This is a genomic window from Streptomyces venetus (assembly GCF_039540295.1).
Lineage (GTDB): Bacteria > Actinomycetota > Actinomycetes > Streptomycetales > Streptomycetaceae > Streptomyces > Streptomyces venetus.
The window spans coordinates 464,500-576,708 of sequence record NZ_BAABET010000004.1 but is presented as its reverse complement, the minus strand read 5'-3'; the positions used below and the strand labels follow the sequence as shown (position 1 = coordinate 576,708).

The following is a 112,209-nucleotide window of genomic DNA, read 5'->3' as shown; positions in this document are numbered from 1 at the left end:
GCGCGACCGGGCACAGCCGCCGTACGTCACTCCGGCTGATCGGCCAGGCCCGGGACGCCGGCTTGCTCGCCCCGCGCCGGGCCCGGCGCTGAGCCGGCTTGCTCACCCCACGCCGGGCCCGGCGCTGAGCCGGCTGCCCTGAGCGATGGGCGCGACCGCTACGCCTGGACCTCCGGTTCGCGCCCCTGTGCGGCGCCGGTCGCGAAGAACCGGGACAGATCCGCGTCGCCCACCCCACCGGGCACCGTCGCCTCCGGCGGGACGCCCATCTCCCAGTCGAGCCGGTAGCGCTTGAACAGCTCGGCCCGCAGTACGGGCACCGGCATCGGCACCCCCGGCACCAGGGTCGCGTACACCGCGCCCATCAGCAGGGCGCGCAGCATCGGGTAGTCGCTGTCGACGTCCTGTGAACCGCGCCGGGCGACGGTGTCCCGCAGCAGTTCGGCCAGGCGGCGCTGTTCCGGGCAGGGCATGAAGCCCTCGGCCTGCAGCAGCCCGGCCATGTGCTGGCGCATCAGCACCGGCCGGTCCCTGGCCAGGCCCAGGATCGCGTCGATGGCCCGGGCCATCCGCTCCCGGCCGTCCTCGGTACGCGGCTCGCGCTCCAGGGCCTCCTCCAGCGTGCGGTGCATCAGCCGGTGCACGGCCGACTGCACCAGCTGGCGCTTGCCCGGGAAGTAGTACGAGACCAGGCCGCGCGCCGAGCCCGCCCGGTCCGCGATGTCGCCGAGGGTCGTGGCCTCGAACCCGTGCTCACCGACCAGCTCGACCGCCGCCTGCAGAAGCCGCTCCTTCGAACGTCTCCGCAACTCTTCGTTGACCGAGGCGCTGCGCGGGGACATGCTGTAACTCCTGCGTTGACTGGCTGCCAGCCAACTATACTCGGAGACGTCCGGCCAGGACCGTGCGGTCCGGGCCGGCGATGCCGTCTGCCTCGGGCGACGCGGGGGATCGTCCGAGGCGGGCGAGCAGACGACCAGGTGGTGGCCTAGGGCTACCTGTTGACCCTCAGCCCACCAGTTCCAGAACCGGACGCAGCCCGTCCGGCCGGTCGGTCACCGGCAGGTGGTCCACGAAGTGCACCCCGCATCCCAGAGCGGTGGCGCCGCCGTCGGCCCTGCGGTCGTCGCCGACCATGATCGTGCGGCGCGGATCGGCGCCGAGCGCCTCGCAGGCGGTGGCGAAGAGCCGCGGATCGGGCTTCTGGATGCCGTGCTCGTACGACAGGACGTACGCGCCGACGTAGGGATCCAGTCCGTGCTCGCGGAAGACCGGGCGCAGGTCCCAGCCGATGTTGCTCACCACCCCGACGGGGATGCCCCGCTCCCGCAGGGTGCGCAGCACCTCCACGGCGTCCGGGTAGGGGGACCACGCCGCGGGGCTCATGTGGCGGTCGTAGAGCGCTTCGTGCAACGCCGGGTCGGGCAGCGTCACTTGGCGGGAGAGGCCGGTGTAGGCCGCCCGGTGGAGTGCGGCGCTCTGGTCGCGGATCACCCAGGCTTCGGCGAGTTCCTCCGGCACGCGCGCCGGATCACCACCGCCCGGCAGCGCCCCGATCGCCTCCAGCGCCCGCGCCGCCGCGGTGAACTCCGCCTCGGCGAGCCGGAGTCCGGCGTCCGTGAGGGTGCCGCGCAGCCAGGAGTCGGTGGACTCGACACGGAAGAGGGTTCCCGAGAAGTCGAACAGCACAGCCGTCATGGGGCGATCCTATGAGGCCCCCGCGCCCGGCGAGGTCCGCGCCGGCGAGCGCTCGTGCGTCCACACCGCCAGGGCCACCACCAGCGCGCCCAGCAGCCAGCCACCCACCACGTCCGACGGCCAGTGGACCCCCAGCCAGACACGGGTCAGCCCGACGCCGACCACGGAGACGACGGCCATGGCCAGGGCCGTGCGCCACACCGCCCGGCCGACGCCGTGACGGTGCAGCAGCCACAGGAGCAGGCCGCACACGACGGTGGCGGTCATGGCGTGCCCCGACGGGTAGGCCGAGTAGTGGGCCGAGTCCACGGGGTCGGGCCACACCGGGCGGGGACGGTCCACCATCGCCTTGATGCCCTGCTGGAGCAGCGTGCCCAGCGTGACGGTCAGCGCCAGCCACACCGCCGTCCAGCGGGCCGCGAGCCGCACCACCAGCCACACCACGACGACCGCCGTCAGCAGACGCATCGTCCACGGGTCCCACACCCAGTCGGTCAGGATGCGGCACGTCCGGGTGAGGGCGGGCTCCTCGACCGCCCAGTCGTGGGTGGTGGCGGCGATGTCTCCGTCCGCGCTCATCAGCGGGCTCCATCTGACCGCCACGAGACTCAGCAGCAGAAGCGAGCACAGGGCGAGGACACCGGCCGAACCGGCGGCGGTGCGGTGCTGCGGGCGGGGCGGGGAGTCGACGGACTGGGTGTGCATGATGTGATCCTCGCCGAACCGGGGGCTCCGGATCCAGTACGGTGACGACCTTCCGGCCCGGAAGAGCGGGCTTCGGCCACTCCGCGCCTCCGGGTTCGGCCACCCCCCGCTCCGGGTCCGGACGTCGACCACCGGGTACCCGCGATCCGGGCCCGGTCACCCCAGCGCGCGCAGTCCCGGCACGAACGCCACCAGCACCGGCACCACGGGCACCAGCGCGGCCGCCGCCGTCAGCCGCAGGCGCCGTGCGGGGGGCAGCCGGTCCGGGGGAGTGAGCAACCGGTGCACCCGGGCCGGGACATGGGCCTGCGGTGTCGGACAGGGGCCGAACGCGCCGCGGTGCTCGTTGAGTTCGACCAGGGCCAGGGCGGTGGTCAGGCGGCCGAAGCGGCGGGACGCCGTGTCGTCGGCGGCGAGTTCGACCAGGCGGTGCATCTCGTCGCGGAACGCGGCGAACACCGGCACCTGCGGAAAGCCGCCCGCCAGGGCGGAGGAGCAGTTCAGCAGCCAGTCGTGCCGGGCCCGTGCGTGCCCCTGCTCGTGGGCCAGCACCGCGTCCAGCTTCCGGCCCTTCAGGCGGCGCAACGCGGCCGTGGTGACGACCAGTTGGGGCGGAGTGCCGGGCAGCCACCAGGCGTCGGGACGCTCGCTCTCCAGCACGACGAGCCGGCCGGACACGGCCACCTCGCCCGGCAGCAGCGGGGCCCGGACCAGTAGGTCCGCCCGTCGGCGGCGGCGCCGGGCGCGGGCCCGTCCGACCTCGCGGAACAGCATCGCCACGCTCCACAGCCCACCGCAGGCCAGCGCGACCGCGGTGGTCGCCGCCCAGGGGCCCGCCGTACCCAGGGCGTAGGCCTCGACGACCCGGCCGGGCGCCGTCGCGAAGACGTGCCCGCCGACGGCGTGCCAGGCCGCCGCCGCGCTGAGTGTCATCGACAGCGCACAGCACACGATCACGGCCGCCACGACGCACTGCCACACCCACAGCGCCACCACCGGCTCACGGTCGGGCCAGTCCGCCCGGGCGAGCAGCCGGGGAGCGACCACAGCGGTCAGGGCGCCGAGCAGCAACAGTGCCGCGGGGAGCATCATGACGGGCAGCTTATGAGCGCGGCACCCCCCACGGGTACGACTTGCGTCGCCGAAGTGACGCAGTCAACGGAATCCGTATGCCGTGCCGAACGCCCCCTGCTCACAAGGTCAGCAGCATCGCCACCATCGCGATCCCCATGGACAGCCGGCAGGCCAGGGCCAGCTCCGGCCGGTCGCCCCAGCCGTCGGACCCGCTGCGGGCCCCGCTCCCGGCCACGGCGGCCACCGGCACCAGCCGGACCCCCGTCAGCAGCACGTAACCGGCGAAGTAGAGCAGCAGCGCCCCCGTCAGGAGCGGGATCCCCGATCCGCCCTGGCCGTGCAGGTGCGCGGGGGAGCCGGCCATGACGACGGACATGTAGACCATGGCCGCGGCCCCCACCAGATGGTGCAGGTGGTGCGCACCGGCCCGCGCGGCCCACAGCGCGCGCACCGCGGCCGCCCCGAACACGGCCGCGTAGAGGGGCCAGGCCCACGAAGGCGGGGTGAAGACGGCCGCCGGCACGGCCATCGCGGCCATCCCGAAACCCATCAGCGCCTCGCCACCCGCGGCGCTGCGCTGCTCCTCGGCGCCGCTGCGCATCCGCAGCAGGCAGTAGGCGCCGGCCGCCGCGCACAGCGCCACCAGCAGCCAGCCGGACGAAGCCGGTCCGTGCACGGGCACCTCCCCGCTCGACAGTCGGTCATTCGATGCCCCGGCCGCGTGGCGCGCACGCGAGCGCAAGGGTGTACATGGGGAGCGTTCGACGGAGCACCGCAGGTGAGAGGCTGTGTTTTACAGATAAAACACCTGCTAACCTTGTTTCCCATGAGCAGTGCGACCCCTGTCCCCACCTCCGCGCCCGCCCGGCGTCTTCCGCTGGCGGGCGTGCTGCGCGTCGGCCGTCCGTCGGAGATCTGGTTCAAGCCCGCGCTGAGCGTGGTCGCGGCGATCGCTCCGCCCAACCTCACCCTGCTGGCGCTCGGCCGGCTCGACCTCGCGATGTACACGATGGCCGGGTCCCTGTGCGCGCTGTACGCCCACAACCGCCCGTACGCCGCCCGGGCCGGGACCCTGGCGCGGGTCGTGTTCGGCATGCTCGGCGGGCTCGCCGTGGCCCTGGTCGCCGCGTCGCTGACGGCCAGTGCCGCCGTGCTCGTCACGGTCGGGGCGCTGCTGGCCGCCGCGCAGAAGGTGCTGTGCGACGCCACCCGGGTCGGCCCGCCGGGCAACGTCGTCCTGACGTTCGTCAGCTCGGCCTCCCTGTTCGCGCCGCAGACCCTCGGCCAGGTCCCCGGCCATCTGGCCCTGGCCGCCGCGACGGGGGCCTGGGCCTGGCTGGTCTGCATGGCGCCCGCGCTCGTCCGCCCGCACGGCCCGGAGCGCCGCGCCACGGCCCACGCCCTGAAGGCAGCCGCCGCGTACGCCGACACGGACGGTACGGGCGAGGGGCACGCCCGGACCCGGGCCGCGGGCTACGCCGCCGTGCACGCGGCCTGGCAGTCGCTGCTCGCCACCGACGCCCGCTCCCGGACCCGGCGCGGCCTGGAACGGCTCGTGGTCCGGGCCGAGGTCGCCCTCGCCGCACCGACGGAGGCCGACGCCGGCCGGCTGCGCGCCTGGGCACGCTCCCTGCGCGGAACCGGGCCCGTCCCGCAGGCAGGTCTGCCCCGGGCGGCCGCCGACGAACTCCTCGGTGTGGACGCGGCCAGGCCCCTGTGGACGCGGCTGGGCCCGCTCACCCCCCTCGCCCTGCGTACCGCGCTCGGTTGCGCGCTCGCCGGCTACGCCTCCCTCGCGCTCGGCATCGGACGCCCCTACTGGGCGCTGGTCACCGCCGCCTCGCTCTACCAGGCCAACATCGCCCTGACCTGGAGCCGTGCCGTGCAGCGCGTCGTGGGCAACGTGGTCGGGGTGCTCGTCTTCGCGGCCGTCGTGCCGCTCGCGCACCTGGGCCAGACGGCCCTCGTGCTGTGCTGCCTCGCGTTCAGCTTCGGCGCGGAGTTGCTGATCAGCCGCAACTACTGGCTCGGCAGCGTCTGCGTGACCCCGATGGCCCTGCTCATCACCGAGTTCGCCGGACAGCAGAAGCCGGGCGAGCTGGTGACGGAGCGGGTCGTGGACACCGTGGTCGGCGCCGTCGTCGGCTTCGTCGCCGCCGTCGCCGTCACCAACCGGCGCGCGGGCGACCGCGTCGAACACGCCCTGACCACCGCCGACCGGGCCCGTGAGCGGGCCGCTCGTCTGCTGGCCGAGCCGGACGCCGATCCCGCCGCCCTGGACGCCGCCCGCCGCGGTCTCGCCGTCGCCCTGATCGACCTGCGAGCCACCGCCGACGCCGCGGCCGGCGAATGGTGGCAGCGCGCCCTGCCTCAGGAGCGGGTCGTGCTCACCGAACAGTCCGGACACCGTACGCTCGCCGCGACGGTACGACGCCAGGGGCTGCTCCCGGACCGGGGCGCGGGCACCGAGAACGAGACGGAGGACGTACGGCCATGACGGCGACGGAGGGACCATCGCCCGCGGGGGGAGCACCGGGGACCGGCCCGGATCCGGTGACCGGGACCGGACCGGGGCCCGGCTCGCGGCCCTCGGCCGGAGGCGGCCCGGTGACGGACGGCCGGGCGGCCGCGCCACACGGAGCGCGAGGCGACCTCACCGGCAGAGGGGCGGCCGGCGGGGCGCCTTCGGCTGGAGCGGATCCGGCGGGTGGTGCTGTGGGCGGCGAGGACCGGGGCGGTGGGGCTTTCGTGGCGGGTGGTGACCGGGCCGGAGGGCCCCTCGTGGGCGGAGAGGATCTGGACGGCGTCCGGGGGGTCGGTGGGGCGCCTTCGGCCGGAGGGGACCCGGCTGGCGCTGCCTCCCGGGCCCGCGGTGATCGGGACGGCGGGGCCCTCGCGTCTGAGGGCGGGGACGCGGACGGGGACGCGGACGGCGGGACCTCGGCGACTGGTGGCCATGCGGCCGGTGGTGCTTCTGCGGCCGGTGAAGATGGGGATGGCGGGACCTTCGCGACTGGTGGCCATACAGCCGGTGGTGCCTCTGCGGCCGGTGAGGATCGGGACGGCGGGAACCATGCGGCCGGTGAGGATCGGGACGGTGGGAACCATGCGGCCGGTGAGGATCGGGACGGCGGGAACCACGCGGCTGGTGAGGATCGGGACGGCGGTTCCTTCTCGGTCGGTGGCGGTCCGGCCGGTGCGGCACTCTCCGGCGGAGACGGACCTGCCGGCGTCCGGCGGGGCGACACCGTCGCTTCCGTCGTCGGACAGTGGCGGGCCGTTCACCCCGGGCTCGACACCGGGCCGATGGAGATCATCGGGCGGATCAACCGATGTGCGGCCCTGCTTCAGCAGGCCGAGGACGCCCCACTGCGCAGGGCCGGTCTCAGCCGCCCCGAGTTCGATCTGCTCGGGGCGCTGCGCCGCACCGGACACGAACTGACACCGGGGGAGCTGGCACGGGAGACCTTCTCCTCGGGGGCCGCCGTCACCAAGCGGGTGAAGCAGCTGACCGAACGCGGTCTGGTCGAACGCCGTGGCGACAGCCGCGACCGCCGGGTCGCCCACCTCCGCCTCACGGACGCCGGACGCGACCTCGTCGACGCCGTCCTGCCCGCCCAGCTCGCCTACGAGGCCGCAGCCCTGTCCGGCATGGACGCCCCCGACCAGGGCGAACTCGCCGCGCTGCTGGGGGCGTTGCTCGGCCAGCTGGAGGGGCGCCTGGGCGGGCTGCGGGCCTGAGCCGGGCCACGCCACGCCTCCGTCCGCGCGGACAGGAGGCGATCAGCCCTCCTCGCCCGCCCGGTACACGCCGAACACGGCCCCCTGCGGATCCCGCAGCACCGCGATACGCGGCCCGTCGGGCACGGACGTGGGCACCATCAGGACATCGCCGAACTCCTGGACGACGGCGGTCGTGGCGTCCACGTCCGCCACGGCGAAGTACGGCAGCCAGTGGGCCGGCACCTCGGGCGGGAACTTGTCGTCCATGGTCACCATGCCGCCGAAGTCCGCGCCCTCGACGCCCCACCGGGTGTAGCGCTCCGACGGGCCGACGGTCCAGCCGAACACCCGCGTGTAGAAGGTCACGGCCTGTTCCGGATCCCGGGTGTACAGCTCCACCCAGCCCAGCGAACCGGGCGCGTTGAACAGCCCCGCGCCCGGGAACGTCCCCGCCTGCCACAGCTGGAAGACCGCGCCGGTCGGATCCGCGGCCACCGCGAAACGGCCCACGTCGAACACGTCCACGGGGCCGAACAGCACCGTCCCGCCCGCCTCGGTCACCGCGCGAACGGTGGCGTCCGCGTCCGTCACCGCGAACGACACGTTCCACGCGACGGGCTGCGACGGCTGGTACAGCGGGGCGAGCGCGGCGACGGCCGCGTCCCCGAGGTGCGCGACGGTGTAGCCGCCCGCCTCCTGACGCGGATCCGTCTCGGCGCGCCAGCCGAACAGCCTCGTGTAGAACCGCTGGGCCGCTGCCATGTCCGTGGTCCCCAGCTCGGTCCAGCAGGGCCCGCCGGTCACCGGTGCGTCGAGCTTCATGGCGTTCCTTCCGCAGGGACATCCCCGGGCATGAGCTATCCCAGCACGCTAAGCCGCTGCCCGTCCCCCCGGCCAACCGGGAAAACCCACTGGTGTGCCGCTAGGCCCCGTCGTACCCTCGGCCCGTACCGCACCGAGTGGCGGCCACCGGCTCCTTCACCCTGCCCGGAGGTTTCCCATGCCCGCGCTCGAGGTGCGGCCCTTCCGCCGAAGCGACCGCGACCAGCTCACCGACCTGGTGAACCTGCACGTGGCGGCAGTCGTCCCCGGCGTCTCCGTCTCCGTGAACACCGTCCTCAGCGACCTGGAGCGGCAGCCCGGCGAGTTCATCACCGACCCGTGGGTGGCCGAGCGGACCACACTCGTCGCGGAGCAGCGCGACCACGTCGTCGCCACGGCGCACCTGCTGCGCTACCGAGCCGACGCCGAGGTCGGCGAGGCCTACCGGGACGCCGCCGGGATCGACTGGTTCGTGTGCCGTCCGGCGGCGTCCTTCTGGCCGGACACCGACCGGGCCGCGGACCTGCTGATGCGGGCGTGCCTGGCACAGTTCGCCCGCTGGAACACCCGCGTCCGGTACGCCGACGGCGCGTTGCCCGCCCCCCTCGTGTACGGCCTGCCGCGCAACTGGCCGCACATCCGGGCCGTCTACGAACGCGCGGGCTTCCGGCACGTCGGGGACACCGAGGTCATCCTTATCGCCCAGGTGGCGGATCTGCCGGAGCCGGAGCCCAGGCCGGGCGTGACGGTGGAGCGCACACTCGGCGAGTGCGGCACCCGCTTCACGGCCCGCGCCGACGGGCAGACCCTCGGCTTCGTCGAGCTCGACACGGCCCTGGCCCGTCCGGAACGCCACGCACGCGCCGCCGGACTGGCCGACGTCGGCAATCTGCACGTCGACCCCGGCCAGTACGGCACGGGCCTCGAACACTGGCTGCTCGCCCAGGCCGCCGACTGGCTCCGGCTGTGCGGTGTCGACCGGCTCGCCGCCTACGCGTCAGCGGCCGACAGCACCGAGCTCGGCCTGCTGACGGGCGCGGGTTTTCGCGAACTGACCCGCACCGACCGGGGCTGGGAGCACCGACCCGGATGACCTCAGATGCCCGGCCGGTAGCGCATCGGGTGGTCCGCCGGGACCTCCACCAGCACGATCGGCGTCCCGTCCGGATCCGCGATCCACATCTCGACCAGCCCCCACGGCTCCTCCACCGGGGGCCGTACGATCTCCACCCCCTTCGCCTTCAGCTCGTCGCGCGCCGCCGTCACGTCGTCGACCTGGAGCCACAGCCGCGTCGCCGGCGCGGGGGGCGTCTCGGACCGACCCGAGACCTCCAGGAAGCCGCCGCCGAGGAAGTAGACCGTGCCGCGTTCCGGTCCCGTGCCGAACTCGCGGTAGACGGCGAGGCCGAGCTGTTCGCCGTAGAAGGCCCGGGACCGCTCGGGGTCGGTGGGGCGGAGCAGGATCCGGCTGCTGAGTACATGCACCATGCTGCGGAGCCTAGTGGTGGCGCTACTCTCGTCCCTGCCCGAGCCGCGCCAGGAAACGGAGACGTACGCCCATGGACACCGCCGCCACCGGACTGACCTTCCGCGACGCCGCCGACGCCGACGTGGACGAGCTGGTCATGCTGATCGAGTCGGCGTACCGCGGCGACGCCAGCCGGGTGGGGTGGACCACCGAGGCGGACATCCTCCAGGGGCAGCGGACCGACCCGGAGGGCGTGCTGGCCGTCATCAAGTCGCCCGAGAGCAGGCTGGTGACCGTGGAGCGGGACGGGCGGATCGTCGCCTGCTGCCAGCTCGAGCACCGGGGCGATCACGCCTACTTCGGGATGTTCGCGGTCAGCCCGCTGCTCCAGGGTGCGGGTCTCGGCAAGGTGATCCTCGCGGAGGCGGAGCGGCAGGCCCGCGAGACGTGGGGCGTGACGGAGATGCATATGACCGTGATCTCCGTACGCGACGACCTCATCGCCTGGTACGAGCGACGCGGCTACCGCCGTACGGGACGGATGACCCCGTTCCCGTACGGCGACGACCGCTTCGGCATCCCGCAGCGCGACGACCTGAGGTTCGAGCTGCTGGTCAAGGAGCTCGGCTAGCCGTCAGGCCGTGAAGCGGCCCGTGCGCTTGATGTCCGGGTGGTCGGTGGTGGCGCCGTCCAGACCGAACGCCCGGACGAGACGCAGATGGTCCTGCGTGTTCACCACCCAGCCGATGATCCTCAGGTCGGCCTTGCGGGCGCGCTCCACGATCTCCAGGGTGAGCCGGCGGATGTTCAGGCAGACGGTCTCGGCGCCGACCGCGACCGCGCGGTCCACGATGTCGGTGCCGTAGCGACTGGCGATCAGCGCCGTGCGCACCCCCGGTACCAGCGGCTTGATCTCGGCGATCGCCTCGTCGTGGAACGAGGACACCTCCACCCGGTCCGCCAGCCCTCGCGCGTTCATCACCTCGGCCAGGGCGCGCGCCGCCTGCGCGTCCTTGATCTCCGCCTGGAGCGGTGTGTGAACGGCGTCCAGGACCTCCTCGAAGACCGGCACCCGCTCGCCCCGGCCCGCGTCCAGGGCCCGCAGCTCCGCGAGGGTCTTCTCGGCGATCGGCCCGGTGCCGTCGGTCGTGCGGTCCACCTCCGTGTCGTGCATGACGACGAGCGCGCCGTCCTTGCTCAGGTGCAGATCGAGTTCGATGGCGTCGAGGCCGGCCTCCTGGGCGGCGACGAAGGACCGGAGGGTGTTCTCGGGCTCCACGCCCATGACTCCGCGGTGACCGATGGTGAGGAAGTTCAAGACGCGACTCTCTTCCGTCGACAGGCGGCATTGGAGGCCTTGAGGCCCACCTGGACCGTATCGCCTGCGCCCGCCCTGTGCAGAGGGTGACGGCATGGTCGGCGCACATGCGGGCAGAAGCATGGCCGGCAGTAAAAAGTGCGGTGAAGGTCCGGGTGAGGCAGGATAATTTCCTGAGGTTGCCCTTGCTGGGAGGAACCTCGTGTGTATACCGTCTGGGCACGCGAGGTTCTCCCGTGGAAGGTGGGACATGACGGAAATTCTTGTGCAGGTGGGTTCGGAGGGACAGCTTCCTCCCGTGGCCAGGGTGGTGGAGCACCCGGCATGGCCCGTGCTCAAGGATGCCGTGGAGCGGATCAGGCCATGGCAGTCCAAGGACGGGTCGATCGACTTCGACGCCGAGGACGCGCCCGACCCCGCGGACGCCGAGCTCGCCGTCCGCCAGGCCGCCGACGCGGTCCTGGAACTCTCCCCGCTGCTCCCGCACGACCGCGCGTATCACGAGGCCCTGGTCAAGGACCTCGGACGCTGGGCCGACAGCGGCTTCCAGGTGCCCGACTTCCTCGACTCGCTGCTGGCCTTCCAGCCCGCCGCGCACCGGGCGGACGGCCTCCAGCACCTGGTCGTCTTCCCGATGTACACGCAGAACGGCAACCCGGACCGCAATCTGGAAGCGGTCGTGCTGCGCATGGTCTGGCCCGAGTGGCTGGCCGAACTGGAGCGCACCCGCTACGACAACCCGCTGTTCTGCGGCATCAAGTTCGAGGACTTCACGGCCGGCTACGACACCAACTCGGCCGTCCTCTTCCCCGAGACCATCGCCGTCCGCGAGGCCCCCGCGCGGTTCAGCTGGGGCGGCATCTTCTGCGACCGCGAGGCCGCGCGCTTCCGCCGCGTGACCGCCGCAGCCGTCGACATCCTCGGCCTGGAGCTGCCCGAGGACGTCGCCGCGATGGTCCACGACCAGAAGCGCTGCGAGGAGGCGTTCGTGCTGTGGGACATGGTCCACGACCGCACCCACAGCCACGGCGACCTGCCCTTCGACCCGTTCATGATCAAACAGCGCCAGCCGTTCTGGATGTACGGCCTGGAGGAGCTGCGCTGCGACCTCACCGCCTTCAAGGAGGCCGTGAAGCTCTCCGCCGACGGCGTCCCGCAGGCCCGTGACGTGCAGGTCGCGGTCCTCTTCGACCGCATGTTCCGCTTCCCGGTCACCGGCGAGCGCGTGCGCAACTACGACGGTCTCGGCGGCCAGCTGCTCTTCGCCTACCTGCACAAGCACGACGTCGTCCGCTGGACCGACAACAAGCTGACCATCGACTGGGAGCGCGCGCCGCAGGTCACCAACCAGCTGTGCGCCGAGATCGAGCAGCTGTACCGCGACGGCATCGACCGCCCCAAGCTCGTCCACTGGTTCGCCGGCTACGAGCTCGTCTCCACCTACCTCGCCCCGCACCCGGGCTCCAAGTGGGCCAAGGGCCCCGACGCCCTGGACGTGACACAGCCGCCCCGGAAACTCGTCGATGACGTGCTTCCGGACGAGTTTCCGCTGAGCATGTTCTATGAGGCACTGTCCAAGAAGCTGAAGAACGTGATCGCCTCGACCAAGGGCATCACGGCGGACGGCGCCGAGCGGATCGCCGCATGAGCGGCGGAGTCTTCCGCGGAACCGGGACCACTGCACAGGAGGCGAAGAAGATGGCGGGGAACGGAGCTCTCAGCGGTGCGGTGATCGCGGTGGCCGGTGCGGGCGGGCCCGCCGGCCGGGCGGCGCTGCTGCGGCTGGCCGAGGCGGGGGCGACCGTCGCCGCCGCCGACAACGACCCCGAGCGGCTCGCGGAGGCCGTCGACGCGGCCCGGTACGCCTCGGGCGGCGCGACCGTCACCGGCGAACCGGTCGATCTGCTCGACCTCCAGTCGACCCGCGACTGGGCCGCCCACATCGAGAAGGAGTTCGGGCGCGTCGACGGCCTGGTCCATCTCGTCGGCGGCTGGCGCGGCAGCGAGACCTTCATCAAGACGAGCCTCGACGACTGGGACTTCCTGGAGCTGCTGCTGATCCGCACCGTGCAGCACACCTCGCTGGCGTTCTACGAGGGCCTCCAGCGCAGCGACCGCGGCCGGTACGTGCTGATCAGCGCCGCCGGCGCCTCGAAGCCGACCGCCGGCAACGCCTCGTACGCCGCCGCCAAGGCAGCCGCCGAGGCCTGGACGCTCGCGCTGGCGGACGCCTTCCGCAAGGCCGGGGGAGCCGAGGGCCCGACCTCGGCAGCTGCCATCCTGGTCGTGAAGGCACTGGTGCACGACGCCATGCGCGCCGATCGACCCAACGCGAAGTTCGCGGGCTTCACCGACGTCAAGGACCTGGCCGAGGCCATCACCGGGGTCTGGGAGAAGTCCGCCGCCGAAGTGAACGGAAACCGTCTGTGGCTCACCGAGAAGCCGTGAACCCGCCGAAGACCGACGCCCGTCGCCATCACGACCCCGAAGTCCGCGGCTTCGCCAGCGACAACTACGCCGGGGCCCACCCGGAGGTGCTCGCCGCCCTGGCCCTGGCCAACGTCGGGCACCAGGTCGCGTACGGGGAGGACGAGTACACCGAACACCTCCAGGGCCTCATCCGCAGCCACTTCGGCCCCACGGCCGAGGCGTTCCCGGTGTTCAACGGCACCGGCGCCAACGTCGTCGCCCTCCAGGCGGTCACCGACCGCTGGGGCGCGGTGATCTGCGCCGAGAGCGCGCACATCAACGTCGACGAGTGCGGGGCACCCGAGCGGGTCGGCGGTCTGAAACTGCTCACCGTGCCCACCCCCGACGGCAAGCTCACGCCCGAGCTGATCGACCGGCAGGCGTACGGCTGGGACGACGAGCACCGGGCCATGCCCCAGGTCGTCTCCCTCGCCCAGGCCACCGAACTCGGCACGGTCTACACACCGGACGAGATACGCGCCCTGTGCGAGCACGCGCACGCGCACGGTATGAAAGTGCACCTCGACGGCTCCCGGCTGGCCAACGCCGCCGCCACCCTGAACGTCCCGATGCGGACGCTCACCAACGCGGCGGGCGTCGACATCCTCTCCCTGGGCGGCACCAAGAACGGCGCCCTGTTCGGCGAGGCGGTCGTGGTGATCGACCAGGACGCCGTCAGCCACATGAAGCACCTGCGCAAGCTGTCCATGCAGCTCGCCTCCAAGATGCGCTTCGTGTCGGTGCAGTTCGAGGCGCTGCTCGCCCGCGACCTGTGGTTGCGCAACGCCCGGCACTCCAACGAGATGGCCCAGCGGCTCGCCGAGGGCGTGCGGGCCGTGCACGGGGTGGAGATCCTCTACCCCGTACAGGCCAACGCGGTCTTCGCCCGTCTGCCGCACGACGTGAGCGAGCGCCTCCAGAAGCGGTTCCGCTTCTACTTCTGGGACGAGGCGGCGGGCGACGTCCGCTGGATGTGCGCCTTCGACACGACCGAGGAGGACGTGGACGCCTTCGTGGCGGCCCTCAAGGAGGAGATGGCCCGCTGAGCGGTGTCCCCGCTGTTCACCGGTTGACGACGATCTCCGTCCTGTTGTTGCGCAGGTTCGGGTCGAACTCCCTGATGGACAGCTCGGGGTCGTCGTCGATGGTCTCGACGGTGGTGCGCGCCCCGCGCACCACCCGGTCGATCCGCAACGGGATCCCGAAGCTGTACGACGCCGCGTCGTGCAGGTAGATCGGCGTCTTGCAGAAGACGGTGGTGCCGGTGTCCTCCGGCTGCCTCCAGCATTCCTCTTCCGGCAGGTCGAGGACCGTCGTGCCCTCCGGCGCGCGGAACCTCACCGTGGCCACGGCCGCTCCGGCACCCAGCGACGCCACCCAGGCCGGACCGCGGTTGAGTACGCTCACGCGGGCGGTCACGGTGTCACCGGCGGCCCCGCTCACCCTGCTGCCGGTGAGCTTCAGGTCGGCGGTGTTCGTGGCGCCGAGGACGACGGTCCGGTCGTTGTCCTGCGGGTCGAGGTCAGGGTCGGTGACAGCGGCCGCGGCCGCGGCCACGGGTCGCAGGTCCAGCTCGGCGCCGGCTCCCCGAGTCCACGTCCAGTCGCCGCGGGCCTCCCGCAGCGCCTCGTCCGAGTACGGCTGCACGGAGTGGTCGAACCGCTCGTACAGCGCCTTCCGCCCGACGTCGAGCCCGGTGTCCAGCGCGTACCGCTGTCCCGGCGCCACCGGCTCGTCCAGCACGCAGAGGGCGGACGTGCCGGTGTCGCGCTCCCGGTACTCGCAGTTCGTGTGCCGCTCCGTGAAGCGCAGCCCGTACGAGGCGTACAACGTCACCAGGGTGCGTTCCGCGGTGCGGTTGCCGCTGTTGGACAGCGTCGCCGGCACGGTGGTCCGCGAGCCCGGCTCGAGCCCCCGCTGGTCCTCGGCCTGGCTGAGTCCGAGATCCGGCCCGTTGCCCACGCTCACCCGGGTCTCTCCCGGGTGGGACGTCAGCCTTCCGGCGACGGCCGAATAGCGCACGTACCCCGAGGCGCTGACGCCCGCTCCCGGCAGTGCGCGCAGCTCGAAGGCGGCGGCCGGCACGCTCTCCGTCCCGGCGGGCATCTCCGGGAAGTCGCAGACCGCCCTGACCTCCGACTCCGGCCGGCAGTTCGCGGGCCATGACACCCGGGCGAACGAGGCGACCTCACTCACGTCGACGGTCAGCCGCCCGGCCGGCACCCGGCCCTCGGCGACATCGCGGCTGACCCGCACGTCCAAGCCGCGCGCACGTCCGTCGCCGTCCCCGTCCGCGCCGGGCAGCACCGTCTCGTACGGCGCGCCGATCCACAGCTGGTGTTCCACGGCGTACGCGGGCCCGGCCCCGACCCCGGTGGCCGCCAGGGCACCACAGACGAGAGCGGCACCGAGCAGGCGGTGTGGGTTCTTCATCTTTCCCCCTTGTCACAGATCTGCGCAGGGCGAGACCCGTGGCGAGGAGGAAGGGTTGTGGACGGGGCCGGGGTTGCGGTGGTGTTCGGCCATCCTTCCCAGCAATGTATAGCTATACGACAGATAGTAAATTCATTGACGGCGATTGATCGTCTCTCTACGCTCTGCCTGTATGCAGCTGATCCAGGAAACCCCTGACCTGTCCGCCTACTTGGCCGCTGACGAGGCGATCGACCATCACCATGCGCTCGTGCGTGAAACGGCCGCCAGGCTCGCCGAAGGGGTGGCGGACTCGTATGAATATGCGCGGGCGGCGTTCGAGTTCGTGCGTGACACCATCCCGCACTCGCAGGACTCCGGCGATCTCCGCGTCACGTGGCGTGCCTCCGATGTCCTGGAGCAGCGCACGGGCATCTGCTACGCCAAGGCCCACGCGCTGGCGGCGCTGCTGCGCGCCGAGGACATTCCGACCGCGTTGTGCTACCAGAAGTTGGATGTGGTGCACGGTTTGGTCGCGGTGCGGTTCAACGGGGCCTGGCACCGGCAGGATCCCCGGGGCAACAAGCCGGGCGTGGACGCGCAGTTCTCCCTGGCCGGCGAGCGGCTCGCCTTCACACCCGATCCGGCCTCGGGCGAGTCGGACTTCTCATGTCTTCACGCCGCGCCGCACCCGGCCGTACTCGGCGTGCTCAAAGCGGCCCACGACCGGCCGCAGCTGTGGCGGACGCTCCCCACGGCACTCTGAGGTGGGGCCGCCCTCGGCGGTCAGTGCGCCTCGGCGGCCTTCACCTGCTCCGGCGTCGGCGCCGTGCCGCCGAGGTGGGCCGGCATCCACCAGGTGTCCTCCGGGCCCTTCGGGCGTACGGGGTAGGCGCGCTGTGCGGCCTCGAGGAGTTCCTGGACACGCTCGCGCAGTTGACGGGTGATGGCGCCGGCGTACTTGTCGCGGGAGGCTTCGATCGCCTCGCCGACGCGGATCGTGATGGGGATGTGGCTGCGCTTGAAGTTGCGGGGGTGGCCCTTGGTCCACAGCCGCTGCGTGCCCCACACCGCCATCGGGATCAACGGGACGCCGGCCTCCTGGGCCATGCGCGCGGCGCCCGACTTGAAGCTCTTCAGCGTGAACGACTGCGAGATGGTCGCTTCCGGGAAGACCCCGACGATCTCACCCGACCGCAGCGAGTCCAGGGCGTGCGCGTAGGCCGTCTCGCCCTGCTTGCGGTCCACGGGGATGTGCTTCATGCCCCGCATCAGCGGGCCGGAGATCCGGTGCCGGAAGACGGACTCCTTCGCCATGAAACGTACGAGACGTTTCTGCGGCAGTGCCGCCAGACCGTCGAAGACGAAGTCCAGGTAGCTGATGTGATTGCTCACCAGCACGGCGCCGCCCGAGCGCGGGATGTTCTCCGAACCCTGACAGTCGATCTTGAGGTCCCACACCTTGAACAGCGTGCGGGCGAAGCCGACGACGGGACGGTAGACGAGCTCTGCCATGGGCGGGTCGGACCCTTCCTGCTCTGCCTGGGAAGGGATTCCCAGTGAAGAAGTTACGCAGCCGTAGGTTTACGGCTTGTCGCAGATCGTGCCCCAAGAACGACCGGGTAGCCAGTCCTCGTGCCCGCGCGTGAGGAGATTCTCGTCACGTCATCCCCCGGACCCCACCTCGGGCTTTTACGGCTCCATTACTCCGCGCGTACCGCCACCCGCCGCACGAGCAGGTACAACTCGCATCCCAGGCAGTACCCGAATGCCGCGTTCAGGAAGGCGGCCGCGAGTGCCGCGCCCGTCGCCGCGAGTCCCAGCCAGTCCGGCCCCAGCGTGAGGCCGACGAGCCCGAGTCCGGCGAAAAGCAGTCCGACCGCCTGGGCGAATCGGGGCGGTTCGGGCGACTCGAAGTCGGTCGGCGGCCCGAGCCGGGGCCGTACCGCCTTGGCGAACAGCCACCCGTACGGCGACCGGTTCACCCCGCCCGCGGCGCCCAGCAGGAACGCCAGTGTCTGCCAGGCCAGCAGCCACGCGCTGCCGGTGACCAGAACGGCCGCCAGGACGACGGTCGTCACGGCGGCACCGAATCGTGGCCCTCTTGCGTCGATGTCCATGGAGCCAAGCATTCCGCATCGTGGCCCCTCGTGCGGGCGGGAATCTTTGCGGTCTCGTGAACGCTTGCACCGGATGATGACCGGACTGGTGGTGTGTGTGGTGGTGCTCGCGGCGGCGAGCGCCTACGGAGTGCTGCGACGGCGGCAGAGCGGGAGAGTGCGGGTGCGCGGGCGGGACGACGGCAAGCGGCTCGAAGCGGCGGAGCTGGGCGCGGAACTCGGCGAGCGGGCCACGCTCGTGCAGTTCTCCAGTGCGTTCTGCGCACCTTGCCGGGCGACCCGGCGCGTGCTCGGGGAGGTCGCCGGCATGGTTCCCGGCGTGGCGCACGTCGAGATCGACGCCGAGGCCCACCTGGACCTCGTGCGCCGCCTGGACATCCTCAAGACCCCGACGGTGCTGGTCCTCGACGCCGACGGCCGGGTGGTGCGGCGGGCCACCGGACAGCCCCGCAAGGCAGACGTGATCGCCGCGCTGGGGGAGGCGGTGTGAGCGAGGCGACGCGGTCGGTGAGTCATCTCCCACATCACGGAACGAACTTGACTGCGCGTACCATTTATCGTCAGCCTGACCCCATGCCTTCGGACCTTCTCACCGCGACCGACCTCCTGCGCTCGGTCTTCCGGCGGCATGCGGCGGGAGTCGCCGTGATCACCGCCCAGGGTGACGCGGGTCCGGTGGGCTTCACCGCGACGTCCCTCAGCTCCGTCTCCGCCGAGCCACCCCTGCTGTCCTTCGGGGTCGGCACCGGCTCCTCCAGCTGGCCCGCGATCGCCGCCGCCGAGCACGTCGGCATCCATGTGGTCGGGGAGCACCAGCAGGAGCTGGCCGCGACCTTCGCCCGCAGCGGAGCCGACCGCTTCGCGGCGCCCACCCAGTGGCGCGAGGGGCCCGAGGGCGTCCCCGTGCTCGACGGCGTGATCGCCTGGCTGGTGGGCCGGGTCGTCGCGCGGGTGCCCGCCGGGGACCATCGCATCGTGATCGCGGAGGTCGTGCACGGAGACCCCACGGGCAGCGGCCGGCCGCTCCTCTACCACCAGGGACGTTTCCGTCGTCTGAGTGACTGAGCCGGGCGCACCCCGAGCTGCGGGACCGTCGAGTTCCGGTTACGCTGCGTTGCGAAGGTCACAGTTCAAAGCGCTTGCTTAGCGGGAATGAACTGGGTGTACTGACGAGTAATATTTCGCTCGGAGCGTGGGTCGCCCCGACCGGGATCGGCCGCTTGAGGCGCCTATGCTGCCTGCAAGTAGGCAGCCTAGAAATGACGATGCAGTAGGAGAGCCGGCGTGAGCTTGAGGATCGTTGTCACTGTGAAGTACGTGCCCGACGCCACTGGCGACCGGCACTTCGCCGATGACCTGACCGTCGACCGGGACGACGTGGACGGTCTGCTCTCCGAGCTCGACGAGTACGCGGTCGAGCAGGCGCTGCAGATCTCCGAGAACTCGGACGACGACGTGGAGATCACCGTGCTGACGGTGGGCCCCGAGGACGCCAAGGACGCCCTGCGCAAGGCGCTGTCCATGGGCGCGGACAAGGCGATCCACGTCGAGGACGACGACATCCACGGCACCGACGCCATCGGCACCTCCCTGATCCTGGCCAAGGCGATCGAGAAGGCCGGCTACGACCTGGTCGTCTCCGGCATGGCCTCCACCGACGGCACCATGGGCGTGGTCCCGGCGCTGCTCGCCGAGCGTCTGGGCGTGCCGCAGGTGACGCTGCTGTCGGAGGTGTCGGTCGAGGACGGCACGGTCAAGGGCCGCCGCGACGGCGACGCCGCCTCGGAGAACCTGGAGGCGTCCCTGCCGGCGGTCGTGTCGGTGACCGACCAGTCGGGCGAGGCGCGTTACCCGTCCTTCAAGGGCATCATGGCGGCCAAGAAGAAGCCGGTCGAGTCCTGGGACCTGTCCGACCTGGACCTGGAGGCCGAGCAGGTCGGCCTGGAGGGCGCCTACACCACGGTCGACAACGCGGCCGAGCGTCCGGCCCGTACCGCGGGCACGATCGTCAAGGACGAGGGCGAGGGCGGCAAGCAGCTCGCTGAGTTCCTCGCGGGCCAGAAGTTCATCTGATCCCGCAGTCGCTGACCGTCCCTCATCTTTCGCAAGCAGGAGAGAAGAAGTCCCATGGCTGAAGTTCTCGTCTACGTCGACCACGTGGACGGTGCCGTCCGCAAGCCCACCCTGGAGCTGCTGACCCTGGCCCGCCGCGTCGGCGAGCCGGTCGCCGTCGCGCTGGGCAACGGCGCCGCCGACACCGCCGCCACGCTCGCCGAGCACGGCGCGGTCAAGGTCCTCACCCACGAGGCCGCCGAGTACGCCGACTACCTGGTCGTACCGAAGGTCGACGCCCTCCAGGCCGCCCACGAGGCCGTGTCCCCGGCCGCCGTGCTGGTCCCGTCCTCCGCCGAGGGCAAGGAGATCGCCGCCCGCCTGGCGCTGCGCATCGGCTCCGGCATCATCACCGACGCCGTCGACCTGGAGGCCGGCGACGAGGGCCCGGTGGCCACGCAGTCCGTGTTCGCCGCGTCCTTCACCACCAAGTCCCGTGTCTCCAAGGGCACCCCGGTCATCACGGTCAAGCCGAACAGCGCCGCCGTCGAGGCCGCCCCGGCCGCCGGCGCGGTCGAGGCCCTGTCCGTCACGTTCTCCGCGCAGGCCACCGGCACCAAGGTCACCGGCCGCACCCCGCGTGAGTCGACCGGCCGTCCGGACCTGACCGAGGCCGCGATCGTGGTCTCCGGTGGCCGTGGCGTGAACGGCGCGGAGAACTTCGCGATCATCGAGGCGCTCGCCGACTCCCTCGGTGCGGCTGTCGGTGCCTCGCGTGCCGCGGTGGACGCGGGCTGGTACCCGCACACCAACCAGGTCGGCCAGACGGGCAAGAGCGTCTCGCCGCAGCTGTACATCGCCTCCGGCATCTCCGGTGCGATCCAGCACCGTGCCGGCATGCAGACCTCGAAGACCATCGTCGCGATCAACAAGGACGCCGAGGCCCCGATCTTCGACCTCGTCGACTACGGCATCGTCGGCGACCTCTTCGACGTCGTCCCCGCCCTCACCGAGGAGATCAAGACCCGCAAGGGCTGATCGACCCGGGCTGCGGAAGGCCCCCGTGACCGCACGAACGGTCACGGGGGCCTCTCTCATCCCAGGGTCATCGAGGCCTGCACCGGCAGATGGTCGCTCGGATACGTCCCGTCCATGCTGAAGGTGTTCATCCCGGCCCAGTGCGTGGTCACCCCGGGCGTGGTGAGGATCCAGTCGATGCGCCGCCCATCGGGTCTGGGCGTCCGGTAGCCGTGGTGCGTCCCGTACGCCGGGCCCCGCGAGGCCGCCGCGTCCCAGGCGTCCACCAGTCCGATGTCCAGCATGAGGTCGTACACCCGGTTGTCGTGGGCCGCCGCGTTGAAGTCGCCGGTGACGATGACCGGCGACGACCGGTCCCACTTGGCGATCGTCTCGCCGATGAGCCCCGCCGAGCGTTCCCGGGCGTACTGGCTGACGCTGTCCAGGTGGGTGTTGAGGACGTAGAACTCCCGGCCCCCGTCGGCGAGATCGGTGAAGCGGACCCAGGTCACCATGCGCAGCCAGTCCGCGCCCCAGGTGTTCGAGGCGATCATGTACGGGGTGTCGGACAGCCAGAAGTGATCGAACTCGATCGGCTCGAGTCTGCGCGTGTCGTAGAAGACCGCCATGAACTCGTCCTTGCTGCCACCCCCGCGCCCGGTGCCGATCCAGTCGTAGTGCTCGCCGAGATCCTCCTCGATCGCGCGCACTTGCCGGTAGAGCCCCTCCTGCGTGCCGATGACGTGCGGTCGCTCGCGGCGCAGCAGCTCTCGCATCACCGGTCGGCGTACCTCCCAGCGCGGTGTCCTGTCGACGACGGTCCCGAAGCGGACGTTGAACGTCATGACGTTCAGGGCACCCGCGTGCTCACCGGCGGCAGCGGGCCGTGTGGGACCCGCGGTGGTGAGCAACGGTCCTGCGACGGCGGCGGCCACCGCCGCCTTGAGTCCGCGGCGGCGCGTCACTCCGACCTCGTTCGGCACGTGGTCTCCCTCTCCATACACGGCAGGATGAAGCTTGCCTTCTGAATACGGAAGAAGAGGGCGGGTCGGCAGTGACCGAAGGTGAAGCATGGGTAATGGCACTTCGTGACGGTGTTGACCAGCCGGAAGGACGGCCGATAGCTTCGCTCTACGGATTTTTGATTCCGTGCAGTGGAAAACAGGAGGGTCACGGAATGGGTCAGGGCCAGCAGGAGAAGGTGGCGACGAGCCTCGCGGGCGCGGTGAGTGAGGAGATCAGCGCCTCCCTCGCGCGGGTCGACACCGAACTGGAGCGCCACTACCCCGGAGACCCCGGCACCCGCCAGCCCGTCCACACCGTCTACGTCCCCGGCGACGTCTTCGCCGCCGACACCGTCCGCTCCTGGGGCGACCGCGCCCTGGCCGCCCTCGACCAACACGCCCCCGACGCCGAGTCCTTCGCCGCCGTCCTCGGCCTCTCCGACGACCTGGCCGAGCCCGTCCACGCGCGGGTGCGCGCCAAGCTGGAGCGCGAGCCGATCGAAGACCTGCGCGTCGATTTCGAGGACGGCTACGGCAACCGCCCCGACGCCGAGGAGGACGAGGCCGCCGCCCGCGCCGCCCGGCTGATCGCCGCGGCCTACGAGGACGGCACCGCCGCCCCCTGCATGGGCATCCGCATGAAGTGCATGGAGGCGCCCGTACGCGCCCGGGGCATCCGCACCCTCGACGTCTTCCTCACCGGCCTGATCGAGGCCGGCGGCCTGCCCCGCGGGCTGGTGCTCACCCTGCCGAAGGTGACGTACCCCGAGCAGGTCACCGCCATGGTGCGGCTCCTGGAGGCCTTCGAGAAGGCACACGGCCTGGAGTCCGGCCGGATCGGCTTCGAGATCCAGATCGAGACCAGCCAGTCCATCCTCGCCGCCGACGGCACCGCCACCGTCGCCCGGATGATCCAGGCCGCCGAGGGCCGTGCCACCGGTCTGCACTACGGCACCTTCGACTACAGCGCCTGCCTCGGTGTCTCCGCCGCCCATCAGGCCAGCGACCACCCCGCGGCCGACCACGCCAAGGCCGTCATGCAGGTCGCGGCGGCCGGTACGGGCGTCCGCGTCTCGGACGGCTCGACGAACGTCCTGCCGGTCGGCCCGACGGAGAAGGTGCACGCGGCCTGGCGCCTGCACTACGGCCTCACCCGCCGCGCCCTGGCCCGCGCCTACTACCAGGGCTGGGACATGCACCCCGGCCACCTCCCCACCCGCTACGCAGCCGTCTTCGCCTTCTACCGCGAGGGCTTCGAGCAGGCCGCCGCCCGCCTGTCCCGCTACGCCAACCGCACCGGCGGCGACGTCATGGACGAGCCCGCCACCGCCAAGGCCCTCAGCGGCTACCTGCTGCGCGGCCTGGACTGCGGCGCGCTGGACATCGGCGAGGTGGCCCGGCTGGCGGGCCTGACCCGCGCCGACCTGGAGAGCTTCGCGGCGCCCCGGCGAGGGGACCTGACGGCTTCCGCCTGACGGCGCTCCCGGCCTGTCCCTCGGCGCGTACCGGCACTGTCACAGCCGTCCGCGGCGGCCGCCGCCGTCACCGCCGCCCCGTAGTCTGTACGCCACGTACCGACGTGGCGGTGGATCCGGTGGGGTCACAGGAACGGGGCAGCGGTGTCGACGGGGGAGTACGGGCAGGCGGAGGGGGCCGGCCGGTTGCTGGCGGGACGCTACCGCGTCATGACCCAGCTGGGCCGCGGCGGCATGGGCGTCGTCTGGAAGGCCGTCGACGAGGTCCTCGGCCGTGAGGTCGCCGTCAAGGAACTGCGCACCTACACCGACGCGGCCGGACCCGAACTGGCCGGGCTCCGGCTGCGGATGCGGCGCGAGGCGCGCGCGGCGGCCCGGGTCCGTCACCCCGGCGTCGTCGCCGTGCACGACATCGCGGAGGTCGACGGCCGCCCCCTCATCGTCATGGAGCTGGTGGACGGGCCGTCCCTGGACGACGTGCTGCGCGAGCGCGGCACGCTGGACCCGGGCGAGGCGGCCGGCATCGGCGCGAAGGTCATGGACGCGCTGGCCGCCGCCCACCGCGCGGGCGTCCTGCACCGTGACGTGAAGCCCGGCAACATCCTGCTCGACCGCTCCGGCCGGGTCGTCCTCACCGACTTCGGCATCGCCACCATGGACGACCCCGGAGACGGCTCGGCCACCCACCTCACGCGCAGCGGCGAACTCGTCGGCTCCCTCGACTACCTGGCCCCCGAGCGCGCCCAGGGCGCCGACCCCGGCCCCGCGTCCGACATCTGGTCCCTGGGCGCGACGCTGTACGCGGCCGTCGAGGGCGCCTCGCCCTTCCGCCGTACGTCCACGTTCTCGACGCTCACCGCGATCGTCAACGATCCGCTGCCGGAGCCCCGGCGCTCCGGACCCCTCGGCCCCGTCCTCCAGCGTCTGATGGACAAGCGCCCCGAGTCCCGCCCGGAGGCCGCCCAGGCCCGCGAACTGCTCCAGCACGTGGCCGGCACGGGCGGCGGGGACACGCCCACGTCGTCGCTGCGAGCGGGTCCCGCGCTCTCGCCCGCGCGCCCGGAGACGGAGCGCGATGTCCCGTCGGTACCGCCGGGGTTCGGGCCACCGCAGCAGGGGCCGCCGGACGCCGCCGCGCCGGGGCAGGCCCCCACGGGCCCGATGGACTCGCGCTCCGAGCCCCGCCGCGGGAAGCGCCGCACCCTCCTCGCCACCGCTGCCGTCACCGTCGCCCTCGCGGCGGCCGGCACCACGATCGCCCTGCTCGGCGATTCCGGCGGCACGGAACGCGACGCGCGGACCGATGCCGCGCGCGTGGACGACGCACCCGCCGCCTCCGCGCCAGGCCGCACCGACGACGGTCCGAACGCGACCCGGCCGGAGGAACGCGGCGACGACAAGGGCAGGACCCCTTCCGAGAAGACCACCGAGTCCGAGAAGACCACCGAATCCGTGCGGCCCGCCGATTCCGGAAAGCCCGTCGGCGGGAAAGAGCCCGAGCCCACCGGTGAGCCGTCCTCCCCGGCCCCGGTCTGCCACCCCATCGGCGGCGGCAAGTACAACTGCCAGGTCTGGAAGACCGCCGACTCCCACACCGCCTCCGGCGCCAAGGTCGGCGTACTCAAGGCGGGCATCAACTACTTCTACTGCCAGGAGAAACTGGGCCGCCGCGAGACGGCCGGTCCGTGGACCAACGTCTGGTGGGCGAGGACCGACGACGACAGCGGCAACACGGACGTCTGGGTCAGCGACGTCTACATCAAGGGCGGCGACAACGACGGGCCGGTCCCCGGGCTCCCCGTGTGCTGAGCCCGCGCACGGCCGGCCACGTACCGCTCCAGCCCGGAGGCCGTCACCAGCTTCTCCTCGATGAACAGCCGTGTGCCCCGCTCGCACAACCGCCGGTCGCCGCGCGCCCGTTCACAGAACTCCTCGGGGACGACGCCGAACAGCTCCCGCAAGCGCGGCAGGCCGACGAGCAGTTCGGTGAGGATCTCCCGCTCGCCCGGGTGGGTGCGCGGCGCTCCGGTGCCGTCGTGCAGGACACCGTGCCGGTTGACGTACGCGTACGCGCCCGGCAGCCGGGTGCCGTCCGCGAGGTCGATCCGCACGTCGGGCGCGGGCAGCCAGGCCCGGTCGAAGTTGCCGCCCGGCACCGGTGCGCCCTCACTCGCGTCGATCACCGTGAGCTGCTCGTCGTCGAGCCAGATGACGAACAGCTCCCGCACCGTGTCCGGGGCGCTGACCGGCGAGGCCGACACGTACCCCATGCGGCTCACGTGCGCCGAGACACCGGCGTCGACTCCGGTCACCCGGGCCTTCACCATCGGGATCGGCGACATGATCCCGAACTCCTCCATCTTGTGCCGTAGCTGCCCCGGGCAGCCGTTCGAGCCGATGGCGAGAACCGGCGTGCGGTCCTCGTGCACCAGCAGGTCCAGCGGCAGGAAGCAGTCCCCGTCCAGGAGCCCTGAGTCGGCGGGCCACGCGCCCGGATACAGCAGCGGATGCTCGCGCGGCGCCTCGGCCAGGCCGAGCGCGCGCAGCGTGCGGTCGGTCACATCGTCCATGGTCCGCTCAGTCCGCCGGGGGAAGCTCGCCCGAGCCACGGGTGATCAGCCGGGTCGGCAGCTCGATGCGCTCCGGGGCGACCAGTGTGCCGTCCAGCTGCCGGAACAGGCGTTCCGCGGCGGTACGGCCGATGTCCGCCGCGTCCTGCGCGACGACCGTGACGCCCGGCCGGAGCAGGTCGGCGAGCTCGATGTCGTCGAAGCCGACCAGGGCGACCCGGCGCGTCTGCTCGGCGAGCACCCGGACGACCGTGACCGTCACCCGGTTGTTGCCCGCGAAGACCGCGGTGACCGGGTCCGGTCCGGACAGCATCTCCTCGGCGGCCCTGCGCACCCGCTCGGGGTCGGTGACACCGAGCGACATCCAGGCGTTCGCCACCGGTATGCCCGCGTCCTCCATCGCGGCCCGATAGCCGCGCAGCCGCTCGGCGGCGGTGTGGATACGGGGCATGTCGCCGATGAAGCCGATCCGGCGGTGCCCGTGCGCGATGAGGTGGGCGACGCCGTCCCGGGCGCCGCCGAAGTTGTCCGACAGGACCACGTCGGCGTCGATGTGCCCGGCCGGGCGGTCCACGAACACCGTGGCGACTCCCGCCTTGAGCTCCGGTTCCAGATACCGGTGGTCGTCACCGGCGGGGATCACCACCAGCCCGTCCACCCGCCGTGCGCACAGGGCCAGCACCAGTTCCTGCTCACGGTCCGGGTCCTCCGCGCTGGAGCCGTTGATCAGCAGGGCGCCGTGTGCGCGCGCCACCTCCTCGACCGACCGGCTCAGCGGCCCGTAGAACGGGTCGGCGAGATCCTCCAGGACCAGGCCGATGCTCGCCGTGCGGCCCTTGCGCAGTACCCGGGCGCTGTCGTTGCGGCGGAACCCGAGCGCGTCGATGGCCTCCTGGACCCGCCGCTCCGTCTCCGGCGTGACGCCAGGCTCCCCGTTCACGACCCGGGAGACCGTCTTGAGCCCGACCCCGGCACGTGCCGCGACGTCCTTCATGGTCGGCCTGGTGCCGTAGCGCGTTGCGGATCGGAGGTTGGTCTGGGGCACGGTGCGGTGTCCTGTCCTGTCGTCCACGGGGGTGCGTCGGTCCTCGGTTTGTATGAGGATGTGGCGTCGAGCATAGAACCTGGACAACGTTGTCAGGCTCGGGGGAGACTGTCCACCACAATCTCCGGACCGCGCCTCACCGCTGGCCGGCCGGTCCTTTTCACTGTCGACGGGGAGATCCGACGCTGATGCACACCGACCTCGTGGCTGCGCTCGACATCGGCGGCACCAAGATCGCCGGCGCTCTGGTGGACGGCCACGGCCGGATCCAGGTCCGCGCCCAGCGGCCGACGCCCGCCCGGGAGGACGGCGACACCGTGATGCGGGCCGTGCAGGAGGTCGTCGGCGAGCTGACCGTCTCGCCGCTGTGGGAGCGCGCCACGGCCGTGGGGATCGGCAGCGCCGGGCCGGTGGACAGGTCGGCGGGCACGGTGAGCCCGGTGAACGTGCCCGGCTGGCGCGACTACCCCCTCGTCGGACGCGTCCGGGCGGCGGCCGGGGGCCTGCCCGTCGAGCTGATCGGCGACGGTGTGGCGATCACGGCGGCCGAACACTGGCAGGGCGCCGCCCGGGGCCACGACAACGCGCTGTGCATGGTCGTCTCCACGGGCGTCGGCGGCGGCCTGGTACTCGGCGGCCGGCTGCACGCCGGGCCCACCGGCAACGCCGGTCACATCGGCCACATCAGCGTGGATCTCGACGGTGATCCGTGCCCGTGCGGCTCGCGCGGCTGTGTGGAGCGCATCGCGAGCGGCCCCAACATCGCCCGGCGCGCGCTGGAGAACGGCTGGCGGCCCGGCCCCGACGGCGACACCTCCGCCGCGGCGGTGGCCGCCGCCGCCCGGGCCGGTGACCCGGTCGCCGTCGCCTCCTTCGAGCGGGCCGCCCAGGCGCTGGCCGCCGGCATCGCCGCGACCGCCACCCTCGTGGAGATCGACATCGCGGTGATCGGCGGGGGAGTGGGCAAGGCGGGCGAGGTCCTCTTCGCACCGCTGCGCAAGGCCCTGAGCTCCTACGCGACCCTGTCCTTCGCCCGGCATCTGGCCGTGGCACCGGCCCAGATGGGCACCGACGCCGGCCTGGTGGGCGCGGCGGCGGCAGCGCTCACGGAGCGGACGGGCGCGGCCGCCGCCGGGGTGTGAGACCGGGCAGGAACGTTCAGCCGGGGCACTCCGGCGGTTGTTCCGCACACGCCCGTCCGGGATACCGGGATTTCTCTCGGAAAGCGACCGAACGTCCGTGCGGTGTGGCACGATCTCGCTTGTGAGCAGCAGACCCGCCCCGGCGCAGCGCCTGCGTGATCTCGCGCGACTGCGCCGGGTCAAGGACCGGATCGACCGGGAGTACGCGCAGCCTCTGGACGTGGAGGCGCTGGCCCGGGGTGTGCACATGTCGGCCGGGCACCTCAGCCGCGAGTTCAAGCTCGCCTACGGCGAGTCGCCCTACAGCTACCTCATGACGCGTCGCATCGAGCGCGCGATGTCGCTGCTGCGCCGCGGCGACCTCAGCGTCACCGAGGTGTGTTTCGAGGTCGGCTGCTCGTCGCTGGGCACCTTCAGCACGCGTTTCACCGAACTCGTCGGCATGCCGCCCAGCGCCTACCGCCAGGCGGCCCGCACCACCGCGGGGATCCCGACGTGCGTGTCGAAGCAGGTGACCAGACCGGTCAGGAATCGAGAAGCGCCCACCTCGACCCGAAACTAGCGTGAGGGCCATGGACATCAGTATTCACGCCAGCTTCCTCCCGCACGACGACCCGGACGCCGCCCTGGCGTTCTACCGCGACACCCTGGGCTTCGAAGTGCGCAACGACGTCGGGTACCAGGGCATGCGCTGGATCACGGTCGGCCCCGTCGGCCAGCCCGCCACGAACATCGTCCTGCACCCACCGGCCGCCGACCCCGGCGTCACCGATGACGAGCGCCGCGTCATCGCCGAGATGATGGCCAAGGGCACCTACGCCAGCATCGTCCTGGCCACCCCCGACGTCGACGGCACCTTCGAGCGGGTGCAGGCCGGTGACGCCGAGGTGGTCCAGGAGCCCACGGACCAGCCCTACGGCGTACGCGACTGCGCCTTCCGCGACCCGGCGGGCAACATGGTCCGCATCCAGCAGGTGAAGGCGCAGTAGCGGCCTTCAGACCGGCGTGTCACCCCGCGGGATCCCGCGTCCCGCAGGTTTCCCCGTCTCCCCCGCGCCGCCCCGAGGCCGGCGCGGGGGAGCGAGATCGTCCGCGTGCGGCAGCACCGCCTGACAGATGGAGTCACCATGAGCAAGGCCACGACGACGGACAGACGGTCGCCCGGGCCGCACGTTGCCGACAGCCATGACGTGATCGGCGTGCACGGCGCACGCGAGAACAACCTCAAGGACGTCAGCATCGAGATCCCGAAGCGCCGGCTGACGGTCTTCACCGGTGTCTCCGGCTCGGGCAAGAGCTCGCTGGTGTTCGACACGATCGCGGCGGAGTCGCAGCGGCTGATCAACGAGACCTACAGCGCCTTCCTGCAAGGTTTCATGCCGAACCTGGCCCGGCCCGACGTCGACGTCCTCGACGGTCTGACCACCGTGATCGCCGTGGACCAGCAGCGGATGGGTTCCGACCCCCGCTCCACCGTCGGCACCGCCACCGACGCCAACGCGATGCTGCGCATCCTCTTCAGTCGCCTCGGCAAGCCGCACATCGGCCCACCCGGCGCGTTCTCCTTCAACACCGCCTCGGTCAGCGCGAGCGGCGGCCTGACGGTCGACCGGGGCGCCGACAGGACCAAGACCGAGAAGGTGACCTTCAGCCGCACCGGCGGCATGTGCACGCACTGCGAGGGCCGGGGCACGGTCTCCGACATCGACCTCACCCAGCTCTACGACGACTCCAAGTCGCTCTCCGAGGACCCGTTCACCATCCCCACGTACACGGGCGGCGGCTGGGTCGTGCGGGTCATCGCCGAGTCGGGCTTCTTCGACAAGGAGAAGCCCATTCGCGAGTACACCAAGAAGGAGCGGCACGACTTCCTCTACCGCGAGCCGACCAAGGTGAAGATCAACGGTGTCAACCTCACCTACGAGGGGCTGATTCCGAAGATCCAGAAGAGCTTCCTCTCCAAGGACCGCGAGTCGATGCAGCCGCACATCCGGGCGTTCGTGGACCGGGCGGTCACCTTCACGGAGTGTCCCGAGTGCGACGGCACGCGGCTGAGCGAGGCGGCCCGCTCCTCGAAGATCGGCACGGTCAGCATCGCCGACGTCTGCGCGATGGAGATCCGCGACCTGGCCGAATGGGTCCGCGGGCTGACGGAGCCGTCCGTGGCGCCCCTGCTCGCCAAGCTCCAGCACACCCTCGACTCGTTCGTGGAGATCGGCCTCGGCTACCTCTCCCTCGACCGGGCTTCCGGCACGCTCTCCGGTGGCGAGGCGCAGCGCACCAAGATGATCCGCCACCTCGGGTCCGCGCTCACCGACGTCACCTATGTCTTCGACGAGCCCACCATCGGCCTGCACCCCCATGACATCCAGCGGATGAACAACCTGCTCCTGCGCCTGCGCGACAAGGGCAACACCGTGCTGGTCGTGGAGCACAAGCCGGAGACGATCGCCATCGCCGACCACGTCGTGGACCTCGGCCCCCGCGCCGGAACGGCGGGCGGCACCGTCTGCTTCGAGGGCACGGTCGAGGGCCTGCGAGCCGCCGACACCGTCACCGGCCGTCATCTCGACGACCGGGCCAAGATCAAGCCGACGGTCCGCAAGCCCACCGGCGCGCTGGAGATCCGGGGCGCGTCGGCGAACAACCTCCAGAACGTCGACGTCGACATCCCGCTCGGAGTGCTCACCGTGGTCACCGGGGTCGCCGGCTCCGGCAAGAGCTCGCTCCTGCACGGCTCGATCCCCGCCGCCGAGGGCGTGGTGGCGGTCGACCAGACCCCGATCCGCGGCTCCAGGCGCAGCAACCCGGCGACGTACACCGGGCTGGCCGACCCGATCCGCAAGGCCTTCGCCAAGGCCAACGGCGTGAAGCCCGCGCTGTTCAGCGCCAACTCCGAGGGCGCCTGCCCCACCTGCAACGGCGCCGGTGTCATCTACACCGACCTGGCGATCATGCAGAGCGTCGCCACCCCGTGCGAGGAGTGCGAGGGCAGGCGGTTCGGGGCATCGGTCCTGGAGTACCGCCTCGGTGGCCGCGACATCAGCGAGGTGCTCGGGATGCCGGTGACCGAGGCCGAGGAGTTCTTCGGCGGCGGTGAGGCCCACACCCCGGCCGCGCACCGGATCCTGGAGCGGCTCGCCGACGTCGGGCTCGGTTATCTCACCCTCGGCCAGCCGCTCACCACGCTGTCCGGTGGCGAGCGGCAGCGGCTGAAGCTGGCGACGCACATGGCCGACAAGGGCGGGGTGTACATCCTCGACGAGCCCACCACCGGGCTCCACCTCGCCGACGTCGAGCAGCTGCTCGGGCTGCTCGACCGGCTCGTCGACTCGGGCAAGTCGGTCATCGTCATCGAGCACCACCAGGCGGTCATGGCGCACGCCGACTGGATCATCGACCTGGGCCCGGGGGCGGGCCACGACGGTGGCCGGGTCGTCTTCGAGGGCACGCCGGCCGACCTGGTCGCGGCCCGCCCGACCCTGACCGGGGAGCACCTCGCGGCCTACGTCGGCGGCTGACGGGGGCTCCGGGGACGGCCGTGGGGCAGGTGCGCCCTGCCGGCGCTCGCCGCACGGCCGTTCAAGGTGGGCATTTACGACATAAAGCGTGAATCGGGTGAATAACGGCAACGTCTCGAGGGCACTCCGTCTGCTGAACTCCCCGACAGAACGGAGCCCCTGATGATCATCAAGAAGATGCACGAGATGGGCATCCGCAGCGAGCACGCCTACCTGGCCGCCATGACCTCCGTCGGCCTGAGCGTCGTCGCCTGGATGGGTTCGTTGAAGATGGAACACGGCACCGGCCTCGCCCGTGCCGACCGCTGGGGCATCTTCGTCGGCGAGTGGGCACCCACCTTCTTCGGCCTCGGCCTCGCCCTGTCCCACTACGAACAGCAGGACGGAACCCTCACCGCCGAGGTCCACGAGTTCCGCCAGCCGCGGAAGGCGGGCTGAACGGCCCAGCCCGACGAGCCCGCGACGCCGTCCGCGCGCACCCTGGTGCCATGGCGTCCGTGAAACCCGTCGTGGTCTACCCGCCCGCCGCTGACGGCGGCCGGCGGGTCCGTGTGGACGACCAGTTCCTCGGGATCGCGTACGGGCTGCTGGACGTCGCCGAGTTCCTGCGGCGGGCCGGGATCGAGGACGCGGACGAGGCGTACGCGGCCGTGTCGGGGCTGATCGAATGGCGCGGTGGCGGGCCCGGCACCTGGGGCGACGACTCCCGGTGACGCCGCCCCTTCGCCCAGTCGGGTCCGGCTGCGTGACCCGGGGGCGGGTCCGGCCGTTGTGCGGGGCATGAAGAAGCGCAGCATGCTCGCCATCGCCTCCCTCGCCACCGGCTTCGTCGTCGCGGCGGTCACTCCGTCCCACGCCGTCGGTGAGGGCCTCGGCCCCATCAGCGTGGACGAGACCCTCAAGACGCTCAACCAGACCGTCGCCAAGGACGGCCTGGCCGTGGCCAAGAAGGGCGGCGCCAAGAAGGTCGTCAAGAACGACGTCCGGAGGAAGGGCTGACGAGCCGCTCAGGCTCCGGTCCACGGCGTCGGCGCTTCCCCGGTGAGGGGGGCGCCGGCGCCGTTCTCGTGCGCCCTCAACTGGTCCTGGTTTCCGTGGCAGGGTGGAGCGGGCAAGCCTCAGGGGGCCAACAGAAGAGGGGGACCTGTGACCGTCGTCTGGATCAACGGCGCGTTCGGTGCGGGGAAGACCACCACCGCACGGGAACTGATCGAACTGATCCCGAACAGCACGCTCTTCGACCCGGAGGTCATCGGCGGTGCGCTCGCCCACCTGCTGCCGCCCAAACACCTCGCCGAGGTCGGCGACTTCCAGGAGCTGCCGATCTGGCGGCGGCTCGTGATCGACACGGCCGCCGCGATGCTCGGCGAGCTCGGCGGGACCCTGGTGGTCCCCATGACCCTGCTGCGTCAGGAGTACCGCGACGAGATCTTCGGCGGCCTGGCCGCGCGCAGGATTCCGGTCAGCCATATCCTGCTCGCTCCGGCCGAAACGATACTGCGGGAGCGTATAGCGGGCCGCGAGGTTCCGCGGGATCTTCCCGACGGCGAGGTGCGAATACGTCAGTGGTCCTTCGACCACATCAAGCCGTACCGGGCCGCCCTCGCCTCCTGGCTCACCGCCGACGCCCACCTGGTCGACACCAGCCACCTGACGCCGTACGAGACCGCCGCCCGGATCGCCGAGGCCGTCAACAACGGCACCGTGCCCGTCTGCGACATCGTGCAGACGCCCGAGCCCACCGCCGAGACACTCGCCGCCGGGGTGCTCCTCTTCGACGAGCGGGACCGGGTGCTGCTCGTCGATCCCACCTACAAGGCCGGCTGGGAGTTCCCGGGCGGTGTCGTCGAGCCCGGTGAGGCGCCCGCGCGCGCGGGAGTGCGGGAGGTCGCCGAGGAGACGGGCATCCGCCTCGACGCGTTGCCCAGCCTGCTCGTCGTCGACTGGGAACGCCCCGTGCCCCCAGGGTTCGGTGGCCTGCGGCTCCTCTTCGACGGCGGTCTCCTCGACTCCGCGGAAGCCGGACGGCTGTTGCTGCCCGGACCGGAACTGCGTGACTGGCGGTTCGTCAGCGAGGAGGAGGCCGCCGAACTGCTGCCCCCGGTGCGCTACGAGCGGCTGCGCTGGGCACTGCGGGCACGCGAACGCGGAGCGGCGATCTATCTGGAAGCCGGAGTGCCGGTCGGCTGAGCCGGCCTGTCCGCTCCCCTTTACCTGGTGCGGGGGATTCCGAGGGAAAAGCAATAGGAGACGGCTCCGCGGCCACTTCTAAGTGCTGCCCAAGGAATCGCCCGCACTTCTTCACGCTGCGGGTAATCACATTCCCCGCTCGCGTCAACACTTTTCCATGACCGCAAACAATCCCTTTTCTGGCCCCTGCTCGTCTTGACCGGACTCGTACGGCGTTGCGAAAGTCCGCAATGTCTCACGGCGGCACTCACGACCGCCACTCAATTTCCTTGCCCCAGGGGCAGATCCGGGATGTCCGTACGATGACCACGCAACACCAGCCGGTCGACACCGGCGGCGGCACCGCGCTGCTCACCGAGCCGTCGACGCAGGACTCCAGACCCGGCGGCACCGTTGCCGCCGGGCGTTCCCCGGCCCGGACGGCCTGGAAGCGGATCAGGCGGGACAAGGTCACCATGGCCGCCCTGGTCGCCACCCTTGTGTTCGTCCTGATCGCGCTGCTCGCACCGGTCCTCACCGCGCTGACCGGCTGGGGGCCGATCACCCCCGACAACAAGGCGATCGATCCCGACACGGGCAACTTCCCCTACGGGTCCCTGGGCGGCATCAGCGCCCGGCATCTGCTCGGCGTCGAACCGGGCACGGGCTACGACCTGTTCGCCCGGATCGTCTACGGACTGCGCACCTCCCTCTACGTGGGACTCGCCTCCGCCGTGCTGTCCACCGCCGTCGGTGTCGTGGCCGGGCTCGCGGCCGGCTACTTCGGCGGCTGGGTCGACTCCCTGCTGTCCCGGGTCATGGACGTGATGCTGGCGTTCCCGCAGTTGCTGTTCATCATCGCGCTCACCCCGGTGATCCAGAACGCGTTGCAGACCAACAGCCACGGCGGCACCGACGAGAACCTCCGCCTCCTCGTCCTGGTCCTCAACATCGCGGTCTTCGCCTGGGCCTACACCGCCCGCCTGGTGCGCGGCCAGGTGCTGTCCCTGCGCGAACGGGAGTTCGTCGACGCCGCGCGGCTGATGAGCGCCGGCCGGCGGCACATCCTCTTCCGGCAGCTGCTGCCCAACCTGTGGGCGCCGATCCTGATCTCCTTCGCCCTCGCCGTCCCGCAGAACATCACCACCGAGGCGGCCCTTTCGTACCTGGGCGTCGGCGTCATCCCGCCCACCCCCGACTGGGGAGCCCTGCTGTCGGACGCCTCCCAGTTCTTCCTCCAGGACCCGATGTACCTCTTCGTGCCCGGCGTCCTGCTCCTCCTGCTGGTCCTGGCGCTCAACCTCCTCGGGGACGGCGTCCGGGACGTCCTGGACCCCCGCGCCCGGCGCGCCTGACCGGCCACCCTCCCGAGTGTCGGCCCGGCGGTCCCATGAACGGCCGCCGGGCCAGTAGCAAGAACGGAGTTTCCTCGATGACGCGCAGCACGCGCAGATCGCGCACGGTCGCTCTCACGGCAACCGCCGTGGTGGTCGCCCTGGGGGCCACCGCATGCGGAGGGTCCGCGAGCGGCAGCAGTGGCAGCGGCGCCCCCGGCAAGGGCGGCACCCTGACCATCCTGAACAAGGCGGACTACGACCACCTCGACCCCCAGCGCGTCTACACGACCGAGGGGTCGAGCATGGACGAGGAGATCGTCCGCACCCTCACCGGCTGGGACGAGACCGGATCGACCCCGAAGCTGGTCGGCGACCTGGCCACCGACACCGGGACCCCGAGCAAGGGCGCCACCGTCTGGACCTTCCACCTGCGGCACGGTGTCAAGTACCAGGACGGCACCGAGGTCACCGCCCCGGACGTCAAGTACGGCGTGGAGCGCTTCTTCTCCTCCGACATCAACGGCGGCCCGCCCTACGCCTCCCAGTGGCTCGTCGGCGGCTCCGACTACAAGGGTCCCTATCAGGGCAAGCAACTCGGCTCCATCCAGACGCCGGACAAGTACACCGTCGTCTTCCATCTGAACCAGCCTGTGGCCGACTTCAACGAGACCACCACCATGACCGGCTGGTCCGCCGTGCCCAAGGCCCACGACACCGGCTCGACCTACGACACCAAGGTCTGGTCGGACGGCCCGTACATGATCAAGTCGTACACCAAGAACAAGGAACTCGTCCTCACCCGGAACACGCACTGGTCCCAGGCGACCGACCCGATCCGGCAGCAGAACGTCGACACCATGGACGTCAGGTTCGGCCAGGACGAGTCGGCCATCGACCAGCAGATCAAGTCCGACGCCGGCACGGCGCAGACGTCGATCCAGCAGTGGCCGATCGCGGGCTCCGACCTGGCCCAGCTCGCGAACGACCCGTCCCTGAAGAACCGTTACTACAAGATCCCCGCGCCCGGCATCAACTACCTGGCCATCAACACCACCAGGATCAAGGATCCCAAGGTCCGCCAGGCGATCGAGTACGCGATCGACAAGACCACGGTCCGGGGCGCGTTCGGCGGCGCCGCGTACGGTGACTACGCCACCACCATGCTCAGCCCCGGCATCGGCGGCTACCGGAAGTTCAACCGGTACAGCGCCAACCCGGCGGGCAACCTCGCCCGGGCCAAGGCCCTGATGAAGCAGGCCGGCGACCCGAAGCCGAGCATGTCGATCGCCGTGGAGAACACGCCCACCCAGGAGCATTTCGCCGACGCCGTGAAGACCGCGCTGGAGCGCATCGGCATCACCGTCAACATCACCCCGATCGACGCGTCGAACTACTTCAGCACCGTCAACAACGTGAAGAACCAGTACGACCTGACCTGGGGCGACTGGATCGCCGACTGGCCGAACGCCTCCACGGTGCTGCCCACCCTCTTCGACGGCCGGCTGATCAAGAAGAACCCGCAGGCCAACCAGGACCTGTCGTACCTGAACGACCCGAAGGTCGACGCGCTCATCGACAAAGCCGCCAGGATGACCGACGTCAAGCAGCGCAACGCCGCCTACGGACAGATGGACGAGCAGATCCTGAAGGACGCCGCGGTGGTGCCGCTGACCTACATGAACTTCAGCGACATGTCCGGCTCCAAGGTCGGCGGAGTCATCCCGGACACGATCCTGGCCGAGCCGAGCCTGGTCCACGTCTACGTCAAGCACTGACGGACGCACTCCTTCGAACCCCGCCGGCGGCCTGGGCCGCCGGCGGGCAGCCCACTCACGTCAGGTCCCGGCACCCCATGTTTCGTTACCTCGTCAGACGCCTGCTGGCAGCGGCCGTGATCATGCTGGTGATCACCACCATCACCTTCTTCATCTTCTTCGCCCTGCCCTCCGACCCCGCGTTGCTCGCCTGCGGCAAGACCTGCTCCCCCTCCCGGCTCGCGGAGATCAAGCACTCGCTGGGCCTGGACCAGAGCTATCTCACGCAGTTCTGGGAGTTCCTCAAGGGGCTGTTCGCCGGCCGTGACTTCGGCGACCAGAGCGTCCGCATCCACTGCGGGGCCCCCTGCCTCGGTGTCTCCTTCCAGACCGACACCCCCGTCCTGACCACGCTGCTGGAGGACTTCCCGGCGGACCTCTCCCTCGGTCTCGGCGCCGCGGTGGCGTTCCTGGTCCTGGGCGTCGGCCTCGGCACCGTCGCCGCGGTCCGCAGGGGCCGGGCCGCCGACAAGGCGGCGGTCGGACTGGCCCTGTTCGGCGTGTCGGTGCAGATCTACTTCATCGGTCTGCTGCTGCTGTACCTCTTCGTCGACAAGTTCCAGATCCTGCCGGCCTCCGGCTACACACCGATCACCGAGGACCCGGCCGGCTGGTTCCAGGGGCTGATCCTGCCGTGGACCACCCTGGTCGTCGTCTACCTCGCGATGTACACCCGGCTCACCCGCTCCTCCATGCTGGAGGTCTTCGCCGAGGACTACATGCGCACCGCCCGCGCCAAGGGCCTGCCGGCCGCCACCGTCGTCCTCAAACACGGACTGCGGGCCGCCGTCACCCCGATCATCACCATCTTCGGCATGGACGTCGGCTCCCTGATCGGCGGCTCCGCGGTCATCACCGAGTCGGTGTTCGGCATCAACGGCATCGGCAAGCTCGCCGTCGACTCCGTCCAGAACTCCGACCTGCCGGTCATCCTCGGCACCACGCTCTTCGCCGCGACCTTCGTCGTCCTCGCCAACGTCGTCGTCGACCTGGTGTACGGCCTCGTCGACCCGCGCGTACGCCTCGCCTGAGCCCTTCTTCGTCCTTAGGAACCACCCGTGTCCGTTCAGACCTCACCGCACCCCGCGGACGTCACGCCCGCGCCCCCACCCTTCCTCGACGTACGCGACCTCAGGGTGCACTTCCCGACCGAGGACGGCGTCGTCAAGTCCGTCGACGGCGTCTCCTTCACCCTGGAGAAGGGCAGGACCCTCGGCATCGTCGGCGAGTCGGGCTCCGGCAAGTCGGTGACCTCGCTGGCCCTGCTCGGACTGCACAAGGGCACCCGCGCCCGGGTATCCGGCGAGATCCGGCTGGAGGGCAGGGAACTCGTCGCCCTGCCCGAGGCCGAGATGCGCCGACTCCGCGGCCGTACCGTCTCCATGATCTTCCAGGACCCGCTGTCCGCGCTGCACCCCTTCTTCACCATCGGCTCCCAGATAGCCGAGGCCTACCGCGTGCACCACGAGGTCTCCAGGAAGGAGGCCAGGGAGCGGGCGGTGGAGATGCTGAAACGCGTCGGCATCCCGCAGCCAGAACGCCGGGTCAGGGACTATCCGCACCAGTTCTCCGGCGGCATGCGCCAGCGCGCCATGATCGCCATGTCCCTGGTCTGCGACCCCGCCCTGCTCATCGCCGACGAACCCACCACGGCCCTGGACGTCACCGTCCAGGCGCAGATCCTCGACCTGATCCGCGATCTCCAGGAGGAGTTCGGCTCCGCCGTCGTCATCATCACGCACGACCTCGGCGTCGTCTCCGACATCGCCGACGACATCCTGGTGATGTACGCCGGCCGCCGCATCGAGTACGGCACCACCCGCGAGGTGCTCACCCAACCCCAGCACCCGTACACCTGGGGCCTGTTGCAGTCGATGCCGCACCTCACCGGGGACGTCGGCGTACGGCTGAATCCGATCCCCGGCACCCCGCCGAGCCTGATCAACGTGCCGGACGGCTGCTCCTTCCACCCGCGCTGCGCCTACAAGGGCCGGGTGCCGGAAGGGCGCTGCACCGTGGACCGCCCCGAGCTGCGCCTCGTCTCCGGCACCGCAGGGCACATCGCCGCCTGCCATCTCACCGACGAGGCCAAGCAGGAGCTCCGGGTCGGGGCCGGCCGGCCGGACGACGGCGGTGCCGGAACCGTACGGGCCGCGCAGTGACGACGGCGGACGAAAGGGAGCATGCCGTGAGCACCATCCAGCCCCTCACGGGGCAGGCCGCCGACCGCACGACCGGAGAGAACCTCCTCGAAGTGCGCGGTCTGCAGAAGCACTTCCCCCTCCGGCAGGGCATCGTCTTCCGGCGGCAGATCGGGGCCGTCCGCGCCGTCGACGGCATCGACTTCTCGGTCGGTCCCGGCGAGTCGCTGGGCCTGGTCGGCGAGTCCGGCTGCGGCAAGTCGACCACGGGCCGGCTGATCACCCGGCTGCTCGAACCCACCGGCGGGTCCGTGCTGTTCGACGGCGAGGACATCACTCACCGGCCCGCCGCACGGATGCGGGAGGCCCGTCGCAACCTCCAGATGATCTTCCAGGACCCGTACTCCTCGCTGAACCCCCGGCACACCGTCGGCACCATCATCGAGACGCCGATGCGCCTCAACTCCATCGACCCGCCCCAGGGCCACAAGCGCCGCGCGCAGGAACTCCTGGAGACGGTGGGGCTCAACCCCGAGCACTACAACCGCTACCCGAACGAGTTCTCCGGCGGCCAGCGCCAGCGCATCGGCATCGCCCGCGCCCTCGCCCTGCGGCCGAAGCTGATCGTCGCCGACGAGCCCGTCTCCGCGCTGGACGTCTCCATCCAGGCGCAGGTCGTGAACCTGCTCCAGGACCTCCAGCGGGAGTTCGGCATCGCCTTCGTCTTCATCGCTCACGACCTCGCCGTCGTACGGCACTTCTCCGAACGGGTCGCCGTGATGTACCTCGGCAAGATCGTCGAGGTCGCCGCACGGGAGTCCCTCTACACCCGCCCCCGCCACCCGTACACCCACGCGCTGCTGTCCGCCGTGCCCGAGGCCGACCCCGACGCCCCACAGCGGCGCGAGCGCATCCGGCTGGCCGGTGACGTGCCCTCACCGATCGACCCGCCCTCCGGTTGCCGCTTCCGCACCCGCTGCTGGAAGGCCCAGGACAGGTGCGCCACCGAGGATCCGCCGCTGGTTCGTGTCGAGGGCAGCCCCGCCGGCCATCTGACCGCCTGCCACTTTCCCGAGGAGCCGTCCCTCACCGCCCGCGAGGAGGCCATCGTCCTGGACCCGGCGCTCGACTAGGCGGGGTCGCCCGTGATCGCGCCGCGCAGCGCCTCGGCCGCCTGCCCCAGCATCGGGGCCCCGTGGCCGAAGCAGGCCACGTCCGCGTCCAGCTCCGCCAGTCGCCGGCAGGCCGTGAGGACCTGGGCGCGATCGAGGTTGAACACGCCGGGCATCACCGTGCCGTCCACGGGCGACGCGGCGACCGTGTCACCCGTGAACAGCACGCCGTGCTCCGGGAGATGGAGCGCGATGCTGCCGGGCGTGTGTCCTGGCACGTGCACGACGTGCGCCCCGCCGCCCACGTCCAGTACGTCACCGCCGGACAACTCGGTGACCTGGGCCGGGCGTACGTGGTCCCCCTGGGGCAGGAGTCTCGCGGCCTGCTCGTACAGCGGCCGCTCCCAGTCCTCGAACACCGGGGGCGGGCCCGGCACGTCGCCGCGCACGGCAGGGGCGTCGAGCCGGTGCGCCAGCACCTCGGCACCGGTGAGCGCGGCCAACTCGCCCGCCCCGCCCGCGTGGTCCTCGTGGAAGTGGGTGAGCACGATCCGCCGTACGGCCCCGGGGGCCCGGCCGAGCGCGGCCACCGCCTCGGCGATCGGGGCACCGGAACCGGCCGGACCGGCGTCGATCAGCGTCAGTTCGTCGCCGTCGCGCCAGAGGTAGGCCTGGCCGACCGGGAAGCGCAGCAGGTGCAGACGGGGGAGGAGTTCGATGACGTCCATGGGGCGACACTAGGAAAGGCCCCCGTCCCCGGACGAGGGCCTCTGCTGAGGGCAGAGCCGGTCAGCTCGCCGCGTAGTTCCGCAGGAACAGCGCCTCGGCCACCGACAGCCGCTCCAGTTCTCCCGGGGACACGCTCTCGTTCACCGCGTGGATCTGCGCCTCCGGCTCGCTCAGCCCGATGAGCAGGATCTCCGCCTGCGGATAGAGGGCGGCCAGCGTGTTGCACAGCGGGATGGAGCCGCCCTGCCCGGCGTACTGCATGCGCTGCCCCGGGTAGGCCGCCGCCATCGCGTCCGCCATCGCCCGGTACGCCGGGCTGGAGGTGTCGGCACGGAAGGCCTGGCCCTGGCCGATCTGCTCGGTGCTCACGCGCGCGCCCCACGGCGTGTGCGCCTCCAGGTGCGCCTGGAGCAGCTTGGTCGCCTCGGCCGCGTCCACGCCCGGCGGCACCCGCAGGCTGATCAGCGCACGGGCGCCGGCCTGCACGGACGGGGTGGCGCCGACGACGGGCGGGCAGTCGATGCCGAGGACCGTCACGGCCGGCCGGGCCCAGATGCGGTCGGCGACCGTGCCGGAGCCGATCAGCTCCACGTCGTCCAGCACCTTGGCGTCCCGGCGGAACTGCTCCTCGTCGTACGGGAGCCCCTCCCAGGCCGCGTCCGCGGCCAGTCCGTCGACGGTCGTCGAACCGTCCTCGGCGCGCAGCGAGTCCAGGACGCGGATCAGAGCGGCGAGCGCGTCGGGCGCGGCACCGCCGAACTGGCCCGAGTGCAGGTTGCCGGCGAGCGTGTCGACCCGGACGCGGACGAGGGTCATACCGCGCAGGGTGGAGGTGACGGTCGGCAGACCGACCCGGAAGTTGCCCGCGTCGCCGATGACGATCGTGTCGGCCTCCAGCAGCTCCGGGTGCTCCTCGGCGTACCGCTCCAGGCCGCCCGTGCCTTGCTCCTCGGATCCCTCCGCGATCACCTTCACATGGACCGGTACCCCGCCGTTCGCCTTCAGCGCGCGCAGTGCCAGCAGATGCATGATCACGCCGCCCTTGCAGTCGGCGGCCCCGCGCCCGTACCAGCGCCCGTCCCGCTCGGTCAGCTCGAACGGCGGGGTGCTCCAGGCGGCCTCGTCCAGCGGCGGCTGCACGTCGTAGTGGGCGTAGAGCAGGACGGTCTTCGCGCCCTCCGGGCCGGGCAGGTAGCCGTACACCGACTGCGTCCCGTCGGGGGTGTCGAGCAGGGCCACGTCCTGGAAACCCTCGGCGGCGAGCGCGTCGGCGACCCAGCGGGCGGCGCCCTCGCTCTCGCTCCTCGGGAACTGGTCGAAGTCGGCCACCGACCGGAAAGCCACCAGTTCGGTGAGTTCCGCCTTCGCCCTCGGCATCAGCGAGGCGACGGTCTCGGCAACCGGATTCGACGACATGGGCACGCTCCTCGTGGGTGCGACGTTGTAGCGGTGAGTGCTGTAGATCCTCCCACAGCGGACTGTGACGAGGTCCGCCGTAGGATGCGGGAGGTAGCAGCGGCAGGCGGCTTGATCGGGAGCAGTAGACCATCGTGAGCAGCGAGAACTCTTCGGCGGACGACGTGCAGCAAGTGTGGGACGTCGTCGTGGTGGGCGCGGGACCCGCGGGCGCTTCGGCCGCGTACGCGGCGGCGGTCGCCGGCAGACGCGTGCTGTTGCTGGAGAAAGCGGAGCTGCCGCGGTACAAGACGTGCGGCGGCGGCATCATCGGTCCCTCGCGCGACTCCCTCCCGCCCGGCTTCGAGCTGCCGCTCAGGGACCGGGTGCATGCGGTGACGTTCTCCCACAACGGCCGCTTCACCCGCACCCGCCGGTCCAGGCAGATGCTGTTCGGGCTGATCAACCGGCCCGAGTTCGACCAGCAGCTCGTCGAGCACGCCCAGAAGGCGGGCGCCGAAGTGCGTACGGGGGTCACCGTCCAGCGGGTCGAGCAGCACGGCTCGACGGTGCCCGACCGGCGCACGGTCGCCGTGCTCCTCCAGGGCGGCGAGGTCCTGCTCGCGCGCGCCGTGGTCGGCGCGGACGGCAGCGCCAGCCGCATAGGCGCCCATGTCGGGGTCAAGGTCGACCAGGTGGACCTCGGCCTGGAGGTGGAGATCCCCGTGCCGGACACCGTGGCCGAGGACTGGAAGGGGCGGGTGCTCATCGACTGGGGCCCGATGCCCGGCAGTTACGGCTGGGTCTTCCCCAAGGGCGACACCCTGACGGTCGGAGTGATCTCGGCGCGGGGTGAAGGCGCCGCCACGAAGCGGTACTTGGAGGAGTTCGTCGGGCGGCTGGGCCTCGCCGGATTCGAACCCGGCATCTCCTCCGGGCACTTGACCCGCTGCCGTGCCGACGACTCGCCGCTGTCCCGTGGACGGGTGCTGGTGTGCGGCGACGCGGCGGGCCTGCTGGAGCCGTGGACCCGCGAGGGCATCTCCTTCGCGCTGCGGTCCGGGCGGCTCGCGGGGGAGTGGGCGGTCCGGATCGCCGAGGCCCACGACGCGGTGGAGACCCGCCGGCAGGCGCTCAACTACGCGTTCGCGGTCAAGGCCGGGCTCGGCGTGGAGATGAGTGTAGGCAAGCGGCTGCTGGCCGTGTTCGAGCGCCGTCCCGGGCTGTTCCACGCGGCACTGACGAGCTTCCGCCCGGCCTGGAAGGCGTTCAAGGACATCGCGCAGGGCGCCACCTCCCTGGGCGAGATCGTCCGCACGCATCCGATGGCCCAGCGTGCCCTGGCCGCGCTGGACCGTCGTCCCGCCGTGCCGGACGACGAGGTCAGCCCTTCAGGGTGATCTCGAAGACCGGATGGTCGGGGGCGATCCGGCGGAGCTGGTCGTCCGGGGAGTCCGGGCCGACCCCGGCGAAGAAGACCCCGACCTCGGCTTTCCAGCGCTTGAGGTAGGCGCGCAGGATCGGGGTCTTGTCGTCGTCGGCCACCTCGGTCGCGGTGAACGGGTCCACGCGCTTGCCGAGGTGCAGCTCGCCGCCGCCCGCCGCGCGCATGTTGTGCGTCCACTGGACGTGACCGCGGGGCGCGACGAGGTACTGCCGGCCGTCCAGGGTCAGCAGGTTGACCGGGGTGGTGCGCCACTGGCCGCTCTTGCGGCCGCGGACGGCGAGGACGCGGGAGCCCCAGACGCTGATGCCGCGGCGGGTCATCCAGGCCACGAGGCGGTTGAAGACGTTGACGGTGAACCAGCCGGGCTTCCGGACGTGTGTGGACATGGGGTCCCCCTGCTCACTCATTGTGGAGCGGTGCTCTCTTTTGTGAGCACTGCTCTCGCTCGATGGGTTCAGTCTGCCCGAGGTCGACCCGTGAAGCAAGAGCAGTGCTCTCGTTTGTGTGCACCGCTCTGCTTTCATGGCAGACTTCCCGCATGAGCACCGCACACGGCGCCCGTGCCCGGGCCAGGATCGAAGTCACCGCGGCCATCAAGGACGAGGCCCGCAGACAGCTCGCCGCGGAGGGCGCCGCCCGGCTCTCCCTGCGGGCCGTGGCCCGCGAGCTGGGCATGGCCTCGTCCGCGCTGTACCGCTACTTCCCCAGCCGTGACGACCTGCTGACCTCTCTCATCATCGACGCCTACGACTCCCTCGGCGAGCGGGCCGAGGCCGCTCATGAGTCGGCGACCGTCGATCCTTTCCGGCGGTGGATCGCGGTCTGTGAGGCGGTGCGGGGCTGGGCGCTGGACCACCCCCACGAGTACGCGCTGATCTACGGATCGCCCGTGCCCGGCTACACGGCCCCCGACACCACCGTCCCGTCAGCCGCCCGCGTCGGCCTCCTGCTCCTCGGCATCGCCCGCGACGCCCACCACGGCACCGGCTTGGCCGGCCCCGCACTGCCGTCCGAGCTGCGCCCGGAGGCCGAAAGGATGGCCGCCGACCTCGCGCCCGACCTTCCCCCGGAGGTGGTGTCAGCTCTCGTCGCGTCCTGGGCCCAGCTGTACGGCCTGGTCGGCTTCGAGCTGTTCGGCCAGTTCCACCGGGTGGTGGAGGACCGGGAGCCCTTCTTCCGCCACGCGGCGGGTCAACTGGCTCGGGGAGTGGGGCTGGTGCCCGGTCCTGCCGAGGACGCGGCGCCGGACGGCGGTGTACTTCCCGGGGAGTACGCGTGATCGCCACGCCGGGGTGACGCCGGTGCGGGAGTCCGGCGTCTAGCGTGGCCGGTATGGACGAGCAGCGCGTGCGGAGCGGGCCGCCGCAGTGGTGGCGGCACGGGCCCGCGTGGTGGGACCGGTGGGAAGGACGGGGATCTCGGTGGCCCTGGCGGTCCACCGTCGTCGTGACCGCGTTCGTGCTGGCCGGGTCGAACTTCGCCGCCCACGGGCAGCAGGGAGAGCGGGCGGAGCTGGATGTCTTCGCGCGCGTGCTGCTGCTGGTGGCCGGAGGGCTGCTGCTGTGGCGGAAGCGGTACCCCGTGGCCGTTGTGTTCGGCACGGCCGCCGCCGTCATGGTGTACCTGGGAGCCGGATACCCCTACGGGCCGGTGCTCTTCACCGTCGCCCTGGCGTGCTTCAGCGCGATCGTCGCCGGGCATCGCTGGGCCGCGTGGGCGGCGATGGGCATGCTCTGGGCCGGGCACGTCCTGGTGGCGCACTGGCTCTACCGGTGGCTGCCGCCGTCGGGGGACTCCGCCCTCTCCTGGGGCGAGGAGATCGTCGTCGCCACCTGGGTGGTGGCGATCGTGGCGGTGTCGGAGCTGTTCCGGGTCCGGCGCGAGCAGTGGATCCGCGAGCGGGCCGAGCGGGCCGAGGCCGCGCGGCGGCGGGCCGACGAGGAGCGGCTGCGGATCGCCCGGGAGCTGCACGACGTACTCGCCCACAGCATCTCTGTGATCAATGTGCAGGCGGGGGTCGGCCTCGCGCTCCTCGACACCGACCCCGAGCAGGCCCGCTCGGCGCTCACCACGATCAAGGCCAAGAGCAAGGAGGCGCTCGGCGAGGTGCGCCAGGTGCTCGGCACCCTGCGCGCGCCCGGTGACGCACCACGCGCCCCGGCCCCCGGGCTGGACCGGCTGCCCGAACTGGTGGCGCAGGCGGCGAGCGCGGGCCTGACCGTCGACGTCGAGGGCGAGCCGCCGCGCCTCGCGCCGGGCACCGACCTCGCCGCCTTCCGGATCGTCCAGGAGGCCCTGACCAACGTCGTACGGCACTCGGGCTCGCGGCACGCCCGCGTGCACCTCGCCCACGACGCGCGCGTGCTGCGGCTGCGCGTCGACGACGACGGGCCCGCGACCGGCGCCGAGGCCGGCGGCAGCGGCAACGGGCTGGCCGGTATGCGGGAGCGGGCCGCCGCGCTGGGTGGCACCATCGAGGCGGGGACCCGTCCGGACGGCGGTTTCCGGGTGCTCGCCGAACTGCCGATGACGGCGTCCGCCGGTCCGTGAGGCGGCGGCGAACCGAGGACGACACATGGAGGACCGGTGATCCGCGTACTGCTCGCCGACGACCAGTCACTGGTCCGGGCGGGGTTCCGGGCGCTGCTCGACGCGCAGCCGGACATCGAGGTGGCCGCGGAGGCCGCCGACGGCGAGGAGGCCGTGCGTCGGGTCCGTGAACTGCGGCCCGACGTCGTCCTGATGGACATCCGGATGCCCGCGCTCGACGGCCTGGCCGCGACCCGCCGGGTCACCGAGGACCCGGCCCTGAAGGACGTGAAGGTGGTCATGCTGACCACCTTCGAGCTCGACGAGTACGTCTTCGAGGCGATCCGCTCGGGCGCCTCCGGCTTCCTGGTGAAGGACACCGAGCCGGACGAGCTCCTGCGTGCCGTACGGGCGGTGGTCGCGGGCGACGCGCTGCTGTCGCCGGGGGTGACACGCAGGCTGATCGGCGAGTTCGCGGCCCGTTCCAAGGAGCCGGCGGCGGCCGATGCCCTGGCCTTGCTCACCGAGCGGGAGCGTGAGGTGATGACCCTGGTCGGTATCGGCCTGTCCAACGAGGAGATCGCGCGTCGCCTGGTGGTCAGCCCGCTCACCGCGAAGACCCACGTCAGCCGCACGATGGTGAAGCTGAATGCCCGCGACAGGGCCCAACTCGTCGTGCTCGCCTACGAGTCGGGGCTCGTGCGGCCGGGCTGGCTGGGCTGACCCGCCGACCGGAACCGGACCAGCACGCTGACGACCCGGGCGGCGAAGAGGACGGGCGCGAGCACCAGGCCGATGCGCGGCAGCAGGCGTTCCGCCGTGTCCGGCAGGTCGAAGAGCAGCGCCGGACCGGCCACCGCCCCGAAGACCACCGCCGCCGCGAAGGCCGCACTGCACAGCGCGTACCCGATCTCGACCGTGATCGCGTCTCGCTCGGCCTGAGTGCGCCGTCCCCCGTGATGCGTCATACGGTGAGTCAAACAGGGGCGCGCCCGGCGGGCAAGCAACTCCGCCGGGCGCGTGTGGAAGGCGCTCCCCCTAGTCGCGTACGGGTACGCGCTCCGCCTCCCTGAGAGTGGACTTGGCGACCACGACGGACGGACGGTTCCGGCGGGTCCGCAGGCCCGTGAGGGTGATCAGCAGGCCGGCGAGGGCGATGAGGGTCACGACGACGAAGCCGGGGCGGTAGCTGTCGAGGACGGCCTGCGGGGTGACGGCACCGTCCTCGGGGGCGTTCGCGGTCACCACCGCCGTCACCACGGCGAGGAAGATCGCGCCGCCCACCTGCACCGAGGTGTTGAGCAGCCCGGAGACCATGCCCTGCTCGTGCTCGTCGACGCCGTTGGTGGCCTGGACGTTGAGGGACGGGAAGGTCAGCGCGAAGCCCGAGCCGACCAGCAGCATCGTCGGCAGGATCGCCGCCACGTAGACCGGGTCGAGGTCGACGCGCAGGAACAGCACATAGCCGACCACCATCAGGACGAAGCCGAGCACCATCAGCCGGGCCGTGCCGAACCGGTCGATGACGGCCCCCACCTTCGTCGCGGACAGGGCCACCAGCGCGCCCGCCGGCAGGAACGCCAGCGCCGTGTGCAGCGCCGACCAGCCGAGCAGCTGCTGCATGTACAGCGTGACCAGGAACTGGAAGCCGATGTAGCTCCCGATGAACGTCATCGCACCCAGCTGAGCCCGCACCTGCGGCCCCGAGCGCAGCACCCCGAGCCGGATCAGCGGACCGGGGCTGCGCCGCTCGACGGCGACGAAGGCCACCAGCAGCACGGCCACCGCGGCGAAGGACAGCACGGTCCGGGCCGCGGCCCAGCCCACCTCGGGCGCCTCGACGACGGTGAAGACGAGCAGCAGCATCGAGGCGGTGCCGAGGACCGCGCCGGGGATGTCGTAGCCGCCCTGGCCGCGTTCGCGCTCACTGCGCGGCAGCAGCTTCAGGCCCACGAGCAGGGCGATCAGCGCGATGGGGGCGGGCAGCAGCATCGTGAGCCGCCAGCTCGCCTCGGTGAGCAGGCCGGAGAAGACCAGGCCCATCGAGTAGCCGGTGGCGCCGCAGGTGGTGTAGATGGCCAACGCCCGGTTGCGGAGCGGTCCTTCGGGGAACGTCGTGGTGATGATGGACAGACCGGCGGGGGCCGTGAAGGCCGCGCTCAGGCCTTTGACGAAGCGGCTGGCGATGAGCAGCGGTCCCGAGTCGACGATGCCGCCCAGCAGCGAGGCCAGTGCGAAGACGCCCAGGGCGACCAGGAAGACCTGACGCCGGCCCAGCAGGTCGGCGGTACGGCCGCCGAGGAGCAGCAGACCGCCGTAGCCGAGGATGTAGCCGCTGACGATCCATTGCAGCGCGGAGGTCGACAGGCCGAGGTCGGCGCCGATGGACGGCAGCGCCACGCCGACCATGGACACGTCCAGGGCATCCAGGAACATCGCGGCGCAGAGCACCAGGAGGGTGCCCCAGAGCCGGGGAGTCCAACGCCCGTCGGACGTCGGGGTGGTGAGCGGAGAGGTCATGCCCCGAGACACTACATGCGCATGCATGGAATGCAAGTGCATTTAATTCAGATGCAACAATCTTGGCTCTCTGTTACGGTTCCGCGCATGGCGGCGACCCAGGCCGAGCAGGCCCTCGTGGAACAGTGGCGGGACATTCTGGCGCTGCACGCGCGCACCCAGTGCGAACTCGACCGGGCCCTGCACGCTCATGGCCTGTGCGCGAGTGACTTCGAGGTGCTCGACGTCCTCGCCGGGTGCCGGGCGTCGAAGGGCACGCCCTCCTACCGCGTCCAGGAGATCTCCGAGCGGGTCCATCTCAGCCAGAGCGCGCTGTCACGGCTGATCGCCCGGCTGGAGAAGGAGGGGCTCGTCGAGCGCTGCATGTGTCCGCAGGACCGGCGGGGCGTGCAGGTCGCGCTCACGGCGAAGGGACGCGCGCTGCACGGCGAGGTACTGCCGGTGCAGCGCGCGGTACTCGAACGGATGCTGGCGGACGACTGATCCCGCCCGGGACTCAGACGGCCGACGCCTCCCGCCACAGAGTGGCGAGCGCCTGGTCGCCCGAGACGGTCGGCACCGAAGCCCGGTTCCACAGCGCCAGGTACAACTGCTCCGCCGGGCCCGAGAGTTCACAGTCGGCCTCCCCGGACGCGCCCGGCGTCGTCACGGGCGGTTCCGGGGACAGCCGTACGGTCCACACCGCGTCGGTGTCGTCCGTGCGCACCCGCAGCACACGCGGCTCGGGAGTGTGGAGCCGGCTCTTGGGCCGGGCTTGGAACCCGAGCAGGAGTTCGTCGATGCCGTCGGTCGCGAACTCCGGGGTGACGGCGGTCGGGGCGCCCCCGCGTGCGGCCTCCGCGTCGACCCGGTGCACCGCCGTCTCGTGCGCCTGCCGCCGGGCCCAGAAGGCCAGCGGGGACGGGGCAGGCAGGAAGGCCCAGCACGCCACGTCGGGTGCGGCGCCGGCCAGCGTGCCGACGAGGAGGCGGTGGCTGTCGCGGTACCAGTCCACCAGCTCCGCGCCGTCGAGGGCGGCGGGTTCGGGCAGGGGGCGGCGCTCGGTCAGGCCTTCCGCGACATAGGCGGCGGCCCAGCGGTGCACGGCGCCGGTGTGCCGCAGCAGGTCGCGCACCTGCCATTCCGGGCAGGTCGGCACCTTGGCGTCCGTCCCCGCCTTCTCGGCGGCCGCGGCCAGCAGCCGGCCCTCGTTCTCCAGCGCTTGAAGGAACTCGGCGGTCTCCATGCCGCCGAGTCTGCCGCATGGAGCGCGCTCCATGCCCCGGGGGTCACGGCAGCGGTGTGCCGCCCGTCGCGTTGACGATCTCGGCGGTGATGTACGACGCCTCCTGGGAGGCCAGGAAGACGTACGCCGGAGCCATCTCGGCCGGCTGCGCGGGCCGCCCGATGGGGGCCTGCTTGCCGAACGTCTGCGTGTCCGGCAGCGTCGCCGGGATCAGCGGGGTCCAGACCGGGCCCGGTGCCACCGCGTTGACGCGGATGCCCTTCTCGATCAGCATCTGCGCGAGGCCCTGCGTGAAGGTGACGATCGCGCCCTTCGTCGTCGCGTAGTCCAGCAGGTGCGGACTGGGCTTGTAGGCCTGCACCGACGTGGAGTTGATGATGCTGCCGCCCTCCGGGATGTGCGGCAGCGCCAGCTTGCACAGCCAGAACATGCCGTAGAGGTTGGTGCGCATCACCCGGTCGAACTGCTCGGTGGAGATCGCCTCGATGCCGTCGGGCTGCGACATCTGGTACGCCGCGTTGTTCACCAGGACGTCGATCCGGCCGAACTCCTCGACGGCACGGTCGATCAGCGCCCGGCAGTTCGCCTCCTCCCGCACGTCGCACGGGACGGGCACGGCACGCCGGCCTGCCTCCTCGACCAGCCGGGCCGTCTCGGAGGCGTCGTCCTTCTCGTCGTCCAGGTGGGTGAAGAGCACATCGGCTCCCTCACGGGCGAAGGCCAGGGCCACGGCCCGGCCGATCCCGGAGTCCCCACCGGTGATCACGGTCTTGCGGCCGGCCAGCCGGCCACTGCCCCGGTAGGACTCCTCACCGTGGTCCGGGGGCGGGTCCATGGGGCCGGTCCAGCCCGGGTGCGGCTGGTCCTGGGAGGGAAACTCCGGGGTCGGGTGCTGCTCGCCGGGGTGCTGCTGTTCGGTCACGGGTCTGCCTCCTCGTCCATGGCGTGCCCGGTGATCACCGGGGGCGAGCCCCGGGTACCCCGATCCAGGGTGCCGATCACCCGGGCCGGGGACGCGGCCGGCGTCGAGCGGGGCCGCTCAGCGCTCCTTGGGGGCCCGCGCCGCCAGCGCCTCCAGCACGAGGTCCACCGCCTCCTCGAAGGAACTGTCCGCCATCGCCGGCAGTTCGGAGCGGACGGCGGTCAGAGCCGGGTACGTATCCGGGTCCAGGCCCTGGTAGACGTTCCGCCAGGCGCGGTGATCGGCCTCGCGCCGCTCGCGCGGCAGGGCCTCGAACGCGGCGTCCGCGGCGGCGTGGCTGAGGACGGTGTCGATGAAGGCCAGGTAGAGCCGTGCGGCGCGGGACGGCTCAAAACCCGCCGACAGCAGCAGCCGGACCCCCGTCTCCACGGCCTGGATCTCGTTCCTGCGCCGGGTCACCCGGTGCGCGGCGAGGGCGGCCGCGCGAGGGTGGGCGAGATACCCGGCGCGGACCCGCAGGGCCATCTCCCGCAGTGCGGCCACCCAGTCGTCCCCGGGGACGAAACCGGCCATCGCGTCACCGATGATCCGGTCCGCGATGGCCAGCACCAGGTCGTCGGTGTCGTGGAAGTAGCGGTAGAGAGCGCTCGGATCGCAGCCCAGAGCCGCGCCGAGCCGGCGGACGCTCAGCGCCTCGGGACCGTGCTCGCCGATCAGCCGCAGCGCGGTGGCCACGATCAGGTCCTCCGACAGCAGGACCCCGGAGCGGGTGGGCCGCCGGCGCCTGCGTTCCTGCGGGACACGGGTGGACATGACCGGGCTCCTCTCGCAGCGGCCGACCGCCTGCTTCGGCACTCAGGGAACGGCCCGGCCGCACTTATGTCAACAGGATTGACGCAATGGGCGCCTCGGCTGTTCGATCGCAGTCCCGCGCGGCTCTTCCCGTCCCCTCGTCCCCGAGGAGCCCTCCATGTCGTCCGCACCGAGCCCGTCCACCGGGCCACGCCCCGCCCTGCGCCGTTCCCTCGGCGTCGTCGACGGCGTCGCCCTCGCCGCCTCCAGCACCGCCGCCACCACCAGCATCGCCATCGGCATGGGGACGACCGCCTCCATCGTGGGCCTCCAGGCCCCGGCGCTCCTGCTGCTCGCGTTCCTGCCGGTCCTCGGCATCGCCACCGCCTACGCCCGGCTCAACCGCTCGGAACCCAATTGCGGCAACGGCTACGTGTGGGTCGGCAAGTCCCTCGGCCCCTGGCCCGGCTTCCTGACCGGCTGGGTCACCGTGGTCGGCTCGGTCGTCTTCTGCGCCTACACCAGCGCGATCATGGGCTCGGTCGTCCTGATCCTCGCCAACAGAACCGGCCTGCACACCCTCGCCGGCATCAGACTCGACCCCTCGTCCACCGGGGTCACCACGGCGGTGGGGCTGGTGATCCTCCTCGCCCTCACGGCCCTGACCGTCACCGGGATGCGTGCCACCACCCGCTTCCAGTTCGCCCTGCTGGTCTTCGAGTACACGGTGCTGCTCGGCTTCTGCGGCTGGGCCCTGGTCACCGGCCACCACGCCTTCTCCCTGTCCTGGTTCAACCCCTTCGAGATCCCCGACGGCACCGCCTTCGCCCAGGGCCTGGTCCTCGCGGTGTTCTTCTTCTGGGGCTGGGACGCGGCCTTCAGCGTCACCGAGGAGACCAGGAAGCCCGAGGACTCGGCCCGGGGCGGCTTCATCGCCCTGTTCGCCATGCTCGGTCTGTTCCTCTTCGCCTCGGTCGCCTTCCAACGCGAGATGAGCCTCGCCGAACTCGTCCGCAACGGCCCGCAGGCCCTGCCGTACCTCGGGGAGAAACTGGCCGCCGAACCCTGGGCGACCCTGCCCCTGATCGCGCTGATGTTCTCCGCCGTCGCCTCCGTGCAGGCCACCCTGATCCCCACCGCGCGCGGGCTGCTCGCCATGGGCCGCGACCGCACCATGGGCCCGCTGTGGACCAGGATCCACCCGCGCCACGGCACGCCCGCCGTCGGCACGGTCGTGGTGACGGCCATCGCCGGCGTGATCGCCCTGCTCGCCGTCGCGCTGCCCGAGCTGAGCGACATGCTGCTGGCCGCCGTCAACGCCATCGGCCTGATCGTCGCCCTCTACTACGGCCTCACCGCGCTCGCCTGCGCCGTGCGCTTCCGTTCCGCGCGGCACGCGGGAGTGCGTGAGGCGCTGCTCGCCGTCGGTGTGCCCGCCCTGTCCGGCCTGGTACTGCTGGGCCTCGGCGGCTACCTCGGATACTCGTACCTGACCATGACCGACCACTTCGAACTGAGCCCGGACAACGGCTGGTTCATGTTCTCGCTGCCCGCCGTGATCGTGCTGGCCGGCCTCGGCATGGCCGCGATCGCCAAGTACGTCAGGCACGCGCCGTACTTCGCCACCGGGCACGGCACCGACGCCGAGTCCCTCACCCTCCCGATGGACCGCACGGCGGTCTGACCCCCTCATGGAGCTCATCCCCATGTCTCACCCCCAGGCCACGGGACCCGCCGACCTCGTCCTGACCGGCGGCCCCGTGCACACCGTCGATCCCGCCCGCAGCCGCGCCACCGCCGTGGCCGTGCGCGGCGGGCGGATCGCCGCCGTCGGCCACGACGAGGTGCACGAGCTGATCGGGCCGGGCACCGAGGTCGTCGACCTGGCCGGGAAACTGCTGCTGCCCGGCTTCCAGGACGCCCATGTCCACCCCCAGGGCGCGGGCCTCGAACTCGGCCTGTGCCATCTCGCCGACACCGTCGACCCGGACGAGTACCTGCGCCGGATCAAGGCCTACGCCGACGAGCACCCCGACGCCGAGTGGATCACCGGTGGCGGCTGGTCCCTGGAGGCGTTCCCAGGCGGCTCGCCCACCGCCGCCGCCCTCGACGCGATCGTCCCGGACCGCCCCGTCTTCCTGCCCAACCGCGACCACCACGGCGCCTGGGTCAACAGCCGGGCCCTGGAGCGCGCGGGCCTCGACGCCCGTACCCCCGACCCCGCCGACGGCCGCATCGAGCGCGACGCCGGCGGCAACCCCACCGGCATGCTCCAGGAGGGCGCGGTCCACCTCGTCGGCAGGCTGGTGCCGGTCCCGACACCGGAGGAACAGCTCGCCGGCCTGCTCAGGGCCCAGGCCGTGCTGCACTCCCACGGCGTCACCGCCTGGCAGGACGCCATCGTCGGCGCGTTCGCCAACATGACCGACCCGGCGCCCGCCTACCGGGCGGCCCTCGACCGGGGCCTGCTCACCGCCCGCGTCGTCGGCGCCCTGTGGTGGGACCGCGGGCGCGGCGCCGAGCAGATCCCCGAACTCGAAGCCCGGCGCGAGGAGCTGAGCCTCGGGCGGTTCCGCGCCACGACCGTGAAGATCATGCAGGACGGCATCGCCGAGAACCACACCGCCGCCCTGCTCACCCCGTATCTGACCGGCTGCGGCTGCGCCTCGGACAACAGCGGCATCAGCTTCGTAGAACCGGGAGAGCTGAGGAAGTACGTCACCGCGCTCGACGCGCTCGGCTTCCAGGTGCACTTCCATGCGCTCGGCGACCGGGCCGTACGCGAGGCGCTCGACGCCGTGGAGGCCGCCCGGACGGCCAACGGGTGGCGCGACACCCGCCACCACCTGGCGCACCTCCAGGTCGTCCACCCGCACGACCTGCCGCGCTTTTCCGCCCTGGGCGCGAGCGCCAACCTCCAGATGCTGTGGGCCGCGCACGAACCGCAGATGGACGAACTGACCCTGCCCTTCCTCGGTGCCGAACGCGGCGCGTGGCAGTACCCCTTCGGCGGTCTGCTGCGCGCGGGGGCGACCCTGGCCGCCGGCAGCGACTGGCCGGTCAGCAGCCCCGACCCCCTCCAGGCCGCCCATGTCGCCGTCAACCGCATCACCCCGGACGCGCCCGACGGCACCCCGGCCTTCCTCCCGGAGCAGCGCCTCGACCTGGGGACCGCCGTCGCCGCGTACACGGCGGGCAGCGCCCATGTGAACCACCTCGACGACATCACCGGCAGCATCACCGTCGGCAAGGCGGCCGACCTCGTCGTCCTGGACCGTGATCCGTTCGCGGGCCCGCCCGAGGAGATCGCCGCCACCCGCGTCCTTCAGACCTTCGTGGACGGGCGGCGCGTCCACGCGGCTGCCGACGCCTGAGCCGTCCGTTCGGGATCAGCGGGCCGCGGCGGTGCGCGTCGCGAAGCCGATGACCGCGGCCACGGCGGCCAGGATCGCCACGCTGGTCAGGGCGGCGGGGAGGGAGAACCAGTCCGCCATGAACCCGATGGCGGGCGGCCCCAGCAACATGCCGCCGTAGCCCAGCGTGGAGGCGGTGGCGACCCCACTGGGGCCGGCGAGGGCGCCCGCCCGTTCCACGGCCACCGGGAAGAGGTTCGCGAGGCCGATGCCCGTCACCGCGTACCCGAGCAGGGCCGCCCACAGGGACGGGGCGAGCGAGCCGAGCAGCATGCCGGCCGCCGCGGTGGTGCCTCCGGCGACGACGGTCCTGGTCCGCCCCAGGCGTTCCAGGAGCGTCGTGCCGGTGAGGCGGCCGACCGTCATGGCGAGCGCGAAGCAGGAGTAGCCGACGGCGGCGGCACCCGGCGAGGCGTCCAGGTCCTGTTCGAGGTGGAGCGCGCCCCAGTCGGCCAGCGCCCCCTCGCCGTACGCGGTGCACCCCGCGATCAGCCCGAAGACGAGCACCAGGCCCCGGGTCCGGCCGGCCGGCCGACGCGGGACACCCTCCTCGGGCCGCGTGCGTTCCGGCGGCGCCGGGGGCTCGCACCGCAGGAGCGTGCGGCCCGCCACGGCGGTCACGAGCAGTCCGACGGCGGTGAGCAGCAGCAGATGCCGGGTGGGGGAGAGGGCGCCGGCGACCAGTCCGCCCAGCCCGGCGCCGATCATGCCGCCCATGCTGAAGGCGGCGTGGAAGCTCGGCATGATCGGCCGCCCCAGCGCGGCCACGAGATCGACGGCGGCGCTGTTGAACGCGACGTTGATGCCGCCGTACGCCGCGCCGAAGAGCAGCAGGACCAGGCCGAGCGCCAGGGCCGAGTGGGTCAGCGGGGGCAGGGCGACGCTGAGGGAGAGCAGGACGGCGCAGACCACGGTGATCTGGTGGTTGCCGTAGCGCCGGCACAGGCGCCCGGTGAGGATCATGGTGACGACGGCCCCGGCCGAGACGCCCAGGAGGGCGAGGCCGAGGGCACTGGCGGAGGCGCCGGTCTGCTCCTTGATGGCGGGGATGCGCACGACCCAGCCGGCGAAGACGAAGCCGTCCAGCGCGAAGAAGACGGTGATCGCGACGCGGAGTCGGGTGAGGGAGTCGCCGTTGCCCGGCACGACACTGTGCGTTCGGGGTTTGTTTATTTGCGGCACAAAGTCAGGCTAGGTGGGTGCGGCCGTCACGACAAGGTGCGACTCTGGGACCAGGGGTATCCGACCAGGGGTATCCGCCGAGGGAACTCGGGAGGAGCACGATGGGACGTGACGTGCCGGCCCTGGTGTTCACACGGGAGGACCGCCGTCGGTACCGGGACAAGATGCACACCGACCTCGAAGTGCTGGCCCGGATGCTGCACGAGTCCGGCTTCGAGAGCGAGCGCCCGCACGTCGGGCTGGAGATCGAGCTCAACCTGGTGGACGATCACGGTCTGCCGGTCATGCGCAACACGGACGTGCTCCGGGCGATCGCCGACCCCGCCTGGTCGAGCGAGCTGGGACGCTTCAACCTGGAGATCAACATCCCGCCGCGGGAGCTGACCACCGGCGGCCCCGGAGCCTGGGAGCAGGCGATCCGGGACGCCCTCAACCACGCCGAGGACCGGGCCTCCGCCGTGGGCGCCCACCTGATCATGGTGGGTATCCTGCCGACCCTGCGGGAGTCGGACGTGAGCGAGTCCGCCCTCTCCGGTGACCCGCGCTACCGGCTGCTCAACGAGCAGATCTTCGCGGCGCGCGGCGAGGACCTGCGGATCACGGTCGACGGCGTGGAGCGCCTGTCGACGTACGCCGACACCATCACGCCCGAGGCCGCCTGCACCAGCACCCAGTTCCACCTCCAGGTCGCCCCCAGGCAGTTCGCCGACTACTGGAACGCCGCCCAGGCCGTCGCCGGGGTGCAGATCGCCCTGGCGGCGAACTCGCCCTTCCTGTTCGGCAGGGAGCTGTGGCGCGAGACCCGTATCCCCCTGTTCGAGCAGGCCACCGACACCCGGCCCGAGGAGATCAAGGCCCAGGGGGTACGGCCCCGGGTGTGGTTCGGCGAGCGGTGGATCACCAGCGTCTTCGACCTCTTCGAGGAGAACGTCCGCTACTTCCCGGCCCTGCTGCCGCTGTGCGACGACGAGGACCCGCAGGAGATGCTCGACCACGGCGGCATCCCGCAACTGGGCGAACTCACCCTGCACAACGGCACGATCTACCGCTGGAACCGCCCCGTCTACGCCGTCACCGGGAGCGGCCCGCACCTGCGGATCGAGAACCGGGTGCTGCCCGCCGGCCCCACCGTCGCCGACACCATCGCCAACGGCGCCTTCTACTACGGACTGACCCGCGCCCTGGTCGACGAGGACCGGCCGGTGTGGACGCGGATGTCCTTCTCGGTCGCCGAGGAGAACCTGCACACCGCGTCCCGCGAGGGCATCGACGCCCGCCTGTACTGGCCCGGGACCGGTGAAGTGCCGGTCACGGAACTGGTGTTGCGGCGCCTGCTGCCGCTCGCCCACCGGGGCCTGGAGCTGGCCGGCATGGACGCGGCCTGGCGCGAACCCCTGCTGGGCATCATCGAGCAGCGCTGCGTCACCGCCCGCAACGGCGCCCTGTGGCAGGCCGAGACCGTCCACCACCTGGAGAAGGCCGGCATCTCCGACCGGCGAGAGGCGCTGCGGCAGATGACCACGACGTACATGGACTACATGCACATGAACGCGCCCGCACACACCTGGCCCGTGGACTGACCCCCCGGGACTCCGCCCCGTCACGCGGGGCTCGCGGCGGGCCGGGCTCCCCACTCCTCGGCAGCCGTCAGCGGCACGGGGGCGGGCGGCTGTGCCGACGTCGTCAGCTCGATCCGCCGTCCCTCGGCCGACGAACGGAGCAGGGCGGTCATCGTCTCCAGCACGTGCAGGGCGAGTTCGCCGTTCGCACGCGGCGCCCGCCGCCCGCCGGCGGCGACGAAGTCGAGCAGTCCGACGCCGCGGGCGCCGTCGGCGTAGCCCGCGGACGGCGGGAGGGTCCGCCACTGGGTGCCGCCGAGTTCGAAGAGCCGTACGTCGCCGTCGAAGCGGTTGGGGTCCGGGACGGCGAGGGTCCCCCGCTCGCCGTGGACCTCGATCGGGGCCGCCGTGGTGGCCACCCCGTCGAAGCTCGTCGTGATCGTCGTCAGCGTCCCGTCCGCATGCTCCAGCACACCGGAGACATGACTGTCCACCTCCACCGGTATGCGCTCGCCCGTACGCGGCCCGGAACCGATGACCCGCTCGGCGCGCAGCCGGCTCGACGCCCCCGTCACGGCCCGTACCGGACCCAGCAGGTGGATCAGGGACGCGAGGTAGTACGGCCCCATGTCGAGCAGGGGCCCGCCGCCCTCGGTGTAGTAGAAGTCGGGGTGCGGGTGCCAGCGCTCGTGGCCCGCGGTGACCATCACGGCCGAGGCGAACAGCGGGCGTCCGATGCTCCCCGCCGCCACGGCCGCCCGCGCGGTCTGGACGCCGGTGCCGAGCACGGTGTCCGGCGCGCATCCCACCCCGACCCCCGCCTTCGCGGCGGCGTCGATGACGGCGTGCGCCTCGGCGAGCGTGGCGGCCAGCGGCTTCTCCCCGTAGACGTGCTTGCCGTGGCCGATGGCGCCGAGGGCGATCGCCGCGTGCGCGGCGGGGGTGGTGAGGTTCAGCACCGTGTCCACGTCCGGGCTGCTCAGCAACTCCTCCACCGTCAGAGCCCGGACGCCGGGAAGTTCGGCGGCGACGGCCGCCGACCGGGAGGCGTCCAGGTCGGCGACCGCGGTGACCCGCACGGCGGAACGGCCGGCGAGCGTGTCCAGGTACGCGCGGGAGATGACGCCGAGCCCTACGACACCGACGCGGTGCGCGTCGCCCACAGCATGCCCCTCTCGACGATGGTGCGGACGTTGGGGTTCTCCAGGACGTCGACGCTGTGCCCGGGCGTCGTCACCACGATCCGTCCGGCGCCCCAACGGCGGGTCCAGACCGCCGGTGAGGTGACCGGCCGGTGCCAGGGTTCCCATGACCGGGTCGGGTGCGTGGTGGTGGCCAGGACGTCGATGAGGTCGTCGTGGAGCACCCAGTACTGCTCGGTGTGCAGCTCGAAGTCCTCGATGCCCGCGGTGACGGGGTGCTCGCGGCCGGCCTCGGTGAGGGCGATGGTGTGCGGCAGGAAGTTGTCCTCCGCCTCCCCGCGGCGCTCGCACGGCTCCTTGCCCGGGTGGGTGGCGAACTGGCCGCCCACCAGGTGCAGATAGTCGGCGGACGCGCGGAAGGAGTCGGCGATGCCGCCGTGCCAGCCGGTGAAGCCGGTGCCGGCCACGACCGCGGCACTCAGCCCCGCCAGCTCCTCGCGCGTGATCTGCGACATCGTGACGCACTGCACGACGAGGTCGGTCCCGGCCATCTCGGCGGCGTCGGCGTAGACGCCGGTCGACTCCTCGACCCGGACGGTGTATCCATTGCTTCGCAGGAAGGGCAGGAACAGGTCCGTCGCCTCGACCGGCTGGTGCCCCTCCCAGCCGCCCCGGACCACCAGTGCTCTCTTGGGCGTCATATCGATCTCACTATGCGCCGGGCGCCCGCACGTACGAAAGGGGGCCGGGCCTCACGAAAGTTTCGCCTACGAGGCCCGGGCACCGACCGTCCAGCAGGCCGCCGTGAAGCGGACTTCCGACCCGTGCACGAAGGGGTCGAAGGCCGGTCGGACCGTCTCGACGACCCGCGCGCGGGTCTGCTCGTCCACCTCGGGCAGGAACATGCCGAGCGGACCCAGCCGGGTGAAGTAGCGGACCAGGTCCCGCTCCGGCAGGGTGCAGACCACGTCGACCGGCCGGATGTCGATCCCCGCCCAGCCGCTCTCCGCCAGGACGCGGCGGACCCGCTCCGGGTCCGCGAAGGCGAACTGCCCCGGCTGGTCGGGGCGCCGGGCGGGCAGGTCGGGCAGGAACGGGGCGGCGGCGCGCTCGGCCGTCGTCATGAACGGGTTCTCGCCCGGATCGCGCCAGACGACGAACCGGAGAACACCGTCGTCCCGGACGGCGCTCCGGAGATTCGCGAGGGCCCGTACGGGGTCGTCGAAGAACATGACGCCGAAACGCGAGATGACGGCGTCGAAGGTGCCCGGCTCGAACGCGTACTCCTGGGCGTCGGCACGGACGAAGGACGCCGGAACGCCCTCCCGCTCGGCCCACGCCCGCGCGGCCTCGATCATCGGGCCGGAGATGTCGACACCGACGCTGGGCCCGACCCGCCGTGCGACGGCCCGTGTGATGCCGCCCGTGCCGCAGCCCACGTCGAGTACCCGGCCCGCCCGTTCGGCGGCCATCGCCTCGACGAGCAGGTCCTCGAAGGGCCTGAACATCTCGTCCAGCACCGCCTGGAGATCGACCCAGGCGTCTCCGGCGCGCCCGTTCCAGCGGGCGGCCTGTTCCTCGTCGGTCCTGCGCTCGGCGTCCATGCTCGCGGTCCCCTCTGCTTGCCTTCGTCGTGCCGTGCTGACAGCGTTCTGCTTCAAGTCGACTTGAGGTCAAGACAATGACAGAGCTGGACATCGCCGAAGTGGCGCAGCGCGCCGGGGTGCCCGCCTCGACCCTGCGGTTCTACGAGGAGAAGGGGCTGATCGCCTCGACCGGCCGGCGCGGCCTGCGCCGCCAGTACGACCCGGGCGTCCTGGAACGGCTGGCGCTGATCGCGCTGGGGCGGACGGCCGGGTTCACGCTCGACGAGATCGCGCTCGTGTTCACCCCGGAGGGGGAGCCGCACATCGACCGGCGGATGCTGACGGACAAGGCCGAGGAACTGGACCGGCGGATCCGTGAACTGGGCGCCCTGCGCGACTCCCTGCGGCATGCCGCCGCGTGCCCCGCACCCCGCCACCTGGAGTGCCCCACCTTCCGCCGCCTCCTCGACACCGCCGCGTCCGGCGCTGCCACGACGCCGAGAAGGCGGGTTCCTCCCCGCTAGCCGGAGCCGCCGCACTCGGCCCAATCCTGGTGCGCGCCTTGCCTGTCGCTGACCGACATGGCCTTCCTCACGACCGCCACTCTGGCGATGCGGCCGATCGGCGCCCCGCTCTTCGGCACCCGCCCGCCCGGCGCGGTTTCTGGTCGGCAGAGCGGCTACTCGCCGGGGTATCTGCCGGCCACCGCTGCGTTCTTCGTCATCGAACCCGCCTTCGGCCGGCGGGGGCTGTTCGCGTTCAGTCTGCACGCGAGGGCGTGGACCGTCCTGCCCACCGTCGCCGTGGTGATCCTGCTGAGCGCGATCGGCCAGGAGGCGAAGGGGATTCCGCTTCGGCGGCAGCGGGGCCCGGGCCCCGAGCCAGGGCCACGGGCACGGCGCCGTCATGACCGGCACCGTCCGGCGGATCGGGCCTGTGCGGCCCTACTCGTCGCCGCCGCGCGGCGCGACCGGCACCGGCTCCGGAGTGGTCGTCACGGTTCTGACCCCGCGCGCCCGCAGTGCTTCGAGCACGCTCGGGTCGGCCGTGTCGTCGGTGACCAGCGTCCAGCCTTCGCGCAGCGCCGTCCAGGCGTGGAAGGGGCGGCGGCCCAGTTTCGCCGCGTGGGCGAGGACGTAGACGTGGTCGGCGCGGCGGGCCATCAGTTCCTTGAGGCGGGTCTGGCGCAGGTCGGCCTCGCAGATGCCGTGTTCGGGGGAGATGCCGTCGGTGCCGAGGAAGACCCGGTCGAACGTCATGCGCTCCAGGGCCGCTTCGGTGAGCGGTCCGACGAAGCCCTGGCTGAGTGGGCGCAGGGTGCCGCCGAGGCACTCCACGTGCACCGTCTCGACGTCGGACAGCGCTTGCAGCGCGGTGAGTCCGGTCGTCGCCACGGTTATGTCCTCGGCCGTGCGCAGCTCGTGGGCGAGCGCACCCACCGTGGAGCCGGCGTCGAGCAGCAGGGTCTCGCCGGGCCGCACCCGCGCCGCCGCCCAGCGGGCGATGGCCTGCTTGGCCTCGAAGGCCTCGCCCACGCGCTGCCGCAGTGACGCCTCGGGGTGCGCGGCCAGCGCCATGGCACCGCCGTAGGTGCGGGCCAGACGGCCGTCCGTGGTGAGCTTGGCCAGGTCGCGGCGGATGGTCGACGCCGTCACGCCGAACAGCTGGGAGAGCTCTTCGACGCTCGCGAGGCCGGTGGTGGTGGCGAGGTGGACGATGCGGTCCCGCCGCGCCTTGGATCCGATCACAGACATCGGTTCTTCGTGTCCTTAAAGGTCCTGGGCCGTACAACGTACCTGTCGCCGACCGAGGTCAGCGGGCGACCGGGGCGGTCGACATCTCGGCGGCCTGGCGCAGGGCCTCGACCATGCTACCGGCCTCGGCCCGGCCCGTACCGGCGATGTCGAAAGCCGTGCCGTGGTCGACGGAGGTGCGGATCACGGGCAGACCGACGGTGAGGTTGACCCCGGCCTCGATGCCGAGGACTTTGACCGGGCCGTGCCCCTGGTCGTGGTACATCGCCACGATGAGGTCGTAGTCGCCGCGCGAGGCCAGGTAGAACGCCGTGTCCGCGGGCAGCGGGCCGCGGGCGTCGATGCCGTCGGCGCGGACCGTCTCCAGCGCCGGGACGATCTTCGTCTCCTCCTCGCCGTAGCCGAACAGGCCGTTCTCGCCCGCGTGCGGGTTGATGCCGCACACGCCGATCACCGGGTCGGTGGTCCCGGCGCGCACCATGGCCTCGTGGCCGCGGCGCACCGTGCGCTCCACCAGGCCGGGCTCGATGCGGTTGACCGCGTCGATCAGCCCGATGTGGGTGGTGACGTGGATGACCTTCACCCTGGGCGTGGACAGCATCATCGACACCTCCTCCACGCCCGTGAGGTGGGCGAGGAGTTCGGTGTGGCCGGGGTAGAGGTGGCCGGCGGCGTGCAGGGCCTCCTTGTTGAGCGGCGCGGTGCAGATGCCGTCCACCTCGCCGCGCATGGCCAGTTCGGCGGCGACGCGTACGTAGTGGTAGGCGGCGTCACCCGCGACGGCGGACAGCTCGCCCCAGGGCAGGTCGGCGGGGAGCAGCCCGAGGTCGATCACGTTGACGCGGCCGGGCGTGAACTCCGCCTGGGCCGGGGTGTCGACGGGCACGATCTCGCAGGTGATACCGAGGACGCCGGCCGCCTGCCGCAGGCGCTCGGCGTCGCCGACGACCACGGGACGGCAGTCGCGCAGGGTGTCGGGGTGCAGCAGCGCCGGCACGATGACCTCGGGCCCGATGCCCGCGCCGTCGCCCATGGTCACCGCGATGACCGGGAGCGGCGCTGCGGTGGCCGCGGTGTGACCGGCGGTGGCGGCGGAGGGGACTGCGTTCACGGGGCTACTCCTGTGGGGTCGGTCGGAACGTGGTGTACGGGTGCGGGGCGCAGTGCCCGGACGATGCGCCGCAGCGAGTCGGCCTCGCCGTAGCTGCCGGGCCGGGTGACGACCGAACGGCCGTCGGGCGTACGGGAGACCACCGCGCCGTGGTGGACCTGGCCCACCGGGCGCAGGTCGGTGATGCGCAGGACGTCCAGGACGCGGCGGGCGGTCTCGCCGCCGGTGAGGACCAGGTCGCAGCCGTGCGCCGCGTCGGCGACGGTGTCGGCGAGCGCGGCGACCAGCCGGCGCGCCAGGGCGGGACTGGCCGCCCCGGTGATGCGGACGACCGTGACGGGGGCGACCGGAGGTGAGAGTCGTTGCGGGGAGCGCAGGAGCTCACGGGTGCCGAGGGCGATGTGCTGGGCTCCGTCCGCGACGAGGTGCGCGACCTGTCCGCGGGCGGACGGCTCCGCCGTTCCCACGACGACCAGGAGCGGCCGTACGGTGTCCCCGGGATGCGGCGCGAGTGGCGTGGGCACGCGGGTGCCCAGCAGACGTCCCAGGGCGCCCGCGAGCCCACCCGTGCCCAACAGCCGTACACCGGGGCCCAGTTCGAGCGCCACCGCGGCGATCGCGTCGAGGTCGGCTTCGGTCTCCGCGTCACACACCGGATGCCGATCTTGCGCGAAACGCGCACGCAGCGCTTCCCGCAGTGCGCCGGGTGCGCCGCGCACCACCGTGAGCGGTACCGGAGCCGACGGCAGGTCACCGAGCGCCGCGGCGACCGAGGGCGGGGCGGGCCGGGTCTCGGCGCGCCACGCCTCCGTCTCGTGCAGCGGCACCCCGTCGAGATGCACGACGCCGCCCCGGACCGTACGCCGGGCCGCCGGCAACGCGGTGGCGATCACCACGCCCGCGCCGCCCTGCGCGTAGGCGGCCGCCTCGGCGGCGAGATTGCCCCGCAACAGCGAGTCGATCTTCTTGAACAGCACCGTGCCGGTGGGGGCCGCGTGCGTGACGTCGCGCACCGCGCGCGCCGCCCGCGCCCCGGGCAGCTGCCGCGAGTCGAGGTCGACGACGAGGGCCTCGCCGGGTGGGGCAGCCACCGGTTCGGGGGCCGGACCCAGCAGGATCCGGGCGGGAGTGCGCAGCGCCACGGCGGTCTCGGCGGCACCGGAGAGATCGTCGGCCAGCGCGAGCACGGGCCGGTGGGCGGCTCGGGCGGGGCCGCCGGAGCCGGCTGCGGAGAGGGACACAGGTACCTCCTCGGGCGGCCCGGTCGGGCTGCCTCGTGGAACTGATGATGACATGAGTTGCGCGAAATGCGCGAGACCCCTTGCGTGATTCGCGCAACCGTGCCACCTTTTCCGGCGCGACACCTGTTCGTATCCCGCCGGCCGGGCCCCCGACCGGGCCGAGGCGAGAGCCGCACGAACACCGAGCCGGTCGCCTCCCGGAACGCGAGAAGGTCGACGATGACCCCAAGCCCGCACAGCGCACCCCCGGACCACCAGCCCCCGCGAGACCCCCTGGTCCGCCCCGTCCGCCGCCGCACCCTGCTCCGCCTCGGCGCGCTCGGCGGCACGGGCCTCGCCCTCGGCCCCCTGTCCGCCTGCGCCGGACCCACCGGAGCCCCCGGCCCCGGCACCCTCACCCTCGGCCTGAACCGCTCCCTGGTGAGCCTGGACAACAAGCTCAACCAGTTCGACGCGGCCGTCACCGTGCAACGCGCGGTCCGCGAGGCCCTCACCCGCATCGGCCCCGGCTTGCGCGTCCAGCTCGTCCTCGCCGACCGGTTCGCGATGACCGGGCCGACCACCTGGAGCGTGCGGCTGCGCGAGGGCGTGCGCTACTCCGACGGCAGCCCCGTCACCGTCGAGGACGTCGCGACCGCCGTGGAGATGTACGGCAAGGTCAACGGCTCCTTCCTCCTCGGCCTCTTCCCCGAGCTGCCCACCGTCGAGAAGACCGGCGAGCGCACGTTCGAGCTGCACACGAAGCGCCCGGTGCCCGTGCTCGACCGCCTCATGGCCAACATCCACATCACCCCGGCAGCCGCCAACCGCCCCGAGGAACTCCAGAGCGGCGTCGGCTCCGGCCCGTACAAGGTGATCGAGGCGAACAGCGGCGCCGGTGAGTACACCCTCGCCCGCAACCCCCGCTACTGGGGCCGCGCGCCCCACGTCGACCGGGTCCGCGTGCGCTTCGTGCCCGAGGAGTCCAGCCGGGTCATCGCCCTGCGCAGCGGCGAGCTGGACGTCGTCGACACCCTCACCCCGGACTCGGCCGAGCAGCTCACCGGTCTGCCGGGCGTCGCCGTCCAGGAGACCTCCGGCGTCCGCATCTGCCAGCTCTTCTACAACTTCCGCAAACCCGGCGACCACCCGCTGTCCGACGCCCGGGTCCGCCGCGCCCTCACCTACGCCATCGACGGCGAGGCCCTGGTCAAGGACGTCCTCACCGACTCCGCCGAAGCGGCGCGGGGAGTCGTCCCGCTCGCCCTCGAAGGCGCGGTCCGCACCGGCTCCTACACCTACGACCCGCGCAAGGCCAGGGCACAGCTCAAGCAGCTGGGCGCCGAGGGCCTGCGGATCCGCATCCTCTGGGAGTCGGGCGAGTTCGCCGCCGACAGCTCCGTCATGGAAGCCGTCGCCGACATGTTCCGGGAGATCGGTGTACGGGCCTCCCTGCTCCAGTTCGAACCCGGCGGCGACATCCTGAAGTGGCGGCAGGGCCGCGGTGGCGACTGGGACGTCATCGGCAACGGCTTCCCCGGCACCACCGGCCAGGCCCTCACCTCCCTCCAGGGCATGTACGGCGGCACCCCCGAACGGGAACGGACCCGCGACACCTACATGGGCTACGTGGTGCCCGACGTCCTGCGCCGCCTCGAGGACGCCGCCACCGAGACCGACGCCGCCGCCCGCGACCGCAAGCTGGCCGCCGCGCAGCACGCCATCTGGAACACCTGGCCCAGCCTGTGGGCGTTCGCTCCGAAGACGCTGCTCGCCCGCCGCGAGCGCGTGCGCGACCTGGGCCTGCTCAAGCTCAACTGCTACGACCTGTCCGCCGTACGACTGGAGGGCTGAGCCGTGGCCACCTATCTCGCCCGCCGCATCGGCCAGAGCCTGCTGGCGATCTTCCTCACCCTCACCACGGTCTTCCTGCTGCTGCGCCTCGCCCCGGGCGACCCGGCCGCCGCCTACGCGGCCCCCAGCGCCACGGCCGCCGATCTCGCCCGTATCCGCGCCCAGTTCGGCCTCGACGAACCGCTCGTCACCCAGTACGGGATCTTTCTGAAGGACCTGTGCACCGGGAACCTGGGCACCAGCTACTCCTTCCACGCCTCCGCGTTCCAGGTCGTCATGGACCGGCTGCCGTACACCATCACCCTCGCGGTCTCCGCCATCGCGGTCACCACACTCGTCGCCGTACCGCTCGGCGTCTGGATGGCCCGGCGCGCCGACACCAAGCGCGAGCTGGGCGCCAACGTCCTGACGATCACCGGGCAGTCGATGCCGGACTTCTGGACCGGCGTGATGCTGCTGACCGTCTTCGCGGTACTGCTCCCGGTGCTGCCCGCCTCCGGGTTCACCTCGTGGAGCGGCCTGGTCCTGCCCACCGTGACCGTGGCCGTCCTCCAGCTCGCCCTGGTCTCACGGCTGGTGCGCCGCGAGATGACCACCGCGCTCGCCGCCCCCTACACCACGGTCGCCCGCTCCCGCGGCGTCTCCGAACGAGCCCTGACCTGGCAGTACGGTCTGCGCAACTCCGCCGTGCCGCTGGTCACCGCCCTCGGCACCCGGTTCGCGGCCCTGCTCAACGGTGTCGTGGTCGTCGAGGTCGTCTTCGGCTGGCCGGGCGTCGGCTCGCTCGTCGTGCGCGCCCTGGCCACCCGCGACTACCCGCTCATCCAGGCCACCGTCCTGGTCACGGCCACCCTCGCGATCCTCGTCCAGCTCCTGGTCGACCTCGCCTACCCGCTGTTCGATCCGCGCGTACGACTCGGAAAGGCGGCCTGACCCATGGCCAGTGTCACGTCCACTCCGGCCGCCGACCCGGCCGCCCACGCCGAGCGGCCCAGTGCCGTCACCGCCCGCGACCTCACCCGGGCCACCGCCACCCGGCAGCGGCGCAGCTCCCGCTTCAAGATCTGGGCCGGGTCCGTCTGCACGGCCCTCGTGGTCCTGCCGGTCGCCCTGGCGAGTCTGCTGCCGCTGCCGGACGCCAACGCCCAGGACCTGTCCGAGCGCCGTCTGCCGCCGCTGAGCGCGGGGCATCTGCTGGGCACCGACCAGCTCGGCCGCGACCTGCTGTCCCGGATCCTGCATGGCGGTCAGGTGTCCCTGTCGGTCGGCGTCCTCGCGGTCCTGGTGTCCGGGCTGATCGGCATCGTCGCCGGGTCGGCCGCCGGGTTCTTCGGCGGCTGGGTCGACGCGCTCGTCTCCCGCTTCCTGGAGGCGCAGCTCGCCCTGCCCCTGCTGATGATGCTGCTGCTCGTCGTCGCCCTGTTCGGCCCCTCGGTCACCGTCATCACCTGCGTGATCGCCGTCGCCCAGTGGCCCGAGGTGGCGCGGCTGACCCGCTCCCTGGTCCTCGTCGAACGCGAGAAACCGTACGTCGCCGCCGCCCGCGTGCTGGGCCTGCGCGGCTGGTCGGTCCTCACCCGGCACGTCGTACCCAACGTCGTGAAGCCGGTGAGCCTCGTCGTGCTGCTGCTGCTCGCCCAGGCCGTCCTGCTGGAGAGCGCGCTGAGTTTCCTCGGCGCCGGACCGCAGCGGCCGTTCGCCACCTGGGGCCGGATCATCTCCGACGGCCAGGCCTACATCACCACCTCCTGGTGGCTGGTCACCCTGCCCGGCCTGGTCATCGCCCTCCTCGTGGTCGGGGTCAATCTGCTGGGCGACGGGCTGCGCGACCGCACCCGCCGCCGGAAGGGAGCGGGAGCATGACACCGCTGCTGGACGTTCGTGATCTCCAGATCGAACTCATCACCGGGCACGGCGTCGTCCGGGCCGTGGACGGCGTCAGCTTCACCGTCGGCCGCGGCGAGACCGTGACCCTCATCGGCGAGTCCGGCTCCGGCAAGTCGACCACCGCGATGGGCGTGCTGCGCCTGCTGCCGGAAGGACTCGCCGTGCTGTCCGGCAGCGTCCGCATCGGCGGCCGGGACGTCGTCGCCGACCCCGGCGCGGCCCGCGCGGTCCGCGGACGGACGGTGTCCCTGATCCCGCAGGACCCGATGACCGCCCTGAGCCCCGTCCACACCATCGGCAGGCAGCTCGGCGACGCGCTCCGGTTGCGGCACCCCGAACTCTCCAGGGCGCAGGCGAGGGAGAAGGGCATCGAGCTGCTCGGCCAGGTCCGCATCAGCCGCCCGGAGACCCGCTGGACGTCCTACCCGCACCAGTTCTCCGGCGGCATGCTGCAACGCATCCTCATCGCCATCGCCCTCGCCGGTGACCCGGAACTCCTCGTCGCCGACGAGCCCACCTCGGCCCTGGACGCGACCGTGCAGGCCAGCGTCCTGGACCTGCTGATGGAACTCCAGGAACGCACCGGCATCGGCATGCTGATGATCACCCACGACCTGGGCGTGGCCCGGCTGGTGTCCGACCGCATCCACGTCATGAAGGACGGCCGTTTCGTCGAGTCGGGACCGGCCGAGCGGATCGTCGGCGAGCCCGCCGAGCCCTACACCCGCGCCCTCCTCGCGGCAGTGCCCCGCCTGGGCGCCTGGGACGAGGACGAGCCCGCCGCAGAGGGAGCGGTCACAGGGGGAGCCGTCACAGGGGGAGCCGCCACCGAGGGAGCCGCCACATGACACTGTTGTCCGTCGAGGACCTGGTCGTCGAGTACCCGACGCCCAGCGGCCCCTTCCGCGCCGTCGACCAGGTCGGCTTCCAGCTCCACGAGGGCGGCTCGCTCGCCGTCGTCGGCGAGTCCGGCTGCGGCAAGTCGACCCTCGCGCGGGCCCTGGTCCGCCTCCTCACCCCGAAGTCCGGCCGTATCGTCCTGGACGGCACCGACATCGCCGGCCTGCCCGAACGGAGACTGCGTCCGCTGCGGCGCCGCGTGCAGATGGTCTTCCAGGACCCCTACGGCTCCCTCGACCCCCACCTGACCGCACAGCAGATCGTGGCCGAGCCGCTGCGCCTCGCGGGCGTGTCCGACCGTGCCGAACGGGCCCGCCGCGCCGCCGAACTGCTCGACCAGGTCGGCCTGCCCCCGTCCGCCCTGGAGCGCCGCCCGGCCGACTTCTCCGGCGGCCAGCGGCAGCGCATCGGCATCGCCCGCGCCCTCGCCTCCCGCCCCGACCTGCTGGTGTGCGACGAGGCGACCTCCGCGCTCGACGTGTCGGTGCAGGCCCAAGTGCTCGCTCTGCTCAGGGAGTTGCAGGAGGAGACCGGCATCGCCTACCTCGTCATCGCGCACAACCTCGGCGTGGTGCGCGAGATGAGCACCGACGTCGTGGTGATGCGGGCCGGGCGCGTGGTCGAGGCCGGACGGACCGAGAGCGTCCTCGCCGCCCCGGCCGACCCCTACACGCGTGCCCTGCGCCGCGCCGCCCTCGACCCGACCGCCATCCACGGCGTGAAACCGCGCCGCGTACCGGAAGGAAGCCCCTCGTGACGACCGGCATCACCCTGCCGAACACCACCGTCCCGCTCTCGCGACTGGTGCTCGGCACCATGACCTTCGGCGACACCGTCGACCGCGGGGGAGCGGCGGCCATGCTGGACGCCGCCCTCGACGCCGGGATCACCGGGGTCGACACCGCCAACGGCTACGCGGGCGGGGAGAGCGAGCGGCTGCTGGGGGAGCTGCTGCCCGGCCGCCGCGACCGGATCGTGCTGGCCACCAAGGCCGGCATCCCGCACCCCGACCAGGGCCAGCACGCGCCCCTGTCCCCGGCCGGCCTGCGAGCCGCCCTGGACGGCAGCCTCAAGCGGCTCGGCACCGACCACGTCGACCTCTTCTACCTCCACCAGCCGGACCGCTCGACCCCTGTCGTCGAAACCCTGGCCGCCGTCGCCGAGTTCGCCGCCGAGGGCAAGATCGGAGCGCTCGGCGTCTCCAACTTCGCGGCCTGGCAGATCGGCGAACTCGTCCGCACGGCTGACGAGGTGGGCGCCCCGCGCCCGGTCGTCGCCCAGCAGCTGCACAACCTCCTCGCCCGCCGCGTCGAGGAGGAGTACGTCGAGTACGCGGCCGTCACGGGCCTGCGCACCATGGTCTACAACCCGCTCGGCGGCGGCCTGCTGACCGGCCGTCACCACTTCGGGCAGGAGCCAGGCTCCGGACGCTTCGGCGACTCGCGGCTCGCCGCCATGTACCGGCAGCGGTACTGGGACGAACGGCTCTTCACCGCCGTGGAAGCACTGTCCGCCGTGGCGGAGCAGGCCGGCCTCCCGCTCACCGACCTCGCGCTGCGCTGGCTGCTCGACCGGCCCTCCACCGACGCACTGCTCCTCGGCGGCTCCCGGACGGAGCACCTGCTCGCCAACATCAGGGCCGCCGCCGCGGGCCCGCTGCCCTCCGACGTCACCGCCGCCTGCGACGAGATCGGCGCCCGGCTGCGCGGCCCGATGCCCGCCTACAACCGCTGACCACGACCCCGCCAAGGAGCCCACCCCCATGCCCCCCGCCCCCGGCACCCCCGCCGCCTTCGCCGCCGCCCTGCGCTCCCGCGCACCACTCGTCGGCTACTGGTCCGTCCTGGACTCCCCGGTCTCCACCGAACGCATCGCCCGCCTCGGCTACGACTACGTCGCCCTCGACGCGCAGCACGGCCTCCTGGAGTACGCGGGCGTCCTGCGCTCCCTCACCGCCATCGACACCAAGGGCTCGTCGGCGGTCGGCCTGGTCCGCGTCGAGGCGAACGACCCGTCCCCGATCGGCAAGGCGCTCGACGCGGGCGCCGCCGGTGTCATCGTCCCGCTGGTCGACACCGCCGGGGACGCGGCCGACGCGGTGGCCGCCGTACGCTACCCGCCGCACGGCCGTCGTAGCTACGGACCCATGCGCTCAGGCCTGCGCATCGGCCCCGATCCGGCCGACGCCCACGCCCAGACCGTCGTCCTCGCGATGATCGAGACCGCCGAGGGTCTTGCGAACGTCGAGGCCATCTGTGCCACCGACGGTCTCGACGGCGTCTATGTGGGCCCCTCCGACCTGCGCATCGCGCTCGGCGGCGCATCGTCCACCGACCCTGCGCTCGCCGACGAGTTCGAGGCCGCGCTCGTCTCGGTGCGCACGGCCGCGGCCAGGGCGGGCATCGCGGCCGGCATCCACACCCCGGACGGCGCGAGCGCCGCCAAACGCCTCGCCGAGGGCTTCACCTTCGCCACCGTGGCCTGCGACCTCGTCCACCTCGAACAGGCGGCCGCCGGCCATCTGAACGCCGCCCGCCAGGCAGGCGAGGCCCGATGACCGCCCCCGACGGCACCCTGCGCCCCCACCCCACCGAGCCGGGCCGCGCGGAGACCCACCTGGCCGCCCCCGCCGTGCAGAACCATGCCGCCAACCTCACCGTCCTGCCCGGCGGCGACCTCGGCTGCGTCTGGTTCGGCGGCACCCAGGAGGGCGTCGCCGACATCTCGGTGTGGTTCTCCCGCCTCGCCCCGGACGCCGACACCTGGTCCCTCCCGGTCCGTCTCTCCGCCGACGACACCCGCTCCGAACAGAACCCGCTTCTCTTCCCGGCCCCCTCGGGCGACCTCTGGCTCCTGCACACCGCGCAGCGCGCCGGGCACCAGGACACCGCCGAGGTCCGGCTGCGCGTCAGCCAGGACGAGGGCGCCACCTGGGGACCGGCCCGCGTCCTGTTCCCGGCCACCGAGCAGGGCGGCGTCTTCGTACGCCAGCCCGTCGTCCACCTGCCCGGCAGCGAAAGGCTGTTGCTCCCGGTCTTCCGCTGCGTCGCCACACCCGGCACCTCGTGGTCCGGCGACCGGGACACCAGCTCCGTCATGATCAGCGACGACGGCGGACGCCACTGGCACGAGCGCCCCGTCCCGGGCAGCACCGGCCTCGTCCACATGAACATCCGCCCGCTGCCGGACGGTTCACTCCTGGCCCTCTTCCGCAGCCGCCGCGCCGACGCCGTGCACAGCAGCACCTCGCACGACGGCGGTGAGACCTGGACCGAGCCACGCCCCCTGGACCTGCCGAACAACAACTCCTCCGTCCAGTACACCGTGCTCGCCGACGGCAGGCTCGCCCTGGTCTACAACCACAGCAGCGCGGCCGACGCCAGCGCCCGCAGGGTGTCCCTGTACGACGAGATCGACGACGAGGGCGTGGCCGGGACGTCGTCGGGAACCACCCCCACCGGCGACGCCTTCTGGGGGGCTCCCCGCGCCCCGCTCTCCCTGGCTCTCTCCTCCGACCACGGACGCACCTGGCCCCGGCGGTACGACCTCGAGACCGGCGACGGCCACTGCCTCACGAACAACTCCCGCGACGGCCTCAACCGCGAACTGTCCTACCCCTCCGTCACCCAGAGCCAGGACGGCACCGTCCACGTCGCCTACACCCACCATCGCCGCACCATCAAGCACATCCGTCTGGACGGCGACTGGCTGAAACGGGAGTTCCCGGCCTGACCACGAACGGCGGGCGGGCGAAAAACGTTCTACACCCGATCACGTTATACTTGCCGCGCCCGAGAAGGCCACCGTCGTGCCTGGTCGCACGGCTGCTACAGCGAGGGGGTGGACGCCGTCCCGGCACGCCCCGCCCGCATCCAGGACGTCGCGGCCGCCGCCGGCGTCTCGGTCTCCACGGTGTCGAACGTGCTCAACCGGCCCGAGCGCGTCAACGCCCGGACCGCCGAGCGCGTCCGCGTCGCGGTCGCCGCGCTCGACTACGTCCCCCACCCGGGAGCCGCCGGCCTGCGCACCGGCCGCGCCTGCGCGATCGGGCTGGTGCTGCCCGACGTGACCAACTCCTTCTACGCGCGCATCGCCCGGGGCGCCGCCGACGCGGCCTACGACCACGGCTACTCCCTCGTCCTCTGCCACAGCGGGGACGCCCCGGAACGCGAGCAGGGCTACTTCAGCATGCTCGTCGAGCAGCGGGCCGTCGGTGTCGTCGTCGTGCCGCTCAGCGCCGACCCGGGCCGGCTGGCCCGGCTGCGCGAGCGGGGCATCCCGCTCGTCCTGGCCGACCGAGCGATGCCCGAGCGGGACGGCTGCTCGGCCTCCGTCGACGACATCGCCGGCGGCCGCATCGCCGTACAGCACCTGCTCGACCGCGGGGCACGCGACATCCTCGTGGTCAACGGCGAGCGCGGGATACGCCAGTGCGCGGACCGGTACCAGGGAGCCCGGCAGGCCGTGCGCAGCCGGCGGGAGGCACGGCTGGACCAGGTCGTCGCCGAGCAGATGTCCGTCGCGTACGGCAAGAAGATCGCGGACGGGCTCGACGACCTGCCCGACGGGGTGTTCTGCACCAACGACTTCCTCGCGGCCGGCCTGTGCCGGGGGCTGACCGAACGGGGCCTGCGCATCCCCGAGGACGTGCAGGTCGTCGGCTACGGGGACCTCGACATCGCGAGCTTCGGGGCCACCACCCTGACGACCGTCCGGCAGCCGGTCGAGGACCTCGGCCGGGCCGCCGTCGAGATGCTGCTCGACGAGATCGAGGCCCGTGCGGACCACGTCCACGAGACCCGTGTCTTCGCCCCAGGTCTCGTCCTGCGCGACTCCACCCGACCGCCCGCCTAAAGGGTGTTGCAAAATGCCCGCCACCAGGCCTTCTGCAACACCCTTTAGCCCGGAATCCGCAGCGTCACCGGCCCCGACAGCCCCGACGACAGCTGGGACTCGAACGCCCAGGCGGTCGGTGTGGCCTCCGCCAGATAGGGCGCCAGCGTGCCCCGGACCGTCACCTCCAGCCGGACGGTACGCCCGGCGGCACCGCGCAACGGGAAGCGGTACGGCGCGCAGAACGCCTCCCCGGCGAACTTTCCGTCGACCGACACCTCCACACTGCCCCGCACCCGCCCGAGATCCAGCACCGGATCGGCCCCCGGCGGCACCTCCACCGCACGCGCGTACGTCACACCCCCGCTCCAACCGCCCAGCCCCAGCTGCCGCCAGTCGCCCAGGGGCAGCGGTGCCGGCACGGTACGCACCCGAACCGGTCCGAGCCATGCCGAGCCGCCCCGCAGGACCGCCGTCGGTTCGGTGACCACCTCGACCTCAGCGGGGGCGGACAGCGGCTGACGCGAGGTCAGCGTCCGTCCGTCCCAGGGCAGTTCTCCGTCGCCGTCGACCCGTACGCGCGCCCCGAGCGCCAACGGCAGGTCGAGGGACACCGTTCCGGCCGGCACCGTGAAGCGGAAGCGCTGCGGCACCGCCCGGACGTCGTCCGTGGAGCGCGCGGGCCACACGGCGTGCCCGAGCACCGGCCGGCCGGTCAGCCACGCGCTCTCCGGCAGCGGATGCGGACGTACCACGGCGTCGCAGTGCCGCAACTCCCCCCGCCTGCGCTCGTCCTCGATGGTGCGTCCCCGCCATCCGCCCGACTCCGCCTCCCACCCGGCGCCGCTGACCAGGACCGTCACCTCGCCCCCGGAACGCACCACCAGGTCGGCGAAGACCCCGTCCCGGACGTCGGCGGTGTCGGCGACGACCTCCAGGGTGTGCTCGCCCGCGCCGAGCGCCGGTTCGTGGCGGAAGAACATCGGCACGGCGCCCCAGTCGGCCTCGTAGTACTCCACCTTCTCCTGCCGCGCCACGACGTCCCCGTCGAGCAGGACGGTGACCGCCGAGGCGGCGCCCACGACGAGCACCGCCCGGGCATCGTCGTGCGGGACCCGCAGCCGGGCCCGGTACGTCACCCGGCCGTCGGGCCGCACTCCGTCGGGCGGACGCATGAACCGGGGACGCGGCCCGAGTCCGCCCGGTGCGGACAGGCAGAAGAAGCTGCCCAGCGGCGTGCCGTCGCCGGCCGAGATGGTCGAGGGGCGGCCCTGGGCGTCGGAGAGTTCGTACTCGAGCACGTTCCGGCCCCGGCTCACCGTGACCCGGGCGGAGGCCAGGTAGCCGCCGTGGCCCGGGTTCAGCGGCTCGCCGTTCCACCACACCCGCTTGACCGCCTCGGCGCCGACGTGCAGTTCCGCGGGTCCCCTCCGGTCGGTCTCCACGATCGCCCGGACCCGGGCGGCCGTTCCGCCGCAGGGCACGGGTACGCGGACGAACTCCTCGTTCACCAGCCCCTTGACGCCCAGCAGCCCGCCCGGATCCGGGATGCCACGGCTCGACGAGTACACCGCGACGTCCCAGCCCGCGTCCGCCGGCGCCAGGGGCAACTCGCCCGCCAGGACCCGTTCGACGGCGGCGGTGTCCAGCGGCTGCGGCACCTGACCGACAGGTACCGGGGGCAGGACACGGACCCGGTTGCCGTAGGTGGCCCGGACCCGCTCCCACACCGCGCCCTCGGTCCACTCCAGGGACCAGATCTGGGGCTCCGCCACGGACGATCCCGGCGGCAGCGCCAGATCGCCCCAGGTGTTGTCCAGGGTGGGGACCAGCCGGCCCTGCCAGCCGGTCGAGATGTCGATCACCCGCGCCGGGACCTCCCGCGCGGGACGCGCCGGCACCGGCCGGCCCTCGCGCCACACGACCAGGGCCGCGGGGGCCCCGTCCAGCGGAACCTCGATGGTCGAGTACGTGGCGTCGTCGGAGACGGTGACGCGCGCGGGGCCGCGGGAGCCGGTCGCCGGGTTCCAGACCTCGGCTTCGGCGACCTCGGCCCGCACCGTCACGGACGAGACGACGTCGCCCTCGCCCGACGGGGCGGTGCCGGTCCGCAGCGGATGGGCGCCGATCTCGGGGAAGGCCGCCGTGACCAGCGCGACCGCTTCGTCGCCTTTCCGCCTGACGAGCAGCGGAACGTCGCCCGTGGCGTGCCCGGCCGCGTCGGCCACCGCCGCCGCGCCGGCCTCGGGACCGGGCACCCGCTCCAGCCGGGGATGGGCCACCAGCGCCGCCACCACCGAGTCGTCGCCGGACCGGCCGGCGGCCGTGGCGGGCGGACGGCCCACCACGACGACCCGGCCGCCCGCGTCGAGCAGTTCGGTCAGCCGCCGAGCCGTCTCCTCCTCCAGCACGCTGGTCGACGGCAGCAGCACCGCGGTGTACGCGAGGTCCCTGATCCGCAGGGCGCCGTCGGCGGTCTTGGCACGCTGGAGGGAGTCGTCGTCGATGACGTCGAAGGAGATCCCGCGCCGGTCCAGGGCGCCGACGCGCGGGCCGAGCCAGTTGTTCGTGCCGCACAGGTCCAGGTAGTGGCGCTGCGTCTCGTCGGCATCGGCGTGGCCGTCGCCCAGCAGGCCGTCGCCGAAGTGCTCGACCGGCGTGTCCAGCGGGATGAGCGCCTGCATGGTCGCGGTCGGGTGCAGCACCGCCACGTCCGCCGCGTAGCCGCCCCACGACATGATCGAGCAGATCCGGGCCACGGCCCGGGAGAACGCCGGGTACTGCTTCCAGTAGGGCTGCCGCCAGTCCGTGGACGGCGGTGCCCATTCGAACCAGCCGCCCGCCGTGCCGAAGTAGCTGGCGTGCGGGTTGTACAGGTTGGCGCCGCTGCGCAGGAACGGCAGCAGCCAGTGGTAGGTGTCCTCCAGCGTGCCGCCCCAGCCCGAGGAGTGGAACGCCTCGATCCAGACCCGCTCGTGTCCGTAGAGGTGGGCCATCGAGGAGTGCACCTTGGCGTCGCCGTGATGGTCGCTGCCCGCGGCGCTGTACCAGCGGTGGGTGCGGAAGTAGTCGGTGTAGATCTGTGTCGACTGGGCCGGGTAGCCCGCGCGGGCGGGGTGGCTCTGGTCGCTGCCCAGCAGCATCCCGCGCTCCCGGTGCCATGCGGAGAGCGGCCGGAACAGGGCCTCCTCGGTCAGTTCCGCGCGGACCGCGTAGTAGTCGGCGCGGACCTCCGACTCCGCGGCGGTGGCGCCCGTGCCGAACAGGGCCGGCAGATGGTCGAGCAGGTCGTAGCCGCGCCGGGCTCGGAACTCCGCCGCGAAGCGGTGGCTCCAGGCGTTGGTGCCCGGCAGTTCGTCCTGGAAGCTGCCCGCGACGACGGTCCCCAGATGGCCGGGCACACGCCGGTCGTACTCGTGGTGCACGGCGTCCATCAGCAGGCCGACGGCGTCCGGATCCAGGTAGTCGAACGCCGTGGGCACGGAGGTGACGAGCCGTACGACGGCCCCGTCGGCGGCGGGGACACGCACCGTACCCGGCCCGTCCACGCCGAGGTCCAGACGCCGGCCCCGAGCGGAGTACGCGGCCAGCGGGGTCTCGGTGTCCCGCAGGACGACCGCGCCCTCGGAGACGGTGACGTCGCGACAGCGCAACGCGGCACCCCTGGCCTCTGGGTGACGTCGCGTCACACTGCCTTGCACGTTGGCGCCCGAGAAGCCGATCTGGTCGTAGAACCACAGGCGCGTGCCCAACTCCGCGGCGATCTCGCAGGCGTCGGTGAAGCGCGCCCACCACTCCTCGCCGAACCACGCCGGATCGTCGGCCCGGGCGCCGAACGTCGGGCCGGCCGGGGCCAGGTTGATCACGACGAGGTTGTGGACACCGCCCTCCGCGAACGCCCGCAGCTGCCAGGCGAGTCGCTCGCGGGTGACCTTCGCACCCGACCACCACCACAGGGGAGCGGGGCCGAAATCGCGGGGCGGGTTCTCGAACAGGTGCCGGAGCGCGGGGGAGACCACGGACATCGTCCTTCCCCTAAAACGTTTTTAGGTCACCTTCACCGTAGGCGACCTGGGACAGTCACGCCATGACCGAGAACGGCACGGCGTGAACCGACCTGGACGCGCCGAAGTCCGCACGACACCTTGTTGCAACGTTTTTCTCGCCCTATATTCGCTGCGACCAGGCCCCCGGAAACGCGATGTCACCAGACGACGGAGTCGCATCATGGCCGGTAACCGCCCCATCCCCAAGCAGCTCTGGAAGGCCGCCGCCCTGTCGGGCATGGCCTCCTACCTCGACGCCGGGCTGATCGTCAGCATCTCCGTCAACCTGGCCATCTACCGCGACAGTTACGACATGGGCGTGTGGATGGCCGGGGCGATCAGCGCGATCGTCACCGGCTGCATCGCCGTCGGGTCCCTGGTCGGCGGACGGCTCGCCGACCTCTTCGGCCGCCGCCGCGTCTACAACTGGGACATCTTCTGCTTCGCGCTCGGCGCCATCGTCATCACCCTGGCGCCGGACGACATCACGCTGCTGATCGGCGTCCTCGTCGCCGGACTCGCGGCCGGCGCCGACCTGCCGACGTCCCTGGCCGTCGTCTCGGACGCCGCGCCCTCCTGGGCCCGCGGCAGACTCGTCGCCTTCACCCAGGTGATGTGGATGCTGGGTATCGCCGTCGCCGTCTTCCTCGGCTTCGTGCTGTCGACCACGGGCATGACCGGGGCCCGGCTCATCACCGGACAGCTGGCCGTGGCGGCGCTCGTCACCTGGGCCATGCGCTCCCGGCTGAAGTTGACCGGCGAGTACGAGGACGACGACGCCCGGGACACCGGGGCGGAAGCCGCCCCGAGCGGAACCGCGCTCAGGAACGTGTGGACACGGGCCGCCCTGCTGCCCATGGCGGCGACCTTCGTCTTCTACGTCACCTGGGGCCTCGGGGCCAACACCTTCGGCCAGTTCGGCACCTATCTGCTCGTCACCGTCAGCGACGCCTCACAGAGCCTGGCCACCGGCATCAACCTGGCCTTCATCCCGATCGGCGTGCTGCTGACCATCGCCTTCGTCCGAGTCGCCGACACTCCCTGGCGCGACCGGCTGTTCTACACCGCCGCCACCGTGCAGATCCTCGCCTTCGTCATCGCCTCGCTGACGGCCGGGGCGCTCGTCGGCATGCTCGTGTTCTTCGTCCTCTACCAGCTCTCCTATCCCTTCGCGGGCGAGGCCAACTACAAGGTGTGGTCCCAGCTCACGCTGCCCGCGGACACCCGCGGCACCACCCAGGGACTCACCTACGCCCTGTCGCGCGCCATCTACGCGATCGCCGCGTTCTTCACCCCCGCACTGCTCGACCACAGCCCGTCCGTCCTGCTCTGGACGATCACCGCCTGCATGACCCTGGCGGCCTTCGCCGGCGCGTTCATCATCCGCGTCCTGGTCCCGCGTTCCCCCGGTGCGGTCCGCGACAGAGCGGACCTGCGCGTCGCCAGCACCGAGCCGCAGCAGACCTGACAAGGAGCACCGACCATGGCAACCACCGCGGACCGCACGGCCGCAGGGGCCGCCGCCCTGCACGACCTGCTCCCGCCGGTCACCCGGCGCCGCACCCGCATCGGGCTGGTCGCCGGCGGACTCGGCACGTACTGGCCGCAGTTCCCCGGACTCCTCCCGCAACTGAAGGAGTCCGCCGCCTACGTCGCCGAGCGCTTCCGGGGGATGGACGCGGAGGTGACCGACGCCGGGTTCGTCTCCGACGCCCAGGAAGGAGCCCGCGCCGCCGAAGAGCTGCGCAGGGCCGACTGCGACCTGATCGTGCTGTTCCTGACGACGTACCTCACCTCCTCCATGGTGCTGCCGATCGCCCGGCGTTCGCACACTCCTGTGCTGGTCATCGACCTCCAGCCGACCGAGCGGATGGACCACGCCTCCTTCGACACCGGGGCCTGGCTGGCCTACTGCGGGCAGTGCCCCGTCCCCGAGGTCGGCAACGTCTTCCGGCGCGCCGGCATCCCCTTCCGGTCCGTCTCGGGCTGGCTGCGGCAGGAGTCCGCCTGGCGGCGCATCGAGCAGTGGATCCGGGCCGCGCACATCCGCGCCGCGCTCCGGCACGCCCGGCACGGCCTCATGGGGCACGTGTATCCCGGCATGCTCGACGTGCAGACCGATCCGACACTGCTGTCCACCACCTTCGGCTCGCACGTGGAGGTGCTGGAGTTCGACGACCTGCGGCACCGGGTGGAGCGCGTGACCGAGACGGAGACCCGGGAGCGGATGACGCTCGCCCGGCAGGTCTTCACCCTCGACGACAGTGTGGTCGAGGAGGACTTCGCCTGGGGCGCGACCGTGTCGGTCGCCCTGGACCGGCTCGTGGCGGACTTCGAACTCGACAGCCTCGCCTACTACCACCGCGGCCTCGACGGCGAACTGCACGAGCGGCTCGGCGCCGGCATGATCCTGGGCGCCTCCCTGCTCACGGCCCGGGGCGTGCCGGCCGCCGGGGAGTACGAACTGCGCACCAGCGTCGCCCAGCTCGCCTCCCAGAGCGTCGGCGCCGGAGGCTCCTTCACCGAGATCCAGGCCCTCGACTTCGAGGACGGCGTCGTGGAGATGGGCCACGACGGGCCCGCCCACCTCGCGGTCAGCGCCCGCGACCCCCTGCTGCGCGGGCTCGGCGTCTACCACGGCAAGCGCGGCTGGGGCGTGAGCGTGGAGTTCGACGTCCGGCACGGACCCGTCACCCTGCTCGGTCTCGGCCAGGACGCCGATGGCAGCCTGTCCTTCGTCACCTCCGAGGGCACCGTCGTCCCCGGACCGCTGCTGGAGATCGGCAACACCACCAGCCGCGTCGACTTCGGCCGCGACCCCGGCGAATGGGTCGACGCGTGGAGCGCCACGGGCGTCGGCCACCACTGGTCCCTCGCGGTCGGCCACCACGCGGCCGACTTCAGGGCGGCGGCGAGCCTGCTGGGCATCGACCACCGGCAGGTGTGACCGCGCGCGGCTCGTCCGGGATGGGTGTCGCCCCCGCCCGGGGATGGGTGCGGGCACGGATGGTGCCGGGTGCGGGACCCGTGTGAGGCTGGCAGCGTCGTCGAGGCTCGCGCTGTTCGTCATGGCCGCGGCCTCGGGATGCGCCGAGTGGCGCACGACGCTGCCCGCCGAAAACCCCTCGAAGGAGGAGCCCCTATCCATCCCCGCACGGTGAAACGATCCGCCCCCTGCGCTCCCACGAAGGCGGTGACCCGTGGGACACGCTGACAGCCTCCTCGCCATGGGCGGCGCCTTCCTGGCCGCCGCCCTCCTCGCCCGCCTCGGCGGCCGGATCGGACTCCCGACGATCCCGCTGTTCATGCTCGCGGGCATCCTGCTCGGCCCGCACACCCCGGGTCTCGTCATCGTCGAGGACGCACACGACTTCGAGATGCTCTCCGCACTCGGACTGGTGCTGCTGCTGTTCTACCTGGGCCTGGAGTTCCACCTCGACGACCTGAAAAGCGGCGGCCGGCGTCTGCTGACGGCCGGCGGGATCTATCTGCTGCTCAACGTCGGCGCGGGACTGGTCTTCGGATTCGCCCTGGGCTGGGGCGTCCGCGAGGCGCTGGTGCTCGCCGGTGTCCTGGGGATCTCCTCGTCCGCCATCGTCACCAAGATCCTCATCGACCTGGGCCGCATCGGCCGCCCGGAGACCCGCCTCATCCTGGGCGTCATCGTCGTCGAGGACATCTTCCTCGCGCTGTACCTCGCCGCGCTCCAGCCGGTCATCAGCGGCGCCCAGGGCCTCGGGGACATGGTCCTCCAGGGCGCCAAGGCCTTCGGTTTCCTCCTGGTGCTGGCCGCGGCGGCGCGCTACGGCACGAAACTGGTCGGACGGCTCATCGCGACCCGCGACAACGAACTGCTCGTCATCAGCTTCCTCGGCGCGGCCGTCCTGGTCGCGGGAGTCTCCGAGACCCTCGGAGTCGCGGACGCCATCGGCGCGTTCATGGTCGGCCTGATCCTGGCCGGCACGCCCTCCGGGCCGCGCATCAGGGAACTGGTGCATCCGCTGCGCGACGCCTTCGCGGCGATCTTCTTCTTCGCCTTCGGTCTCTCCATCGACCCCGGCGACATCGTGTCCGTGGTCGGCCCGGTCACCGCGGCGGCCCTCCTGACCGTCGTCATGAACGTCGCCGCCGGACTGCTCGTCGCCCGTGTGTACCGCTACGGCACCGAGCCCGCCGCCGAGATCGCCACGACCCTGGTGGCCCGCGGGGAGTTCGCGCTGATCCTGGCCGCCATGGCCGCGAGCGCCGGACTCGACGACCGCCTCGCCCCGTTCATCGCCGGGTACGTCCTCGTCCTCGCGATCCTCGGCCCCATCGCCGCCGGACGCGCGCACCAGCTCGCCCGCGCCCTGCGCTTCGCCCAGGACCTCCTGCCGGGCCGCACGCGCCCGCCGCAGAACACGGAACCCGAGCCCGGGCGCGCGCCCGAACCCGAGGGCGGGACCACCCCACCCGCCCCCGCCGCTCTGCCGGCCGAGGCCGAACGCTAGACGCGCTCCCGGCTTTCAGGCCTCGATCAGCCCCACCCGGATGGCGTAGCGGGTCAGCTCCAGACGGTCCTTCAGGCCGAGCTTCTGGAGCAGGTTGGCCCGGTGGCGCTCCACCGTCTTGGGGCTGATGACCAGCAGGCCGGCGATCTGCTGCGAGGTGTGGCCCTCGGCGACGAGCTTGAGGATCTCCTCCTCACGGTCGGTGATGGCCCGGGAGGGCAGGGCGCGGCCCTCCCGGGCCCGGTCGAGGAAGTCACGCACGAGCGCGTTGACGGCACCGGGATACAGAAACGGTTCGCCCCGCATGGTGGCGCGGCAGGCCTCCACCAGGTCACGGTCCGCGACCGACTTGAGGACGTAGCCCGAGGCGCCGGCTCCGAGAGCCTCGAAGAAGAACTGCTCGTTGTCGTACATGGTCAGGACGAGGATCCGTGTCTCCGGGCACGTCCGGGACAGCTCCCGGGCGGCCTGCAGCCCCGTCAGACGGGGCATCGCGATGTCGAGGACGGCGAGATCGGGGCGGTGCGCCCGGGCCTGGGCGACGGCCTCGGCACCGTCGTCCGCCTCGGCGACGACGGTGAGGTCGGGTTCGGCGTCCAGGATGAGCCGGACGCCGCGCCGCACCAGGGCGTGGTCGTCGGCGAGCAGGATGCGGGTGGGGGACGAGTCGTTCATGATCGGCCGTTCCGGTCGGGATCGCGTACGGGTACGGGGACAGTCAGGCGCACTTCGGTGCCTCCGCCCGGGCCGGCACCCAGAGCGAGTCCGGGGCCCACGAGCAGGGCACGTTCACGCATGCCGCGGATGCCGGCTCCCTCGGGCGCGTCACCGAGGCCCGTGCCGTCGTCGTGGACACGCAGCTCCACGCCCGTCGCGGTACGCCGCAGGGCGAGTTCGGCGTGTCGCGCCCGGGCGTGGCGGGCGACATTGGTCAGCCCTTCCTGCGCGACGCGGTAGACGACGAGTTCGGCCTCCCGGCCGAGCGGCGGCAGGTCCGTGCCGAGGCGGTGCCGCACGGACAGGCTGGGGCCGGCGAAGTCGGAGGCGAGCGACTTGAGGGCACTGGCCAGACCCAGTTCGTCCAGTACGCCGGGGCGCAGCCGGCGTGCGATCCGGCGGATCTCGTCCAGACCGGCCCGGGTGGTCTCCTGCACCTGGTGCAGCTCCTCCAGCAGGTCGGGCGGGGCGTGGCCGGCCACCCGCTTGAGTTCGAGCAGGACGGCGGTGAGGGTCTGCCCGACCTCGTCGTGCAGCTCCTGGGCGATCCGGCGCCGCTCGGCCTCCTGGGCGCAGAGCACCCGGGCACTGCTCGTGGCCCGCTCGTCCTCCAGGCGGTCGAGCATGGTGTTGAACGTCGTGATCAGCTCGGCGACCTCGGCCTGGCCGCCGACCGCCGGGCGCCGCCCCGGACGCAGCAGGTCGATCGTCGTCATGGCGCGCGTGAGGCGCTGGAGCGGGGCGAGGCCGATCCGCAGCAGCAGGGCGTTGGCGACGAGCATGGCGGCCAGGCCCACCGTGAGCACCGCGGCCTCGGTGAGCAGGACCGGCGTGGACACCGTCACCGGACCCAGCAGCAGCGCCGTGGCCGTGATGAGCACGAGGGCGTTCAGCAGGAAGATCCGCCAGAACAAGGGCACCGCGTACCGCCTCCTCGACACCGTCGTCCTCCAGCGTGTGCGCTGCCCGGGCCGCGTCGCCATCCGTGACACCACCCATCCTCGAACCGAACACCCGCCCCCTCGGACGGCGTTCGTACAGCGCGGCCACCGGGAAGGATGAGGGTTGGGCCCGATGGCGGCAGCCGCCGGAGGGGGGAGAGGCTGAAGCCCCGGTGAGACCGGCCGCGCCGCGTATCGGCGGGCGGTCCGCCGCCGCACCGTCACGTGGCCCGACACCCCTGGATTCGCCATGGCCTCGGCCGTGCGCTGCCTCGAGGCGCTGTCGGGTTCCGGAAGGGAGAGGCCGTGACCCGGTCCGAACACGAACGTCTCGTCGACCTCGCAGCACGACTCGAGCGGGAGGACCCCGGATTCGCCCGGGCCATGAGAGCGGGCCGCCCGGCGCGGCCCCGGGAGTACCGGCGTACCGGGGCGTGGTGGGGGCTGGCACTCGGCATGGCCGTGCTGGGCACGGGCATCGCCCTGGCCCACGGGCTGCTCATCGCGGCCGGACTGGTCCTCGTCGGCATGGCGGCCCAGCTGGTCGATCCGGACCCGGCCCGCCGGGGGTGTCAGGGGCCCGGACGACGCTGACACGAAGGTGGGGACAGGGGCGACGTACGCCCATGCCTGCTGGGCCCGCTACCTGGCCACCTGGTGTCCCGGCGTGTGCCCGCGGACCGTGTCGCGGAAGGCGATGGGGGTCTGTCCGGTGCGCTGGTGGAAGTACTTGCTGAAGTGGGTGGCGCTGGAGAAGCCGAGGCGGCCGGCGATCCCGGCGGCGGTCTGATCGCTGTGGGCCAGGAGGCGTTTGGCTTCGAGGACGACGCGGCGGTCGATGAACTCCTTGGCGCCGAGGCCGGCGAAGGCGAGGGTGGCGCGGGAGAGGGTGCGAGCCGAGTAGCCGAGCGCATCGGCGTAGTCCTCGACCCGGCGGGTGCGGGCGAAGCCCTTCTCCACCGCGTCACGGAAGCGCAGGTAGGCGGCGTCGGGTTCGGGGGCGGGGGCGCCGGTCGGCGCGGTGAGGTGGGCCAGTCGCAGAACGAGGACGGCCAGCAGGTGACGCAGGGCTGCGGTGTGGATCTCCAGGGGCAGCCGTCCGAGTGCGTGGAACTCGGCGGCGAGATGATCGGCGGCCAGGCGCAGGGCTTGGGCGTCGTCGGACAGGGGCCGGCGCAGGATCGGCGCGTGCAGGTCCTCCGTGCGGGCGCCGGCGGTGGTGGCCGGGTCGAGGAAGTCCTGGCGGAAAAGGATCAAGGTGCCCTCCGCACGGGTCAGGTCGCCCCACTGCTGAACCTGGCCGGGGCGGACCCACAGCCACGAGCCCGGTTCGAGGGCGTAGGCGGTGAAGTCGACCGTGTGCCACAGGTCTCCGCCGGCGAGGGTGATCAGGTGATGGAAGTCCGGGCGCTGGGGGACCGTGAGCCGGTCGCCGGGCACGCGGCGCCGCAGGTCGGCGAGGGACAGCACTTCGACGCCGGCGGGGGTGCCGGCGGGCGCCGCGAAGGAGATCTCCGGGATCCCGCGGTCGGCATCATGTCGGTTTTTGACCATCACCGGTCGCCAGCGTATCCGATTCAGGCTGTACAGCGGCGCTAGCGTGTGGATGTCGGCACATCCGACTCCGATCGATGTCGGAAAGCAGCAAGAGGCACCACCGCGCCCGACCTTACGGAGACACCATGAGCGACCCGGAGCAGAACAAGGCCACGGCCCAGGCGTTCTACGACCTGATGTTCAACCAGTGCCGCCCCGCCGAAGCCATCGACCGGTACGTCGGCGACACCTACATCCAGCACAATCCACACGTCGGCGACGGCAAGCAGGCGTTCGTCGACTACTTCGAGCGCATGGCCGCCGAGTACCCGGGCAAGCGGGTGGAGGTCAAGCGCGCCTTCGCCGACGGCGACCACGTGGTCCTGCACTGCCACCAGACGTGGCCCGCCGAGGAATACGCCGGCATCGACATCTTCCGTTTCGACGCGGACGGCAAGATCGTCGAACACTGGGACGTCCTCCAGGTCGTCCCACCCGCCTCCAAGAACGCCAACACCATGTTCTGACTCCTAGGCCCCGGCCCACTTCCGCAGCAGCGCCTCGCGCTCCTCGCGGGGCGGAGTGCCCTCGGCCGCGTGCTCCCTGCCCCACGCCAGCACCTCTCCGATCTCGGCGTCACCGGCCGTGAGCCCCCGGAGCAGGGCGTGGGAGAGCTCGTACTCGGAGGGCAGGTAGATCCCCCCGGCGACGGCCACATGCGCGTCGACCCGCACGGATTCCTCGGCCGTCACCACCTCCACGGAGAACGCGGGCGGAAACTCGCCGTCCCCCGTGACCGCCACCAGCGCGGCGTCGAACGCCATGGACGCCAGCCGCCGCACCCCGGACCGCACGGGCACGTCGTGCGTCTCGATCCGGACCACCTCGTCCCAGGTCCAGAACCTGCCCTCGCCGACACCCGGCGCCTCGACGCCGTCCTCGGACAGACGCACTCCCGAAGCGGCTCCCGCGGGCTCGGCCCCCACGTACACCGAGTCCTCGCCGATCCAGAACAGGCCGACCATGGCCATGAGCGCCTCCCGTGAATGGTCCGGGGGCAGAGCGGTCCCCGCCCCCTGCGTCGTCGTCGTGAGAGACGGCTGCGACCTGCGGAAGGTTGCGGTCGTTCGGGCCGGACACGGCATGACGGAGGGGGCCGGAAGTGCCCGCCGTAAGGGTGCAGCCGTAACCCGTGTGATCGCCCCGGATGGTGGGACGGCCCGACATGACTGACGGTGGTTCACGTCGAGGCCGGGTCCGTGAGCTGGCGAGGCGTCAGCTGCCCGGCCCGTGACGGAAGGACTCACCGATGCGCTCTGCCCGCATGCTGCTCGCGACGGCCACGGCCACGGCCGCCCTCGCGATCGCCGCACCCGCCGCCTGTGCCGAGGCGATGGGTGACTGGGACCACGACAACAGTTCTTACAGCAAGGAGCACCACAAGGACGGCGAAGACCACGCGCCGCGCGGCGGGGTACACACGGGTGGCGGAGCGCTGTCCGTGGCGAGCACGAACGACGACTGGGACGACTCCAAGTACGACCCGGACACCTACAAGGACGAGGGCGGCGACGACTGGGGCGACAAGCAGGACGAGGACCCCTACGGCGACGAGCAGGGCAAGAGCTCGTACGGCGACAAGCAGGACGAGCACGGGAAGTCCGAGGAGCACGGGAAGTCCGAGGAGCACGGCAAGTCCGAGGAGCACGGCAAGGACGAGGAGCACGGCAAGGACGAGGAGCACGGCAAGGACGACGACCACGAGAAGGGCGCCTGGCAGGGCGAGCACGACAAGCCGCGCGGCGGGATGCACACCGGTGGCGGCGCCCTGGCCTCCATGCCCGGCGTCACCGCCGGCGGGCTCGCGGTACTGGCGGTGGCCGGCACCGGCCTGTACGCCCTGAGGCGCCAGAGGGTCTCGCAGGGCACGGCATGACCGATGCCTGACCGCATAGCCGCCGTGGCCGCCGCACGTGTCCCTCGCGTCGCGGCGGCCCGGCTCGTCACCCGCGAGCCGCGCCCGCCGCCGTGTCCTGTCCGCTGCCGTGTCCGAGTGAGGTGGTCTCCGATGGCAGCCAGCCCCCTTCTTCCCGACGACCCCGAGCCGTCAAGACGCCGGTTCCGCACCGTCGTCACGATCCTCTGGTCCGTGGCCGCCCTGGTCCTGACCGTGAGCCTGATCGCCGGCGGGGACGAGTCGTCCGACGCCGGCGCCCCGCCGCACGCCCCACCGGCCGTCTCGAGCGCCACCTCGGACGCGTCCCACGCGCCGTCCACGCCCGGCGCGCCGCACCGGTCCGCCCGCGCCGGGGCCGGCCCGCACCTGCCGCGATCCCGGCCGGTCCGCCTGCTCATCCCCCGGATCTCGGTGAACGCGCCCTTCACCGATCTCGCCATCGGCCGTTCGGGTCAACTCGAACCCCCTCCGCCCGACAACACCAACCTGGTCGGCTGGTACGCCAAGGGCGTCTCGCCCGGCGAGGCCGGGACCGCGATCATCGCGGGCCACGTGGACACCGCGACCGCCCCGGCCGTCTTCGCGCAGCTCGGCGAGGTGAAGAAGGGGGACCGGTTCCACGTGGTGCGCGCCGATGGCCGCAAGGCGACCTTCGTGGTCGACGACACGGACTCCTACGCCAAGGACGACTTCCCCAGTGAGCGGGTCTACGGCGACACCCCCGACGCCCAGGTCCGGCTCATCACCTGCGCGGGCGCCTACGACCGTCAGGCCCGGGACTACACCGAGAACCTGGTGGTCTTCGCCCACCTCGTCTGACATCCGGGCCCACGGCCTGACTTGGTGTTTTACAGTGACTGACACCAGTCCAAAGACGCGACCGTGGGACCTGTGAGGTATTCGCGAACCATGACGACAGAGACGTTTGAGTTCCAGGTAGAGGCACGTCAGCTGCTCCAGCTGATGATCCACTCGGTCTACTCGAACAAGGATGTCTTCCTGCGGGAACTCGTCTCCAACGCCTCCGACGCGCTCGACAAGCTGCGTCTGGAGAAGCTGCGGGACGACTCGCTCGACGCCGACGTGTCGGACCTGCACATCCGGATCGACGTCGACAAGGACGCCCGTACCCTCACGGTGCGGGACAACGGCATCGGCATGGCGTACGACGAGGTCGGACAGCTCATCGGCACCATCGCCAACTCGGGCACGGCCACCTTCCTGAAGGAGCTGCGGGAGGCCCAGGAGGGCGGCGACGCCGAGGGACTCATCGGCCAGTTCGGTGTGGGCTTCTACTCCGGGTTCATGGTGGCGGACGAGATGACGCTGGTGACCCGGCGGGCCGGCGAGGGCCAGGGCACCCGGTGGACGTCGCGCGGCGAGTCCACGTACACGCTGGAGAGGGTCGACGACGCCCCGCAGGGCACCTCCGTGACGCTCCACCTCAAGCCCGCCGACCCGGAGAACGAGCTCCACGACTACACCTCCCCGTGGAAGATCAGGGAGATCGTCAAGCGGTATTCGGACTTCATCACCTGGCCGATCCGCATGGTCCCGGAGTCGGCGGGCGAGGGGGACGCGCCCGAGCCCGAGACACTGAACTCGATGAAGGCGCTGTGGGCGCGTTCGCGCGACGAGGTGTCCGACGACGAGTACCACGAGCTCTACAAGCACATCAGCCACGACTGGCGCGAGCCGCTGGAGACGATCCGGCTCCAGGCGGAAGGCACCTTCGAGTACCAGGCCCTGCTGTTCATCCCCTCGCATGCCCCGCACGACCTGTTCACGCGGGACTTCCGGCGCGGTGTGCAGCTGTACGTGAAGCGCGTCTTCATCATGGACGACTGCGAGGCCCTGCTCCCGCCGTACCTCCGCTTCGTCAAGGGCGTGGTCGACGCCCAGGACCTCTCGCTCAACGTCTCCCGCGAGATCCTCCAGCAGGACCGGCACATCCAGATGATGCAGCGCCGGCTGACGAAGAAGGTCCTGTCCACGGTCAAGGAGTTCAGGACCAAGGACGCCGAACGCTACGCGACGTTCTGGCGGGAGTTCGGCACCGCCCTGAAGGAGGGCCTGGTCACCGACTCCGAGAACCGGGACGCCATCCTCGCCGTCTCCTCGTTCGCGACCACGCACGCCGACGACGAGCCGACCACGCTGGCGCAGTACGTGGAGCGGATGAAGGACGGCCAGGAAGACATCTACTACCTCACCGGCGAGTCCCGGCAGAGCATCGAGAACTCCCCGCACATGGAGGCGTTCCGGGACAAGGGCATCGAGGTCCTGCTGCTCACCGACCCGGTCGACGAGGTGTGGGTCGACGCCGTCGGCGAGTACGAGGGCAAGAAGCTGCGCTCCGTCGCCAAGGGCGAGATCGACCTCGACGGCGAGGGCGGCGAGAAGGCCGGCGAGGAGCGGGAGAAGCAGGCCGAGGAGTACGCCGGGCTGCTCGGCTGGATGCGGGAGCAGCTGGAGGAGGACATCAAGGAGGTGCGCCTGTCGGCCCGGCTCACCGTCTCCCCGGCCTGCGTCGTCGCGGACGCGCACGACCTGACCCCGGCCCTGGAGAACATGTACCGGGCGATGGGCCAGGAAGTGCCGCGCACCAAGCGGATCCTCGAGCTCAACCCCGACCACCTGCTGGTCAAGGGCCTGAACCAGGCCTACAAGGAGCGCGAGGACCACTCGGGCCTCGTGGAGTCCGCCGAGCTGCTCCACACGCTGGCGGTACTCGCCGAGGGCGGCCAGCCCAAGGATCCGGCCCGGTTCGTCAAGCTGGTGGCCGACCGCCTGGAGCGCACGCTGTAGGCCGGGGACGCATCAGCGGTGGTCCGGGGCGTCCGCTCCACCGGCGCCGCGCGGGTTCGTGGCGGTGCCCGGTGGGACGACCTCGCCCTGGACCACCCGGGGCGCGGGGCCCGTCCCGGCCTCTTCGTCCTTCGCGGCGCGGGCCTCCGCCTTGAGGATGCGGGCCGACTTGCCGGCCGAGCGGGCCAGTTCGGGGAACTTCTTGATCCCGATGACGGCGATGACGACGATGAGGATGATCGCGAGCTCGCTCAGTCCGAACATGATGTTCTGTCCTTTCTCGCCCGGGCCGGGCACGGCGTGAGCGTATCGGGCGGGGAGGACGGCGTGACCACCGCCTCGGAACGCGGGTCCAGGTGCCGGCGCAGGTGGGGCAGCATGCCGTGGTCGAGCAGGGCCTGCCGCCAGGCCAGCCGGGCCTGCTCCACCCGTCCGGCCGTCGGGACACCCCGCCCGCCCAGGGCCGAGCGCAGCAGCGCGCACAGGGCGAGCAGACCGCTCACGGCCGCCACGAGCGCCAGGGTCCAGCCGGCCGCCACGAGCGACCCCGGCAACGGGCCCGGTGCGCCGGCGACCTGGAGCAGGAAGCCGAGCAGCAGCAGGGCCCCGGCGGAGGTGACCGCCACGAGGGGGGTGAGCACCGCGAGGGCCGGCAGCAGGCTGCCCGAGCCGATCGGACGCCGCGCGTCCTTCCGGGCGGCCGCCCGCACGGCCAGGTAGGTCCGGTACGGCTCGCCGGCCGCCGCCGTGATCGCGTCGGCATGGGTGAGCGCGTGGGCGCGCAGGCGGGCGGCGGCCCCGCCGGTGGGGTCGGAGCGCAGGGCGCCACGGATGTCCCCGTTGCTCAGCGCCAGGTGCAGGACCGCTTCGAAGTCCGCGCGGTCCTCGGGGCGGAGGCGGGACGGATCTGTCACATCGTCTCCCGGTCGGTTGCTGATACGCCCGCCGGACCCAGCCGTTGCGGCGGGCCCGGCGGGGCGGTCGGTCCGTGTCAGACGTGCACACCGAAGTCGGACGCGATCCCGGCCAGCCCGGAGGCGTACCCCTGGCCGACGGCGCGGAACTTCCACTCCGCGCCGTGCCGGTAGAGCTCGCCGAAGACCATGGCGGTCTCGGTGGAGGCGTCCTCGGACAGGTCGTAGCGGGCGATCTCCTGCCCGCCCGCCTGGTTGACGACCCGGATGAAGGCGTTGCTGACCTGGCCGAAGCTCTGGCCGCGGTTCTCGGCGTCATGGATGGAGACCGGGAACACGATCTTGTCGATCTCGGCGGGCACGGCGGCGAGGTTCACCTTCACGGTCTCGTCGTCGCCCTCGCCCTCGCCGGTGAGGTTGTCGCCGGTGTGCTCGACCGAACCGTCCGGGCTCCGCAGGTTGTTGTAGAAGACGAAGTGCTGGTCGGAGGGGACCTTGCCGGAGGCCTCGAGGAGCAGCGCGGAGGCGTCGAGGTCGTAGTCGGTGCCGGTGGTCGTGCGCACGTCCCAGCCCAGGCCGACCAGGACGGCGGTGAGACCCGGCGCCTCCTTGCTGAGCGAGACGTTGCCGCCCTTGGACAGGGAAACTCCCACGGGTTACTCCTTCTTGACGTGTGCGTTCCGGGTCCGGGTGGCGAACCCGGGATTGAATCTACAGCACTGTAGAAGATGGGGGGACGGTCCCGCGGATCTATACGATGTCCGCACGGGTCACGCAGGACGGCGGAAGGGAGACAGGGCGGTGACGGATCCCCGGCAGCGTCCCCGGCGGGGGCAGGGCGAGCTGGAGGCGCTGGTGCTGTCGGCACTGCGGGAGGCGGATGGCCCCGCGACGGCCGGCTGGGTGCAGGAACGCCTCGGCGGTGACCTCGCCTACACGACGGTGATCACCATCCTGACGCGGCTGCTCGGCAAGGGCGCGGTCACCCGGGAGCGGGTCGGCCGGTCCTTCGCCTGGACGTCCGCATCGGACCAGGCGGGACTGGCCGCGCACAAGATGCGCAAGGTCCTGGACGCGGAGACCGACCGCGGGGCCGTGCTCGCCAGCTTCGTCACGGGTCTCGGGCCGGACGACGAGCGATTGCTGCGTGACCTGCTGGACCCGGCCCACGGCGAGGGGGAAGGCTGAAGCCTCATGGGGGTCTTCGTCTTTCTGCCACTGGTCCTGCCGCTCACGGCCTGGCCGGTCGCGCGCCTCGCCGAGCAGCACCTGCATCCGCGCACCGCGACCCGGCTGCTGACCGTGATGGCCGCGGTGCTGGCGCTGTGCAGCACCGTGTGCCTGGGTCTGGTGATGGTCGTCGGCACCGCCCAACTGCCCGGCAACCCGCTGCCGGACGGCTGGTCCGACCCGGAGGTGCGGGCGGCGGTGCCCTACGACGAGGTCGTCGGCAAGGCCGCCATCCCCGCCTTGTGCGCGGTACTCGTCGCATGCTGCCGGACGCTGTGGCGGCACGCCCGGGTGCGCCGTCAGGCCCATCGCGCCCTGATCGGGCTGCCGGACACGGAGGTGGCCGTACTGCCCGACGGAGCCCCGTACGCGTACGCGCTGCCGGGGGGCCGCCGGGGTGCCGGGGCCCAGCGTGACGGTACGCCGCGCGGCGCAGCCGGCCGCCGGGTCCGCGCCGCCGACCGCCGCCGGCCCGCTGCCGCCGCCCGCGCCCTGCGCCGGGGCCGTGTCGTGGTGACCACGGCCCTGCTGGACCGGCTCCGCCCGGCCGAGCGCCGGGCCCTGTTCGCCCACGAGCGGGTCCATCTCGCCGCCCGGCACGACCGCTTCCTGCTCACCGTGCAGCTCGCCGCCCGGGCCAACCCGTTCCTGCGTCCGCTGCACACCGCCGTGACCTACACGGCCGAGCGGTGGGCCGACGAGGAGGCGGCCCGGGAGATCGGCAGCCGCCGTACGGTGGCCCGGGCCATCGGCACGGCCGCCCTCGTCTCCGGGGGCGCCCCCGCGCCCGCCTTCCCGGGCCTCGCCGCCCCGGGACCGGTGCCGCGCCGGGTGGCGGCCCTGCTCGGCCCGGCCCCCGTCGTGCACCGCTGGCCCCCGGTGTTCACCTCGGTCGGCCTGGCGGCGTGGGCCGCGGCCGCGGGAACGGCGGTGTCGGCGATGTCCTCCGCGAACTCGGCCGTCACGATGGTCCTCATCCTGCACGCGGCGACACCTCTCTGAGGCAGGGCGACGAAGGGGTGCCCGCCAACGGGGCACGACCCTGCCGGGCCCCGCGAAGCGGGCACGCGGGCAGCGGCGGTGCTGCTTCGGTAGCCCCGACGGGGCGGTGGTACCGGCCTGGGCGGCTCTTGTCCCGGGGGGCGAGCGGGCGTAGGCCTGTCGAGGCCTCTGAAGGGGGCGGTCGCGCGCACCGCTGCGGTGCTGCCTCGGCATCCCCCGCCGGACGCCGGGGGGGTGACCGGGCGTAGGCCTGCCGAGGTCTCCTGAAGGGGTGGGTCCGCGCGGCGGCGGTGCTGCCCGGGCAGCACCTCGACGGTCACCGGGGGACGGGCGTGCTTAGGCCTGTCGAGGCCTCTGAGAGGGCGGGCCCGCGCACAGCGGCGGTTGCTACCTCGGCAGTCCCCGACGGGGCGCTGGTGCTGGCCTGGGCGGCCGTTGGCGGTGGCCCCGGGGGCGAGCGGGCGTAGGCCTGCCGAGGTCACTCAGGGGCACGGTCGCACGCACCGCGGCGGTGCTGCCCCGGCAGCCCCTCGACGGTCACCGGGCGGCGGGCGGGCGTAGGCCTGTCGAGGTACCGACGGGGTCGGTGGTGCTGGCCTGGGCAGCCCTTGGTGGTGGTCCCCCCGGGGGGAAGCGGGCGTAGGCCCGCCGGGGTCTCCCGAAGGGGGGCGGGTGCGCGCGGCGGCTTGCTGCCCCGGCAGCCCCCCGCGGCGGTCACCGGGAGGTGACCGGACGTGGGTCTGCCGAGGCTTCTGAAGGGGCGGGACCGCGCGCCGTGGCGGTGCCGCCCCCTACGGCCGCCGTGAGGCGCACGCCCCGGCCTCAGCCCTCCTCTTCCTCCTCGCCCTCGAAGAAGTCCCCGACCTCGTCGACGACTTCGCCCGCGACCATGCCGCCGACGACACCCACCGCGAGACCGGCCGCGCCGGCGGCGACGGCGGTGCCCATGCCGGGGCCGGAGCGGTGGCCGTCATGGTGATGTCCCTCGTGGCCGTGGCCGTGGCTGCCCTGGCCGAACGGGGCGGAGGAGCCGTAGCCCGCCGGAGGGCCGTACGACGCCCGGTGCTCGACCAGTTGCCCGATCCAGCCTTCGACGATCGCGGGCCAGTCCTGGTGCTCGACGCCCTCGTGGGAGACGTTGAAGCGGGTGAGGGCGTCGTGACCGGGGGAGAGGAAGCCGCCGCGCTTGTCCGCCTCCAGCACCACCTCCATGCCGCCCGGGTTCGCCAGGAACGTCAGCTCGATCTCGTTGACCTGCTGCGCGTACCGGGGCGAGGGGACGAGTTCGATCTCCTGGTAGAAGGGCAACCGCTGGCCGGTGCCACCGATGCGCCCGTACTCGAGGTCCGCCGACCGGAAACCGAACCCGAGCCTCCCGAGCGCTTCGAGTACGGCCTCCTGCGCGGGCAGCGGCGCGACGTTCAGCTGGTCCAGGTCACCCTTGTCCTTCGCGCCCGCCACCGACAGCTCGGTACGGACCCCGAGCACGACGCCCAGGCCCTGGCCGTGCAGTTCGGTGACCGGCGTCTCCCACGGCAGGGTCACGCTGAACGGCACATCACGCTGCTCGCCCGCGGCCAGCCGGAAGCCGCCGCCGACGGTGAAGCGGTCGAAGGCCACGGCGCCCTCGCTCTCACCGCCCTCGTGCTCGGCCTCGACCCGGGCCACCAGCTCCAGGGTGATGTGCTCGATCTCGAAGTCGGCGTTGCCGCCCTGCAGTCGGACCTGACCGGTGAGCATGCCGCCGGGCCGGGCGGGAGCCGGGTCGAGGACCGTGTCGACCGTGGGGCCGCCCACACCGAGCGCGCCGAGCAGTCGTTTGAACACCATGGTGGCGTCCACTCCTTCACGTGCGAGTACTGGCTTTCTACAAGCATGTAGAAGCATAGGGGGTCCGGGCGGGTGTCGGCTGCACGAGGCGTCCGCACGCCAGGAGTTGGCCGAAAGGTGAGCGGGGTGCCCGGGTGGGCGTCGACCCTCCGTGCGCGACACGGTGGTACGCCGTGCTCCGGCCGCCGGCTTCACGCCGATGCCTCTGCGTGTTCGTCTCGCTACGGTGAGTGCACAGCCTTGTTGGGGGAGGAGCGGATATGTGCGCTGCGTGGCAGCAGTACGAGTTGGCCCCGGGGGGAAGCGCGGACGCGGACACCGGTGTCGCGGCGGTGTCCCGGATCCCGGGCAGCATGGAAGTCTGGTGGATCGGCCCGGGGACGTCGGTCGAGGGCGCCTACTGGTACGAGGGCGGGGCCTGGACCCGCTACCAGCTCGCCCCGAACGGCAGCGCGAGAGAGGCCGGATCCCTCGCCGCGGTGTCCCGGATCCCGGGCAGCATGGAAGTCTGGTGGATCGGCCCCAACGGGTCGGTCGAGGGCGCGTACTGGTACGACGGCCACCCGTGGGCGCGCTACCAGCCGGCCCCGAACGGCAGCGCCCGAATCGGCTCCGCCCTGGCGGCGGTGTCCCGCATCCCCGGCAGCATGGAGCTCTGGTGGATCGGCCCGAACGGGTCGGTCGAGGGCGCGTACTGGTACGACGGCCACCCCTGGGCCCGGTACCAGCTCGCTCCGAACGGCAGCGCGGCCTTCAACGGGGGCTTGACGGCGGTGTCCCGCATCCCGGGCAGCATGGAAGTCTGGTGGACCGGTCCCAACGGGTCGGTCGAGGGCGCGTACTGGTACGACGGCCACCCGTGGGCGCGCTACCAGCTGGCCCCGGACAACAGCGCGTCCGTCGTCGGCGGCATCACCTCGGTGTCCCGCATTCCCGGCAGCATGGAGCTGTGGTGGGCCGGTGACAGCGGGTCGGTCGAGGGCGCGTACTGGTACGACGGCCATCCCTGGGCGCGCTACCAGCTCGCCCCGGCCGGCAGCGCCTACCGCGGCACGGCCCTGGCCTCGGTGTCCCGCATTCCCGGCAGCATGGAGCTGTGGTGGGCCGGTGACAGCGGGTCGGTCGAGGGTGCCTACTGGTACGACGGTCACCCCTGGGCGCGCTACCGGCTCGCCCCGGACAACCGCGCGTCCGGCGACGGTCTCGCGGCGGTGTCGCGCGTCCCGGGAAGCATGGAGGTCTGGTGGACCGGCTCGAACGAGGGGATCCGGGCCGCCTACTGGTACGAATGAGAGCCGCCCCACCACACGGTGCGCCCCTGCCCTGTGGTTGCGGAGGAGCACGTCCCACTCCTCCGCAACCGTCCACGGTCACCCCATGGCTCAGCCCACGACCCGGCCCAGCTCGATCCGGTCGATGTTCGGCGCCCAGGCGCTCGTATTGCCGAACGTCACCTTGTTCGCGCCCTTCACCAGATCGACCGGGACACCGACGGTCCAGTAGTCGTCCCAGCTCCAGGTGTTCTTGAAGGTGACCTTCCGCGGCGCCGCCTTCCCGACGGTGACGTCAGCCGTACGGGACATGATGTCCGTGTTGTAGGCGTGGCCGTTGTCCCGGCGGTCGTTGTGCGCGTAGTGGACGACCAGCAGATAGCGCCCGGACCTCGGCGCGTTCACCGTGAACCCGGCCGTGCTGGAGGCGCTGTTGCCGAGCCGGCCGATGTAGGACCCGGCGGAGGCGTGCGGGGAGTCGACGAGCTCGGCACCGCCCGCGAGCTCGGCCGAGGCGCCGTCGTAGGAGAGGGTGCCGGCGGCCGAGCCGTCGCCGGAGACGTCGAGGGAGCGGACGGCGGCGTGGCCCGACGTCATCGCGATCCGGTTGTTGCCCGCGACCAGGTAGAGCCGCAGCGGCCGCCCGGGCGTCGCCGTGACCGTCTCGCCGTGCAGCGAGAGCTTCACGGCCGCGGAGGTCCTCGGTACCACCGTGTAGTAACCGTCGCGCGGTGCGTAGACGTCGAAGACCGCCTTGTCACCGGAGCGCAGGACCAGGGCACCCGTGCCCACACCGGCCGACGACGAGTAGTCGTACGACGGCTTGCCGCTGACATCCGCCAGCGTGGCCTCGTACGACGCGGCGGGCGCGCCCGTGCGTGTGGTCAGATCGATGCGGTCGAGCGTGACCTCGGCGTCGCCCTTGGACAGGACAACCTGGTGCTGTCCGGCCTTCAGCCGGACGGTGACCTCCTTCCTGGCGCGGTACGTCCAGTTCTCGGTGGAGGGGTAGGCGATCGTCACCGGGTCGCCGCCGTCGACGATCAGCTGCTGCGTGGCGGGGCCGCCGGACTGGTTGCCGTACAGGATCGCCAGGTCGTACGTGCCGTCCTTCGGCACCGACACCGTGAACGCGACCTTGCTGCCGGGCTGGTTGAGGGAACCGACGTCCTGGGTGCCGGAGGCGGCGTAGCCGTTGGCGTTCTGGACCGTGCCCTGGGTGTAGACCTTGCCGTCCGTGATGGCCGCGTCCTCGGCCTCGTACGACGCCGACCAGGGGACGGACGCCGCCGCCGGGGTGCCCGAGCCGCCGGGGGTGAGCACGATCCGGTACGCCGACATCTTGTGCAGGCCGCGCAGCGGGACGGTCACCGAACCGTCGTCCCCCACCTTCACCTTGGTGCGCGCGAGGACCTGAGGCGCCGCGTGCTGCCCCTCGTACCCGGACCAGGCCGCCTCGGCGACGGTCGCGGTGACCGTGCGGCCGAACACGGACCGGGGCACGTTCCGCACGACCACGTCCGAGTCACCTGAGGCACCGCCGAGCAGCACCTGCGCCTGGCGACGCGAGGTGTCGAGGGAGGCGAGCCCCTGGAGGGTGTCGATGGTGTTCGGCTGCGGCGGCGTCACCTTCACGGTGTCGCCGGTCAGGCCCGCGTACCAGCGGAACAGCCACCAGCCGCCGTTGGGGATGTTGGACCGCACCACCTGGCCGCTGAGATTGCCGGCGGCGTCCCAGTACGCCATGTTGGCGTACACCTTGTTGCGCTCGAACATGGACACCCACTGCACGAGCTGCCCGGGCACGGACAGGTCGCGGCGGTTGGCGTACTCGTCGATATTGATCTTCAGCGGGGCGACGCCCGCCTCGCGCTCCAGCCTGCGGTAGTCGTCGTAGTGCGCCTGGAAGTCGCGCAGGGAACCGGAGCCGAGCTCGTGCCAGGTCATCACCTGGGGCAGCACGTTCTCCCGCTTGGCGAAGGCCAGGAAGTCCTTCAACAGGCGTGTGTGGTAGGCCGCTTCGTTGGGGCCGGCGATCCGCGCGTCCGGGTCGATCGCGCGGATCCGCTGGTACACCGTCTTCCAGTCCTTGAAGAACCGGTCGCGGTTGGCCTCGTACTGGGCCTGGTCCTCCACGCCGAGCTTGTACCAGATCTGGTCGGGCTCGTTGAACGGGATGTAGACGAAGCGGTCGCTGTCCGGGTCGGCCGAGACCTCCTTCACGATCTTGTCCACCTTGGGGAGGTAGTCGTCGATGCCGAGGTCCTCGTACGGCCACTTGGCGTAGATGTCCTGCATCATCACGTTGATCTCGCCACCGCCGTTGCGGAAGAACGACTTGGAGACCGTGAGCGCGTCGCCGTTGGGGTGCTGGGCACCGCCCTCCGGCTTCTGCGAGACGCTGGTGATCTTCAAGGGCTCCATCGCGGCGTCGCTGGGCACCCCGTCGTCGCTGAGCCCGTACAGCGAGCCGTTGGCGCCCAGCATCACCGGCCCCTCGGAGGCGTTGAGGTCGACGGTGAGGCGCGGTGGGTCGGCTGCGGCGGCGGGACCGGCCGCGGGGAGGGTGCCTGCCATGGCGGCTGCTCCAAGTAGTGCTGTGATCAGGGCGGTTCTGGTACGGGATCTCGTGCGGGCGGGGGTGATCACGCTGCTGGACCTCCAGTCACTTGACGGCTCCACTGGTGATTCCGGACACGATCTTTCGCTGGCCGACGAGGAACACGGCGACCATGGGCAGGCTCATCACCACGACGTACGCGAAGACGAGATGCCAGTTGTTGAGGTAGAGCTGGGCGCCGGCGACCTGGTAGAGGTTGAGCGGCAGGGTCGCCCGGTCTCCGCCGCCGAGGACGAAGAACGCGTAGAAGACGTCGCTCCAGGCGTAGAGCATCACCATGATCGTCGCGGTGGCGATCACCGGCCGGAGCAGCGGCAGCACGATCCGCCAGAAGATCCGGGCCGGTGCGGCCCCGTCCATCCGGGCCGCCTCCTCCAGCTCCATGGGGATGGCACGGATGAACCCGGTCATGAAGAAGATCGACGTCGACAGGTACATGCCGGTGTAGACGGCGATCATGCCGGGCCGGGTGTTCGCCAGCCCCAGCTGCCGCAGCTCCATCACGATGGTGATGACGGCGGGTGGCAGCAGCAGTCCGCTGATGCACAGCGCGTACGCCGCCGAGACCAGCTTCGACTTGCGGCGGGCGAAGACCCAGGCGGCGCCCGCGCCCAGGATCAGCACCAGGACCACCGAAGGCACCACGACGAGCAGCGAGTTGAAGAAGCCGCGCAGCATCTCGCCCTCGCTGACGGCGTCCGCGTAGTTCGTCGCCGGCCGCCAGTGCCGGGGCAGGTCCAGGTTGGGCTCGATGGCCTCCGCCTGCGGCTTGGCCGAGGTGACGGCGACCAGCCACAGCGGCACACCGACCGCCAGGGCCGCCAGCAGGACCACGAGGGAGGGGCGGCCGTACCGCCACACCGCGGTCACAGCGTCTGCTCCCTTCGCCGCAGCCCCACCACCAGCGGGACCGCCACGGCGACCACCACCAGGAAGAGGACGAGGCTCATCGCGGAGGCCTGGGCGTACAGGCCCTGGCCGAAGATCCGGAACATGTAGATGTTGAAGACCTCCGTGGAGGCCGCCGGACCACCGCCGGTCGTGGCCTGCACGATGTCGAAGGTGTTCATCGAACCGATCAGCGCCGTGGTGACGTTGAAGGTGACGGCCGGCGCGAGCATCGGCCATCGCACCGACCAGAAGGTCCGCCAGGGCCCCGCACCGTCGCACTTGGCGGCCTCCAGCATCTCGCCGGGGATGCCCTTGAGCCCGGCCAGATAGATCAGCATCGACAGGCCCATCCACTTCCAGCCGTGGACGAGCGTGACGATCACCAGGGTCCAGGTCGTCGAGCCCAGCCACGGAACGTCCGTGCCCAGCAGGGAGTTGACGGCCCCGTCCTGGTCCAGCAGCGCCTGGAACACGTAACCGGTCGCGAGCGCCGAGATCAGCACCGGCAGGAAGAAGACCGCACGGAAGAACCGGTTGAAGCGGCTGTCGTCCTCCAGCAGCAGCGCCAGCACCAGTCCGAAGCCGTTCTGGAACAGCGCCGCGAGCAGTGCGTACACCAGGGTCGTACGGATCGCGCGCAGCAGCGAGCCGTCCTCGGCGATGGTCCTGAAGTTGTCCAGGCCCGTGAAGGCGATGTCCGCGTGGTAGGAGGACCAGTCGGTGAACGGGTAGTAGAAGTTGAGCAGATTCGGCACCAGGAAGAAGCCCGCGAAGACGACGATCGCCGGCAGCGCGAACCACCAGGGGTGGTGCACGGCTGCGCGCGGAAGCCGTCCCACGCTCTTGGGTTCGCCTTGCGCAGAAGGCTGCTTACGCGTACGTACGACCGTGTCCGCCATGGTCAGAACCCGGGTGCGCCCTGGGCCTTGGCCACCTGCGCGAACTGGTCCTGGATCGCCTGCGCGACCTGCTGCGGGCTCTTCTTGCCGAAGATCATGTCGGCCAGGTAGAGGTGCGTGTCGGGGGCGACGATCGCCTTGGCCTGGAACACGCCGATGGCCTTCGGCAGGGCCGCCACCTGGGCCTTGGACGTCTCGGGCAGCCCGTCGGGAGTGGGCACGGACGGCTGCACGGACGGGATCTTCATCGCCTTGATGTAGTCGGCGTAGTCCGGTCCGAGCCAGAAGGCGAGGAACTGCCGGGCCGCGTTCTGCCGCTTGTCGTCACCGGTCTTGAAGGCGACGACACCGTTGGTCTGGTCCGGCGAGTACAGGCCGGTCGCGGAGGAGTTGGCGACCGGGAACCAGCCGATCTTCTCGTCGATCTCGGCGGGGGAGTACTTGGCCTGCAACTGGCTCTGGAAGGACGTGACGTTGAGGACCATGCCGACCTTGCCCTTCCACAGCGCGTCGGCCTGCCCGGTGAAGGTGCCCGTGCGGTAGTTCTTCTGAGCCAGCCCGGCGTCGAGCAGCTTGTCCTTGTACTTCTTGATCGCGCCGACGACGACCGGGTCGGTCCACTTCTTCTTGCCCGCGTTCAGATCGGCCCACCACCGCTGGTCCAGGTCGGTGAGCTGGAGCTGCATCTGCCACTGGAGCGGCCACTTGTCGCCGCCCGCCTCGTAGAAGGCGGCGGCGTCGGTCCTGTCGACGACCTCGTGACCGAGGGCGAGCAACTCGTCGTAGGACTTGGGGAAGTCCTTCTCGCTCAGCCCGGCCTTCCGGAAGACGTCCTTGTTGTAGTAGACGCCGAGCATGGCGGGGCTGGTGACGATCGCCGCGTAGCGTTTGCCGTCGATCATGCCGAGCGTCCTCTCGGTCCCGCCGAGCTTGGCCTCCCACGGCTCCCCGTCCAGGGTCAGCAGGTTCTGCTTCGGCTGGACGAACGGCAGGGTGGAGATGGACGGCTGCCAGAACATCAGGTCCGGGCGGTCGCCGGACGCCAGCTTCGTCGGCACGTTCTGCTCGTAGAGGTCCGGGATCGCCTGGGTGTCGACCTCGGCACCCGTGGCCTTCTCGAAGGCGTCGATGACCTGCTCGGGCGCGTCGACCGTGTTCTGCGCGGTCCACATGGTCAGCTTCACGCCGTCGAGGCGGGCGGTCGGATCCACCGCCGCCTGCTTGGCGTCCGAACCGCCCGAACCGGAGTCCCCGGCGGTCGGGTCACTGCACCCGCCGGCCGCCAGTCCGACGGCACCTATCAGCGCCAGGGCGGGGAGAGCTCTTCTCTTCATCTCGTGCCTTTCCGAAAGCAGGCGGTTCGGTTCAGGAAGCGGGACTCACAAGGGCCGGGCTCGTCAGGACGGTTCAGGCGGGCGGTGGCCCCGAGCTCTCCCGCACCACCAGTTCCGGGACGGACACGGGGTGCGGGGCGACCGGCGCGGACTCCTCAAGGGCGCCGTGCAGCAGGGCGAACGCGGCCCGCCCGAGGCCGGTGAAGTCCAGGCGTACGGTCGTCAGGGACGGGGTGAGGAAGGCGGAATGGGGAGCGTCGTCGAAACCGGCCACGCTGACCTCGCCCGGCACCGAGCGGCCCCTCTCGTGCAGGGCGCGCAGCACGCCGAGCGCGAGGTCGTCGTTGCCGCAGAGGATCGCCGTGGCGGACGAGTCCTTCGCGAGCTTCAGCCCGGCCGCGTGACCGCCCGCCGGACCCCAACTGCCCTGCACGGGGCGGGGCTCGCGGGCGCCGGCCTCCTTCAGCGCCTGCCGCCAGCCGCTGGTGCGGGCGCTGGTGCGGCGGGTGCTGGACGGGATGGCGACGTAGTGCACGGTCTCGTGGCCCAGGGACAGCAGATGGCGCGTCGCCCGGTAGGCGGCCTCGCGGTCGTCGGCCCACACCCACGGGCGGTCGCCGCCGGGCGGGCTCGCCGGTGTCTCCACCACACCCACGACCGGCAGCCCGGCGGGTACGGCTCCGAGCGCGCGGACACCGGCCGGGTCGTAGGCGATCACGATGATGCCGCCGCCCGCGTCCGCAGCGCGCTGCACCTCGGCGCTGACGGCCGGGTCCTCGGCGGATTCCAGCACCCCGATGCCGACGGAGTACGACGCGGCCCGGGCGGACTCCTCGATGCCCTGGAGGATCGAGGCGTAGCCGTAGTGGGTGGTGTTCGCGGTCAGCACGGTCACGACGCGGCTGCGTCCGCTGGCCAGGGCGAGGGCGGTCGTGTTGCGGCGGAAGCCCAGTTCGTCGATGGCGGCGAGCACCCGCTCCCGGGTGGACGGCCGGACGCTGGGATGGCCGTTGATCACCCGCGAGACCGTCTGGTACGAGACCCCCGCGGCGGTGGCGACGTCCCTGATGCTCGCCGGGCGCCTTGTGTGACCGGTCACATTCATGCGAGGATTGTGACCGGTCACACTTGGGTCGTCAAGAGACCGTAACGAGGGATTCACGCGGACCCGCGTTCCCCGGCGACGGGGTGGGGTCAGGAGGGGGAGTACCTTGACGGGCACGGCGGAAGCGGCGCACATGGCCTCCAACCAGCGGCAGGACGAGTTCACTTGGGGGCACGAGGCCCTGCGGGCCGGATTCGCCGTCGCAGCCGACGGGGCCCTGCGGCTGACCCGGCTGGCCCACCCCGGCGACGAGCGGCCCGACGACAGCCGCGCCACCGGTGAGTCCGCCCTCCCGCTCGTGGAACTCACCGCGCTCGGCCACGGCAGCGGCTGGTCCGGCCCCCGCTTCACCGGCACCGCCTTCGGCGCCCGGCTCGCCTACCGGTCCCACCGCACGGGCGGAGGCGACGGCTGGGAACGGCTCACCGTCGAACTCCACGACCCGGGCACCGGGCTGACGGCGTTCGCCGAACTCACCTCACCCACCGGACTGCCCGTCCTCCGCTCCCGCGTCCGGCTCCGCAACGACGGCCCCGACCCGTTGGTCGTCCAGTCCGTCAGCAGCCTCCTGCTCGGCGGCCTGCCCGCCCCGGACGCCCTCGACGTCCACCGGGCCCGCAACGACTGGCTCGCCGAATGCCGCTGGTACACCGAGCCGCTGCGCGCCGCCGTCGCCGACATCCACGTGGCCGTCCACGAGCACGACAGCCGCGCCGCGCTCACCCTCACCGGACGCGGCAGCTGGCCCACCGACGGGCATCTCGCCATGGGCGCGCTGACCGAGCGGGACGGCGACCGGGCGTGGGTCTGGCAGATCGAGTCCCCGGCCGGCTGGCGCTGGGACCTCGGCGAACGCGCCCACGGCACGTACCTCGCGCTGAACGGACCCACGGACGCGGCACACCAGTGGCGGATCCGCCTCGAACCGGGCGAGGAGTTCACCACCGTGCCCGGGGCCCTGGCACTCGGCTCCGGCCTCGACGAGGCGATGGGCGCCCTGACCTCCTACCGCCGGGCGATCCGCCGCCCGCACCCGGATCACACCGCCCTCCCCGTCGTCTTCAACGACTACATGAACACCCTCATGGGCGACCCGACCACGGCCAAGCTGCTGCCGCTGATCGACGCCGCCGCGCACGCGGGCGCGGAGTACTTCTGCATCGACTCGGGCTGGTACGACGACGACACCCGGGGCTGGTGGGACAGCGTCGGCGCGTGGCAGCCCTCGCCGCGCCGCTTCCCCGACGGCGGCATCCGGGCTGTCCTGGACCGCATCCGGGAGCGCGGGATGGTGCCCGGGCTGTGGCTGGAGCCGGAGGTCGTCGGGGTACGCAGCCCCGTCGCGGCCGAGCTGCCGCCCGAGGCGTTCTTCCAGCGCGACGGCATACGCCTGACCGAGCAGGGCCGCCACCAGCTCGACCTGCGGCACCCGGCCGCCCGCGCCCACCTCGACAAGACGGTCGACCGGATCGTCGGCGACTGGGGCGTGGGCTACCTCAAGCTGGACTACAACATCGTGGTCGACCCGGGCACCCAGGCCCCCGGCGACCTGGCACCCGGGGCGGGGCTCCTCGGCCACGCCCACGCCTACCTGGACTGGCTGTCCGGTGTCCTGGACCGCCACCCCGGCCTGGTCGTCGAGAACTGTGCCTCGGGCGGCATGCGCATGGACGGCGCCACCCTGGCCGTCTCCCAGCTCCAGTCCACCAGCGACCAGCAGGACCCGCTGCGCTACCCGCCCATCGCCGCCGCCGCGCCGACCGCGGTCCCGCCCGAGCAGGGCGCCGTCTGGGCCTACCCCCAGCCGGAGTACGACGACGACCTGATCACCACGACCCTCGGCGGGGCCCTGCTCGGCCGCATCCACCTCTCCGGGCACCTGAACCACATGCCGGAACACCAGCTGGCCCTCGTACGGGACGCGGTGGCCGTCTACAAGTCGATCCGCGCGGACCTCGCGCGGGCCCTGCCGTTCTGGCCGCTCGGCCTGCCCGGCTGGACGGACGAGTGGCTGGCGCTCGGCCTGCGGGTCCCCGGTGACCACACGGCGTACCTCTCGGTCTGGCGCCGCGGCGGCCCCGCCGAACACCGCGTCCCCGTCCGGCACCTGGCGGGCCGGACCGTCCGCGCGGAGGTCCTGCACCCGTCGTCGGCGGATGCCGGGCGGGCGGTGTGGGACGGGGACGGGCTGACGGTCACCGTGCCGCGCACCCCCGGCGTCCTGCTGATCCGGCTCACACGGGACGACGGGTAGGCGCTGCTCGTCAAGCGCGTACGGCGTTCCGCCCCCGCGCCCGATCGCGCGCGTCCCGGCGGAACGCCCACGCCATCTCCGGCTCCACCACCGGGCGGAACAGCCGCCGCACCGGCGCGGTGCACAGGGCGGTCACGAGCACCCCGGCGACCACCGTCACCAGGATCTCGCCCAGCGGGCGGTGGACCCACGCCGGCTCGTACCAGCCCCAGAACTTGGAGCCCTGGGCGACGAAGCCGTGCAGCAGATAGCCGTACAGCGTGCCCGCGCCCAACGCGGTGAACCACGTCGGGCGGCCCGGCACCCAGGCCAGGAAGCAGGCCACCAGCACCAGCGAACAGCCGAAGGTCACCAGCGCCATCACGGGCCCGTACCAGGCGGGCGCCGCGAGCTCCTCGGCGCTGTCGCGGTGGTAGAACCAGGCGCCGGTCATCCGCGGCACCGCCCAGTAGGCCACCACGAGCGCACCGGCGAAGACCGGCACGGCGAGGATCCGTGCCGCGCGGCGGCGGACCAGCTGGAAGTGCTCCGGCTTCAGGTACAGGCCGACGACGAAGTACGGCAGGAACTGCAGGATGCGCTGGAGGTCGAGGTCGTTGCCGATGGACGGGGAGAGCGTCGCCAGCATCGCGATGACGAGGGCGAGCGGCAGCGGCCACCGCACGCGCTGCCAGATCGGCGTGGTCAGCCGCCAGATGAACAGCGCCGCCAGGAACCAGGTCAGGTACAGGGGATCCAGCAGGCTGACCGGCCGGTCGGGCTCCTGGTCGGTCCACCGGGTGAAGAGGGTGTACGCCGTCTCGAAGACGACGTACGGCACGGCCAGTCCGGTGATCAGACGCCTGATCCGCCCCGGGCTCGCGTCGAAGGAACGCGAGAAGTAGCCGGAGACGATGATGAACGCCGGCATGTGGAACGCGTACACGACCATGTAGAGCGCGGAGGCCGCCCGGCTGCCGTCCCGCAACGGCTCCCAGGAGTGCCCCATGGCCACCAGCACGATCGCCAGGTACTTGGCGTTGTCGAAGAACGCGTCACGCTGTCCGGCCGGCTTCGGCGCGGCGGCCGGCGCGGGCGGCTGCTTCCGCTCGGTCCCGCCGGTCGCCACCGCGCGCATGCGCAGGGTGTCCTCGCTCATCGGGCCCCCCGCGCACAGTGGGGGGAACCGGGGCGGGTGGCTACGCGTCTTGCCGGAGATGCGGCTGTGGGGTGCCGGTGCGACATCCCCGCCGCCTGACCACTGCGGAGTGGTGTAAACCGCTTTCCAGGGCGGGTGTAGCGCGGATCACACCGAAGGCGACGGTGCCGCCGGGCCCGAAGGGCGTAGAGCGCGGCGGCACCGTCGCACGGGGCGCGGTCAGTTCACCGAGCAGGCGGCGCCGTTGAGGGTGAAGGCCGTCGGGCTGGGGTTCGTCGCCGCCCGGCCGGCCGTGAAGCCGAGGGTGACCGAGCCCGCCGCCGGGATCGTCGCGGTGTACGGGGCGGACGTGACGCTCACCTCGGAGCCGCTCTGCGTCGCCGTACCGCCCCAGAGGTTGGTGATGCGCTGGCTGTCGGGGAAGGTCCAGCGGAGCGTCCAGCCGTTGATCGCCGACGTGCCGGTGTTGCGGAGGACGATCTCGCCCTGGAAGCCACCGGGCCAGCTGCTCGTCACCCGGTAACCGACACCGCAGGTGGACGTCGAGCCGCCGGAGGACGTCGTCACCGTCACCGTCGCCGAGCGGGGCGAGCGGTTGCCGGCGGCGTCACGGGCGTAGACCGCGAAGGTGTAGGAGGTGGCGGGGGACAGGCCCGTGAGGGTGGCGGTCGTGGTGGTCGTGGAGGTCACGGCCGTCTCGGTGCCGCCGCTGACCCGCACCACGTCGTAGCCGGTCACGCCGGTCGCATCGGTCGAGGCCGCCCACTTCAGGCTGACGGACGAGGAGGTCACCCCCGAGGCGGTCGGTGCGCCGGGAGCCGTCGGGGCAGTGGTGTCCCCGCCGCCCGAGGAGTAGACGGTGGCTTCCTTCGAGGTGGCGGCGATGCCGTTGGCGCCGTGGAAGACGCGCTCGCCCCAGGAGCTGAGCCGGGTGCGGTCGAAGTCGATCGCCAGGTCGAGGACCGGGTCGGTGTTGCCGCTCCAGGACCAGGCCAGATAACCGAGTTTCAGCTGCTGGGCGACGGCCATCATCGTGTCCTCGTCCGGGTCGCCGTACTGGTCGGCCGGGCCGCCGAACTCGCCGATGAGGAGGGGCAGTTTCGCGTTGACGAAGGCGTTCAGATAGTCGGTGATCTCCTGGGCGGTGTCGTAGACGCTGTACATGTGGATCGAGAAGATCAGGTTGCCGGTGGTGTCGGCCTTGTAGACGGACTGGGCGTTGGCGCGCATGACGCCCTGCCAGTCCTGCCCCCAGTTGGGGGCGTCCACCATGATCGTGTGCGTGAATCCGGCGCCCCGCAGTTTCTTGACGGCGGCGATGGTGGGATCGGTCCAGCCCGCGGGGTTCGTGTTGCCCCAGGGCTCGTTGCCGATGTTGATGATGACGTAGTCCTCCTGGCCGGCGAGTACGTCTTTCAGGCCGATCCAGTAGTCGGCCGCGTGGTCGAGGGTCCCGGCGGCGGCTTCCTCGCCGTAGCCGGTGGTGTCGTGCACCTCCAGCACGCAGATGAGCCGGTTGGCCTTGCACTGGGCGATGACGCCCGCCACGTCCTGCGCGCTGTTCTCGGTCCAGCGGTGTCCGTCGGAGAGGACGACGCGCACGGTGTTGGCGCCCAGCGCCTTGATGTCGGCCAGTGACTGCGTCTCGCCCGGGTACCAGGTGTGGGCGTGGTTGACGCCGCGCATCACGAAGTCGTTCCCGGAGGCTTCCAGCAGCCGGCCGTTCTCGATCCGGAAGCCGGTGGCTGCCGCGTGTGCCGGTGTGCCGAGGGAGAGGAAGGAGAGCAGCAGGCCGAGGAGGGCGACGGCCACGGTGGCCACACGTGGGGTGGAGGTGGTGCGGGGTCTCATGGCGGCTCCAGAGGTGGGGGTAGGGGTGGGGCCTGTACGGAAATGCGTCCGTTCCTTGGGGCAGGTGGCGGGTGGTCGCCGGTCGGGTCCTGTTCCGCCGCGCCGGGTGTCAGCCGGTGGGCGTCCTCGCCGTGCATGTGACGGTCGCCGCCGGGGCGCCCGCCGTTGCCGGGGTGGAGGCGACGAAGCCGAACGTGGCGCTCGCGCCGGGTGCGAGCGCGCCGTTCCACGCCGCGTTCGTGACGGTGGCCGTGCCGTCGGCGGCCGTGGTGAGCGTGCCGTTCCAGAGCTGGGTGAGGCGCGCGCCGTTCGCCGGTACGACGGTCGCGGTCCAGCCCGAGGCGGCGGACGCGGACGTGTTCGTCACCGTCACCTCACCCTGGTAGCCGCCCTGCCAGCTGGAGACGGCCCGGAAGCGCGCGGCGCAGGCGGCGGGTTCCTCCGGATCTCCCGGGTCACCCGGGTCCTGCGGGACGCCCGCGTCGAGGGCTGCCGCCAGGGCCGGGTACCAGCGCGCGGCGATCTTGTCGTCGCCGGAGGCGTTGGGGTGCACACCGTCATAGGTGTCGGTGGCGGTGCTGAAGCCCGTCCACTGGTCGACCACCGTGACCGGGGACCGCTCCGTGCCGGTCGCCCGGGCCCAGTCGGGAATCCGCGCGTTGAGATCGACGACGCGCTGCGCACAGGCCGCGCAACTGCTCGGGTTCATGGGGATGAGCTGGGCGACGAGGATCCGCGTGTCCGGATCGGACGCCCTCATCTGCGTCACGAGCTTCGTGTACGCGGCGAGGATCCGGTCCGGGGCGATGCCGCTCCACACGTCGTTCGTGCCGAAGTGCATGACAACGATGTCCGGACGGGTGGCGGCGAGCCTTCCGGGCAGCAGGTTCTGGTCGGCCACGTTGGTCACCAGCTCACCGCCGTGCCCCTCGTTGTCACCGTCGTGCGCCTGCCCGCAGCCCTGTGGGGGGAGGGTGCCGACGAAGTCGATGCCGGTGTACCCGCCGTTCACCAGCCGGTTCCACAACACCGCACGCCAGCAGCCCGGCGAGCCGGTGATCGAGTCGCCGAGCGGCATGATGCGGACGGGGTCCGCAGCCGGAGCTGCCGCCGCCCGGGGGGCGAGTGTGACGCCGAGGGGGAGGAGCAGGGCGGCCAGGAGGCCGAGTAGCGGGACGATCCGTAAGTGCGGGGACGAGCGGCGGGTTCTGCGCATGGTGGTCCCTTCCCTGGAGGTGGGAGCGCTCCCATCACATCAAGCCACTGTTGTCATTGACGCGTCAAGAGGGGTGGTGGTGAGAGGGTGATGCCCGGGGCCGGAACGACGATCAGTGACGATCACCTGGAGGCAGGGGTGGACATGGAGCGTGGCGCCCTGGGCGGGCTGCGCATCGCGGACTTCTCGCGGGTCCTCGCCGGACCGTACGCGACCATGCTGCTCGCCGATCTGGGCGCCGACGTGGTGAAGGTCGAGCGCCCGGGGGCGGGCGACGAGACCCGGCAGTGGCGCCCGCCGGCGGACGAGCACGGCACCTCCACCTACTTCCTGGGCGTCAACCGCAACAAGCGGTCCGTCGTCCTGGACCTGTCGGACCGGCGCGACCGGGAACGGGCCCGTGCTCTCGTCGCCGAGTCCGATGTGCTGCTGGAGAACTTCCGGCCCGGCGCCATGGAGCGGCTCGGGCTCGGATACGAGGAGCTGAAGGAGCGTCACCCTCGCCTGGTCTACTGCTCGATCAGCGGTTTCGGCGCCGGTGACGGGGCCGCGATCCCCGGTTACGACCTGCTCGTCCAAGCGGTCGGCGGGCTCATGAGCGTCACCGGGGAGCCGGGCGGCGAACCGATGAAGGCGGGCGTGGCCCTGGTCGACGTGATCACGGGTCTCCATGCGGCGCTCGGCATCATGGCGGCCCTGCGGCACCGGGAGGCGACCGGCCGGGGGCAGCGCGTCGAAGTGAACCTCCTCAGCTCACTGCTCTCGGCCATGGTCAACCAGTCCTCGGCCTACGCCGTCGCGGGAGTCGTACCCGGGCGGATGGGCAACGCCCACCCGAGCATCGCCCCGTACGAGACCTTTCCCACGGCCGATCGGCCGCTCGCCCTCGCGGTCGGCAACGACGCCCAGTTCGCGGCGCTGACCACGGTCCTCGGCCGCCCGGACCTCGCCGACGACGAACGTTTCCGGACGAACCCCGAACGGGTCGGGCATCGCGCCGAGTTGCGCGAGCTGCTGGGCGAGCGGCTGCGCACGGCCGGTGCCGACCACTGGTCCGCCGCGCTGCTGGCCGCGGGAGTGCCCGCCGGGCCCGTGAACACCCTCGACGAGGCGTTCGCCTTCGCGGGTCGGCTGGGGCTGCCCGGGATCGTCACCACATCCCCGCCCGCCCATGGCGGGGAGTCCCGGCAGGTCGCCTCCCCGATCGTACTGAGCGCCTCCCCGGTCGAGTACCACCTGCCGCCCCCCGAGCTCGGCGAGCACACCCAGGACATTTTCGGCGACACGGACCCGGGCTCCCTCGATTAGGGAGTCCGGGTTCCGGTCCCGGTTCCGGTCCGGTCCCGGTTCCGGCCGGCGGGACGACCGACCCGCCAGGCAGGGCGTCGCACTCCGAACGGTCCCGAAGTCGTCGCTGTGTCAGAAGTGTTGACCGCGTAGTGAAAACGTTTTAGCTTCCCTTCACCGGATACGCCGAGGTGAGGGGGAGCCGTGGCAACTGCCTTACGGGAACGAGCAGGTGCTGAGGGGGTCAACCCAGAACCGCGCCACCCTGGCGGCACGCAGCGCAAGCGTAAACGTTTTCAGAGCCGTTCACTGTTCCTGCTCATGCTGCCCGGCGTCGCCTACTTCCTGCTCTTCCACTACGGCGCGCTCGCCGGCAACGTCATCGCGTTCAAGGAGTACGTGCCGTTCGACGGCCTGTGGGGCAGCCCCTGGGTGGGTCTCGGCAACTTCCAACGCATGTTCGAGGACGCCGCCTTCTGGGACTCGGTCCTCAACACCCTCTGGATCGCCGTCCTCCAGCTGGTCTTCTACTTCCCGGTGCCGCTCGGCCTCGCCCTGCTGCTGCACACCCTCACCTGGAGTTCGGTACGCCGGTTCGTGCAGTCGGTGGCGTACCTGCCGCACTTCATCTCGTGGGTGATCGTCGTCGCGCTCTTCCAGCAGG

The 112,209-nt window shown here is 72.0% G+C and carries 105 protein-coding genes and 1 pseudogene (2 of these 106 cut by a window edge); 60 read left to right on the top strand and 46 right to left on the bottom strand.

All coding sequences use genetic code 11. The features are described from left to right. Window positions 1–92, top strand: the final stretch of a protein-coding gene (locus tag ABEA82_RS16350; RefSeq protein WP_345662206.1) for a DUF6214 family protein. 370 nt of this gene lie to the left of the window's left edge; only the last 92 of its 462 coding nucleotides appear in the window; its start codon lies beyond the left edge, outside the window; it ends in the stop codon at window positions 90–92. Window positions 93–158: 66 nt separating this feature from the next. Here the strand turns inward: ABEA82_RS16350 and ABEA82_RS16345 are convergent, their stop codons facing one another. The 5 genes from ABEA82_RS16345 to ABEA82_RS16325 form a co-directional block, all read right to left on the bottom strand. Beyond that, window positions 159–842 (bottom strand): TetR/AcrR family transcriptional regulator, encoded by a 684-nt coding sequence (locus tag ABEA82_RS16345; protein ID WP_345662205.1) that lies wholly within the window; start codon window positions 840–842, stop codon window positions 159–161. A 166-nt stretch (window positions 843–1,008) separates the two neighbouring features. After that, on the bottom strand, window positions 1,009–1,698 hold the full coding sequence (locus tag ABEA82_RS16340; protein WP_345662204.1) for an HAD family hydrolase: 690 nt from the start codon (window positions 1,696–1,698) through the stop codon (window positions 1,009–1,011). 9 nt (window positions 1,699–1,707) lie between these two features. Beyond that, the gene (locus tag ABEA82_RS16335) at window positions 1,708–2,403 is read right to left on the bottom strand and encodes a phosphatase PAP2 family protein (RefSeq protein ID WP_345662203.1); all 696 of its coding nucleotides are present in this window, start codon (window positions 2,401–2,403) and stop codon (window positions 1,708–1,710) included. A 156-nt stretch (window positions 2,404–2,559) separates the two neighbouring features. Further along, window positions 2,560–3,495 (bottom strand): M56 family metallopeptidase, encoded by a 936-nt coding sequence (locus ABEA82_RS16330; RefSeq protein ID WP_345662202.1) that lies wholly within the window; start codon window positions 3,493–3,495, stop codon window positions 2,560–2,562. A 100-nt stretch (window positions 3,496–3,595) separates the two neighbouring features. Beyond that, window positions 3,596–4,153 (bottom strand): DUF5134 domain-containing protein, encoded by a 558-nt coding sequence (locus ABEA82_RS16325; RefSeq protein ID WP_345662201.1) that lies wholly within the window; start codon window positions 4,151–4,153, stop codon window positions 3,596–3,598. 150 nt (window positions 4,154–4,303) lie between these two features. On the opposite strand from ABEA82_RS16325, the gene ABEA82_RS16320 reads away from it, so the two are divergent. Further along, window positions 4,304–5,974: an FUSC family protein gene (locus ABEA82_RS16320; RefSeq protein WP_345662200.1), complete on the top strand. Its 1,671-nt coding sequence runs from the start codon at window positions 4,304–4,306 to the stop codon at window positions 5,972–5,974. Window positions 5,975–6,711: 737 nt separating this feature from the next. Then, window positions 6,712–7,218, top strand: a pseudogene (locus ABEA82_RS16315) (MarR family winged helix-turn-helix transcriptional regulator); the annotation flags it as partial. Window positions 7,219–7,260: 42 nt separating this feature from the next. Here ABEA82_RS16315 and ABEA82_RS16310 read toward each other — a convergent pair. Beyond that, window positions 7,261–8,022: a VOC family protein gene (locus tag ABEA82_RS16310; protein ID WP_345662199.1), complete on the bottom strand. Its 762-nt coding sequence runs from the start codon at window positions 8,020–8,022 to the stop codon at window positions 7,261–7,263. Between the two features lie 178 nt (window positions 8,023–8,200). Here ABEA82_RS16310 and ABEA82_RS16305 point away from each other — a divergent pair, with 178 nt between their 5' ends. Beyond that, window positions 8,201–9,115 carry a GNAT family N-acetyltransferase gene (locus tag ABEA82_RS16305; protein WP_345662198.1) on the top strand — a complete coding sequence of 305 codons (915 nt, stop codon included), beginning with the start codon at window positions 8,201–8,203 and terminating at the stop codon, window positions 9,113–9,115. A 2-nt stretch (window positions 9,116–9,117) separates the two neighbouring features. Here the strand turns inward: ABEA82_RS16305 and ABEA82_RS16300 are convergent, their stop codons facing one another. Continuing rightward, window positions 9,118–9,510, bottom strand: a complete 393-nt coding sequence (locus ABEA82_RS16300; RefSeq protein ID WP_345662197.1) for a VOC family protein — start codon at window positions 9,508–9,510, stop codon at window positions 9,118–9,120. A 71-nt stretch (window positions 9,511–9,581) separates the two neighbouring features. Here ABEA82_RS16300 and ABEA82_RS16295 point away from each other — a divergent pair, with 71 nt between their 5' ends. Continuing rightward, the gene (locus ABEA82_RS16295) at window positions 9,582–10,121 is read left to right on the top strand and encodes a GNAT family N-acetyltransferase (protein ID WP_345662196.1); all 540 of its coding nucleotides are present in this window, start codon (window positions 9,582–9,584) and stop codon (window positions 10,119–10,121) included. Window positions 10,122–10,124: 3 nt separating this feature from the next. Here ABEA82_RS16295 and ABEA82_RS16290 read toward each other — a convergent pair whose 3' ends face one another. Continuing rightward, on the bottom strand, window positions 10,125–10,808 hold the full coding sequence (locus tag ABEA82_RS16290; RefSeq protein WP_345662195.1) for a glycerophosphodiester phosphodiesterase: 684 nt from the start codon (window positions 10,806–10,808) through the stop codon (window positions 10,125–10,127). A 250-nt stretch (window positions 10,809–11,058) separates the two neighbouring features. Here ABEA82_RS16290 and ABEA82_RS16285 point away from each other — a divergent pair, with 250 nt between their 5' ends. From ABEA82_RS16285 to ABEA82_RS16275, 3 genes are read left to right on the top strand one after another with little or no spacing between them, the layout of a single operon-like run. After that, on the top strand, window positions 11,059–12,456 hold the full coding sequence (locus ABEA82_RS16285; RefSeq protein ID WP_345662194.1) for a DUF6421 family protein: 1,398 nt from the start codon (window positions 11,059–11,061) through the stop codon (window positions 12,454–12,456). Window positions 12,457–12,506: 50 nt separating this feature from the next. Beyond that, entirely contained in the window at window positions 12,507–13,256 is a 750-nt protein-coding gene (locus ABEA82_RS16280) for an SDR family NAD(P)-dependent oxidoreductase (protein WP_039931893.1), read from the top strand. After that, window positions 13,253–14,323: a threonine aldolase family protein gene (locus tag ABEA82_RS16275; RefSeq protein WP_345662193.1), complete on the top strand. Its 1,071-nt coding sequence runs from the start codon at window positions 13,253–13,255 to the stop codon at window positions 14,321–14,323. The genes ABEA82_RS16280 and ABEA82_RS16275 overlap by 4 nt, the downstream gene beginning before the upstream one ends. A 16-nt stretch (window positions 14,324–14,339) precedes the next feature. Here the strand turns inward: ABEA82_RS16275 and ABEA82_RS16270 are convergent, their stop codons facing one another. Further along, complete coding sequence (locus ABEA82_RS16270; protein WP_345662192.1) at window positions 14,340–15,710, bottom strand: COG1361 family protein; 1,371 nt, start codon at window positions 15,708–15,710, stop codon at window positions 14,340–14,342. Window positions 15,711–15,882: 172 nt separating this feature from the next. Between ABEA82_RS16270 and ABEA82_RS16265 the strand changes: the two genes are divergently transcribed. After that, window positions 15,883–16,455: a transglutaminase domain-containing protein gene (locus tag ABEA82_RS16265; RefSeq protein WP_345662191.1), complete on the top strand. Its 573-nt coding sequence runs from the start codon at window positions 15,883–15,885 to the stop codon at window positions 16,453–16,455. 20 nt (window positions 16,456–16,475) lie between these two features. Here the strand turns inward: ABEA82_RS16265 and ABEA82_RS16260 are convergent, their stop codons facing one another. Both ABEA82_RS16260 and ABEA82_RS16255 read right to left on the bottom strand, forming a co-directional pair. Beyond that, window positions 16,476–17,204: a lysophospholipid acyltransferase family protein gene (locus ABEA82_RS16260; protein WP_345662190.1), complete on the bottom strand. Its 729-nt coding sequence runs from the start codon at window positions 17,202–17,204 to the stop codon at window positions 16,476–16,478. Between the two features lie 188 nt (window positions 17,205–17,392). Further along, on the bottom strand, window positions 17,393–17,809 hold the full coding sequence (locus ABEA82_RS16255) for a DUF4395 domain-containing protein (RefSeq protein WP_345662189.1): 417 nt from the start codon (window positions 17,807–17,809) through the stop codon (window positions 17,393–17,395). A gap of 76 nt (window positions 17,810–17,885) precedes the next feature. Between ABEA82_RS16255 and ABEA82_RS16250 the strand changes: the two genes are divergently transcribed. The 4 genes from ABEA82_RS16250 (at window position 17,886) to ABEA82_RS16235 (ending at window position 20,899) form a co-directional block, all read left to right on the top strand. Then, on the top strand, window positions 17,886–18,299 hold the full coding sequence (locus tag ABEA82_RS16250; RefSeq protein WP_345662368.1) for a thioredoxin family protein: 414 nt from the start codon (window positions 17,886–17,888) through the stop codon (window positions 18,297–18,299). A gap of 83 nt (window positions 18,300–18,382) precedes the next feature. Then, window positions 18,383–18,874, top strand: a complete 492-nt coding sequence (locus ABEA82_RS16245) for a flavin reductase family protein (protein ID WP_345662188.1) — start codon at window positions 18,383–18,385, stop codon at window positions 18,872–18,874. Window positions 18,875–19,093: 219 nt separating this feature from the next. After that, window positions 19,094–19,882 carry an electron transfer flavoprotein subunit beta/FixA family protein gene (locus ABEA82_RS16240; RefSeq protein ID WP_345662187.1) on the top strand — a complete coding sequence of 263 codons (789 nt, stop codon included), beginning with the start codon at window positions 19,094–19,096 and terminating at the stop codon, window positions 19,880–19,882. 54 nt (window positions 19,883–19,936) lie between these two features. Next, complete coding sequence (locus ABEA82_RS16235) at window positions 19,937–20,899, top strand: electron transfer flavoprotein subunit alpha/FixB family protein (protein ID WP_345662186.1); 963 nt, start codon at window positions 19,937–19,939, stop codon at window positions 20,897–20,899. A gap of 56 nt (window positions 20,900–20,955) precedes the next feature. Here ABEA82_RS16235 and ABEA82_RS16230 read toward each other — a convergent pair whose 3' ends face one another. Next, complete coding sequence (locus ABEA82_RS16230) at window positions 20,956–21,861, bottom strand: endonuclease/exonuclease/phosphatase family protein (RefSeq protein WP_345662185.1); 906 nt, start codon at window positions 21,859–21,861, stop codon at window positions 20,956–20,958. Window positions 21,862–22,055: 194 nt separating this feature from the next. Here ABEA82_RS16230 and ABEA82_RS16225 point away from each other — a divergent pair, with 194 nt between their 5' ends. Both ABEA82_RS16225 and ABEA82_RS16220 read left to right on the top strand, forming a co-directional pair. Beyond that, the gene (locus tag ABEA82_RS16225) at window positions 22,056–23,357 is read left to right on the top strand and encodes a DUF6986 family protein (RefSeq protein ID WP_345662184.1); all 1,302 of its coding nucleotides are present in this window, start codon (window positions 22,056–22,058) and stop codon (window positions 23,355–23,357) included. A gap of 144 nt (window positions 23,358–23,501) precedes the next feature. Then, window positions 23,502–25,166, top strand: a complete 1,665-nt coding sequence (locus ABEA82_RS16220) for a serine/threonine-protein kinase (RefSeq protein ID WP_345662183.1) — start codon at window positions 23,502–23,504, stop codon at window positions 25,164–25,166. Here the strand turns inward: ABEA82_RS16220 and ABEA82_RS16215 are convergent. Further along, window positions 25,112–25,927 carry a hypothetical protein gene (locus tag ABEA82_RS16215; RefSeq protein WP_345662182.1) on the bottom strand — a complete coding sequence of 272 codons (816 nt, stop codon included), beginning with the start codon at window positions 25,925–25,927 and terminating at the stop codon, window positions 25,112–25,114. The genes ABEA82_RS16220 and ABEA82_RS16215 overlap by 55 nt on opposite strands. Before the next feature lie 7 nt (window positions 25,928–25,934). Next, window positions 25,935–26,999: a LacI family DNA-binding transcriptional regulator gene (locus ABEA82_RS16210; protein WP_345662181.1), complete on the bottom strand. Its 1,065-nt coding sequence runs from the start codon at window positions 26,997–26,999 to the stop codon at window positions 25,935–25,937. A gap of 161 nt (window positions 27,000–27,160) precedes the next feature. Here ABEA82_RS16210 and ABEA82_RS16205 point away from each other — a divergent pair, with 161 nt between their 5' ends. From ABEA82_RS16205 to ABEA82_RS16145, 13 genes are all read left to right on the top strand, one after another. Further along, the gene (locus ABEA82_RS16205; RefSeq protein ID WP_345662180.1) at window positions 27,161–28,114 is read left to right on the top strand and encodes an ROK family protein; all 954 of its coding nucleotides are present in this window, start codon (window positions 27,161–27,163) and stop codon (window positions 28,112–28,114) included. A 121-nt stretch (window positions 28,115–28,235) separates the two neighbouring features. Beyond that, entirely contained in the window at window positions 28,236–28,676 is a 441-nt protein-coding gene (locus ABEA82_RS16200) for a helix-turn-helix transcriptional regulator (RefSeq protein WP_345662179.1), read from the top strand. A gap of 10 nt (window positions 28,677–28,686) precedes the next feature. Further along, entirely contained in the window at window positions 28,687–29,103 is a 417-nt protein-coding gene (locus ABEA82_RS16195; RefSeq protein ID WP_345662178.1) for a VOC family protein, read from the top strand. 138 nt (window positions 29,104–29,241) lie between these two features. After that, window positions 29,242–31,635, top strand: coding sequence for an ATP-binding cassette domain-containing protein (locus ABEA82_RS16190; protein ID WP_345662177.1), 2,394 nt, complete (start codon window positions 29,242–29,244; stop codon window positions 31,633–31,635). A 162-nt stretch (window positions 31,636–31,797) separates the two neighbouring features. Beyond that, a complete protein-coding gene (locus ABEA82_RS16185) occupies window positions 31,798–32,073 on the top strand; it encodes a hypothetical protein (protein WP_345662176.1) in 276 nt (91 codons plus the stop codon). Between the two features lie 50 nt (window positions 32,074–32,123). After that, window positions 32,124–32,348 (top strand): hypothetical protein, encoded by a 225-nt coding sequence (locus ABEA82_RS16180; protein WP_003988364.1) that lies wholly within the window; start codon window positions 32,124–32,126, stop codon window positions 32,346–32,348. Window positions 32,349–32,415: 67 nt separating this feature from the next. Beyond that, on the top strand, window positions 32,416–32,634 hold the full coding sequence (locus ABEA82_RS16175; protein ID WP_345662175.1) for a hypothetical protein: 219 nt from the start codon (window positions 32,416–32,418) through the stop codon (window positions 32,632–32,634). A 147-nt stretch (window positions 32,635–32,781) separates the two neighbouring features. Next, on the top strand, window positions 32,782–33,825 hold the full coding sequence (locus tag ABEA82_RS16170) for an NUDIX hydrolase (protein ID WP_345662174.1): 1,044 nt from the start codon (window positions 32,782–32,784) through the stop codon (window positions 33,823–33,825). 302 nt (window positions 33,826–34,127) lie between these two features. Next, window positions 34,128–35,159, top strand: a complete 1,032-nt coding sequence (locus ABEA82_RS16165) for an ABC transporter permease (protein ID WP_345662173.1) — start codon at window positions 34,128–34,130, stop codon at window positions 35,157–35,159. Window positions 35,160–35,236: 77 nt separating this feature from the next. Then, window positions 35,237–36,916 (top strand): ABC transporter substrate-binding protein, encoded by a 1,680-nt coding sequence (locus tag ABEA82_RS16160; protein ID WP_345662172.1) that lies wholly within the window; start codon window positions 35,237–35,239, stop codon window positions 36,914–36,916. A gap of 77 nt (window positions 36,917–36,993) precedes the next feature. Continuing rightward, window positions 36,994–37,986 (top strand): ABC transporter permease, encoded by a 993-nt coding sequence (locus tag ABEA82_RS16155; protein ID WP_345662171.1) that lies wholly within the window; start codon window positions 36,994–36,996, stop codon window positions 37,984–37,986. 27 nt (window positions 37,987–38,013) lie between these two features. Then, window positions 38,014–39,117 (top strand): ABC transporter ATP-binding protein, encoded by a 1,104-nt coding sequence (locus tag ABEA82_RS16150; RefSeq protein ID WP_345662170.1) that lies wholly within the window; start codon window positions 38,014–38,016, stop codon window positions 39,115–39,117. Between the two features lie 26 nt (window positions 39,118–39,143). Further along, window positions 39,144–40,229 (top strand): ABC transporter ATP-binding protein, encoded by a 1,086-nt coding sequence (locus ABEA82_RS16145; RefSeq protein ID WP_345662169.1) that lies wholly within the window; start codon window positions 39,144–39,146, stop codon window positions 40,227–40,229. Here ABEA82_RS16145 and ABEA82_RS16140 read toward each other — a convergent pair. Both ABEA82_RS16140 and ABEA82_RS16135 read right to left on the bottom strand, forming a co-directional pair. After that, complete coding sequence (locus tag ABEA82_RS16140) at window positions 40,226–40,936, bottom strand: MBL fold metallo-hydrolase (RefSeq protein WP_345662168.1); 711 nt, start codon at window positions 40,934–40,936, stop codon at window positions 40,226–40,228. The two genes, ABEA82_RS16145 and ABEA82_RS16140, sit on opposite strands and share 4 nt — an antisense overlap. Window positions 40,937–40,997: 61 nt before the next feature. Continuing rightward, complete coding sequence (locus ABEA82_RS16135; RefSeq protein ID WP_345662167.1) at window positions 40,998–42,353, bottom strand: dipeptidase; 1,356 nt, start codon at window positions 42,351–42,353, stop codon at window positions 40,998–41,000. A 134-nt stretch (window positions 42,354–42,487) separates the two neighbouring features. On the opposite strand from ABEA82_RS16135, the gene ABEA82_RS16130 reads away from it, so the two are divergent. Beyond that, complete coding sequence (locus ABEA82_RS16130) at window positions 42,488–43,732, top strand: geranylgeranyl reductase family protein (RefSeq protein ID WP_345662166.1); 1,245 nt, start codon at window positions 42,488–42,490, stop codon at window positions 43,730–43,732. Here the strand turns inward: ABEA82_RS16130 and ABEA82_RS16125 are convergent. Beyond that, the gene (locus ABEA82_RS16125; RefSeq protein ID WP_345662165.1) at window positions 43,716–44,165 is read right to left on the bottom strand and encodes a nitroreductase family deazaflavin-dependent oxidoreductase; all 450 of its coding nucleotides are present in this window, start codon (window positions 44,163–44,165) and stop codon (window positions 43,716–43,718) included. The genes ABEA82_RS16130 and ABEA82_RS16125 overlap by 17 nt on opposite strands. Before the next feature lie 152 nt (window positions 44,166–44,317). On the opposite strand from ABEA82_RS16125, the gene ABEA82_RS16120 reads away from it, so the two are divergent. From ABEA82_RS16120 to ABEA82_RS16110, 3 genes are read left to right on the top strand one after another with little or no spacing between them, the layout of a single operon-like run. After that, the gene (locus tag ABEA82_RS16120; RefSeq protein ID WP_345662164.1) at window positions 44,318–45,058 is read left to right on the top strand and encodes a TetR/AcrR family transcriptional regulator; all 741 of its coding nucleotides are present in this window, start codon (window positions 44,318–44,320) and stop codon (window positions 45,056–45,058) included. A gap of 53 nt (window positions 45,059–45,111) precedes the next feature. Further along, window positions 45,112–46,329, top strand: a complete 1,218-nt coding sequence (locus tag ABEA82_RS16115; RefSeq protein WP_345662163.1) for a sensor histidine kinase — start codon at window positions 45,112–45,114, stop codon at window positions 46,327–46,329. 36 nt (window positions 46,330–46,365) lie between these two features. Then, on the top strand, window positions 46,366–47,031 hold the full coding sequence (locus ABEA82_RS16110; protein WP_345662162.1) for a response regulator transcription factor: 666 nt from the start codon (window positions 46,366–46,368) through the stop codon (window positions 47,029–47,031). Here the strand turns inward: ABEA82_RS16110 and ABEA82_RS16105 are convergent. Both ABEA82_RS16105 and ABEA82_RS16100 read right to left on the bottom strand, forming a co-directional pair. Next, window positions 46,992–47,276 carry a DUF6332 family protein gene (locus ABEA82_RS16105; RefSeq protein ID WP_345662161.1) on the bottom strand — a complete coding sequence of 95 codons (285 nt, stop codon included), beginning with the start codon at window positions 47,274–47,276 and terminating at the stop codon, window positions 46,992–46,994. The genes ABEA82_RS16110 and ABEA82_RS16105 overlap by 40 nt on opposite strands. 70 nt (window positions 47,277–47,346) lie before the next feature. After that, the gene (locus ABEA82_RS16100) at window positions 47,347–48,828 is read right to left on the bottom strand and encodes an MFS transporter (RefSeq protein WP_345662160.1); all 1,482 of its coding nucleotides are present in this window, start codon (window positions 48,826–48,828) and stop codon (window positions 47,347–47,349) included. Window positions 48,829–48,915: 87 nt separating this feature from the next. Between ABEA82_RS16100 and ABEA82_RS16095 the strand changes: the two genes are divergently transcribed. Beyond that, window positions 48,916–49,311 carry a MarR family winged helix-turn-helix transcriptional regulator gene (locus tag ABEA82_RS16095; protein WP_345662159.1) on the top strand — a complete coding sequence of 132 codons (396 nt, stop codon included), beginning with the start codon at window positions 48,916–48,918 and terminating at the stop codon, window positions 49,309–49,311. Between the two features lie 13 nt (window positions 49,312–49,324). Here the strand turns inward: ABEA82_RS16095 and ABEA82_RS16090 are convergent, their stop codons facing one another. From ABEA82_RS16090 to ABEA82_RS16080, 3 genes are all read right to left on the bottom strand, one after another. Further along, window positions 49,325–50,053, bottom strand: coding sequence for a maleylpyruvate isomerase family mycothiol-dependent enzyme (locus tag ABEA82_RS16090; RefSeq protein WP_345662158.1), 729 nt, complete (start codon window positions 50,051–50,053; stop codon window positions 49,325–49,327). A 43-nt stretch (window positions 50,054–50,096) separates the two neighbouring features. Beyond that, complete coding sequence (locus ABEA82_RS16085; RefSeq protein WP_345662157.1) at window positions 50,097–50,975, bottom strand: SDR family oxidoreductase; 879 nt, start codon at window positions 50,973–50,975, stop codon at window positions 50,097–50,099. A 117-nt stretch (window positions 50,976–51,092) separates the two neighbouring features. Further along, a complete protein-coding gene (locus tag ABEA82_RS16080; protein ID WP_345662156.1) occupies window positions 51,093–51,788 on the bottom strand; it encodes a TetR/AcrR family transcriptional regulator in 696 nt (231 codons plus the stop codon). A 157-nt stretch (window positions 51,789–51,945) separates the two neighbouring features. Here ABEA82_RS16080 and ABEA82_RS16075 point away from each other — a divergent pair, with 157 nt between their 5' ends. After that, the gene (locus tag ABEA82_RS16075) at window positions 51,946–53,451 is read left to right on the top strand and encodes an APC family permease (RefSeq protein WP_345662155.1); all 1,506 of its coding nucleotides are present in this window, start codon (window positions 51,946–51,948) and stop codon (window positions 53,449–53,451) included. Window positions 53,452–53,473: 22 nt separating this feature from the next. Further along, window positions 53,474–55,141, top strand: a complete 1,668-nt coding sequence (locus ABEA82_RS16070; protein ID WP_345662154.1) for an amidohydrolase — start codon at window positions 53,474–53,476, stop codon at window positions 55,139–55,141. Between the two features lie 15 nt (window positions 55,142–55,156). Here the strand turns inward: ABEA82_RS16070 and ABEA82_RS16065 are convergent, their stop codons facing one another. Next, window positions 55,157–56,326 carry an MFS transporter gene (locus ABEA82_RS16065; RefSeq protein ID WP_345662153.1) on the bottom strand — a complete coding sequence of 390 codons (1,170 nt, stop codon included), beginning with the start codon at window positions 56,324–56,326 and terminating at the stop codon, window positions 55,157–55,159. A gap of 137 nt (window positions 56,327–56,463) precedes the next feature. Between ABEA82_RS16065 and ABEA82_RS16060 the strand changes: the two genes are divergently transcribed. Continuing rightward, the gene (locus ABEA82_RS16060) at window positions 56,464–57,942 is read left to right on the top strand and encodes a glutamate-cysteine ligase family protein (protein ID WP_345662152.1); all 1,479 of its coding nucleotides are present in this window, start codon (window positions 56,464–56,466) and stop codon (window positions 57,940–57,942) included. 20 nt (window positions 57,943–57,962) lie between these two features. Here the strand turns inward: ABEA82_RS16060 and ABEA82_RS16055 are convergent, their stop codons facing one another. The 3 genes from ABEA82_RS16055 to ABEA82_RS16045 form a co-directional block, all read right to left on the bottom strand. Then, entirely contained in the window at window positions 57,963–59,084 is a 1,122-nt protein-coding gene (locus tag ABEA82_RS16055) for a Gfo/Idh/MocA family protein (protein WP_345662151.1), read from the bottom strand. Beyond that, window positions 59,054–59,764, bottom strand: a complete 711-nt coding sequence (locus tag ABEA82_RS16050; protein ID WP_345662150.1) for a ThuA domain-containing protein — start codon at window positions 59,762–59,764, stop codon at window positions 59,054–59,056. Before ABEA82_RS16050 ends, ABEA82_RS16055 begins: the two co-directional genes overlap by 31 nt. A 66-nt stretch (window positions 59,765–59,830) precedes the next feature. After that, a complete protein-coding gene (locus ABEA82_RS16045) occupies window positions 59,831–60,667 on the bottom strand; it encodes a class I SAM-dependent methyltransferase (RefSeq protein WP_345662149.1) in 837 nt (278 codons plus the stop codon). Between the two features lie 77 nt (window positions 60,668–60,744). Between ABEA82_RS16045 and ABEA82_RS16040 the strand changes: the two genes are divergently transcribed. Continuing rightward, complete coding sequence (locus ABEA82_RS16040; RefSeq protein ID WP_345662148.1) at window positions 60,745–61,173, top strand: helix-turn-helix domain-containing protein; 429 nt, start codon at window positions 60,745–60,747, stop codon at window positions 61,171–61,173. A gap of 420 nt (window positions 61,174–61,593) precedes the next feature. Here the strand turns inward: ABEA82_RS16040 and ABEA82_RS16035 are convergent, their stop codons facing one another. From ABEA82_RS16035 to ABEA82_RS16025, 3 genes are read right to left on the bottom strand one after another with little or no spacing between them, the layout of a single operon-like run. Further along, window positions 61,594–62,403, bottom strand: a complete 810-nt coding sequence (locus ABEA82_RS16035; RefSeq protein ID WP_345662147.1) for a DeoR/GlpR family DNA-binding transcription regulator — start codon at window positions 62,401–62,403, stop codon at window positions 61,594–61,596. Window positions 62,404–62,461: 58 nt separating this feature from the next. Further along, complete coding sequence (pdxA, locus tag ABEA82_RS16030; RefSeq protein WP_345662146.1) at window positions 62,462–63,514, bottom strand: 4-hydroxythreonine-4-phosphate dehydrogenase PdxA; 1,053 nt, start codon at window positions 63,512–63,514, stop codon at window positions 62,462–62,464. Beyond that, the gene (locus tag ABEA82_RS16025) at window positions 63,511–64,755 is read right to left on the bottom strand and encodes a four-carbon acid sugar kinase family protein (protein WP_345662145.1); all 1,245 of its coding nucleotides are present in this window, start codon (window positions 64,753–64,755) and stop codon (window positions 63,511–63,513) included. Before ABEA82_RS16025 ends, pdxA begins: the two co-directional genes overlap by 4 nt. A gap of 219 nt (window positions 64,756–64,974) precedes the next feature. Here ABEA82_RS16025 and ABEA82_RS16020 point away from each other — a divergent pair, with 219 nt between their 5' ends. The 9 genes from ABEA82_RS16020 (at window position 64,975) to ABEA82_RS15980 (ending at window position 74,229) form a co-directional block, all read left to right on the top strand. Then, window positions 64,975–66,588 (top strand): ABC transporter substrate-binding protein, encoded by a 1,614-nt coding sequence (locus ABEA82_RS16020; RefSeq protein ID WP_345662144.1) that lies wholly within the window; start codon window positions 64,975–64,977, stop codon window positions 66,586–66,588. 3 nt (window positions 66,589–66,591) lie between these two features. Continuing rightward, window positions 66,592–67,521: an ABC transporter permease gene (locus ABEA82_RS16015; protein ID WP_345662143.1), complete on the top strand. Its 930-nt coding sequence runs from the start codon at window positions 66,592–66,594 to the stop codon at window positions 67,519–67,521. Between the two features lie 3 nt (window positions 67,522–67,524). Beyond that, a complete protein-coding gene (locus ABEA82_RS16010) occupies window positions 67,525–68,451 on the top strand; it encodes an ABC transporter permease (protein ID WP_345662142.1) in 927 nt (308 codons plus the stop codon). Then, on the top strand, window positions 68,448–69,323 hold the full coding sequence (locus ABEA82_RS16005; RefSeq protein WP_345662141.1) for an ABC transporter ATP-binding protein: 876 nt from the start codon (window positions 68,448–68,450) through the stop codon (window positions 69,321–69,323). The genes ABEA82_RS16010 and ABEA82_RS16005 overlap by 4 nt, the downstream gene beginning before the upstream one ends. Then, on the top strand, window positions 69,320–70,132 hold the full coding sequence (locus ABEA82_RS16000) for an ATP-binding cassette domain-containing protein (RefSeq protein ID WP_345662140.1): 813 nt from the start codon (window positions 69,320–69,322) through the stop codon (window positions 70,130–70,132). The genes ABEA82_RS16005 and ABEA82_RS16000 overlap by 4 nt, the downstream gene beginning before the upstream one ends. Then, a complete protein-coding gene (locus tag ABEA82_RS15995; RefSeq protein ID WP_345662139.1) occupies window positions 70,129–71,109 on the top strand; it encodes an aldo/keto reductase in 981 nt (326 codons plus the stop codon). The genes ABEA82_RS16000 and ABEA82_RS15995 overlap by 4 nt, the downstream gene beginning before the upstream one ends. Before the next feature lie 28 nt (window positions 71,110–71,137). Beyond that, complete coding sequence (locus tag ABEA82_RS15990; protein ID WP_345662138.1) at window positions 71,138–71,932, top strand: HpcH/HpaI aldolase family protein; 795 nt, start codon at window positions 71,138–71,140, stop codon at window positions 71,930–71,932. After that, entirely contained in the window at window positions 71,929–73,107 is a 1,179-nt protein-coding gene (locus tag ABEA82_RS15985; RefSeq protein WP_345662137.1) for a sialidase family protein, read from the top strand. The genes ABEA82_RS15990 and ABEA82_RS15985 overlap by 4 nt, the downstream gene beginning before the upstream one ends. A gap of 108 nt (window positions 73,108–73,215) precedes the next feature. After that, window positions 73,216–74,229, top strand: a complete 1,014-nt coding sequence (locus tag ABEA82_RS15980) for a LacI family DNA-binding transcriptional regulator (protein ID WP_345662136.1) — start codon at window positions 73,216–73,218, stop codon at window positions 74,227–74,229. A 44-nt stretch (window positions 74,230–74,273) separates the two neighbouring features. Here the strand turns inward: ABEA82_RS15980 and ABEA82_RS15975 are convergent, their stop codons facing one another. Then, window positions 74,274–78,227 (bottom strand): glycosyl hydrolase, encoded by a 3,954-nt coding sequence (locus tag ABEA82_RS15975; protein ID WP_345662367.1) that lies wholly within the window; start codon window positions 78,225–78,227, stop codon window positions 74,274–74,276. A gap of 208 nt (window positions 78,228–78,435) precedes the next feature. On the opposite strand from ABEA82_RS15975, the gene ABEA82_RS15970 reads away from it, so the two are divergent. From ABEA82_RS15970 to ABEA82_RS15960, 3 genes are all read left to right on the top strand, one after another. Then, entirely contained in the window at window positions 78,436–79,722 is a 1,287-nt protein-coding gene (locus tag ABEA82_RS15970) for an MFS transporter (protein WP_345662135.1), read from the top strand. Window positions 79,723–79,737: 15 nt separating this feature from the next. After that, window positions 79,738–81,201 (top strand): L-fucose/L-arabinose isomerase family protein, encoded by a 1,464-nt coding sequence (locus ABEA82_RS15965; protein ID WP_345662134.1) that lies wholly within the window; start codon window positions 79,738–79,740, stop codon window positions 81,199–81,201. A 253-nt stretch (window positions 81,202–81,454) separates the two neighbouring features. After that, on the top strand, window positions 81,455–82,744 hold the full coding sequence (locus ABEA82_RS15960) for a cation:proton antiporter (RefSeq protein WP_345662133.1): 1,290 nt from the start codon (window positions 81,455–81,457) through the stop codon (window positions 82,742–82,744). Between the two features lie 15 nt (window positions 82,745–82,759). On the opposite strand, the gene ABEA82_RS15955 is transcribed toward ABEA82_RS15960, so the two are convergent. Next, the gene (locus ABEA82_RS15955) at window positions 82,760–83,419 is read right to left on the bottom strand and encodes a response regulator (protein ID WP_345662132.1); all 660 of its coding nucleotides are present in this window, start codon (window positions 83,417–83,419) and stop codon (window positions 82,760–82,762) included. Continuing rightward, window positions 83,416–84,381: a HAMP domain-containing sensor histidine kinase gene (locus ABEA82_RS15950; protein ID WP_345662131.1), complete on the bottom strand. Its 966-nt coding sequence runs from the start codon at window positions 84,379–84,381 to the stop codon at window positions 83,416–83,418. Before ABEA82_RS15950 ends, ABEA82_RS15955 begins: the two co-directional genes overlap by 4 nt. A 327-nt stretch (window positions 84,382–84,708) precedes the next feature. Between ABEA82_RS15950 and ABEA82_RS15945 the strand changes: the two genes are divergently transcribed. Then, window positions 84,709–84,996 (top strand): DUF3040 domain-containing protein, encoded by a 288-nt coding sequence (locus ABEA82_RS15945; protein WP_345662130.1) that lies wholly within the window; start codon window positions 84,709–84,711, stop codon window positions 84,994–84,996. Window positions 84,997–85,044: 48 nt separating this feature from the next. On the opposite strand, the gene ABEA82_RS15940 is transcribed toward ABEA82_RS15945, so the two are convergent. After that, window positions 85,045–85,956, bottom strand: a complete 912-nt coding sequence (locus ABEA82_RS15940) for a helix-turn-helix transcriptional regulator (RefSeq protein ID WP_345662366.1) — start codon at window positions 85,954–85,956, stop codon at window positions 85,045–85,047. A gap of 128 nt (window positions 85,957–86,084) precedes the next feature. Here ABEA82_RS15940 and ABEA82_RS15935 point away from each other — a divergent pair, with 128 nt between their 5' ends. Beyond that, window positions 86,085–86,465, top strand: coding sequence for a nuclear transport factor 2 family protein (locus ABEA82_RS15935; RefSeq protein WP_345662129.1), 381 nt, complete (start codon window positions 86,085–86,087; stop codon window positions 86,463–86,465). 3 nt (window positions 86,466–86,468) lie between these two features. Here the strand turns inward: ABEA82_RS15935 and ABEA82_RS15930 are convergent, their stop codons facing one another. Beyond that, entirely contained in the window at window positions 86,469–86,969 is a 501-nt protein-coding gene (locus tag ABEA82_RS15930) for a hypothetical protein (RefSeq protein WP_345662128.1), read from the bottom strand. A 278-nt stretch (window positions 86,970–87,247) separates the two neighbouring features. Between ABEA82_RS15930 and ABEA82_RS15925 the strand changes: the two genes are divergently transcribed. The 3 genes from ABEA82_RS15925 (at window position 87,248) to htpG (ending at window position 90,703) form a co-directional block, all read left to right on the top strand. Beyond that, on the top strand, window positions 87,248–87,874 hold the full coding sequence (locus ABEA82_RS15925; RefSeq protein WP_345662127.1) for a hypothetical protein: 627 nt from the start codon (window positions 87,248–87,250) through the stop codon (window positions 87,872–87,874). 132 nt (window positions 87,875–88,006) lie between these two features. Continuing rightward, window positions 88,007–88,714: a class F sortase gene (locus ABEA82_RS15920; protein ID WP_345662126.1), complete on the top strand. Its 708-nt coding sequence runs from the start codon at window positions 88,007–88,009 to the stop codon at window positions 88,712–88,714. 90 nt (window positions 88,715–88,804) lie between these two features. After that, window positions 88,805–90,703, top strand: coding sequence for a molecular chaperone HtpG (htpG, locus tag ABEA82_RS15915; RefSeq protein WP_345662125.1), 1,899 nt, complete (start codon window positions 88,805–88,807; stop codon window positions 90,701–90,703). A gap of 12 nt (window positions 90,704–90,715) precedes the next feature. Here htpG and ABEA82_RS15910 read toward each other — a convergent pair whose 3' ends face one another. From ABEA82_RS15910 to ABEA82_RS15900, 3 genes are all read right to left on the bottom strand, one after another. Beyond that, on the bottom strand, window positions 90,716–90,967 hold the full coding sequence (locus tag ABEA82_RS15910; protein WP_345662124.1) for a twin-arginine translocase TatA/TatE family subunit: 252 nt from the start codon (window positions 90,965–90,967) through the stop codon (window positions 90,716–90,718). Beyond that, window positions 90,955–91,617 (bottom strand): hypothetical protein, encoded by a 663-nt coding sequence (locus tag ABEA82_RS15905; protein ID WP_345662123.1) that lies wholly within the window; start codon window positions 91,615–91,617, stop codon window positions 90,955–90,957. The genes ABEA82_RS15910 and ABEA82_RS15905 overlap by 13 nt, the downstream gene beginning before the upstream one ends. 77 nt (window positions 91,618–91,694) lie before the next feature. After that, entirely contained in the window at window positions 91,695–92,270 is a 576-nt protein-coding gene (locus tag ABEA82_RS15900; protein ID WP_345662122.1) for a TerD family protein, read from the bottom strand. A gap of 148 nt (window positions 92,271–92,418) precedes the next feature. Between ABEA82_RS15900 and ABEA82_RS15895 the strand changes: the two genes are divergently transcribed. Beyond that, window positions 92,419–92,805: a BlaI/MecI/CopY family transcriptional regulator gene (locus ABEA82_RS15895; RefSeq protein ID WP_345662121.1), complete on the top strand. Its 387-nt coding sequence runs from the start codon at window positions 92,419–92,421 to the stop codon at window positions 92,803–92,805. A gap of 6 nt (window positions 92,806–92,811) precedes the next feature. After that, entirely contained in the window at window positions 92,812–93,849 is a 1,038-nt protein-coding gene (locus ABEA82_RS15890; RefSeq protein ID WP_345662120.1) for a M56 family metallopeptidase, read from the top strand. Between the two features lie 822 nt (window positions 93,850–94,671). On the opposite strand, the gene ABEA82_RS15885 is transcribed toward ABEA82_RS15890, so the two are convergent. Continuing rightward, window positions 94,672–95,679, bottom strand: coding sequence for a sporulation protein (locus tag ABEA82_RS15885; RefSeq protein ID WP_345662119.1), 1,008 nt, complete (start codon window positions 95,677–95,679; stop codon window positions 94,672–94,674). 260 nt (window positions 95,680–95,939) lie between these two features. On the opposite strand from ABEA82_RS15885, the gene ABEA82_RS15880 reads away from it, so the two are divergent. Beyond that, entirely contained in the window at window positions 95,940–96,971 is a 1,032-nt protein-coding gene (locus tag ABEA82_RS15880; RefSeq protein WP_345662118.1) for a PLL family lectin, read from the top strand. Window positions 96,972–97,061: 90 nt separating this feature from the next. Here the strand turns inward: ABEA82_RS15880 and ABEA82_RS15875 are convergent, their stop codons facing one another. The 5 genes from ABEA82_RS15875 to ABEA82_RS15855 form a co-directional block, all read right to left on the bottom strand. Next, window positions 97,062–99,527, bottom strand: a complete 2,466-nt coding sequence (locus ABEA82_RS15875) for a CBM35 domain-containing protein (protein WP_345662117.1) — start codon at window positions 99,525–99,527, stop codon at window positions 97,062–97,064. 88 nt (window positions 99,528–99,615) lie between these two features. After that, window positions 99,616–100,440 (bottom strand): carbohydrate ABC transporter permease, encoded by an 825-nt coding sequence (locus ABEA82_RS15870; RefSeq protein WP_345662116.1) that lies wholly within the window; start codon window positions 100,438–100,440, stop codon window positions 99,616–99,618. Continuing rightward, entirely contained in the window at window positions 100,437–101,360 is a 924-nt protein-coding gene (locus ABEA82_RS15865) for a carbohydrate ABC transporter permease (protein WP_345662115.1), read from the bottom strand. The genes ABEA82_RS15870 and ABEA82_RS15865 overlap by 4 nt, the downstream gene beginning before the upstream one ends. 2 nt (window positions 101,361–101,362) lie before the next feature. Further along, entirely contained in the window at window positions 101,363–102,694 is a 1,332-nt protein-coding gene (locus tag ABEA82_RS15860) for an ABC transporter substrate-binding protein (RefSeq protein WP_345662114.1), read from the bottom strand. Between the two features lie 73 nt (window positions 102,695–102,767). After that, window positions 102,768–103,799, bottom strand: coding sequence for a LacI family DNA-binding transcriptional regulator (locus tag ABEA82_RS15855; protein WP_345662113.1), 1,032 nt, complete (start codon window positions 103,797–103,799; stop codon window positions 102,768–102,770). 133 nt (window positions 103,800–103,932) lie between these two features. Between ABEA82_RS15855 and ABEA82_RS15850 the strand changes: the two genes are divergently transcribed. Next, entirely contained in the window at window positions 103,933–106,053 is a 2,121-nt protein-coding gene (locus tag ABEA82_RS15850; RefSeq protein WP_345662365.1) for an alpha-galactosidase, read from the top strand. A gap of 10 nt (window positions 106,054–106,063) precedes the next feature. On the opposite strand, the gene ABEA82_RS15845 is transcribed toward ABEA82_RS15850, so the two are convergent. The 3 genes from ABEA82_RS15845 to ABEA82_RS15835 all read right to left on the bottom strand — a co-directional run bounded on the left by ABEA82_RS15845 (window position 106,064) and on the right by ABEA82_RS15835 (window position 110,258). After that, window positions 106,064–107,191: an acyltransferase family protein gene (locus ABEA82_RS15845; protein WP_345662112.1), complete on the bottom strand. Its 1,128-nt coding sequence runs from the start codon at window positions 107,189–107,191 to the stop codon at window positions 106,064–106,066. Between the two features lie 219 nt (window positions 107,192–107,410). Next, a complete protein-coding gene (locus ABEA82_RS15840) occupies window positions 107,411–109,042 on the bottom strand; it encodes a cellulase family glycosylhydrolase (protein ID WP_345662111.1) in 1,632 nt (543 codons plus the stop codon). Window positions 109,043–109,151: 109 nt separating this feature from the next. Beyond that, entirely contained in the window at window positions 109,152–110,258 is a 1,107-nt protein-coding gene (locus ABEA82_RS15835; RefSeq protein WP_345662110.1) for a GDSL-type esterase/lipase family protein, read from the bottom strand. A gap of 144 nt (window positions 110,259–110,402) precedes the next feature. Here ABEA82_RS15835 and ABEA82_RS15830 point away from each other — a divergent pair, with 144 nt between their 5' ends. Further along, the gene (locus ABEA82_RS15830) at window positions 110,403–111,566 is read left to right on the top strand and encodes a CaiB/BaiF CoA transferase family protein (RefSeq protein WP_345662364.1); all 1,164 of its coding nucleotides are present in this window, start codon (window positions 110,403–110,405) and stop codon (window positions 111,564–111,566) included. Between the two features lie 300 nt (window positions 111,567–111,866). Further along, on the top strand, window positions 111,867–112,209 hold the start of the coding sequence (locus tag ABEA82_RS15825) for an ABC transporter permease (RefSeq protein WP_345662109.1). It continues 512 nt past the right edge of the window; only the first 343 of its 855 coding nucleotides appear in the window; the start codon lies at window positions 111,867–111,869; its stop codon lies beyond the right edge, outside the window.

What these genes read in the sequence shown, in the direction of transcription:
- ABEA82_RS16095 (WP_345662159.1), top strand. Translation starts at nt 48,916, where the DNA reads ATGGCGGCGACCCAGGCCGAGCAGGCCCTCGTGGAACAGTGGCGGGAC.
- ABEA82_RS16195 (WP_345662178.1), top strand. Translation starts at nt 28,687, where the DNA reads ATGGACATCAGTATTCACGCCAGCTTCCTCCCGCACGACGACCCGGAC.
- ABEA82_RS15830 (WP_345662364.1), top strand. Translation starts at nt 110,403, where the DNA reads ATGGAGCGTGGCGCCCTGGGCGGGCTGCGCATCGCGGACTTCTCGCGG.
- ABEA82_RS15840 (WP_345662111.1), bottom strand. Translation starts at nt 109,042, where the DNA reads ATGAGACCCCGCACCACCTCCACCCCACGTGTGGCCACCGTGGCCGTC.
- ABEA82_RS16180 (WP_003988364.1), top strand. Translation starts at nt 32,124, where the DNA reads ATGGCGTCCGTGAAACCCGTCGTGGTCTACCCGCCCGCCGCTGACGGC.
- ABEA82_RS16175 (WP_345662175.1), top strand. Translation starts at nt 32,416, where the DNA reads ATGAAGAAGCGCAGCATGCTCGCCATCGCCTCCCTCGCCACCGGCTTC.
- ABEA82_RS15935 (WP_345662129.1), top strand. Translation starts at nt 86,085, where the DNA reads ATGAGCGACCCGGAGCAGAACAAGGCCACGGCCCAGGCGTTCTACGAC.
- ABEA82_RS16185 (WP_345662176.1), top strand. Translation starts at nt 31,798, where the DNA reads ATGATCATCAAGAAGATGCACGAGATGGGCATCCGCAGCGAGCACGCC.
- ABEA82_RS16125 (WP_345662165.1), bottom strand. Translation starts at nt 44,165, where the DNA reads ATGTCCACACACGTCCGGAAGCCCGGCTGGTTCACCGTCAACGTCTTC.
- ABEA82_RS15985 (WP_345662137.1), top strand. Translation starts at nt 71,929, where the DNA reads ATGACCGCCCCCGACGGCACCCTGCGCCCCCACCCCACCGAGCCGGGC.
- ABEA82_RS16040 (WP_345662148.1), top strand. Translation starts at nt 60,745, where the DNA reads ATGACAGAGCTGGACATCGCCGAAGTGGCGCAGCGCGCCGGGGTGCCC.
- ABEA82_RS16320 (WP_345662200.1), top strand. Translation starts at nt 4,304, where the DNA reads ATGAGCAGTGCGACCCCTGTCCCCACCTCCGCGCCCGCCCGGCGTCTT.
- ABEA82_RS16215 (WP_345662182.1), bottom strand. Translation starts at nt 25,927, where the DNA reads ATGGACGATGTGACCGACCGCACGCTGCGCGCGCTCGGCCTGGCCGAG.
- ABEA82_RS16050 (WP_345662150.1), bottom strand. Translation starts at nt 59,764, where the DNA reads ATGACGCCCAAGAGAGCACTGGTGGTCCGGGGCGGCTGGGAGGGGCAC.
- ABEA82_RS16235 (WP_345662186.1), top strand. Translation starts at nt 19,937, where the DNA reads ATGGCTGAAGTTCTCGTCTACGTCGACCACGTGGACGGTGCCGTCCGC.
- ABEA82_RS16300 (WP_345662197.1), bottom strand. Translation starts at nt 9,510, where the DNA reads ATGGTGCATGTACTCAGCAGCCGGATCCTGCTCCGCCCCACCGACCCC.
- ABEA82_RS16285 (WP_345662194.1), top strand. Translation starts at nt 11,059, where the DNA reads ATGACGGAAATTCTTGTGCAGGTGGGTTCGGAGGGACAGCTTCCTCCC.
- ABEA82_RS16070 (WP_345662154.1), top strand. Translation starts at nt 53,474, where the DNA reads ATGTCTCACCCCCAGGCCACGGGACCCGCCGACCTCGTCCTGACCGGC.
- ABEA82_RS16225 (WP_345662184.1), top strand. Translation starts at nt 22,056, where the DNA reads ATGGGTCAGGGCCAGCAGGAGAAGGTGGCGACGAGCCTCGCGGGCGCG.
- ABEA82_RS16005 (WP_345662141.1), top strand. Translation starts at nt 68,448, where the DNA reads ATGACACCGCTGCTGGACGTTCGTGATCTCCAGATCGAACTCATCACC.
- ABEA82_RS15925 (WP_345662127.1), top strand. Translation starts at nt 87,248, where the DNA reads ATGCGCTCTGCCCGCATGCTGCTCGCGACGGCCACGGCCACGGCCGCC.
- ABEA82_RS15845 (WP_345662112.1), bottom strand. Translation starts at nt 107,191, where the DNA reads ATGAGCGAGGACACCCTGCGCATGCGCGCGGTGGCGACCGGCGGGACC.
- ABEA82_RS15955 (WP_345662132.1), bottom strand. Translation starts at nt 83,419, where the DNA reads ATGAACGACTCGTCCCCCACCCGCATCCTGCTCGCCGACGACCACGCC.
- ABEA82_RS16105 (WP_345662161.1), bottom strand. Translation starts at nt 47,276, where the DNA reads ATGACGCATCACGGGGGACGGCGCACTCAGGCCGAGCGAGACGCGATC.
- ABEA82_RS16060 (WP_345662152.1), top strand. Translation starts at nt 56,464, where the DNA reads ATGGGACGTGACGTGCCGGCCCTGGTGTTCACACGGGAGGACCGCCGT.
- ABEA82_RS16260 (WP_345662190.1), bottom strand. Translation starts at nt 17,204, where the DNA reads ATGGCAGAGCTCGTCTACCGTCCCGTCGTCGGCTTCGCCCGCACGCTG.
- ABEA82_RS16155 (WP_345662171.1), top strand. Translation starts at nt 36,994, where the DNA reads ATGTTTCGTTACCTCGTCAGACGCCTGCTGGCAGCGGCCGTGATCATG.
- ABEA82_RS16250 (WP_345662368.1), top strand. Translation starts at nt 17,886, where the DNA reads ATGACCGGACTGGTGGTGTGTGTGGTGGTGCTCGCGGCGGCGAGCGCC.
- ABEA82_RS16295 (WP_345662196.1), top strand. Translation starts at nt 9,582, where the DNA reads ATGGACACCGCCGCCACCGGACTGACCTTCCGCGACGCCGCCGACGCC.
- ABEA82_RS16020 (WP_345662144.1), top strand. Translation starts at nt 64,975, where the DNA reads ATGACCCCAAGCCCGCACAGCGCACCCCCGGACCACCAGCCCCCGCGA.
- ABEA82_RS16340 (WP_345662204.1), bottom strand. Translation starts at nt 1,698, where the DNA reads ATGACGGCTGTGCTGTTCGACTTCTCGGGAACCCTCTTCCGTGTCGAG.
- ABEA82_RS16335 (WP_345662203.1), bottom strand. Translation starts at nt 2,403, where the DNA reads ATGCACACCCAGTCCGTCGACTCCCCGCCCCGCCCGCAGCACCGCACC.
- ABEA82_RS16140 (WP_345662168.1), bottom strand. Translation starts at nt 40,936, where the DNA reads ATGGACGTCATCGAACTCCTCCCCCGTCTGCACCTGCTGCGCTTCCCG.
- ABEA82_RS16265 (WP_345662191.1), top strand. Translation starts at nt 15,883, where the DNA reads ATGCAGCTGATCCAGGAAACCCCTGACCTGTCCGCCTACTTGGCCGCT.
- ABEA82_RS16090 (WP_345662158.1), bottom strand. Translation starts at nt 50,053, where the DNA reads ATGGAGACCGCCGAGTTCCTTCAAGCGCTGGAGAACGAGGGCCGGCTG.
- ABEA82_RS15930 (WP_345662128.1), bottom strand. Translation starts at nt 86,969, where the DNA reads ATGGCCATGGTCGGCCTGTTCTGGATCGGCGAGGACTCGGTGTACGTG.
- ABEA82_RS16330 (WP_345662202.1), bottom strand. Translation starts at nt 3,495, where the DNA reads ATGATGCTCCCCGCGGCACTGTTGCTGCTCGGCGCCCTGACCGCTGTG.
- ABEA82_RS16270 (WP_345662192.1), bottom strand. Translation starts at nt 15,710, where the DNA reads ATGAAGAACCCACACCGCCTGCTCGGTGCCGCTCTCGTCTGTGGTGCC.
- ABEA82_RS16045 (WP_345662149.1), bottom strand. Translation starts at nt 60,667, where the DNA reads ATGGACGCCGAGCGCAGGACCGACGAGGAACAGGCCGCCCGCTGGAAC.
- ABEA82_RS16345 (WP_345662205.1), bottom strand. Translation starts at nt 842, where the DNA reads ATGTCCCCGCGCAGCGCCTCGGTCAACGAAGAGTTGCGGAGACGTTCG.
- ABEA82_RS15970 (WP_345662135.1), top strand. Translation starts at nt 78,436, where the DNA reads ATGGCCGGTAACCGCCCCATCCCCAAGCAGCTCTGGAAGGCCGCCGCC.
- ABEA82_RS16165 (WP_345662173.1), top strand. Translation starts at nt 34,128, where the DNA reads ATGACCACGCAACACCAGCCGGTCGACACCGGCGGCGGCACCGCGCTG.
- ABEA82_RS15855 (WP_345662113.1), bottom strand. Translation starts at nt 103,799, where the DNA reads ATGAATGTGACCGGTCACACAAGGCGCCCGGCGAGCATCAGGGACGTC.
- ABEA82_RS16115 (WP_345662163.1), top strand. Translation starts at nt 45,112, where the DNA reads ATGGACGAGCAGCGCGTGCGGAGCGGGCCGCCGCAGTGGTGGCGGCAC.
- ABEA82_RS16190 (WP_345662177.1), top strand. Translation starts at nt 29,242, where the DNA reads ATGAGCAAGGCCACGACGACGGACAGACGGTCGCCCGGGCCGCACGTT.
- ABEA82_RS15885 (WP_345662119.1), bottom strand. Translation starts at nt 95,679, where the DNA reads ATGGTGTTCAAACGACTGCTCGGCGCGCTCGGTGTGGGCGGCCCCACG.
- ABEA82_RS15990 (WP_345662138.1), top strand. Translation starts at nt 71,138, where the DNA reads ATGCCCCCCGCCCCCGGCACCCCCGCCGCCTTCGCCGCCGCCCTGCGC.
- ABEA82_RS15910 (WP_345662124.1), bottom strand. Translation starts at nt 90,967, where the DNA reads ATGTTCGGACTGAGCGAGCTCGCGATCATCCTCATCGTCGTCATCGCC.
- ABEA82_RS16160 (WP_345662172.1), top strand. Translation starts at nt 35,237, where the DNA reads ATGACGCGCAGCACGCGCAGATCGCGCACGGTCGCTCTCACGGCAACC.
- ABEA82_RS15880 (WP_345662118.1), top strand. Translation starts at nt 95,940, where the DNA reads ATGTGCGCTGCGTGGCAGCAGTACGAGTTGGCCCCGGGGGGAAGCGCG.
- ABEA82_RS15940 (WP_345662366.1), bottom strand. Translation starts at nt 85,956, where the DNA reads ATGGTCAAAAACCGACATGATGCCGACCGCGGGATCCCGGAGATCTCC.
- ABEA82_RS15875 (WP_345662117.1), bottom strand. Translation starts at nt 99,527, where the DNA reads ATGGCAGGCACCCTCCCCGCGGCCGGTCCCGCCGCCGCAGCCGACCCA.
- ABEA82_RS15890 (WP_345662120.1), top strand. Translation starts at nt 92,812, where the DNA reads ATGGGGGTCTTCGTCTTTCTGCCACTGGTCCTGCCGCTCACGGCCTGG.
- ABEA82_RS16010 (WP_345662142.1), top strand. Translation starts at nt 67,525, where the DNA reads ATGGCCAGTGTCACGTCCACTCCGGCCGCCGACCCGGCCGCCCACGCC.
- ABEA82_RS15920 (WP_345662126.1), top strand. Translation starts at nt 88,007, where the DNA reads ATGGCAGCCAGCCCCCTTCTTCCCGACGACCCCGAGCCGTCAAGACGC.
- ABEA82_RS16255 (WP_345662189.1), bottom strand. Translation starts at nt 17,809, where the DNA reads ATGGACATCGACGCAAGAGGGCCACGATTCGGTGCCGCCGTGACGACC.
- ABEA82_RS16135 (WP_345662167.1), bottom strand. Translation starts at nt 42,353, where the DNA reads ATGTCGTCGAATCCGGTTGCCGAGACCGTCGCCTCGCTGATGCCGAGG.
- ABEA82_RS16100 (WP_345662160.1), bottom strand. Translation starts at nt 48,828, where the DNA reads ATGACCTCTCCGCTCACCACCCCGACGTCCGACGGGCGTTGGACTCCC.
- ABEA82_RS16000 (WP_345662140.1), top strand. Translation starts at nt 69,320, where the DNA reads ATGACACTGTTGTCCGTCGAGGACCTGGTCGTCGAGTACCCGACGCCC.
- ABEA82_RS16310 (WP_345662199.1), bottom strand. Translation starts at nt 8,022, where the DNA reads ATGAAGCTCGACGCACCGGTGACCGGCGGGCCCTGCTGGACCGAGCTG.
- ABEA82_RS16080 (WP_345662156.1), bottom strand. Translation starts at nt 51,788, where the DNA reads ATGTCCACCCGTGTCCCGCAGGAACGCAGGCGCCGGCGGCCCACCCGC.
- ABEA82_RS16280 (WP_039931893.1), top strand. Translation starts at nt 12,507, where the DNA reads ATGGCGGGGAACGGAGCTCTCAGCGGTGCGGTGATCGCGGTGGCCGGT.
- ABEA82_RS16245 (WP_345662188.1), top strand. Translation starts at nt 18,383, where the DNA reads ATGCCTTCGGACCTTCTCACCGCGACCGACCTCCTGCGCTCGGTCTTC.
- ABEA82_RS15860 (WP_345662114.1), bottom strand. Translation starts at nt 102,694, where the DNA reads ATGAAGAGAAGAGCTCTCCCCGCCCTGGCGCTGATAGGTGCCGTCGGA.
- ABEA82_RS16035 (WP_345662147.1), bottom strand. Translation starts at nt 62,403, where the DNA reads ATGTCTGTGATCGGATCCAAGGCGCGGCGGGACCGCATCGTCCACCTC.
- ABEA82_RS16305 (WP_345662198.1), top strand. Translation starts at nt 8,201, where the DNA reads ATGCCCGCGCTCGAGGTGCGGCCCTTCCGCCGAAGCGACCGCGACCAG.
- ABEA82_RS16120 (WP_345662164.1), top strand. Translation starts at nt 44,318, where the DNA reads ATGAGCACCGCACACGGCGCCCGTGCCCGGGCCAGGATCGAAGTCACC.
- ABEA82_RS16205 (WP_345662180.1), top strand. Translation starts at nt 27,161, where the DNA reads ATGCACACCGACCTCGTGGCTGCGCTCGACATCGGCGGCACCAAGATC.
- ABEA82_RS15835 (WP_345662110.1), bottom strand. Translation starts at nt 110,258, where the DNA reads ATGCGCAGAACCCGCCGCTCGTCCCCGCACTTACGGATCGTCCCGCTA.
- ABEA82_RS15850 (WP_345662365.1), top strand. Translation starts at nt 103,933, where the DNA reads ATGGCCTCCAACCAGCGGCAGGACGAGTTCACTTGGGGGCACGAGGCC.
- ABEA82_RS15865 (WP_345662115.1), bottom strand. Translation starts at nt 101,360, where the DNA reads ATGGCGGACACGGTCGTACGTACGCGTAAGCAGCCTTCTGCGCAAGGC.
- ABEA82_RS15965 (WP_345662134.1), top strand. Translation starts at nt 79,738, where the DNA reads ATGGCAACCACCGCGGACCGCACGGCCGCAGGGGCCGCCGCCCTGCAC.
- htpG (WP_345662125.1), top strand. Translation starts at nt 88,805, where the DNA reads ATGACGACAGAGACGTTTGAGTTCCAGGTAGAGGCACGTCAGCTGCTC.
- ABEA82_RS16075 (WP_345662155.1), top strand. Translation starts at nt 51,946, where the DNA reads ATGTCGTCCGCACCGAGCCCGTCCACCGGGCCACGCCCCGCCCTGCGC.